Below are 92,981 nucleotides of genomic sequence, written 5' to 3' on the forward strand. Positions count from 1 at the left end.
ACCGGGCTGGCGTGGCCGCCAGCTACCACCAGCTCGGGATCCTCGCTCAGGATCGGGGCGACTACGCCGAGGCTGAACGCCGTTATCGGCAATCCCTGGCCATCAGCGAGGAGCTGGGCAACCGGGCTGGCGTGGCCGCCAGCTACCACCAGCTCGGGATCCTCGCTCAGGATCGGGGCGACTACGCCGAGGCTGAACGCCGTTATCGGCAATCCCTGAGCATCGACGAGGAGTTGGGCAACCGAACCGGCACGGCCAGCTCAATCAGCCAGCTCGGGACCCTGCGTACCGAGACGGGTGAATTCACCGAGGCAGTGGCCTTCCACTGCCAGGCCCTCGCGATACGGCTCGGAATCGGCATTCCCCAAGCCGGTTTCGATATCGCTCGACTCCGTGATCTTCGCAGGAACCTCGGCGAACACAGATTTTGCGACGCAGTCACCGCCATCCTCGACGAACAATCGTTGCAGGCGCTGACCGATTTACTCGATGAGCCAGAAAGTCCAGAACGAGACGGCACATAGGCTCCCACCCGGCGCGGCAAAAACCCAGAAACCGCACAGGCTGCGCACTCATTTAGCGGTGATCCGCGCGTTGGCTGGCTGCCCACCGGTGCTTCAGCCTGGTCGGGGCGCCAACTGCCGGCGGTCCGCCGGAGTCCACGTCGATTCAGGCGAGGAGGAGAAACGTCGGCACAGCGATGAGGATGCCCGCGACAGTCCCCGCGACAACCTGACCAATCGTGTGATCGCCCAGCCGCACACGAGACCAGCCCACCAGGGCGACGATCGCCAGCGATGGGATCAGCGCTGGCCCGAACACGATGATCAGTACGGACATCGAGCCACTGGCGACCGCAGCGTGGGCACTGAGCTTCCACACCTGGTTGATCGCGGTGACGATGAGAAGCACGGCGAACATCACCACGACCATGGCGACGAGCGGCCGAGGGGCGCCGGCGAGAACGAGCGCGGCGAGACCAACAAGGACGGACAGTAGTCCGTAGACCAAAGGCATGCGGCGCTGCTCGCGTACGCCGATGTGGTGGTCGGTGAGTTGTCCCCGTCGTACTCCGACCCAGATGACGGCGTACGGGACGACGGAGCAGAACAGTATGGCGAGCAGTGCCCAGCCGAGGCCGGTCACGACGGCGGGGGCGGTGCTGTGCAGGGCGATGATCAGCGGCATCACGGCCGCGAAGACTGCCGGCGCACATGCTTCGGTGACGACCCGTGCCACTCGGGAGGTGGCATTGGCAGGCAGGTCGACGAGTGCGGGCACGATGAAGTTCTACCTCTCGGACGATTGCGGGCTGATAGGCAATGCTTCGGATCTGGCGTGCGAGATGATCATCTCGGCCATCGGGGATGCGATCGCCCGGGCTACCTGGGCAAGCCACGTCACCTGGTCGGCGGCGCCGAGATCACCCGCGGCCGATTCACGGGGTGGGCCCAGCGGTAGGGCGAGGGCTTCGATGGCCTCACTGGATGGGGGTGCGCCATCGAGCCGGGACTTCAGTGCCGCACCGATGACGACGGCTTCGACCATGGCGGTCTGTTGCTCACCGAGGAGGCCGCCTTCCTGAGCAGCGCTCTGCGCCTGCCTGAGGACTGCCGTCGACATCCACGGCCGCAGGGTGGCGTAGCCGTCCAGGATCTCCACGGTGATCCTGACCCGTCGCAGGGAAGCGTCCCGGGCGATCGATAGAGCGCCGCGCACACCAGACGGCGGCGGAAGTAGCGCGATCTCAGGCAGCACAGCGTGGATGCGCGTCCACAACGGGTACAGCCGGTAGTAGTCCCGGAACGCCGCGGCCCCTATCCATAGCCGGTCCAGGCCGACGCGAGGACCCCAGGACGGAATTGTCGACCCGATCAGGACCAGCAGGATCGACGTGCTGAACGTCAGTACCACCACCGCATCCGTGATCAGAGCAACGTCTGAGGACCTGTTTCCTAAGGCAACGGCCACGAGCTTGGCGGGCACGTAGGCGAGCCCCCACAGCGAGCCAACCGTGATCATCCGGAGGCCGAAGCGCAACAGCGGCCGATGGGCGATGCCGGCGTAACGATTCGCCAAGACCACTACTTGCGTCAGTGACCAGCCCAGGTAAGCCAGGTACACGAACAGGTAAGCCACGTACACGAAGTGGAATGGAGGGTGGAAGGGCTCGCCGTAGTACTCGTCGGTTCGAACGCGCGGATCAGAGGGACTGACGTCCGACGGTGTCGCGACAAACATCATGATCATGACAGCGATGGTGAGCGCCAGAGCGATGGTCCGCCGACGCACCCGCCGCCGGGTGCTGACGTCGCGACTGGTCATGTAGAGAAGGAATGCTTGCGCCGCTGTGACGCACACCAGTGACAGGCAGTTGGACATCAGTCGGGTGACGTCCGGAATCCCGAACAGCTGGTCGATCTTTGGCATGAGCGGCTGAAGGGTCATCGAGATGGTGATCGCGATCAGGGCAAGGCACAGTGCACGAAGAGGGCGGTTGCCTCGGTCCCGCGCCAGGTCGCGCAATTTGTAGAGGCTCATACCCCAGCAGATGAGCGTCACGACGATCATGAGGCCGCGAGCGAGGCTCACCATCAGGCAGCCCGGCCTTCCAGCGTCGCAACCAGCCTGGCGGAGACTCGAGGATCAGCTGGCGCGGAGGTCGGAATCGCGGACCATGACTCGGCGCGTTGCACGGCGACCGTCCCGAAGACCTCCGCCCGGCGCTCGATCGGCTCGTCATAGGCGAGACGCGCCAGTGCAATCTCGGGTACGGACGGATCCACCGACGGCATGAGCATGGCCGCGAGACATTCGAGATCATTCGGGATGGCGACATCGTCGAACATCATGTGCCCGTATTCGTGGCCGATGATGAGGCTCTGCCGCACTTTGCCAGCATTGGCGTCGTAAAACACGTAGTCGGCGAGCTCGCCGGCTACCCAGAGGCCGTGGGGGGCAAGGGCTGGCAGATGTCGAGGGATGAGGTGAACCTGCCGTCCACGGCGATGCTCGATCCGGTCGTGCAGTTGAGCGAAGGTGAAGGTCGAAGGCAGCTTGAGTGCGGAGAGGAGCTGCGCCGCCTGCTGTCGCAGGTGACTCACGCCGCTATCGGTATGACGTTGCATCGAGTTCCCTGTTCCTCAGGCTCTGGCATGGTCTGGCCCCGTGGCAAGCTCTCAGCGGCCTCACCGCACTGCCTTCCCCGGGTGATACTCGAGAACAGAGGAGAGCCGTTCGAGCAACGGTGTGTGGGACCCTGGAGGCTTTGGTGCCACCCAGCCGTCACTCAGTTGCAACACCCGGGTCGCGAACACCTCGGCCTGGTGCTCCTCGGGCTGTGTGTAGACCACGCGCTTGAGATTCCGCCGCAGTCTGGCCATGTCGGCTGCATGGAGTGCGTTGCTGATATCGCGTCCAACGGCGGGACGACCGATGTGATCGAAGACCATGTGGCCGATGCCATGCAGGACGAGATGGTCCAGGTGGAGGCGAGGTGGAGCCGATCCAACCAGGATGTGATCGGTTGTCGCGCCGCGACACCACATGGCGCGAGCGTCTGCCCGGCGTGTCCGGACAACTGTCACAACCAGCGGTCGGCCCCGGACCCGTTGCAGTTCCGCGCAAACGTCCCCCACCGTGAAGGTCGCTGGCATGGCAAGGCTGTGCAGGACCTCATCGCATCGGCGAATTTGCTGCTCGTTCCACGCTGCGGTCCGGTCGTCGTACCACCACCAGCTCTGTAACCGTACGCACCCGGCGGTGACCGGCGGCCGATGACCTGATCGTTCGAGGACGTCGGTCATGAACGACGCTGCCGTTCGGCGCTCTCCAGCCGGCCACGGGCGGCAGCCTCCAGTCGCTGCACCTGCTCGATCATCGCGACAACTGCCGCATGGCCCTCAGGTGATAGCTGGGCGTCCACCAATCGCATGGCCACCTGCTTGATTCGCGGATCGCTCAGAGCCTGGGCGAGCCTGTGCTCATGTTGATCTTCTGACGTCTCAGCGAAGAAGGCGGGCGGCTGGCCAAAGAAGGCCGCGATGGCGTCGACGACCGAACGCCGTGGGTCGGGCGATCGACCTTGCCGGAGGTTGCTCAGGTGCGTGTGGGAGATCTTGCAACCTCGCCGCGTCAATTCGTTGGCGACGTAACGGATGCTGTAGGGCTTCCCGGCAGGGTCCGTGACATGGAGGAATAGCCAGTCGAGCCGTTCGGCGAACGTCTCGCCGGCTGAATCGTCGGCCTCGGCCATCGGGGACTCCTCGCGACTTGGAACACAAGGTTTACACGATGGTCCTTGATGGAATCAAGCATTGACAGAGCTACGCGCTGTATGCGTAACATTACGAATCTCTGGCAGCAGGTGTGGACACGATGGCTGAAGTGTCATTGCCCGTTGCCAGAATGCTCCTGGGTGGCGGCTGCAGCGCCATCACGACAGGCCGCGCCTGAGCACGCGCTGGCTGCGGTCATCTCAATGCCGGCGTGCGACAGAGCCTGCCTTGCGGCCGGCGGTATGACCACGGGCTGAACACCTAGTCAAAAGGGGATGGGTCGTTGCGTCAGATCCAACTGATCACGAGCCGCGCCGCCATCGCAGCTGCGATAGCTGCCCTCGCCTTGAACGTGGCCGCATGCACCTCGGACGATGACGGTGTCGCACCGGGTGCGGGACCAGCCAGTTCGCAACCGGCTCCCAGCGTCGACGCACAGGACGCCCGTGCGAGTGCGTCCACACTGGCCGCATACCAGAACTACGTACGGGCCTACGTCACCGCGTCGAATAGGGGCGACTACAACGCCAAACTCGACAAATTCATGGCCGATCCAGCGCTGCTGACCGTGCGCCAGGACCTCCTGATCAAGTTTCAGCAGGGACTCGTCACGAAGGGTGAACCCACCTCGACGCCCAAGGTGAGCAAGGTCGACACGAGCCGGCGCCCCTTCACCGCTGAGGTCGAGGACTGCTTCGACACCGGCACATGGGACGTCGTCTCCAAGAAGACTGGCAAATCGGCGCGGACCGCGGGACAGGCAACAAGGTACGTGGTGATCGCGAAGGCGGAGTTGTTCGACGACGGTCAGTGGCGTATCCGAGAGGTCGGCGCCCAACGGGAGAGGCCATGCTGATCCGAAGGGCGTTTGTGGCTGCGACCCTGGCGATCGCTGGCAGCAGCCTCATGGCACCGGGCGCGGCGTACGCGGACTACGAGCACTGCGACGCGTTGGGCAACTGCTACTGGGTTGTCGAGAAACCCGGCACCGGGGGTGGCGGAAACGGCGGCGGGGACAACAACACTGGTGGTGGCGCCGGTAAGGGCTGCAGCTATGAAGGCCTGATCGTGCCGTGCGTGGTCGATGGGCTCGGTGTGTGGGACGGGTCCTGCTACGTCGACCGAGTCCCTCCACCGCCGCGCGGCCGGACCGACGGCTACTGGAGCATCCGTACGTGCGGCGTCTTTGGGGGTGTCGCCTCACAGACGCCGGCGACTTGGTCGGCGGATCCGCCGGCTGGGATTTTGCCGTCATACCAGGAGCTCGCTCAACGAGCCATCGCTCAGATGAACCTCGACGGCCCGAACATCGAAATCGCGCCGCAGACCAACGGTGCCGGCCTGGTCGGTCTGCCCATCTGGCTCTGGAACACGGTAAGTCCCAGCACCTGGGGCCCGATCACGCGGACAGCGGCAGTGCCGGGACGCTCGGTCACCGCCACCGCCAGGGCGGAGAAGATCGTCTGGAGCATGGGCGACGGCAACTCGATCACCTGCACCACGCCAGGCACCCCCTATCACCCCTCATACGGCAACAGGAAGTCGCCGGACTGCGGTTATGACGGCTACTCCCAGCCGAGCAGTACTCAGGCCGGAGGCCGATACACCGTCACGGCCACCACATCATGGCTGGTCACGTGGAGCGGCGGGGGTGGAAACACCGGCTCCCAAACCGTCGACCTGTCCTCCACCACCACGATCGACATCGACGAACTGCAGGTGATCACGTCATGACCAGTGCACCGATGAAGTCCTCCCGCTCTGCCCCGCCGGTTGCTGCTCCCTACGCCGTTCCCCGCGTGGCACCGCAACGCCGCTGGCGGCCAGCACTCGTCTGGTTGGCGGTAGCGCTTGTCGCTGCCGGTGGGCTGATCGCCGCTGCGGTACTGCGCAAGGTCGGCACCACCGCCGAGTACCTGGCAGTGAACAGCACGGTCGAGGTTGGCTCGACCATCGATCGGTCGGATCTCAGCACGGTACGCATCACTGTCGACCCAGCGCTCAAGCCGATCAGGGCCGGCGCCGCTGACGAGGTCGTTGGCAAGTTCGCGGCGGTCGGGCTGGTACCCGGCACCTTGCTGACCAAGGCACAGCTCACCGAAACGGCCGTGCCGGGGCAGGGTGAGCAGCTGGTGGGACTCAGCCTGTCGCAGGAGCGCATGCCCGCCGAGAGGGTGAAGCCGGGCGCTCGAGTGCTGCTCGTCGTAACCCCGGACGACGGTCCAGCCTCGGGCCAGCAGCAGACGACGGCTGCGCCGATCAGCATCGTGGCGACCGTGGCGGACGTGCGCGCCGGGGTCAAGGAAGGCATAACGCTCCTCAACGTCGCTGTCCCCGAGCGTGATGGACCGCTCATTGCTTCCCATGCGGCCGTCGGCCACATCGTCGTCGCACTGACCCCGGGGAGCTGACGTGGCCATCATCGCGATGGTTTCGGCCAAGGGCTCGCCCGGCGTCACCACCACCGCGCTGGCGTGCGCCTTGTCCTGGCAGGGACGCACCGTACTGGCCGAGTGCGATCCGGCTGGCGGCAGCGTCCTGAGCGGCTACCTGTCGAGACTCGAGATCCCGCCCATCGGCCTCCTGCCGCTGGCCGCGGCGGCCCTCCGCGACCAGCTCGCCGACACCTTCCCTCATCAGCTCGTCGATCTCGACGCCAAGGACCCGGGTCAGCGTCTCGTCCTGCCGGGCATCAACGACACGGTTCAGGCGAGCACCATCCGACCGACCTGGGATCCACTGACCACGTTCTTCGGTCAGCTGGAGCACCGTGAACCCGGCTACGACGTCATCGCCGACTGCGGCCGACTCGCCACCAGTGCGCCGCCGTGGCCGCTGCTGTTCCGCGCTGATCTGCTGCTTCTCGTGGTACGCGCGACGAACTTGCGGACCATCGCGCCGGCCGCGGGCGCGGCAGAGATGCTCCGCCGGGAATTGACTCAGTACGGCCAGGGGACTGGAACGCTCGCCCTGGCCCTGATTGGCGACGGTCCCTACCGCCGACGGGACATCGAACAGCGCCTGCAGCTACCCACCGCGATTGAGCTCCCCGACGACCGGCGTACCGCCGAGGTGTTGAGCGACGGCGGCGGCCGACTACGAGGCAACGAGCGGTTGCTTCGGGCCGCCGCCAGTGCGGAGCCGGCAGTATGCGATGCGATCGCACGGCGGCGAGCTCACCTGGCGCCCACGTCAACAAGGGGGAGTAGCCGTGCCTGAGGAGCGCCAAACCAGCCGTCCGACGCGGCCGGCAGCCGTCGACCGCCTAGCCACGAACAGCCACCGCTGGCCCACGAACGGCACCGCGCCCGCCTTCAGGCCGGCGCCCGAACCGCCCGCCGTTGCGGCACACGAAACTGCGCCTATCAGCATCGACTACGCGGCGGTGCGACTGCTGCGCGCCCGGGTCAGTGCGGAACTGACCGTGGCACTCAGGGAGACGCCGAACGTCTCCACGGCCCACCGGCACGCCGAAGCGGAACGCATCGCCGCTCGGCTGGTACGCGAGCATGTCGACGCTCTGCACCAGGCCGGGCAACCGATCCCGCAGGCCGAAGAAGACGCCCTGCTCGACGCGGTCGCGGCCGACATGTTCGGCCTCGGCCGCCTACAACAGCTGCTCGATCGTCCGGACATCGTCAACATCCACATCCTCGGCTGCGACAACGTGCGAATCGAGCACACCGACGGTCGGATCACGGTAGGCGAGCCCGTCGCCGAGACCGACAAGGAACTCATCGACATGTTCCAGGTCCTGGCGATGCGCGCCGGAGCGACCGAGCGCTCACTGTCGTCGACCAAACCGTGGCTGGACATGCAGCTGCCCGACGGTAGTCGCCTCACCGTACTCATGCAGGTGTCGGTGCGCCCCTACGCGGCCATCCGCCGGCACACCCTCATGGACGTCAGCCTGGAGGACCTCCGCGACAAGTACGGCGCCATCGATGACCTGATCTGCCAGTTTCTCAAGGCGGCCATGGCCGCCGGTCTCAACATCATGGTCGCCGGACTGGCCGATGCCGGCAAGACAACCCTGCTGCGTGGTCTGGCCCGCGAGATCCCGGACCGGGAGCAGTTCGTCACCCTGGAGGAGTCCCGCGAGCTCGGTCTGCACACCACCGGACGACACCGATGGGCGATGAGTCTCGAGTCGCGCGAGGGCCACGGATCACGCGGCGCCGACGGCCGACCTGCAGGCGAGGTCACGATCATGGACATGATCCCGCTGACCCTCCGGATGTCCGTGCAGCGGATCATCGTCGGTGAGGTCCGATCCCGGGAGATCGTGCCGATGTTGCAGGCCATGGCTACCAGCAAGGGCTCCCTCTGCACCATCCACGCCCGGCACCCGCGAGCCGTCATGGACCGTGTCATCGAACTCGCACTACAGCACGGATCCGAGATGACCGCCGAACTGGCACGGCGGATGGCCGGTGGAGCCATCGACCTCATCGTGTACGTCAATGTCGAGGACGAGACCAAGCTCGGTGGCCGGAAACACCGCTACGTCTCAGAAGTCCTCGAGGTGGGCGGGATGAGTGGTGACCAACTCGTCACTACCCAGGTCTTCGGTCCGGGCTCGGACGGACGAGCCGTACCCCGGCATCTGCCGGAACGCCTGCTCGAACCCCTGCTGCGTGTCGGATACAACCCGCGCGACCTGACCGCCTACATCCAGCAAGGAGAGCACAACCGCGGCACATGGACGGCCGGTCTTGACACCCTGAAGAGGCGGCCATGAGCCTGCTCGACCTCGCCGCTGTGCTTGCGGGCATGCTGGCTGTCGGCGGCGCGGTGCTCGGCGTCTTCGGCGTCGTGGGGACCACCCGTCCGCCCCGACCTTCATCGGCCCTTCAGCAGCAGGCACGCCGCTGGTGGACCGGGCCCGGGCGCACGCGCCGGGAGCACCGTACCCACCAGGTCAGAGTGGGTACGGCGATCGGCGCCGGTGCCCTGACCTGGCTGCTGACCGGCTGGCCGGCCGCCGGGATGATCATCGGCATCGCCGTCCCCGGCATACCGTGGCTGTTCGCCGCAGGTCGCGCGGAGAAGCAGGCGATCGCCCGGCTGGAGGCCGTGGAAGCCTGGACTCGCCGATTGGCCGACATCGTCGCCCGGGGAATCGGTCTGCAGCAGGCCGTCGTCGCCACCGCCGCGACGGCGCCGCAACTCATCGAGCAGGAGGTCCGCGACCTGGCGGCGCGTCTGCAGGGCAGTGCCGACCCTATCGCCGCCCTTCAGCAGATGGCCGACGACCTCAACGACTACACCGCTGACCAGGTCATCGCCCCGCTCATGCTCCACGTCACCGACCGCGGTGAGGGTCTACACGAGGTGTTGACCGGGATCAGCCGGTCCATCGCCGCCGAGATCGAGATGCGCTCGACGGTGGATGCGAAACGCGAGGGCCCTCGCTTCGCCGTTCGGTTTCTGACTGGCATGACGATCCTGCTGCTGGGTTACGGGGTGATCAACCCGCACTATCTGCGGCCGTACGGCAGCGTGCTCGGGCAGCTCGTGCTGCTCTTCCTCGCCGGCCTGTACGTCGTGCTCATGACCTCGGTTCGCAAGCTCAGCCTGCCGCCCAAGCGGGAACGGCTACTGCCACTGGTCGAGGTGCAGACCTTGGCGGCGACAGCATGAACAACAGCTATGTCACCGCCATGGTCCTCGCCGGCGCGATGGCTGGGTTCGGGGTGTTCCTGCTGGTCGTACAGCTGATTCCGGCGCCGCCGGCGCTCGGTCCCGCGCTTCGGCGGCTTCATCCGCTGAGCGCCGCGAGCAACACCCCGGCCGGCATCAGCTGGCTCCGGCGGCGGTTCACGGTGCCGTACGCCGACCTGCGGTTGCTGGACCGCAGCACCGACCAGTACCTCCTCACTCTGGGGCTGTCGGCACTGTTCTGCCTGGTCCTGCCCGCCCTGATCACCGTCGCCGTTGCGGTGCTGTCTCTGCCAATTCCGGTGTTCATCCCCGTGGGAGCGACGATCGCCGCCGCCTTGGCCGGCGCAGTACTGGCACACCGAGAGGTCGCGTCCAAGGCGGCGGTCGCACGGGCTGAGTTCACCCGGGCCATGTGCACCTACCTCGACCTCTCCGCACATCAGGTTCTTGGTGGACATGGCCCAGTGGAGTCGCTTGACCGTGCGGCCAGCGTCTGCCATGGCTGGGTCTTCGCCCGCATCCGAGAAGCGCTGTTCAGCGCCCAGCTGCAACTGCGACCGCCGTGGGACGAACTGAAGGTCCTCTCCCGCGACATCGAGGTCATCGAGCTGGGTGACCTGGCGGACATCATGCGCACCGCCGGCAGCGAAGGCGCCAGCGTCCACCAGACGCTTCGCGCCCGCGCCGACTCGATGCGAGACCGAATCCGCACCGAGGCTCTCGCCCAGGCCGAGCTGCGTACCAACAAGCTCGACATCCCCGCTGCGGCACTGATCCTCGTGCTCCTCGTCCTCATCGGCTATCCGTTCATGGCCCGACTGTTCGTCCGCTGATCCCGGCACACCCCTCACGGAAGGAACCCGCCATGCTCACCATCCACGGCATCGTCGCCTACCTGACGACTCGCTGGCAGGACCTGACCGATCCGACCCAAGCCGACCGTGGCGACAGCCCAGTCGGTACCGCCGTCATCACCGCGATCCTCGTCGCCGGCGCCGTGGTCGTCGCCGGTGCGATCGTTGCCGTCGCCAACGGCTGGGTGGCCCTCATCCCGACCCAGCCGTGACCCGGGGGCAGCCCACCGTCCGCCTGTGCCCGACCGGACGCGGGCGGACGGGTCCCTGGCTCAGCGACCGTGGCAGCTCACCGGTGGAGTTCGCCATCATCGCGCTGCCGATGATCCTGCTGACCTTCGCCGTCATCCAGGCCGGGCTGATCTTCTTTGCCCAGTCCATCGCGTTGGGTGCGGCGACTCAGGGGGTCAACGCCGCCCGGGGTTACCAGTCCTCAGCCACAGCGGGAGAGTCGCGGGCGACCAACTTCCTGTTGGCAGCGGGAGCGGGCCTGGAGAATCAGCAGGTCACCGTTATCCGCACCGCGACCGAGGTGCGAGTCACCGTTACCGGTCAGGCGATCACGGTGTTACCAGGGATCAGCTGGACCATCAGCAAGTCCGCCCATGGACCCGTCGAGCGGCCCACCACGCCATGAGCACCTGGTGGATCCGCGATCAGCGCGGCTCGGCGAGCATCGAGATGGCGGTGGTGGCACCGGCCATCCTGGCGTTGTTCGCCGGCGTCGTCATCGGTGGTCGGGTAAACCTCGCCCGCCAGGCGCTCGAGACGGCGGCCTACGACGCCGCCCGTACGGCGTCCCTGGCCCGAACCGGCAGCGAGGCGAACGCGCAGGCGCTGGCCGCTGCCAACTCAACCCTTGACGCTCAAGGGTTGAGCTGCACCGACTTGGACGTCACCGTGTCCACCGCGGGCTTTGCTGTTCCTGTCGGCCAACCCGCAACCGTTACCGCCACAGTTAGCTGCACCGCTACCTTCTCCGACGTCGCGCTGCCCGGGATGCCCGGCACCGTGCCGCTGGCCGCTTCCTTCACCAGCCCGCTGGACACCTACCGGAGCAGAGCTCTCGGGTTCGCGAATTCCGAAGCGTCGATAGGCGGGAACTGACGTGCCCACCCTCAGTATGACCACCGTTGAGCGCTCGGGTTCGCGAACTGGCGCGGCGGCTCGGACGGCGCGGCAAAGCTGGAGAGCCGCCGTCCGTTCGCCGTCTGTTAGAGGTGACGGCAGTGCGCAGATCGGATGCCGAGCCGAGTCACGGTGTCTTATGCGCGATGGCGAGCCGAGTCCGGTACTGCTTGGTAATTGCTCCGCCGTAGATGTCGTCGATCAGGTGAGTGATGCACGTGAACAGGCCGCTGCGTGCCTGCGGTGCCATGGCTCGATTGCCGGAGTAGGTCATGAGCAGGTTCAGATACTCGGGGGCCGTGTAGGTCTGTTGCCACTCGTAGCGCCGGAATTCGGCTGGCCCGAATCGTGCCGATCGATCGAACTCTGCTGCCTCCTCGGGGGTTTCGTCGTCGGTCGTCAGGCGCATGCCGGGCGGTGTTGTGGGGTCGAAACGTTCGTAGCAGCGTTGTGCGTCGGCGAAGAAGGCGTTCGTTCCGCCGGCGATGTGGTGAGTCGAGACGATGCCAAGAGATCCGCCGGGACGCAGCATGTCCGCTGCCTTGATCATGCGCACCTCGGGGTCAAGCCAGTGGAACGCGGTCGCGGAGAGAACCGCGTCGAAGGTTCCGTCGGAGGGCTGCCAGTCCTCGAACGCCGAGACGACGACGGTGACGTTCGGGAACTGAGCGAGATTGCGGCGGGCGATGGCGACCATGTCGGGGCTGAGGTCCATCGCGACGACGGTGCATCCCAGTTGTGCCAGGGGCAGGGTCGCTTGGCCGGTGCCGCATCCGATCTCCAGCACCCGAGCGTGCGGCCCGAGACCGGCGAGCGTGGCGAGGTCGGTGAACAGCGGGGGTGGATAGCTGGGACGGCATTGGTCGTAGAGTTCGGCGTCCTGGCCGAACGTGGTGCGCAGCATTTCTCGGTTGGGGTCGGTCATGGTGGCTGGTTATCCCTTCAAGTCGCGCAGGCTGGGATGCTCGGGTGCCCCGGGCAGGAACGGGCGCACCCGCGACGCCCAGTCGTGGTCAGGTGCCCTCTGCGGGAGGATCCTGAGTCCGTCGAACACCGCCGTGCAGTTAACGGCTCTGGGATGTTGCCGCAACGGCAGTGCCGTGACGGGGCCATCGCTCGGCCGGTGGCACAACTCCATGCCGGGGATGGGGTCCGCGGGCACGCGCGGCATTTTCCCAGCGGGGGTCCGCTGTTGGCGACGGATTTCAGTTGCTCCTGGTCAGGATTGGTCGTTGCCGCTGAGGTGCGGATGGCTGATGACGTTGGTGTAGCGGGTGCCGGCTTGGATGCTCAGGCCGAACAGGTCGGCCAGGCGGCGGACGGTGACCGGCCCGCCGGGCCAGCAACCAAAGCAAAACCCGACGCCAGTCATCGCCGCCGGGGCGCGTCGGCAGACGCTGCATTTGCGGCGCCGTCGGGCGATCGCGCCCGGCTTCTTGGGCGTCATGCCGGAGGCAGCGACCGGTTGCGGCCCCGCCGGGGCGTCACCGTCGGCGACGGCAACCCAGCGGCCGTCGGGTCACCGGCCGTGCGGGCGGCAGGGGTCTGCGTGCGGCGAGCCTCCACCTGCTCAGGCTCGCGGACCAGCAACTCGGCCGGAGAGCAATCGAGCACCGTGCAGATCACGCCCAGGTCGTCCAGCCGGATCGTGGTCGGTGTCGTGGTCCACAGCGCCGACATCTTGCCCGCGCTGATCTCGAGCCCGTACTCGGCCAGCCGCCGACGCATCTCGGTCGACTTCCAAATAAGAGCAGTCGGCTTCGGGACTACTGAAGCAGGTTTTGGGGAGAGCCCGAGCGCGGGTGGAGCGTCATGAGAGTACGAACCATGTCCGGTTTCCGAACCCAGAGCGGCGAGCACGGTGGAAGGGGCTCTGACTGTTCCGTTGCCTTATCCCAGGTCGGCATGGTCGAGCTGCCTACGGAGCGCAGCAGCGAGGTCGTCCTGCTGCTGCTCGTTGACGCGTTGGTTCTCCGACGCGGCCAGGTAGGTGAAGATGCGCGGGCCGCGGCGGTCGTCGGGGAGGTCCGGCATTCGTGGCACCACGTGGAAGTGGACGTGGGCGAAGCCCTCCTTCTCGGCGAACTGCACCACGTAAGTTTTCAGGCATCCGGTCACGGTCCGCAGGGCTCGGGAAAGCCGGACCTGCCAGGTGCCGAGGCTGGCCGCTTCGGCGGCGGTGAGGTCGGCGATCGAGACCACGTGCCGGCGCGGGACGAGTATCAACCAGCCCGGCAGAGCGGTGTCGAAGGCATGGGCGATCCGCCAGTGTTCGTCGGAGGCGACGAGTTCGCGTGGCGGCAGGGTGCCGATCTGCTGGTTGTTCTGACAGGTGTAGCAGTCCATGTTCGAACACTAGTGCGCGGCACTTTTCCCGCAGGCCCTGATGAGGGTCGGGGGATCAACGGTCGCGCCATGACCGGCTCTGTTTCCGCGGCTGACTGGGTCGGCCAGGCGTACGTAACGTCGAACGTTGTAGTGATGACGGCCGATGCGATCACCAGGTCGTTCGGCAGCTCAAGGGGAACCGGTCAGATAGGCCCCATGCCATCTCGGATGAGCCAATGATCGTGGGTAGCCGCCGGTTGGGCGCCGACGACGGTCGGATCACGATCTGGTTCGCCGTCCTCGCGCCGGCCTTCCTCGCCTTGATCGGCCTGGTCGTCGACGGCGGTGCCAAGGTGCGTGCGTACCAACGGGCGGACAACATCGCCGCCGAGGCGGCCCGGGCTGGCGGACAGGCGATCCAGGCGGGGCAGGCCATCGACGGCGGTGCCAAGGAGATCGACGCCTCGATGGCCGCCACCGCGGTTCAGGCGTACCTCGGCGATCTCGACGGAGTCACGGGCACCGTCACCGTGGACGACGTCCAGCAGCTCACCGTCACCGTCACTGTCACCTACAACCCGATCCTGCTCGACCTGTTCGGTGGGGGAGCGGGCACGACGGTGACCGGCCGGGCCACCGCGACCCTCATCGCTCAATAGCAGACCGGGAAGGAGTCACCGTGGCGCGGACCGTACCGACGATCGGTCGGGGTAGACAGGCGCTCGACGGCCTCGGCGCCCTCGCCGTGGTCGCGCTGATCGTTATCCTGCCGATTCTTCTTGTCTGGGCGGCCGGTAATCCCCTACCCGGCTTGGCAGCATGGTTCACCGACCTGGTTGAAGATCCGAGCGCAGCCGCCGCCCAGATCTGGCATGCCATCAGCAGCCGGGACGATGGAGATCTCTTCCTGCAGACGTTGGCGCTGATCGGTTGGGTTGCCGTCCTGCTGGCCGCGTGGGCCTGGGTCACCTTTCTGGTCGCCCTGGTCGTGGAGACCACTGCCCAATTGCACGGGCGGCGCCGCGGTCGGGTCCCGCGCAACACCGCTCGCATCCCTGGCATGCGGCTGCAGCAGCGTGCTGCGGCCGCGCTCGTCGCGGCGATCCTCGGTGCCCTCGCCGCTCCGGCTCTGGCATCGGCATCAGTGCCCGCGGCCATCGCCAGCCCGCCCTCGATCGCAGCGCAGCATGCGAGCCCTGAGCAGGTCGCGCCGAGCAGAGCCGTACCGGCAAATGGTGCCAACGCCACCGGTTACCTTGAGCATTCGGTGGAGCGCGGGGAGAGCCTGCTCGACATCGCAGAGGGGTACAACGTTTCCTGGCAGCGCTTAGCTGAGGCCAACCACGGCCTTGCGCAACCCGACGGGCGGAGCCTTCAGCCAGGCAACACCCGGGTGTACGCCGGCTGGAAACTGCGGATACCGGTGGACGTCTCCCTGGCAGCAACCAGAACGAGGCAGACGACGCCCGCTGGAACGGCCGGGCCGTTGGTCTATGAGGTGGCGAGTGGCGACTGGTTAGTCGGTGTCGCGCAACGCTTCCTCGGTGACGCCGACCGCTACGCAGAGATTGCGGATATCAACCCGGATCTCGAACGACGTGACCACCGATTCCCGAACCACATCGAGAGCGGCTGGCGTGTCAGGCTGCCCAGCGACGCCCGCGATCGTGGTCCTGTCGACCACGCCCAAGGCCACCTTGTGGACAGCGGCCGCACCGAACCGGGTCCGAGCGCACCGGAAGTCGACGATCAGCCAGCCGTGCCCCGCTCACCGGACACTGGCGGGAATCAGCCCGGCCCAGCAGCTTCGCCGCCGCCGGAGTCGTCAACGGCCCCTACCGCCTCCGTCAGCCCGTCCATGACGCCCGTACCGTCGACCCCAGCAGGAGTGACTGCAGACCCTTCTGCACCCAACGACCAGCCGGCAAGCTCGACCGACGACAGCGACCTGGACGAGGCGATCGTCCTGGGGTCGTTGGCCGGCGCAGGGTTGCTTTGCGCACTGCTGCTCGCCACCGTGTTACGTCGCCGACGCCGCCAACGCCAGCACCGTCGGCCCGGCCGCCGGCTGCCGCACCCGCTTGGTGGTGCCACGGAACGAGCACTTCGCGTGGCCGAGCAACCCGCCGACGTCGACCGGCTCGACCTCGCCCTACGCAGCCTCGCCGCAGCGCTGGCGGAGCGGGAACAGCCTCTCCCGGACATCGCCGCCGCCTGGATCGTCGACCGCGAGGTCACGGTGGTGCTCAGCGAGCCCGGCCCACAACCGCCCGCACCATGGACCGACGGAGGCAGGAACTGGACCCTGCCCGGCGACGTCGTCATCCCGCCTTTCAGCGAGCAGTTGGCCCCGCTGCCGACTCTCGTTGCCGTCGGATCCCAGCCCGGTCGACACCTGTTGATCGACCTCGAACGTCTTGGAAGCCTCACCATCGCTGGCGACAGCGAACGCGCCCTCGCCCTGCTGCGCTACCTCGCTTGCGAGTTGGCCTGCAATGCCTGGTCCGATGAGGTGGAGGTCATCGTCACCGGCTTTCCGGTGTCGGAGACGGACCTACTCATCGCCCTCAACCCAGACCGGGTACGCGCGGTCTCCTCGGTCGGTGAGGCTGCCACGCGACTTCGGCGCCGTGCCGCAGCTGTGACAGCCGCCCTCAGTGCAAGCGGAGCAGCCGACACGTTCGCCGGTCGCATATTCGACGTCGGCGAAGCCTGGGCACCTCAAGTGCTGCTCGTCGCCGATCCGGACGCAGACGATCTCGGCGCACTCGATGAGCTGGGGAAGGAGTTGCGAGTCGCCGGTCGGTGCGCTGTCGCAGTGGCCAGCACCACGAAGGCTCCTGCCGCCACTGGCCCCAACACCGCCGTTATCGACGAGGATGGCCTGCTGCATCTGGCTCTGCCGTTCCTCGTGGTCGAGGGAGCCGCGGCCGGACTACCCGTACGAGAGCTGGAGCCTCTTGTCGAGATCATGACCGAGGCGCGAGCCGCCACGGACGAGCCCACCCCACCGGCCGCCGAACTGGAACGGTGGGCGGAAGACACAGATGCCGCCGGCTCAGTGCTCGACCTCCTCAGTACGAGCGGGCCGGCCGCACCGACGGCACCAGCATCCGACGATGCAACGATCGGCGCCGGTGAGATGTCGACTCCGCCGAACCCGATCGTTGCCGTTCCCCGCATCGAACGCGCTCGCACCGTCGCCACGATCCCGCCGCGCGAGGTCACCGCCGCGATTCGCCAGCGCCGCCGCCAAGCCGACCCGCAGCTCGATGCGGACTTGCGGGCCTGGCGCGAGCGGGACAGGCACCGCCCCCGGATCAGCGTCCTCGGGGCGGTCTCGGTCGAAGCGCCCGGCCCGGTGCCCGACCAGCGTCGTCGCTTTCACGCGGAACTCATCGTCTACCTTGCCCAACGCGGTGCCCGCGGAGCATCCGCCGAGCAGCTCACCGATGCGCTGTGGCCCGATCAACAGGTCAAGGATGCCAGCCGTCGGGTGGCCATCACCCGCGCCCGCCGGTGGCTGGGGGAGACTACCGACGGCACCGCCTGGCTGCCTGAGATGGGATCCGACCGGCTCTATCGGTTGGCGCCGGGTTACCTGTTGGACTGGCACCTGTTCCGCCGGCTGCGCAGCCGCGGCGAGAGCCGTGGTCCTGCCGGCGTGAAGGACCTACGCGCCGCGTTGGAGCTCGTTCAGGGTGCCCCTCTCGACGGAGCCGACCGCGCCTACGCCGCAGGCACCCGCAACCCCTTCACCTGGCTACCCGAGTCCGACATCTATCCGGGGCACATCACCTCCGCCGTCGTCGACACCGCCCACCAACTTGCCGAGCTCTACCTCGACGCGGGCGACCCCACGGGTGCGCGGTGGGCTGTACATCGGGCCTGGCTGGCCGATCCAGAGCGCGGTGACGACGGGCCCTGGCACGACATCATGCGAGCCGCGCATGCGGAGGGACATACCGCCGAGCTGCGCAACCTTCTGGGTGAGCTGATGCGCACCCGAGAAGCCGAGGTGCCCGAAGACCTGACACCGGTCACCTATGCCCTGCTACGCGAACTCCTGCCAGATTTGCTGTCCGCGACCAGCGGGACCGGATAGACCGACCGAGTACGCATCGGACGGATGTCGTCTGAACGCAATACGTCAAATCACGAGAGGAATGAGCCTGATGCTGACATCGAACCAAGCTCACGGCATGAACTATGCCGAGGCAGCCCGAGAGATAGCAGCTCGACTTGCGGTTGGTAACGATGACATCGCCGCCGCGGGAGCTCTCCAGCTAGCGATCGAGGCGTGGAAGTGCCTGGCCGGTACGGACCTTGCTTGGGATCGTTATGGCCTGGAGCTGCTTGACGTCCGAGCGAGGCTCTACTCGGATCACGACGACGTGGTTGTTGATGCTGGGGCGCCGGTCCGGGATAACGCTGAGACTCGCCTCGCCGTGACCACGCTCCTGGAGCAACTCGCGCGGTACCACGATCGTCTGGCCGCGGATGATGGCGACGACCTTGCTGGACGGCTGAGCCATGACGCGGGCGCCCAACAGCTGCGACGCGCGGTCGCGGCCCTGGTATGACCGTCGGTCAGTGGTACAACGAGGCCTACCAGGCCTTACGTACCGCGTCTGCCGCAATGGGTCGGAGCCGTACCCTGGCTGCGGCCGACATCAACGCCGCAGTGATTGCCAGGTCTGCCATCTACACACAGTTGGCTCGAGCAACGGTGCTGCTGGTTGGCGGCCGCCCGGCAGCGGAGGCGCTAGATCGAGCCCGTGCCACAGCCATGCTGGCTAGACACGGGCAGAGTTTGACCCAGCTCTACGTCGGGCTTCAAGCCGCCGCTGTCGTTGATCGACAGTTTCCGTCCTCTCCCGCCGCCGTGGTCGCCGAACCGGCGCGTTCGCTGCGTCGGGCTGTCGACGCCATCGGCGTGATCGGTGACATCCTTGCCAGTCACGTCCCGCCCGGGCAGACACCTCGCACTCCCGAGGGGCTCGCGGTTCGAGCTGGCGGTGGCGTCCAATCTGGCCTCGCCGACATCGCCCGGCTCACCACGGCCGCGATCATGATCGACATGGCGCTGCCGGGGTGGCTCGACCAGAGGCGGGACCACCTCATTGAGATCTACCGGCCGGCGGCGGAGGCCGCCAGGTGGACCGCCAGCAGCCGCTTGAGCGCGGTCGCCCGTGAGTTGATCTCCTTGGGTCGCGGACAACCCCGGCTACACGGGCTCGACGTTGCCCGGCCTCCGTTGAACCCCGCGCCGGCCGTCAGTACCGCGGATGACGCGGTCGCAGCCGTGAGCGCAGCGCGAACCTGGATGTGGCAGAACACAAGGGAGTTGACGGGTCTTCACCTACAGCTCGGGACTCAACTCGGCCTGACGGTGCGTGTGCTATCCAGCACGGGCGACCCGGAGATGATTGGCGGCTGGCGTCAGGCAGCCATTGCCGCTGCTGACCTGCGTGCCACCCCTCCGGTTGGCCCAGCCCGCGACACTGCTGCCGAACTGACAGAGGTCCTACGGTGGCTTCGATCTTTCGGCAAGGGCGACCATGGTGGGCCGGGTGGGCGACGCCTCCAGCAGATTGCACGCCTCAACTCGGAGCTTCCGATTATGGCGGCCACGCTTCACAGAGGGCTTTCGGCTGCCCTGCAGCGCCGCGACCTGTTCGTCAGGGACGAGGGCGTCCTGCAGCGTCCTGTTGGCTCGCTCGTTTTTCGCGCCGCCGAGCGCTGGCGTCCCGCCACGAGAGGCGACGACATCGTTCAGGATCTCACCCGCGCGCTGGTGCAGGGGCAGGACGCCCGCAGTCATCGCGAAAACCGAAGCCCGTCGGCCAGCGCTTTTCCGAGCCCACCACGGCCCAGGGCGGCGGTCTCTGGTTCGTCCTGCGCGGGGTTCGATCCGTCGTCCGGGCCGACTGTCCGCCGGTCGCGGTGACCTCGTGCTGACTGACAGTTCGAGCCTCGCTGCTCTACGGATTGAACTGACTACTGTAGGCTCGCACGATCTCGGGGGAGGGCACTGATGGGCAAGCTTTGCGTCGAACCGCAACTGCTGGCCGAAGCGGCGCTGGTTCCGGATGACGTCGGCGGCTACGTGCTGGAGCCTGCCGCACCGCCGGTGGCGACAGGCGCGCCTGCCCGCCCGTACCTGGCCTGAGAGGGGCGGTCATGGCGGGAACCTGGGAGCGTTACGTCCGCGAGGTGACGCTGTCGGCGGACCCGGAGGCGGTCGGTTCCCTTGGCGTGGGGTGGAGCAACATCTCCACCTCACTGGGCTATCTGCGGGACGCGCTGGTGGGGCGTTCGTTCGTTGGCCCGGTCGCGCCAGGCACCGAGCGCCCGCACACCGATGGTCTCCCCGGCATGCTCGCTGCATGGAGGGGCAGCGGGGGCGACGCTTACCGGGAGCACCTGAGCGATATCGGCAAGGGCATCGAGGATTTGATCATCAGCGCGAGCAACGTCAGCGGGGCCCTGTCGCGGCTCGAGGGCGACGTCAGTAAGGCGGTCGCCAGCATCCCGATCCCGCTCGGGGATGACTTCGGCATCAATGAGTGGAGCCTGCCCAACGGTGGAGAGCTCGATGGTGCTCAGGACGGCGAGAGTGCCTCAGCCTTCCTCGCCGCGTTGCGTAAGGACTACCAAAGCGATCCGGCGTCGTACGCCGACGGGGCGTTCCGCGAGAAGGCTGACGACCTGGAGGCGACCATGCAGGTCGACGGCCAGGCCAACGACAACAAGCGGGGCGGCTTGTGGGACACCAAGTCCCACCTCAACAACTGGTACCGCGACAACCAGCAGGCGGCCGACAGCGCTGCCGCTCCGCTGAGCAAGGCGTTAGAGGTCGAGCGGCCGCGTCTCGTCGTGCCCGGCGCCGAGAGTGGCAAACCACACGACGGTTTCCGCCCTCGGACTCCTCCGTCCGGTTACTCCCCCAGTGAAGTGGATGGCGCCTCGGCTGCTGACGGCTCGGGTCTCGGTGGCGGCTCAGGTCCTGGCAGCACGGGCGTCATCGGTCACGCCTCCTACGGCGGTAACCACTCGTCCGTCGCGGCGCCGTCGGCCGCTGGCAGCTTCGGCAGCGACCGCGCTGGTGGCGGCGCGGACGTGCACCTCACCCCTTCACCGCGCGACGGTGGCCCGGGAGCCGACCTCGACCTCGACCTCGGCACCAGCCTGGCCGGCGCCGGTGGCCCGGCCACCGTGGGTGGCGGCTTCAGCGGTTCGGCGGGCCTGGGGCTCGGTAGCCAGGGCCCGACTGGCGTTGGAGGAGTGCTTGGGCTCGGCCCGCCGAGCGGGGCCGGCGGAGGCGGCTTCGGTGCCGCGGGTGGGGGCAGCCCTGTCGTCGGTGGCGGGATCAGCACGGGCGGCATCCCCGGCATGGTCGGCGGTGGCAACGGCAAAGTGCCGCCGATGACCAGCGCGGCCAGCGCGCTACGCAACGCGACCGGCGTCGGCCGCCACGGTGCCAACGCGGGCGACTCGCGGGGCAGGGCAGGCGGGATGATCGGCGGTGCTGGAGCCGCTGGACGCGGCGGTGGCGCAGAGCACGACGACTCTGGTCCCGGTTCGTCATGGTTGACTGAGGACGACGACCCGTGGCGCGTCGATGACACCGGTTCCCCGGGCATCCTGCAATGAGGACGGACTGATGAGTGTGATCATCGGCGTGCTCCGGCCTGTCGCGGCCGGCCTGCTGGCCGTGCTCCTGGCTGGTGCCGCCGCCCAACCTGCCGTCGCCGCACCCCAGCGGGCCGAGCAGTGGTACCTGGACGAGCTCCGCATCGATCAGGCACACAAACTTTCCACCGGGCGTGGGGTGATCGTCGCGGTGGTGGACAGCGGCGTCGACGCCACCCACCCCGACATCCGGGGCCAGGTCCTTCCTGGTGGTCGGAGCTATGGTGCTTCCGGCGACGGCCGCGCCGACGAGGAAGGCCACGGCACCCACATGGCCGGCATCATCGCGGCGACGAACGCCGCGGCCGACGGTGTGGACGGGATCGCCCCGGGCGCCAGGATCCTGCCCATCAAAATCAAGAAGGGTAAGGGTCCGGCTAGCGACCGGGCGCAGGCCCAGGGCATCCGGATGGCGGTCGACGGCGGTGCAACGGTGATCAACCTGGCTGTCGGGAGACCGGGTGCCGCCTCCCCAGAGGAGGAGCAAGCCATTGCGTACGCCCTCGAGCGGGATGTCGTCGTGGTCGCCTCTGCCGGCAACACCGCCATGGGAGAGAACGCCGTCATCTCACCGGCAAACGTTCCCGGCGTCATCGCCGTAACGGGTACGACCCGCGGCGGAGGCTTCTGGTCCGGCTCCGTACAAGGGCCGGAGTCGGTGGTGTCCGCCCCTGGCGATGGCATTCTCAACATCGGCCCGGAGCAAGGCTACGGGTGGGGTGACGGGACCTCCGACTCCGCCGCCATCGTCTCCGGCATCGCGGCACTGATCCGATCGAGGTATCCGGACCTGGACGCGGCGAACGTGACCAACAGGATCATCCGAACCGCGCGAGACGCCGGACCGGCGGGCCGGGATCCGCAGTACGGCTTCGGTCGGGTCGACCCGGTCGCCGCGTTGACGGCGGACGTGCCAACGGTCTCCGTGAACCCGTTGCTCGGTCCAGCAGCCCCGGCCAGCGGCACCGCCCAGGCAGCCGAGGATGACAACTTTGACGTGACCAAATACGGCGATCAGGGCGGCCCCACCGACCAGCAGGTCGTCGTAATCGCCGCCGGAATCGGCCTGGTGCTGGTGGTCCTGCTAGCGCTGACGTTCTTTCTGATCTGGAATCGTCGCCGTCGTGGCCGAGAGGCCGTTGTCCAGGCAGGTGCGCACGACGAACTGTTCGACGAGGTGTCCTCTGGTGGCTATCCGCAGCAGCCCCGCTGATTCGGTCGGAGCGGGCGAACGTCGTAGAGCTGATGCTCCCTGCCGCACTGGCGCATGGGTCTGCGGTGATCACTGAGGGCAGCGAGCCGGTGACGCCCGTTGATAAGGTCACCGCCATGATTGCGCTGCGACGGGAGGCTCCCCCGTCGGACACCCGCACGACCCCGCTGGCGGCGGTCCGCACGACTGCTGGAAAGGACCGATCCGATGACCTCCGGGTCACGAAAGCCCTCAAATCCTGACGCACCCGCTCCCGCTCCTGACGTGGATGTCTACTCGCCGGACCGGTCCGTTCGCATCGCCGCATCGAGGCAGGGTGATGTCGCGGTCGAGGTGGACGGCCTGCACCGCCACACGGATGACTCGCTGGCTAGGCAAGTGCGGGCGGCGGCCAGGATCGCGTTGGCCTCACTGCAACCGTCGGCACGCGACGGGGAGCCTCCCGTGTACGAGCGGCGATCTGGTCGGTGAGGGGTCTGATGAGCAGGAAGAAGCTGGCCGTCGTGGCCGGCGTCGTCGTCCTGGCCCTCGGGTTGCTCGGCGGTTGGCGGTGGTGGCCGTTCGGCGACGACGAGGTCGTTCCCTCGTGCGGTGAGTTGGCTGCAGCCCTACCGGACGTCGTTGCGGGGTCGTGGACCCTGACGCGTACGGAGCCGAAGCGCGAGGCTGACAGGTCGAGGGTCCGCTGCGATCTCGACTTCACCTCTGCTGATCAGTCGTATCAGGGCAGGGTCGTGCTGAGCGTCATCGAGAGCAATGACGAAGCCTTCCTCCGCAGCACGGCCACGACCGGCCCGTGCGAGGGCGAGCAGGTCCCGAACCCGAGCGCGGCACGATACGAGGTGGCGCGTTCCTGCTCGGCAAAGATCAATGACAAGGTTTACGCAGGTGTCTTCCTGGCCTCCGACAAGCGTTACGCCCACATCCTCGCGGACTTCAGCAACGCCGGTTCTACGGTCGAGCAGCTCGTCACGTACGCGAACACCAGCGCCCAGCGCATCACCGATCGGGCGATGACGTTGCAGGCCACGGATTAGGAGGACGCCGTGGGCAAGTTGGAGCGCTACTTCGAGGACGTGGCTCGGATCAAAGCCGAAGGAGTCTCCGCCAACGGTTGGGTGACGGTCGTCCGAGACCGCGACGGTGACCTGAAGGTCGACATTCGGCCGGGGATGTTGCGCCGGTGCAATCCGGACCAGGTGGCGTCCGAAATTCGGACGGCCCTGCTCGCGGCGGTGGCGGATCATCGGCGGCGGTACCGCCAGTTGCGCATCGACTACTTCGGCTCGCCCGTTGGTGTCGAGCTGTTCACTCCGAGCGAGCCAACGCAGGGGGAGGGGCACACAGCATGACCACGGATACGTCAGCCCTGCGGGTCGAGTCGCGGGCCCTGGTGGCCTTCGGAGTGGAGCGTTACGAGGACGCGGTGACCTACAGCGCCGTTCGCCGCTACGTCGGCGACGTCGGTGCGATCCCGGTCGCCGCCTGGGGCACGCTCGAGGGGATTTCCGACAAGCTCAACCGGGACTGGGCGACGGCCCTGGGTAGCAGATTGTCCGAGGCGGCCATTGCCCGTAACGAGATGGAACGTATCGCAGACGGGCTAATGCAGATCGCCGCCGACTACGAGGGCACCGAGCTAGACGTCGCCACCAACCTCGACGTGTTCAACCGGGATCTGGGACCGTATCTGCCGCTCGGCGACGGCTACGGCAGCAGCGTACGAGTCCGTCCAGGTGGCGCAGGCATCCTGTCTCAACCGCACGACCGCAGACTCCCGGACGACCAGCCGGTGTTGGTGATCCCGGACGGCAACGACCGGCTGGGCGCCACCCGCAACGAGCGGCTGCCGCGGACCCGTGTCGTCGAGGAGCCGATCACCATCGGCAGCAGCGACGGCAACAATCTCGGCTTCAGCGGCGGCCGGACCACCTACTACGAGAACGGTGAGGGCGACCAGCTCGACACGTTTATCCACGAGCACCGGGACACGCTTCTCCAGCTGGAGGCGATCCTGATCGAGCTCGGCACCGGCGACCGCCTTCCACTGACGGACCTGATGGTCCACGCCTGGCGCTCCGCGCCCAAGGTGATCTGGAACCGGGCCGACCTCTTGCATTCGGTCGCCGGCACCTACGCCGAGCTGCGTGCCGAAATGGACGGCGAGCTGAAGAACCTCAAGCTTTACTGGGAGGGCAGCGCCTCGCAGGCGTTCAGCCAGTACGCCGAACGCGCCTCGGCCTACCTGCTTCAGCTCGAGACCCAGACGCGCTGGCTGGCCGAGGAGGGTAAGAAGGCCGCCAGCATGCTGGAAGGCCTCCGCAACGCGTACGCCAGCCTCGGCTACCAGCACATCGGCAAGCTCATTGAGGCCCTCAAGGGCTACATCGAAGCCGTCAACGGCCTCTTCTCGTCGTGCTCGAACCCGGAAGCCGCGCTACAGAAGGTGGTACAGGAATTCGTCACCTTCCTGTTGGAGGCCGAGCGCCTGCACGTCGACGCCATGGCAGACCTGATCAAGATCGACGAGCAGGAGCGTAAGGAACGTCCCGACCTCGGCACCCGCAACCACACCACGACGCCCTTCCCGCAGGCCGAGGTGGGCGCCGATGGATGGTTGGACGGCGGCAAGTGGGCTCCCCGCCCGGACCGCCCTGCGGCATGACCGCACGCCTCCGCAACTCGTTACAGGGGAAAATCGAGGTGCTCGCCCACACTCGCTAACTACGCCGACGCGGCTCATCGGCATGCGCGTCGGCAGCGAACGCCAGCGACGATGGGGTCAGCCCGACGCCCGTAGGACATCTCGACACCGTGAACGTCTGCGATTGCAGCAGCAACTGCGAAACCGATCGTGCCTGTTCAGCGCCTGGCAAGAGCGCCGCGGATTCAGGCGACTGGATCGCCGGCAACAGCGGTATTCGTGTCTTCGGGTCTCTCGATCAGCCACTTGGACATCTGCCACTCGTACGGCGCGGAGGACTCGTCGAACTTCACACCGAGATCCCGGCGGGCAGCGGTGTAAAAGCGACCTCGCGCCTGACCGGTAGCCCGAACTGCCTCGTTCCACGTCAGGTCACTGGGCTGGCCCACAGCCAGCCGCATGAGGCGGAAGGTCACCTGGTGCCACTCCCGGGCAGCTGCGACTACCGCGTCGTCACCCAGCATCAACACTGCCTCCCATCGAGTCGTCCGGTTCTCCTCCGCCATGAGTAGATCTGCTTCGTTGATTTCCCCACCGAACCATAGGTCGTCCTCGTAGACGCCCCGTTTCGCGGCGAGGCGTACCGCGATCGAGATGACCTTCTTGACGGCATGCGCATAGTCCGAGTAGGCGGTGATCCGTCGCTCATCCCAGCGGGCCGCCTGCTGCCGGCGCCAACGACCTCGCTCCTGCGCCGTGGTCGCGACGTACGTGGCGAGGGCGCCGATGAGAAGACCTACGAGAGCGGGCAATTGCAGCAAGAACAAGCGCATGCCGAATCCAATCTCGGGACCACACCGAGCGTGCTCAGTGTTGCGAGACCGCACAACCCCAAAGAAGACAGAAGCGGTCACGGCTTGGTGCTGGTCACTGCCAGGTGACTGTGATGGGGTGATGCGGCCGGGCGAGGACGAAGCGTCCGACCGAGGCGTCCGCTTCGACGGGAGCATCGGGAATCTCGAAGCGGACTGTGCGGGAGCGGTAGGTGGCGTTCCAGGTGCGGATCTCCTCGCTGACCTGGTACGCGAGGTCCCGTCCGTTGGGTCCGTGGCCGATGACGCCCACCTCATAGAGTCTGCTGCCACCCGGCCTGGCCGGCGTCGGCCTGGTAGTGAGGTAGGCGAAGTCGGCGTCGCGAGTGGTCGCCATCGCGCCCCACGAGAACATCGGGATGACGGCGCCGCGTTGGACGGCCGTGTGCTCCACGTTCATCGGCATGATGGCGTTGTCGAGGCGGCAGGCCAGCCAAAGGTCCATCCACTCGTGCGGCACCATCGGCGGAAAGAAGACGTCGGTCCAGATCTTGCGGCGCTCGGTCTCGAGTATGCCGGCGAGCGCTGCAGCGTCAACTTCCTGATCTTTGTGCACCTGCAGGATCACGTCCTGCTCCGGAGTGAGGGAGACGAGTCGGCGGGCGTCGTCACCGATGCCGCGCAGCGGCATGAACACGGCCAACTCACTGCCCTGGTCGCGCCACCCGCCGTCGTACCTCTCGAAGGTGATGGACCGGCAGGCGGCCCCGCGCAGGCGCAGCGGCGCGACGAGTCGTCCGTCGGGGGCGAGCTGCTCCAGCCACGCCGTCGGCGTCTCGTAGGCGCCGACGGTGGCGATGATCCGGTCGTAGGGGGCGCCCTCGGGGTGGCCGAGCGCTCCGTCGCCGTGCATAACGTCGACGTTGGTGAGGTCGGCGGCGGCGAGGTGTTCGCCGGCCCCGACGACGAGGTCCTCCTCAACGTCGATGGTGACGACGCGTCCGGTGTCGCCAACGATGGCTGCCAGGAGAGCGGCGTTGTAGCCGGTACCGGCGCCGACCTCCATGACTCGGTGGCCCGGTCGGGCGTCGAGTTGTTCGAGCATCATGGCCACGATCCGGGGTTGCGACGCGGCGCTGATCAAGGTGCCGTAGCCGTCGATTTTGGTGGGGACGGGACTGTCGGTATGCGCCTGCTCCAGCGGTACTCCGGGAAGGAACAGGTGGCGCGGAATCCGACGCATCGCAGCCTCGACGGCGGGCGTGCGGATGATGCTCTCGGCGCGTAGTCGCTCGGTGAGCGCGATGCGCAGGTCGACGGCTTCACGAAGCGAAGTCACCTCGTCGGTGCTGGTGGTCTTGGACTTGGCTTTCGGCAGGATGTTTCTCGCCATTGGTCCGTCTGCCATATCTTCTTCCGATCTGAGCTTCAGGGGCCGCCTTGACCCGAGGTGTTGCCGCGGTAGCGCTCCTGGGGGCAGCAGCCCCACCATCCCTTGTGCGCGGAGGCTGGAGTGCTGGTGGCTGTTGGGCGGGTGACTCAGGGGTTCGCGATGGTCCCGGTGCTGGCGGTGTGGCCGCGTTCGAGGATGAGGACGTACGAGAACAGGCCCGACCGGCGCCCTGTCACTCGCTCCTGAGCGGCGAGGATCTCGCCGCTGTTCGGGTCGATCACGAGTTGCGACGTGGAGCTGTCGGCGGTTACGGAGAAGCCCAGGCCGGGACGTCCGGCGAGATCAGTGGTCTTTCCGAGGTATTTGATCTGGGGGACTGTGGCGAGGACTCTGAGGCTTGCCGCCCGTTGCTCTCGGTTGAGGTATTGGCTTGTGGCGAGCCCGACGACACCGCCGGTGAGTATCCGCGGGTAGGCAGGCTCGGCGGCCAGTTCGCGGGGTGCCAGCGCACCGGCCAGCGTTTCCGTGTCGGTCGGAAGCGGTCCGGGTAGGTGCGGATGCAAGGTGTTCACCCGGTACCGCGTCAAGGTTTCGGGCGCCTCCGCAAAGAGTTGCCGCTCGTCGCGTTTCGGCTGATGGTCAACGTCGGATAAATCGGGAAGCCGCCGGGTGATCTCTTTGCCGGAGCCGTCGGCGTCGCGGCGCCACCGCCGCACGTCCGTACGAACGATCATGTTGGTCGCGCGGGCCCATGTCTGGGTGTGCAGATAGGTGTACGGCAGATCGGCGGTGCCGTCGGTTGGTGTGGTGGAGATGCTTTGGGCCAGGGCCATCAATCGCTGGTGTGGGGTCAGGTTTGGGCCGGTCGAGGTCGCACTCGACGTGGTATCTGGCTGACTCTTGGGAGTCAACGATGTGGCTGGGCCCGGTGTCTGCCCCGCTGGCGTGTCCGACCGGCAGCTGGTGAGAAGGACGCTTCCGAGAAGACTGACGACCATGCAGCGGGTGATGGCGGTAGAGCTGACCATAGGTCTCTGATTCCTCGCTGGTGTCTGAGTAGGTCGGAACCCGGTGCAGGAGCCGTCGCCGAGGCGGGCTTGGCTCGGGCGTTAACTGCTGATCAACCGAGCTGACTTGACGTCGTCGGGCGGACGGCGCCCGTGCGGGCGATGCGGCGCAGTGGCCAGAGTCGGGGCCCACTCGGCAGGTGCAGCGGCAGGCCCGCGAGGTAGCCGTTGGCCTGCAGGAAGTCCCGGGCGGCCTGGTTGGTCACCACTGTGTCCACCGGGTAACCGAGTTGGTCAACGATCTGGTGGTGACGAGCGAGCAGCTCTGCGCCGATGCCCTGCCCACGGCGGCTTCGTGCCACGTACAGCCAAGCCAGCCACTGATGCGGCGCATCGGATCGGTAGCTGCCCACCAGCGAGCTGAGCTGCTGGAATCGGGGTAGCGCGCGCCTTGTGAAGGTGCCCAGATGGTGGTCGGACAACACCGGAGCGTTGTCGGCCGGATGTCGCCGCCACACCGCGACGCCGCTCATGTCCGGCAGCAGGTCGACGTCGCCCCACTCAACGGCGTGGTCAATTTCTGTTGCCAATAGCCCCTGGAAGACGGCTTGCCGCTCTGTTGGGTCGGGAACAAGCCACTCAGCCACCGGGTCTTCGGCGAGGCTGTGAGTAAGGAGAGCGGTGATTGCAGCTACATCATTGGGCTGCCCGGGTCGTACGAGCAGGGTCGTCACCGCGGGGGTCACAGGGCACTCCGGCGTGGCAGCGGTCCGCTTGCGGGGAAGCCCGCAGGCCGGGTGGCAGCGGGTTGCCCGCGCCACATCCGCCAGATCGTCGGCCCGGCGGTGGGAAGGATCAACGGCGGACCCGCCCGGTACCCGAGTCTGACGTATAGCTCGCGGTTGCGGACGTTGCTGGCCTCCAGGTACGCGGGCATGCCGAGCGCGTCGAGCTGGCGGTGGTGGTGGCTCAGCAAAGTTGCACCGACTCCGCGATTCTGCTGCTCCGGGTTGACGGCGGCGTAGGCGAGGTAGTGGTGTGGCTCGCTTGGGTGGAACGCCTCGAACACCGCGTCGAGGAGGGCAAACTTCGGCGCGTACACGCCGGTGGCCGCTTCCAGCGCTGCCGGGTGCTCCAGCAAGCTGGGCGGGGGTTCGGGGCGCGGGTACCAGATTGCGACGGCGGACAGATCTGCGGTGGTGTCGACGTGACCGTTGTCGAGGGCGTGGTTCAGGACCAGCTCGAAGTACCGGCGGTAGACGGCGCGGCGGTCAGTGTGGTCAGGGACCAACCAGTCGGCTACGGGTCCGTCGAAGAATGCCTCGGCGAGGACGGAAATCAAGTCCTCCGCGTCGTCGCGGCCTGCCTGGCGCACCTTCACGCTGGTGCTGATGTCGGTCATGATCACTCCTAGCTCAAGTCAGCGGGCTGGCGGACGGCGGCAGGGCCGCGGAGGGACGCGATGGCGCTCTCCGCACCGAGGCCGATGGCGTCGTAGACGTCCGGCTTGGCGGCCCGAAGGATGAGTGCCCAGGTCGCGCCGAGAACGGCGACCACGGCGTACGTGGCAGGGATGAGCCAGCGCAGCGGCGAGTGCGGGTGAACGCCGAGGAGGGTGTCGAACTCCTGCACAGTGACGGCGAGGATCGCCGCCAGCGCGACCGTGGCGATCAGCGGCGCGACGACGGCCCGCCAGGGCCCCTCGGTGTGTCTGATCCGGGCGAAGAAGCCGACCACTGCGGCAGAGGTCGCGGTCATCAGGGCCAGGACGCCGAGGCCACCGGTCACCGTGACCCAGAAGAAGAGGTGCACGATCGGGTCGGCGTTTGCCACCGCGTAGCCAACGAGTACGACCACCGCGACGACGCTCTGGATGATCGAGCCAACCTTCGGTGCGCCGGTGCGGTGGCTGGTCTTACCTAGCGCGGCGGGGAGCACCCGCTCACGCCCGAGGGCGAACAGGTACCGGGCCACGGTGTGGTGAAACGACAGCAGCGCGGCGAACAGACTGGTGATGAAGAGGACGCGGCCGATCGTGATGACGCTCGTGCCAAGGTGCGGCGCGACGAGGTTGAAGATCAGATCGGTCCCGTCCGCGCGGGCGGCTTCCACGATCCGGTTGGGACCGGTGGCTACGGACATGGCCCACGCCGACAGGCCGTAGAGCAGACCGGTGATCACCACGGCGATGTACGTGGCGCGCGGTACGGTCCGGCGCGGGTCCTTGGTCTCCTCGCTGAAGACGACGGTGCCCTCGAAGCCGACGAATCCTGTGATCGCGGTGACCAGTGCGGCGCCGATTCCGGCGGCGAAGATGTGCGACGGGGAGAGGGTGTCGAAGGTGACCGTCCCGGTTGCGGGGTGGCCGATCATTACCGTGTCGAAGACGAGTGCGACGGCGCACTCGGCGACGAGCATGGCTGCCAGGACCTTGCCGTTCAGGTCGATGCGCAGTAGACCAAGAACGGCTACGACGGCCCAGGCGATCAGAGCGCACAGCCACCAAGTGGTGCGCCAGCCGTACTGGCTCTGCAGGAACTGGGCGAGGACCGCGCCGAACCCGCCGTACAGGCCGATTTGCATGGCGTTGTAAGCCAGTAGCGCGACCATGGCTGCGGCCACGCCGGCCGGGCGGCCGAGTCCCCGGGTGACGTAGGTGTAGAAGGCGCCGGCGTTGACGATCCGCCGGGACATGGCGACGTAGCCGATCGCGAACACGGCGAGCACGGTGGCGACGACCAGGTACGACACGGGGATGCCGATCACGCCGGTAACGGCATACCCGGTGGATGCTCCGCCGGCGATGACGGTGAGTGGCGCGGCCGCGGCGATCACGAAGAAGACGACGGAGGGGATTCCGAGTCGGCCGCGTGCCAGGACTGCTGTAACCGGGTCGGGTTTGGGATGGGGCATGGTTTCTCTTTCGCCTGGGGTGTCTGGTGCGCCGGACGTCAGGTGGTGCGGTGGCTGAGGACGCCTGCGCCGATGACGCTGCTGAGGTCGGCGAGGAGGTCGCGTAGCGGTAGCCACGATTGGTTGACGAGCTGGCGCAGGTGTGTCTGCGCGCTGTAGGGCGCGCCGTCGAGTAGAGCTGTGTCCAGCTGGGTGTGCAGCGCCAGTCCGGCCAGCGCAACATCGAAGTGGTCGAGCTGCCGGTAGTTGCGTACCTGCTGCGACAGTCGTGCCCAGGACCAGGCGGCAGTGTTGATGTCTGTCGGCAGGTAAACGGTGCGCTGCCGCCAGAGCCGGCTGACCTGGTGCTGTTGGAGAAGCCCGACCTGCCACATGCGTGTGGCTACCTGCTCGTAGGCGGCGGTGGACAGAAACGTCAGCCAGGTCCGGGTGTCGGTGTGCTGCGGCTGAGCGATCAACCGGTCGAGAACGACGTGTTGCAGCCAATCGTTTGGCGGGATCGTCCGAAGGACATGAACCTTCCCGTGCTCGAACGTGATCCGGCGCATGTAGTACAGCTCGGCCAGCAGCGCGGCGGCGAGGCCTGAGGCGAGTGCGGTGTCGAAGAGCCGGGGCCGGCCGGTCTGATCGTCGTGCGCCATGTAGAAGAATTCATTGGCGATGCGAGGGGTGACTGCGGCAGCGATACCGACGGCTCGCACCGGCCGACGTGGCGGTGCCGGGTCGTTGTAGATGGGTATGGCCTCTTCATGCGCTGCGCCAGGTGGTCTGTTCACCGCGGCTCGCCTTTCGGAGGTGAGTTGTCGGCGGCGAGGAGGAGCCCGAGCCGGCGGAGGAGGTCTCGGCCCCCGGCGTGGTGGGTGAGCTCCTCCACTGCCCAGGCGTGCTGCTCGCAATCGTTGTCCCTGCAGTGGAAGCAGGTGCGGTCATCTACGTGCTGGAGCACCGTCAGGCGGGCCGCCTCGAAACGGTCGACGGGACGGTCGCTCTCGTCGGTGCTCGTCACGGCGTCTGCGTGATCTGGTGTAGCGCGGCGACGCTGACACGCAACTCCATACAGGGCGGGTGTAGATCAACCTTGAGGTAGTCGCATTGGGGTCGGTGGCCGCGTACCCAGATCCACTCTTCACTGAGGTGGGCGAGGTCGGTTCGGAGCCAGGCGACGACGACATCGACGTGCGTGCCAGGGGTCAGGTCCCGCCCGAAAGACCAATCGTCGGGGCCGATCCTCAGCAGCGTCCCGGGCTCCACGCTGGGCAGATTGCCGGGGTCGCTCATGGTGCTGGCGTCTCGTCGCCCTGAGGGTTGGGACGGATCTGCCAATCGGCAGGCACCCGATCAAGACCGGCCCAGAAGGCACGGTTCTCTGCAGCGAGCTCTTGAGGGGAGGCCTGGTTCGGGCCGGCAGTGCCGGTCCGGTTCCATCCGCCGTGGTGACCGAACAGCGTCGCCGCGCCTTCGCAGTCGATGCCGAACGGCCGGTACTGCCGACCGTCCTGTGCTGGGACGAACCACTTGATTCGCTTCGCCACCCTCATCTCCCCTCACTGGCTGGGCGCGCGGCCGGGATCCTCCGGCGCTGGCCGCACATCCGTCCGGCGGGTGCAGGGACCGACTCGCGCGGGGGACGCGACGGGCCCCTGCACCCTGTTCGCTGGGTAGTGCCGAAACAGGCACCTGCCCAGCTGGATCTCGGGCGATTGAGCGACCGCTCGGTGGGCCTGGCCCACCCTGCAAACAACTGAATGCGACTCAACGATCACTGAATGCTGTGCGACTGGGAATGCCGACCTTTGGTCTGACCTCGTATACCGACCTCCGGTCCGACCATCCTCTGAGCTGCGCATTCATGGCTGCGCAGGAACCGTCTACAAGATCGTTTCGCTGTTTGTCGGGGTTACATTGAGGTCACCGAGCCGGCCGCATGGTCGACCGGCTTGGGACGAAGCCGTGGAGGCCGCCGGTGACCAGACCCAGTCCGTACGTCCGGCGACGATGGCTTGGACGCGAGATCAGGCGCCTGCGCAACGAGCACGGGCTGGCCGCGGAACCACTCGCACGCGCGGTCGGATTTCCGCGGCAACAGCTCAGTGCTCTAGAGAATGGGCGCCTCGGCCCCGACGTCGATCTGGTCAGCGTGATCTGTGACTACCTGGCAGTCGGCGCCAACCGGCGCACGGCCATCATGGACGCGGCGACCGACGGCTGGGCGCGGGGATGGTGGACGGCGCACGCGGAACAGATGGGTGCCCGGCAGGCCACCTACGCCGACCTGGAGAGCGGCACCACAGCCATCACCGAGTACGCCCTGGCGTTGGTTCCCGGTCTGCTCCAGACGAAGGCGTTCGCCGATGCTCGGCTGCGGAGTGACCCTGGCCGTCACCCCGAGACCTTCGACCCCGTCGCAGCCGTGGCTGCCCGTGCGCACCGGCACCGACTGCTACTCGCCGCCGATGGGCCGCGCTACGACGTCGTGCTCGACGAGATCGCGATCCGACGCTGCGCCGCCGACCCACACATCGTCGCCGACCAGCTCCGGCACATCGTCGCCGTCTGCGCTGCACACCCAACCGTGACCGTCCGCGTGCTACCGATCGACGCCTCCATCAAGGGCCACAGCGCGCCCAGGTCCGCGTACTCGATCTACCGCTACCGCGACACGCCGGACTGCCTGGCTGTCGCCGCCGACACGCTCACGAGTGATCTGATTTACACCGAGCCGGATGAGGTCCAGCCCTATCTGAGCCTGCACAGTCGGCTGAAGGCCGCCGCGCTTGCACCTGACATCAGCATTCATCTGCTCCGCGTCACGGCGCAGGATTTGTCACCCATCAAAGGAGTTCCGGCATGACCTCGCGATACACGAGCTGGCGCAAGTCCACCCGCAGCGACGATGGCAACTGCGTCGAGGTCGCCAACGCCGTCGACGGCACTGTCGGCGTGCGCGACTCGAAGGACGCCACCGGTCCGACACTGGAATTCCGCCCCGCCACTTGGAGCGCTTTCACCAGTGGCCTCCGGGCCGGCAAGTTCAGCCTTTGATACCGCCGAGCGTGCACTGCAGCCCCATACGGTGCGGCTCGACCTTCGACGTGAGGGCTTGATCCCAACGGAACCGTGGCCCTCTGGGCCCGATGTTGGCATCCTGTACATCGAATCCACATGGCTTCGAGTAGCCGACCAGCAGCAGCGAAGCGCCCGCTACGGGCGGACGTGAAAGGGGGAGCCGGTGTCACGTCATCCCGATACCGTTGTCGACCTCGGTCGGCAGCCCAGAGGTGACGGCGACGAAGGTCTCGGCCTTCACCTGCGTAAGCGCCGGGAGCGGTAGTGCCGCGCCACCCGGATACGGTGATCAGCCCGAATACCCTGCTCAGCGGCGCCCGCCGCCGTCTTGCCTCACCTCGGCGGCCAGGTCAATCACTGTCGCGCAGCGAGCTGGCCGACGCCGTCAACGCCGCTCTCGATCGGCTCTACCCCGGCCGGGTCCTCACCGCGCACTACGTCGACTCTCGCTGGATCGGCAAACTCGAACGTGGCGAGCACCGTTGGCCCAGCGAAGAGCGTCGCGCTGCCCTCCGCCACGTTCTCGGTGCCACCACCGATGGCCAACTAGACCTCTACAGCCCGCGGCGTACCGACGTCACCACTACCGCCAACCGACGCACTGAGCAGCCGGTGCCGGGAAGCTGGGATGAGACGATCTATCAGCTGCGCACCCAGTGGCACCTGCTGGTCCAGAACGACAAGCTGTTCGGACCGCAGTACGCCCTGATCGGGGTCACGGCTCAGCTCAATCTGCTCGACCGGCTGCTCAACGACGTGCCATCGTCGTTTCGTCCCAGCCTCGTACGCCTGGCGGCCCAGTACGCCGAATCGGCCGCGTGGCTGAACCACTCACTCAACGACGCCCCATCGGCCCAGCATTGGACACGGAAGGCGCTCAACTGGGCAGATCAGATCGCTGATCCAACCATGACAGCGTGGGCGACGTACCGCAGCAGTCAGCACTGGCTTATCGCCGGCGAGCCGCGGCGTGCTATCGAAGAGGCCGAAGCTGCAATGCTGCAGGACAAGAAGGTACCCAGTCCGGTGCGCGCAGCACTCCGCGTGCAGCATGCCCACGCGCTCGCCACAGTCGGCGAGCATCGCAAGGCCATGCAGCTCCTGGACAAAGCGCATGAGTGGGCCGCAGACCGCAGTCCAGGCAAGCCCGAAGGCGAGCACGCCTCCTACTGCACAAGCGGCTACATCGAGGTTCATCGAGGCACGTGCCTGAGAATTGGACGTCGGCCGGAGGAGGCCATCACGGTGCTCGACGCTGCGCTGCCGTCGATTCCATCGATCCACCGCCAGGATTTCACTGCAGCCCTGCTGACCAAGGCCGCAGCCCATGTCGCGGCTGAGCAGCCTGAGCAAGCCGCCGCCACGGCACATATCGCCCTACCGATCGCTCGGCGAGCCGGATCGCGCCGGATCCTGCACCAACTCGGCCAGATCGGCTCCGCTGTCGATAAGCACCGCCACTTGGCCGACGTCCGTGCGTTCCTCGACGACCTTGTGGAGACTGCCTGATGGCCTCCGACCTCGAGCTGTCCGCGATGCGGCACGCCATCACGCTCTCCGCTCTTGGGCTGGGCACCACGAGCCCGAACCCGCCCGTCGGGTGTGTGATCCTGGATCAGGCTGGGACGGTAGTGGGCGCGGGGTTCCACCGCCGCAAAGGAGAGCCGCACGCTGAAGCGCACGCTCTCAACGCAGCGGGAGGTGCAGCCCGAGGCGGCACGGCTGTCGTCACGCTTGAACCTTGCAACCACGTCGGAGTCACGCCGGCGTGTCGCCAGGAGCTGATCAACGCTGGCGTCTCCCGGGTGGTCATCGCCGTCATGGATCCGACGTCCCGCGGTGAAGGTGGCGCCTCGATGCTCGCCGCCGGAGGCGTCGAGGTCGAGACTGACGTGTTGCGCGACGAAGCCCTGACCGTCCTCGAGCCGTGGCTGACCGCGACCGTGCGCCGTAGGCCGTATCTGACGTGGGCGTTCGCAGCGGATGGTGGACATCAATCGTCGGAGGAAGAACGGCTCCTGCTCGACCTTCGCGCCAACGCGGATCTCGTCCTTGAGGGCAAGACCGTCGACGAGGGCATCCCGGGAGGTCATGCTAGCGCCCACTTCGCACTGCCCGGTGATGCCGACATCGACGTAGGCCTTTCGCAGTGGCTGTCAGCCGCCTATGAAGGCGGCGTACGCAGCGTGCTTGTAGTCGGTCACGAGCACGTTGCCGCTATACGACCGCACCTGCACGACGTCGATGAGATCGTCGTCTCTGTGCCGCGCAGTGACCCGTCTCGAGCGTTGGAAGTGGTCCACCCCGACCTCGTGCCGATCGGTTTCCGAGCGATCGAAGTCGCGGGTCATGCAGACTCGTTGACGTTCCGCATGCGACGCCTCTACGTGTAGCGCGGATAAGGTCCGCGTCCGAACACCTGCTTGTCACCGCGGCCCTCAGTAGGAGAACCATCGATCACGCATCGATCGCAAGGCCTACTGCCGGGAGGCGGCGGTTATGGCTCGCCGCACTGACCTGCCGAGAAGAGTGCCGCAATCTTGCGACATGCGGACGACTGATCGCGGCACCGTGGCCTCGCAATTTCGCCGGGATCTACCGTCAGCGGCGTAGTTGCCGATGGCCTTCCATCACCTCCCGCACCTGGGCATCTTCGCCGTTCGACCTGACAAGGCAGTGCCTCATCGCTCCTGACGTCATCACACTGTCTTGCTGGCCCAGTAGTTCCGGTCGGGCAGTAGAACCCATTGATCGGCGGGGCCGGTGATGCATTGAGCGTCGACAGGGCGCAGGCCCACGAACGCGCACGCGTATGCGGGGGCCTGCAGCCGGTAGAGGTAGCTGAGTAGGACCATCTGGCTGGTGTCTGTGCTCCACGCGGCGCCGCCGGGGTGCAGGTCCCAGCCGATCGTCTCCCCATCGCGGTGGATGCTGCCCTGGTTGCCGCTTTTCGGGTTCGCGTAGAGGCCGTAGGCGACGGTGCCGGCGGATAGCAGCCGACCGATCAGGGGTGTCTGTGGCTGGTATCCCCAGGGCTGGGTGATCACGCAGCCGCCGGGCACATCGGTGACGCCCACGAGTAGCAGATCGTTCATCTCCGAAAGCCAGCCCCAGTCGTCCTCGTCGCCTGGCTCGGGCTCCTCGTCGACGTCGATGTCGACGTCGTAGTGGGCGAGGAGTTCGTCCTCGGTCATCGGGGTGCCGTCGAGCCGGCGGATCGCCTCGGTCGCGTCGATGCCCGCGACGCAGAGAAGCCCGGTCCCGTCGTAGTAGTCGACCTGCAAACGTTCGCCCAGCTCACCGGCCAATGCGACGGCTTCGCGCTCGGCTGGGCTCAGTTCGACACCGGCAGGGGCGGCGCCGAACAGGTCGGGTTCGGGGCTTGCGAGGCTGAGCCGACCGGGTGACCAGCCGGCCATCATCGGCTGCCACGGGTCCGCACCAGCAGCCGCTAGCACGCGGGCGTTGTCGTGGCGCCGGGAGTGAACCGCCAGCCACAGCGGAGACCGGCCGTCGGACAGGCAATCGACATTGGATGCCGCCGCGGCCATCGCGGCCACGACTGCCGGCGGCCAGTGCTCCGCCGCGACGTGCAGTGCCGAGTCATGCCCGAGTGGCATGCAGGGATCGGCTCCCGCCGCCAGACGAGCCAGCACCTCATCCTCGCCGCCGCCCCACAACCGCACTCCGTCCCAGCCCGTCATGACCCTCCCTCCGGTCGCCTGTCAAGAAGCACGAGGTTAAACGGCGCATACGACACTGCCGCGAGCGATTGCCGACAGCTCCAGGGGAGCAGGGGCAATGGGGTTCTCGAGCTGCCACTTCTGCTTCCGACCGGACGCCACAGAACGTGACCAAGGACGGCAGCGCCCACCGTGCGATCGTGCCGAAAACGGTGCGTTGCACGAGGGGGCCAGACTTCGAAACACGTAAAATCGCGGCGTGACGGACTCGACGCACCATTGGCTCCCCGAGCGCCATCTCGGCGTCGCCGCGACGCTCTCGCACGCGGATGAGCTGATCGGACAGGTCGGCGATCTGCTCTTCGCCTACCAGACACAGGCCCAAGGCGTGCTCGGCTTGCGTGAGGTTCCGTTGGGAGCATTCAGTCGGACCGTTGTGGGCAGCGTGGCTCCGATCCCACGCAAGGTGCCCCTCCTCGTCGCCGACGCGTTGGTGGCACTGCGGGCCGCGCTTGAGCACACGCTGTTCGCCGAGGTCGAGTTCTTGGACGGTGCGTCGCTCGATGAAAAGGCGGCCCGCGTCGTGGAGATGCCCGCGTCGGACACATACGAGAAGTTCGAGGAGTGGACGAAGAAGCAGTTGCGTATCCGTCCGCCATCGCTTCGAGCTAGCAGCGAACTCGTGCGGCGGATCGATCGCCTGCAGCCCTTCCACCGTCAGAGCGATCCTCAGATGCACCCTCTGGCTCGACTGGTGCTCCACACGAACCACGCGAAGCATAGGACGCCCGCGATCACCGCGGTCCGCTTGGCTACCATGTACCAGGATGACCAGATGCCCCGCTCGGTACGCGACCTGCCACCGCGGCCCGAAGAGCCGCTGCGCGTGGGCGACGTCATCGCGGAGACCCCGATCGGCACCATCATCCCCGTCACGCTGTTTCCGACGGTCGGGATCAATCGACCGGGCACGGACCGGTGGCCGGTGCTGATGCAGGAGCTCGATGAGATCTCCCGTTGGGTCCGCACCCAGGCGGTGCCGCGCCTCGTCACGGGCACTGAGCCGCCCGAGCTGGCGCTGCCCACGCGCTATGAGATCGCCGTTGGTCATCAGGACGAACGCCGCGCGATGTCGATGGGTTCGACGACGTCGGCAGCAGATCGCCATAGTCGGCGCTTGAGCGCGGCAGTCGTCCGGACCGACCTGGTCGATCTGATCGGCCGGGTGGACGGCTCCCCGAGCGACCAGCAGATCGCAGGGTGGCTAGCCCAGCTGACCGATGAGGAGGTGCTCGATCGGATGTCGAGGCTGAAGGTGACCCATACCTACGACCCCGGCGTCATGCTGCATAACTTCGAAGTGCTGGAAGGGCTGCGTGACGAGGCTCTGGGATACGTCCGGTGCTGACGCCCGGTCTTGCCGACTAGACGTAAGTAAACACCCAGGCCATCAGCGGCTTGCGGCGCGACGGCGTCGCAACTCGCAGACACCTTTCACCTTTCTGCCGCAGACCGGGCATAACAGAACATGGACAAGGATGGCAGCATTCAGCGCGCGTCGTGCCGAGATCAGAGCGGCTGTCCCTGGCGCTCTGGATCGACCGTGTTATGGGCAGCGACGTTGTGCCGATCTTCGGGCCTGTTCACCAGCCACTTGGACATCTGCCACTCGTAAGGCTCGGATGACTCCCCAAGTTTCACGCCGAGGTCTTTGCGCACCGCCGTGTAGAACCGACCTCGTGCTTGACCGGCAGCCTTTACAGCCTGGTGCCACGTCAAGTCACTGGACTGTCCGACGGCCAACCGCATGAGGCGGAAGGTCACCTGATGCCACTCCCGCGCAGCCGCGACTACTGCCTCGTCACCCAGCATTAGCACCGCTTCCCACTTGGTCGTTCGCTCGTCCTCCGCATCGATAGGTTCAGCTTCGCTCGTCTCCCCACCAAACCAGAAGTCGTCCTTATAGACGCCACGCTTGGCGGCGAGGCGTACCGCAATCGAGATAACCTTCTTGACGGCATGCGCGTAGTCCGAATAGGCGGCCAGCCGCCGCTCGTCCCAACGGATCGACTGATGCCTGCGCCAGCGGCTCCCCTCCTGTGCCGCAGTGGTCATGTACGTCGCGACGGCGCCGACGAGCACCCCGACGAGTGCAGGTAGCTGAAGCATTAGAAGCCGCATGGCATATCCATCCTCGGAGGCGCGCTGAAGGGCTTCAGCGTGCCGTTCCAGCGCAAGCCCGCGTTCGACCCCGCACTGAAGCGGCCCATCGCTGAGACCGCAACTCCTGCCGGCTTGGACATTCGGGCAGTCGCGTGCTTCGGCCTGACACGGCCAGCCCAGCCGAGCGAGACGCTCGATCGGCAGAGAGCGATGGGCTGTCGTCGGTCTTGGGGCCAGGCAAAGCCCTTCGGGTAGAGCCAACGTGTGGCGCCGGGTGTCAGGGCCGCCCATTGCCTCGCGTCTTAGATCCACCTCTGACTTCCTGTGGCTGTCTCCCGCATGCAGGCGAATACAACGTGTTGCCAAGGATCAGTAGTCGGGCGATGCCGCAACATCGCCCCACCGTCACGGTGCATGTCAACTGCCCCGACGCGTACGCGCTTGCGCTCAGCCCAGCACGGTGACGAGCGGTAGGTGAACTCTCGCGGAGGTTTACACAGCTCGGCGTTACGTCGGACCGAAGGTCGGTACACAAGGTCGGACCACAAGTCGGCATTCCCAGCCGCAGCGCGCTGGGAGAGTCTGAGCGCACGCAGTGATGACGTCGGATTCGTGAGCTCTGCGCGTTACACGGAGGCTTACCTACCTCCCGACCGTCGGCCATGAGCGAGACGGGCTCGGTGCTCTAGCCCCGGTTGTTCGTTCCAAGCACAGGAGCCGCCGCAAGCCGTAGCGGCTCGAACACGTCGAAGGGGACGTTCATGAGCGTCGAGACGATAAACAGCGAGAGCTTGCGCCAAGCGATGGTCGATCAGCTGGCGACTGATCATGCCGACAAGGGCTTGACGCTGCGGCCTGAGGTGGAGGCGGCGATGCGGACGGTACCTCGCGAGCTGTTCACGCCAGGACTTCCTGTTCGGGAGGCGTACGAGAACAGGGCGGTCATCACGAAGCGGCGCGGTGAGGAGAACATCAGCTCCGTCTCGGCGCCGTTCCTCATTGCGGAGATGCTCGGCCAGGCGGCTGATGCGCTGGGCGGTCTGAGGGGCCGTCACGTGCTGGAGATCGGTAGCGGCGGCTACAACGCCTCGCTGCTGCGGGAACTTGTCGGCGCGGCCGGCTCCGTGACCACCGTGGACATCGACCCGGACGTGACGGACCGGGCCGTCGCGTGCCTCACGACGGCGGGCTACGACGATGTCAAGGTCGTGTGCGCCGATGCCGAGCATCCGGTCGAGCCCGGCCGCCGCTATGACCTGGTCATCGTCACCGCTGGCGCGTGGGACATCCCGCCAGCGTGGCGCGAGCAGCTCACCGACATCGGTGTCCTGGTGGTGCCGCTGCGCACGTTCGGGATGACGCGGTCGTGGGCGCTACGCCGTGCCGGTGTCGGCCTGGTCAGCGTGAGCGAGCGGCAGTGCGGGTTCGTGCCGGTACAGGGCGACGGAGCGTACGACGTGCAGTACGTCGACATGGCCGACGGGGTACACCTGCGCCTCGATGAGGGCCAGCAGATCCCCTCTCAGGGACTCGACAGCCTTCTCGAGACGCCCCGGCAGGAGGCATGGGCCGGAGTAAGCCTGCCACCACCCACCGTGCTGGCTGACCTGGACCTGTGGCTTGCGACTCGCATCGCCGCCGCAGGACAGGAGTTCGTGGTGCTGACCGCGCAGGATGCGGCCATCTCGTCCGGCGTCGTGGCGCCGTCGTGGCGGTTCGGGACGCCTGCTGTCCTGCTCGAGGACGGCACGTTCGCCTACCGGTCGGAGCTGCGGTGGACCGGCGACGCGTTCGATCTGGGTGCGTACGCCCACGGCCCTGACACCTCCGCGGCGGCTGCCGCAGCGGGGCGAGTGGTTGAGCACATGCGGGCCTGGGTGAGCGCCGGCTGTCCCGCGCCGGCGCTGCGCGTCGTGCCCGCGCAGACCCCCGACGGCGACTTGCCGGCCGGGACGGCTGTGGACAAGCGGCACAGCCGCATCGTCCTGGCCTTTACCAGTGAGGGAAGGGAGTCCTGATGGAGCTCGACGAGTACGAGGTGGGCCCGGAACACGTGGAGGGCGAGCTTAACCTCCGGCTGGTCGACGCCGGGCCGGCGTTGAGCGCGTACGCGACCGCCACCGACGACGGTTGCGGCTCCGGCAACACCGGCTCGAACGCCTGCTCCGGCGGCGGCAAGTAACAGCGATGCCGCGCGGTGGGGTCCGACCTCACGAGGTCGGGCCCCACCCTCATCTCTCCTCCTTTGCCCCGCCGGTTTCAGGAGCGCGTGATGTACCAAGCGACGGGTGCAGCCCTGATCAGGGCAGCGTCCTACCCTCCCGATCTGACGCTGCCGAGGTGGCCCGACCTGACCGTCGAGCAACCAGAACAATGGCGGGAGTGGCTGCAGAAGGCCTGGTCGCTACCAGGGTTCGCCGCTGCCGTTACCGAGGCTGCGCCACAGCTGACCGACCAGATCGCCCGCGTACTTGCCGACCATGCCGTGACCGGGCCGAGACTGCGCCGCGTGGTGGAGGCGACAGCCCGATACCTCCTGAGGTGGACGACGCGCGCGACGCCGTTCGGTCGATTCGCCGGAGTAGCTCCCGTGCAGCTTGGCCCCCGCGCAGCAGTCCGCTGGGGTGCGGCGCACCGGGAGACGAGGCGTCCCGATGGCCTGTTCATCGCCGAGCATGCAGCCCAGGCGGAACGGAACCTGCACGTGCTCCGTTCGGTCAGGGTCGTCACGAACCCGATCGGGTACCCGCGCGGCGGTACGTGGGTAGTGCCCTGCGGCCACAGCGACGGTGACCGGATCAGTGACGTGGAAATCGACCTCACGGACCCGATACGACGGGCGATGCAGCTTGCCAGCTCACCAATCGCGTTCGCCGACCTGGCGGTCCGGATTGTCGAGCGGACCGACACGAACCTGCCAGACGGCGCCGAGCGGCTCGTTGCCGCGCTCGTTGCCGCCGGCGTCCTCGTGTCCGAGATCCGTCCACCAGTAACCGTGACCGACCCAGCCGCCTACCTCTCTCAGCACATCGACCTGCCTGACCCCGGCGAGCGTGTCCAGGTTGATCTGCGCGTCGACTGCTCCGTAACGCTGTCACCGGTCGTGGTTCACGAGGCGTGCGAGGCCGCGGCAGCACTCGTCAGTGTGGCACCGCGCCTATCGGGCTGGGCTGCCTACCACTCCGCGTTCATCGAACGCTGGGGACCAGGCGCGGCCGTACCGCTGCGCGACGTCCTACGCGTCCTGGGATTTCCCGCCGGCTACCGCAGCTCGCCCCGCCGCGACCCGGCGGGACTGACTGCCCGCGATGTCCTCCTCACGGAGCTTGCCCAGCGGGCGGCCCTGCAGAACTGCACCGAGGTGATGCTCGACGCCAAGCTCGTCGACCAACTGCGCGGCGACGACGATCGGCCTTCGGTCCCGCACACCGAACTTCAGTTCACCCTTGCCGCGGACACGCTCCACGACCTCGACCGAGGCGACTTCTTGCTGACGGTCATCAGCGGCGCCCGCCACGCGGGCACCGCAGCGGCCCGGTTTCTTCACCTGTTCACCCCATCCGAGCTCGCGCTGTTCTCGGACGTCTACACCCACCTGCCAACAGCCCTGCCCGGCGCGGACGTGGTACAGATATCTGGCCCTCCACTGGGCGGCCGGTTGGCCGCCCTCGCCCGCGCTCCCGAGCTGCTGCCCGTCCTGCCCGTCGGCGACTTCCACCCCGAACCGCGGTGGACGCTAGCGGACTTGGCCGTCGCAGGTGACGGTCAGCGGCTCTGGCTCATGTCGCGTACGACAGGCCGTCCGGTCGAGCCCATGCTGCTCAACTGCCTGCTGTTACCGACGCTCCAGCAGCCGCTCATCCGGTTCCTGACGGAGATCCCCATCGCGTGGACCGCACCGTGCGTCCCGTTCGACTGGGGCCGCTGCCACGGTCTGCCGTTCCTGCCACGCGTACGACGAGGCCGGTCGATCCTGCACCCGGCCCGCTGGATCATCACCGCAGGGGTACTGCCCGGGCGTGATGCGACGTGGCACCAGTGGCGGGCGGCCTGGCAGCGGCACCGTGAACAGCACCGGCTACCCGCGGGCGTACTCCTTGGCAGCGGTGACGCACGGCTACGCCTCGACCTGGACGATACGGCCCACCTGGCGATGTTGCGCAGCCACCTCGACCGGCACAGAAGCGCCACACTCACCGAGGCACCGGGACGGGCCGGCTGGATCGACGGTAGACCCGCCGAACTCCTGCTCACCCTGACCCGTACCCCGCAGCGCGATGAGCTGCTTCCTCGACCGGCGCGGCCTGCCAGCACCGTGCAGCACCGACCTGGCCAATCGCTCTGGCTGGACGCCCGCCTCACCGGCCGAAGCGAGCACATCCTCGCTGACCTGTCGAAACGCCCCGACGTGTTGCCGGCTGGCTGGTGGTTCCTGCGCTATCCCGCTCCAGAACCCCACCTGCGGCTACGCATACCACTCAGTGGCGCCAATCAGTTCGCCAACGTTGCCCGCGACGTTGCCGCATGGGCTGAGCGGCTCGACGAGCAGGGCCTGCTGGCTGACTACAGCCTGGCTACCTACCGGCCCGAGACACGCCACGGCACAGGGCCTACCCTCGCCGCAGCCGAAGCCGTGTTCGCTGCCGACTCCCGCGTCGTCCTCGCGAACCTGACCGGCGACCGGCACGCCACCACAGCCTCCAGCATGATCATCATTGCTGACGGCTTCACCGGCGACGGCCGACGCTGGATAACCGAACATGTCCCGCACCGCAGTGGTCCGCGCCTGGACCCGACCCAGCTCAGCCACGTTCGCCGACCCCACGGAGACGACGACCTGACCACGGCGCTGACCGCCTACCGGACACTCGTCGACCGAGACGGCCTCGACCCGGACCAGGTGCTGGCCGACCTGCTGCACCTGCACCACGCCCGCATGATCGGCGTCGACCTCGCATCCGAGCAGCACTGTCTGCGCCTCGCCCGGGCCGTCGCCCGCACGACCCTTATCCGCGGCGTGCCATGAACGCAGGACAGTCACTTGCCGACGGGGCAGTCGGCATCGCCCTCCGGCACCTCGAAACCGGCAGATGGAACGCGGCGTACACCGCGCTCGAGCAGGCAACCGCCGACGGCGTCAACGCCACCGACAACGCCAGCCTCTACTACGGCGTACCCGCGCTCGCTTTTGTCCTCGCCGCATCCGACCACCCCGCGCTCACCCGGGCCCGAGCCGTCGCCGCAGCCGGGACCGCCACGGTGGCGCGCCGTCGGCTGCGCACCGCACACCGCCGCATCGACCAACGGCAACAGCCCGCGTACGCCGAATTTGACCTCATCCGCGGCCTGACCGGCATCGGCGTCGTCCTGCGTCGCGTCGGGGACCTCGACCTCCTCCGCGAGGTACTGACCTACCTCGTACGACTCACCGAACCCATCGGCGAACTCCCCGGCTGGTGGTGCCCACACGGAGCCAGTCGCACCGAGGCAGGGTCCGCAGGAGGCCACAGCAACCACGGCATCGCCCACGGCATCACCGGCCCACTCGCACTCCTAGCGCTGACCCTCCGCGACGGCACAACCGTCGACGGACACACCCAGGCAATCAACCGCATCTGCCAGTGGCTCGATACCTGGCAACGCCACACCAACACCGGACCATGGTGGCCCCAGACCATCACGCTCGACGACCTTGACCGTGGTGACTTAAGCCAACGCGGACCGCTGCGGCCGTCCTGGTGCTACGGCACCCCCGGCCTCGCCCGCGCGCAACAACTCACCGCGCTTGCCCTCGGCGACGCCACACGCCAACGCCTGGCCGAGAGCGCGATCGTCGCCTGCCTGAACGACCCGACCCAGGTCGGCCAACTCACCGACCGCAGCCTGTGCCACGGAACCGCCGGACTCCTCACAACCGCACGCCGCATCGCCGCCGACGCCTGCACACCCATACCCCTCGCGCCACTGCAACGTCTCCACCAGCAGGCACCAGAGGCGACCGACGAACTCGCAGGCTTCCTCGACGGGACGTCCGGCGCCGCCCTGGCTGCGATCGGAACCACGAAGACCTCGTGGGACGCCTGCCTGCTCCTCTGCTAACCCACCAATCGACCGGACGGCAGTCATGGAACAGAATGCCTGGAAGCAGTTGAACGTTGCCTATCCCGGCCCAGACTCCAGGCAACGGGAAGTGCAAGCCGTCGAACACCTCACCCGCGTGTTACCGGCCGCTGAGGCCGAGGGCCTCATCACCTCGTGGTGGTTCATCCGCAAGGGCCCGTGGCGGATCCGCTACCTCCCCGCCAAGTCCGCCGGTGACCCGGTGCGCCCACTGCTCACCGACACCGTGAACTGGACCACCGACATCTACGAACCGGAGATCCACGCCTTCGGTGGCGCTGCCAGCATGAGCGCCGCCCACGTCCTTTTCCACCACGACAGCCGCCACCTCCTGGATTACCTCAGCGACAACCCCGACGACCGGCGGGAACACGCGCTCATCCTGTGTACTGCGCTCATGCGCGCCGCCGGCCTCGACATCAACGAGCAAGGCGACATCTGGGCCAGGATCGCTGTTCAGCGCGGCACGTTGATAACCCCAGCACCCACCCAGGACCTTCGAGCATGGACTGATCTCACAGCCGACGTCCGCCGCCTCCTGCTCGGCTCACCTCGCGCGGGCGGCATCGCCAGCGACTGGCTGAGGGCCTTTGAAGATGCCGGGCAGGCACTGCGCGCCCTCCGTGAGTCGGGCAAGCTCACACGTGGAATCCGCGGAATCGCCGCGTTGCACGTGATCTTTCACATGAACCGCCTCGGAATCCGCGCGAGCGGCCAAGCCACCCTCGCGCGTGCCGCCAAAGAAGCAATCTTCGACGACCTATCTCCGTAATACCCGACAGCCGATGGTGTGGTCGTGCTGAACTCCCTGCTCGCTGTGCCCGAGACCTGACCCACATCGCGATCACGATCCGCTCTTGGCGACGGATTTCGTTCGCGTCCTCGCCTGCCTCGGCGCGGGGAATAGCGTGGTGGCTCCCTCGAGATGACTTATTACCCGGGTGCGTTGAGCTGGCGGCGCATGGCCATCGCTCTGGACCGGGAAACGGGCATCGTTCAGGACGGCGGAACGCGAGGGCGGGTATCGGTGGCGCCGTCGAGTTGCCCACGGTGGCACCCGGGCAGCAGATGATCTAGGAACCTCTGGTAATCATCGGTTGAGCGTGGGGTTCCGAACTTAGAAATCGGGCGATCTGGTGAATTTCGGCCAAGAGGGCGTCTGATGATGCTCGAAGTTGATGAATCTATGCTGTTGAGCAACTCTGCGCCCGGTCCCCGGACCGGGCGAGGATCGCAACAAGGGCGCCGCTGGTCGAATTCGGTCGGCGTACGTCTGCGCCCGGTCCCCGGACCGGGCGAGGATCGCAACCACGGACGCGCGAACCCCAACAACCCAAACCGAGGCCTGCGCCCGGTCCCCGGACCGGGCGAGGATCGCAACGGCGACCGGCACGGTGCCGTCAACGATCAGCCGCATGCTGCGCCCGGTCCCCGGACCGGGCGAGGATCGCAACGCTACACCGGCAAGGTCGGCAGCGAGCAGTCCTACCTGCGCCCGGTCCCCGGACCGGGCGAGGATCGCAACGTCGCCCGCGCCGGACTACCGCCCGACCTGGTGTGCCTGCGCCCGGTCCCCGGACCGGGCGAGGATCGCAACAGAGTAGTCCGGTGGCTTTGTCTCCGCTGGATATTGCTGCGCCCGGTCCCCGGACCGGGCGAGGATCGCAACGCCTACACCCTCCAAGGGAAGTTCCAGCGGTATAGCCTGCGCCCGGTCCCCGGACCGGGCGAGGATCGCAACACCCAGTCGAACGGGAGTGACCACCAGTCGGGGCGGGGCTGCGCCCGGTCCCCGGACCGGGCGAGGATCGTAACTGGCCCTTGGCGTCACCAACACTGTCGTATCCGTACGCTGCGCCCGGTCCCCGGACCGGGCGAGGATCGCAACGCGGGCGTGGAGGCCCACCGTCGTTTACGGGGTCAGCTGCGCCCGGTCCCCGGACCGGGCGAGGATCGCAACACCCCGGCAGCCAGGGCGGGAGGAATGCGCTTCGACATGCTGCGCCCGGTCCCCGGACCGGGCGAGGATCGCAACCCCGCGCGCTGGCCGCCCTGGCGGCCGCCGGCGCGACCGCTGCGCCCGGTCCCCGGACCGGGCGAGGATCGCAACGGGACCGAGGACCTGGACACCGACCCCGACGGCATCGGCTGCGCCCGGTCCCCGGACCGGGCGAGGATCGCAACCAGCCGTGCGGCGGCTCCGGCCAGCTCGCGATGATGGGCTGCGCCCGGTCCCCGGACCGGGCGAGGATCGCAACAGCTTGCCGATTGTCGCGTTCATTTCTTCGCAGACGCTGCGCCCGGTCCCCGGACCGGGCGAGGATCGCAACCAGGTGTACGTCAACGGTGCGGCGACCACGCTGACCGGCTGCGCCCGGTCCCCGGACCGGACGAGGATCGCAACCTCGACGCGGCCTGCCAGAACCGGGCGCCCGTGTAGCTGCGCCCGGTCCCCGGACCGGGCGAGGATCGCAACATCTCACACCGGATCGCGCCCGGCGGGCACTGCGCGCGCTGCGCCCGGTCCCCGGACCGGGCGAGGATCGCAACGCGGCGTTGCGGATCTGGATCTGCCGCCCGGAGGTCAGCTGCGCCCGGTCCCCGGACCGGGCGAGGATCGCAACGAGGAGCGGCCGAGCGGCGGCATCCCGAACGACGTCGCTGCGCCCGGTCCCCGGACCGGGCGAGGATCGCAACGGCAAGGGGCTTGAGGGCATCCTGACCGCGGTCGGCAGCTGCGCCCGGTCCCCGGACCGGGCGAGGATCGCAACGATCGCAAAGTAAATCTAGATTTGACCTGACGCAGACTGCTGCGCCCGGTCCCGGACCGGGCGAGGATCGCAACTCTGGGCTGCTGCGGGTGTCCGAGGCACGGTCGCTGGCTGCGCCCGGTCGCCGGACCGGGCGAGGATCGCAACGGCGGACCGGTGTCATCCATCCGCGCGATCGTCGGTGCGCTGCGCCCGGTCCCCGGATCGGGCGAGGATCGCAACACCGCGTCCGGGATCCCGGACAGGCCCAAGGCCAGCACGCTGCGCCCGGTCCCCGGACCGGGCGACGGGCAACTTGAGCAACCGACGGACTCGCGCCGTACGACATGAGCTGCGCCCGGTCTTCGGACCGGGCGAGGATCGCAACTCGAAGTCCTGCGCCGTCGCGATGCGGGTGTCGGTGACGCTGCGCCCGGTCCTCGGCCCGGGCGAGGATCGCAACGAGGGCACCGGCCGCGACACGCGCCCGTGCCGTGGCTGCGCCCGGTTCTTCGGACCGGGCGAGGGTCGCAACGCGTTCACCATCGCGAACAAGGTGCTGTGGACCCTGGCTGCGCCGGTCCCTGGACCAGGCGTGGATGGCAACCGCGCGATGGAGGTCCTGGACGTGCTCCCCGTCATCGGTGCTGCGCCTGGTTCCCGGACCGGGCCGGCGAGGATCCCCAACTGGTTGGCCGAACGCTAAGCCGTGTTCGTGAAGGTGATTGCGGAGATCTGCGAGCTGGTGCGACGGCTCAAGCCTATCGCTGTCCAACGTTGCTCACCGTTTGCGAACGATTTGGGAAAGGAGCCCAAGGGCAGTCAGGAACGCAAGGATTCCGGCCGGTAGCCCTTCCACGGTGCCGACCACTATTCCGCTGGCCGCACTTATGGTGAGGATGACCGTCCACCGTAAGGAGAGTCGGGAATCAGGCTCCTCATCATTTGGGTCCCGGCAGTTCGAGGGCGACTGGCCGACACTCATCTACTCTCCTCGAATCTCGGGAAGCGGTCATCGCGGAAGCCCGCCATGCGATAGCGCGCCAGCTCATTTCTAAGCCTCAGAGCACGGACGGTCAGGCCAGCACAGTCGCCGGTCATCGGCGTAAGCGCTGCCATGGTTGCACGCCGGCTGCATCGGTGCAACCCTCGGTAGTCGCGCCAACACCCAATTCTGTTGACGACGACAGAGAACTTGCCAGACGGAGGGCCGCTATGATGCCGCTGATGGTTGTAGAGGCCCCGGGAGGGGACTGCGGCTGGCGTGGTCGCGTTGAGCCGAGGGTCGCAACTCTGTTGTCGTGCCAGAGTTCGGTGCTGGCACCGAGGTAGCCGCGGGTTGGGGGTAAGTCATCAACCCGCGGCGCTCAGGTAAATATCCGACAGATCGCGAACGTGACATTGACTCCGTTGAAGCGGGGTGGCTGGATAGGCCCGTGTTGAAGCCATCTTGTAATCAGTTTGGGGACTGCGTGTGAGCGGCGAGGCTCCGTTGTGGGCGCATAGCCCTGCTCCCGGTACCGAGGTGTGGCACTCTCTTGAGGACCACCTGCGTGGTACGGCCACCCTTGCGCGACGTTTCGCGGCCCCCTTTGGTGGCGGCGACTTGGCGTACTGGCTGGGCTTGCTCCATGACTGCGGCAAGGCCAGTGATGCGTGGCAGGAGCGGTTGTCAAAGGTTGCCACTCAGGGCGGGCAAGTCGGCATCGACCACAAGGCGCTCGGCACGCGAGTCGCGTGGGACCGTGGCCTAGGCCGGTTCGCTGTTGGCATCTTTGGGCACCATGGCGGCCTCCTGGACCAGGGCGATTTCAAGAAGAAGTCGATGGCCGCGTTGAGGGATAACCCGCGGAACGTGGCGTCGGCGGAGGCCGCCCTGTCCCGTCTGTTGCCGGAACTGCCCGCCGACCTGAGTGCAGCGTTGCCTGAGCGTTGGCAACAGGATCCGCTGGTGGGGGAGATGGCGCTGCGGCTGTGTTACAGCGCTCTGGTTGATGCCGACGGGCTGGACACTCACGCGCACCACCATCAGCTCGCCGCTCCGAGGGTGCGCCCGGACGCCGACTTCGCCCACCTGTTCGCCCTGTTCGAACGCCGGCGAACAGAATCACTCGCGCAGCGTCCGCCGTCGCCGATCGATGGGCTACGGGAGCAGGTCTACGCGGAGGCTCTCGCCGCTGCGGAGCGGCCTACCGGGATGTTCCGGCTACACGCGCCGACTGGGGTCGGGAAGACTCTTGCCGCGGCTGGCTTCGGGCTGCGTCACGCGCAGCGGCATGATCTGCGTCGGGTGATCGTCGCGGTGCCGTTCTTGACCATCACCGAGCAGAACGCCGATGTCTACCGGCGGATGCTCAATGAGGATGGTGCGGAGCCGGTGGTGTTGGAGCATCACAGCCAGGTGGATTTCGATGCTCCCGAGGCTGGGCCTTGGGCGCGTCAGGCCGCGGAGAACTGGGACGCGCCGTTCGTGGTGACGACGTTTGTGCGTCTGTTCGAGTCCCTCTACGCCCGTAAGCCGTCGGCGATGCGGCGGGTGCATCGGCTAGCGGGGTCGGTGATCGTGCTGGACGAGATTCAGGCGCTGCCGCACGACATGCTCGTACCGATCCTGAGCGGCCTGCGTCTGCTGGTGGAGCACTTCGGGACGACGGTCCTGCTGTCGTCGGCTACCCAGCCTGAATTCTGGGCGTTGCAGACCTTCGCGGACCTGGACCGGTTCGAGTTGGTCTCGGAAGTGTCGGTGCTGAACGAGAAGATGCGGCGTGTGTCGTACGAGTGGCGGCTGGATGCAGGTCTGACCCTGGGTCACATCGCTGATGAGGCCAGCGGGTCGGCTGGCAGCGGTGTCGGTGGCGGGTCGGCGATGGTGGTGGTGAACACGACAGCGGATGCGCGGACGGTATATGAGCGGTGGCAGGAGGAAGGCTTCGGTGATGTCGCCTGGCATCTGTCGACGCGGATGTGTCCGGCGCATCGGCGGCAGGTGCTGGAGGTGGTGATCCGGCGGTTACGTGCCGGTGAGCGAGTGCTTCTGGCGGCGACGCAGCTGGTGGAAGCGGGCGTGGACCTGGACTTTCCGCTTGTGTATCGGGCGATGGCACCGGCTGATTCGTTGCTACAGGCCGCCGGTCGGGCCAATCGGGAAGGGCGCTTGGAGTGTGGACGGGTCGTCATCTTCGCTCCGTCAGACGGTGGGCAGCCTGCGGCGTACAAGGAGCTGGTCGGTGTGGCGAAGACCTGCTTCGGGCCCGACGTGGCGGATCCGGATGACACGTCGGCGTTGTCGGACTACTACCGTCGGGTCTATGAAGCGCTGAATCTGAAGGACCCAAAACACATTGGTCAGCGCATCCAGCAGGCCCGTGAGCAGTGGGCGTTCCAAACCGTTGCTGATGGCCCGCTGATCGATGTGAACGGCCGTCGTCGTGATCACGAGCGGGCGTTCCGGCTCATTCGTGACGAGGGCATCTCGGTGGTGACCCCGCAAGGTGCGTTGACGGACGCGGAGTCCGCTGCGCTCGTCGACCTGATTGAAAAAATCCGCGCTGCGCCGGTGCCGGACCTGCATGATCTGCGTCAGCTTCAGCCCTACACCACCACCGTGCACAGCGGTGTTCGCCATAAACCGGAGGTGACGGCGTACATGCGGCCGATCCTCGGCGATGACGTGCAGGTGGGCGGGCTGGTGGAGTGGATCGGCGTATACGACGAGGCAACTGGCATCACCTTCGACCCGAGATTCGAGGAGTTCGTGCAGTGACGACGGATGTGATCGACGGGGTGACCCTGCGGCGGAGCCGCGAGGGTGATCTGCCCGTGGTGGTTCAGGTAGTCGGCGAGGCGGCCCTGTTCTCCCGCCCGGAGCTGAAGGTGGAGCGGGTGAGCTACCCGGTCATAACCCCTCCCGCCGCGGTGGGCGTGCTGGAGTCGATCTACTGGAAGCCCGAGTTTCGCTACGAGATCGTCGCGATCGAGGTGCTCCTCCCGATTCGGCAGTTCACGATCCGTCGCAACGAGACCACGGACGTGGCACCGCTGGCGGAGGCGATCAAGGGCGCCCGCCGGGTGGACACGGTGGCGCATCGCGATCAACGTAACGCCGTGTGCCTGCGGGACGTGGCCTACCGCATCCACGCGCACATGGTGCCGGCTCCGCACGCGGACAAGCCCGCTTCGGCGTACCGGGATCAGTTGCGCCGCCGGGTCCGCCGGGGTGCCTGCTTCCAGCGCCCCTACCTGGGTACGCGGGAGTTCAGCGCGGAGTTCAGTTGGCCGGACGACACGGTCAAGCGCCAGCACGATCTGCATGAGGACATCGGCATCATGCTGCACTCGATTCACCGCGACGGTGGCGGCATTCCTCGGATGGAGTGGTTCTCTGCCCGGGTGCAGGCCGGGGTTCTGTACGTGCCGCAGCGGGGGATGGAACTCGCCCTTCCGGGCGGGGGAGTCTGATGTTGCTGCAGCGGCTCGTCGAGTACGCGGAGTCCAGTGGCGAAGTGACTCCGCCGTTCTACGCCAGGAAGCCGGTGCGGTTCCTGCTCTACATCGCCGCTGACGGCACGCCCGCCAACGCCGAGTTGGTCGATTTCGCGGATCCGGGGAAACCCGGGCAGCGCTTCGGGATCGAGCGGTGGATGCCGAACGTCACCCGTACCGTGGGGGTCGCGCCGACGCTGGCTGCCGACACCGTTGAATATGTGCTGGGCTGGGTCGCCGAGGACGGCAAAGCCGACCGGGTGGCCAAGCAGCACACCGCGTTCCAGGAGCTGATACGGGACTGGGCTGCCGCGGAGCCGGATGGCCCAGCTTCCGCCATCGCCGCCTTCTACGCTGGCGGTCACGCGCCGAAGGTCGTCACCGATCAGACGTGGAGCCGCGCCGACGTGGTGGCTTTCGTCGTCGACGGGCAGATCGCTACCGAACACGAATCAGCGCAGCGGTACTGGGCGGGCGTCGCCGCCGGGCGTAAGGGCCTCGGCCGGGCAGGTTACTGCCTGGTCTGTGGCCAGGTCCGCGACCTGCTCAAGACGATCCCGCAGCAGATTCCGCGGCGGTGGCTGCCCGGCGCCACCCAGAGCGCCTCGCTGGTGAGTGTCAACGAGGCGTCCCACGGCTATGAGCTGACGAAACTTCTGGCCCACACGCCAATCTGTGTCACGTGCGGTCTGACGTTCATGTCGTCGTTGACGGCGGTGCTCTCCGATGAACGGCATAGCACCGCGCTACCCGGGCAGAACGCCCGTCTGGCCTGGTGGCTGGTCGGCGGCTCCCGCTTCGACCCCATGGCCCCGCTGGACGCCCCGGACCTCGACGACGCCCGCGCCCTGCTCACCACCCCCCACGACGGCATCGATCCCGGCGACGATGACCTGTCCACCTTCTGCTCGGTGACCGTCGGCGGCAACGTCGCCCGGGTCGTGATCCGCGACTGGGTGGAAATGCCGCTGCCCCGGGTCAAGAACCACATCCGCTCATGGATCGACGATCACGAGATCGCCGACTGGTCCGGTGAGGTCACCCAGGTCCGGCTGACCCAGCTGGTCCGCGCTTCGGGCCGGTGGCAGGTCGGGCGAGGTGGCGCCCCCGGCAGTTGGGTCAAACTCGGCGCCAGGGGCGAGGACCGCCCGACCGGCCTGCAACACGCGCTGCTGCGGGCCGCGCTACTCCACAGCCCGCTGCCGCCGCGACTGCTCACCCACGTGCTCAACCGAATCCGCACCGACGGCCGGGTCGATCCGGCACGCGCGGCCCTGATCCGGCTCGGCCTGCGCCGCCGGCCGGACCGAACCGACGAGTCTGAAAGGCTGACCCCCACGTTGAACTTGGACAACCACGACCCCGCTTACTTGTCCGGCCGGGCCTTCGCCGTTCTCGATGACCTCCAGCAGACGGTTTTCCGCGCGGCGAACCAGCCGCTGAACACCACCTTCGCCGAGCGGTACATGGGTCGCGCCATCACCAACCCGAGAGTCGTCCTGGTCAACGGGCAGCGGACCTCGACCGCTTGGTTGCGCCGCCTACGTGGACCGCTCCGCAAACCGGGCTGGGCCAGGGCATACGCGAACCGACTCGACGACATCTTCGCCCAGATCGACACGAGCCGGGACTCGATCCCGAGCACCGCCGTCCTGGCGCAGAAGGCCCAGTTCGTCCTCGGCTTCCACCAGCAACGCGCCGCCATGCGCGCCGAGCGCATCGAGGCCGCCGCCAAGAAGAAGAACACCGACCTGCCACCCGCCTCGGACGACCAGTCCACCACCGAAGGAGACGCCGAATGAGCGACACCCACCTCGACCCGGCCCGCCGCCACGACGCCGTGCTCCTGTTCGACGTCACCGACGGCAACCCCAACGGCGACCCTGACGGTGGTAACCAGCCGCGCACCGACGACGAGACGGGCCAGGGACTGGTCACCGACGTCGCCATCAAACGCAAGATCCGCGACACCGTCGCCCTGATGCGCGGCGACGACCCAAAGTTTGGGATCTTCGTCGAGGCCGGCCACGCACTGAACACCCGTATCGAGGAAGGCCTCAAAGCCAACCCCGGTCGCGCCGACGAGGCACAGCGGTGGCTCTGCGAGCACTACTTCGACATCCGTATGTTCGGCGCCGTCCTCAGCACCGGCACCACCAAGGGCGGTGCCGGACAGGTACGCGGTCCGGTGCAGCTCACCTTCGCCCGCAGCGTCGACGCGGTTCTCCCCACCGATCATGCCATCACCCGGGTCACCCAAACCCGCCAGGATGACATCGACAAGGGTGAGCGGACCGAGATGGGCTCGAAATGGACCGTGCCCTACGGCCTCTACCAAGCCCGCATCTTCTACTCCGCCCCCCGCGCCGGCAAGACCGGCGTCACCGCTGACGACCTCGCCGTCTTCTGGCGGGCGATCACCCTGATGTTCGACCACGATCGCTCCGCCACCCGCGGCGAGATGAAACTCTGCGGCCTGTACGTCTTCAGCCACCCCGACGCCCTCGGCGTCGCACCGGCGGCCAGCCTCACCGAACGCGTATCCCTCAGCCGCACCAACACGGAAAAGCCTGCCCGGCACCACCTGGACTACCAACTGACCCTCGCCACCGACAACCTGCCCGAGGGTATCGAGTTCACCCCACTGGTGAATCTCTGGCCGTGACCCCGACGACCGATGGCGACGGCACCCTCGCCGAGATCCCGCTCTCCGCACTCGAGCACTACGCCTACTGCCACCGACAGACCGCGCTCATTCACGTCGAGGGCATCTGGGGTGACAGCGCCCAAACCGTACGCGGCGATCTGAGCCATCGACTGGTGGACCTGCCCGGCCTGACCCGGCGGGCAGGCCTCACCACCGTCCGCTCCCTACCCGTCGGCAGCGTCGTGTACGGCCTCCGAGGCATCTGCGACGTGGTTGAATTCGCGGGCACCACCGCCACCCCAGTCGAATACAAAGTCGGCCGCTACCAGCCAGACGGGCCCGCTGACCTCCAACTCGCCGGTCAGGCCCTCTGCCTCCTCGAAGCCGGATTCGACGTGCCCCTCGGATACATCTACTCCGTCGCCGAACGCCGCCGCCACCCGGTCACCATCAGCCCCGACCTCCTGCACCGGGTAGTGCAAGCGACCGAAGCCATCCGGCGTCTCCTCGCGTCCCCACACCTACCAGCGGCACGCAACGACACCCGATGCCGCAAGTGCTCACTGCGCGACGACTGCCTACCCGACATGACCGACGGTCGGCAGACCCGACCGGCAGCCGACCTCTTCACCCCAAGGCCGTTGGGACAGTGGCGTGACTGAACTACTCAACACCCTCTACGTACAAACACCCGGGACCAGCCTGCACCTCGACGGTGACACCGTCCGCGTCTACCACCCAGAACAGACCGGACGACGCCTGCTGCCCCTGAGCCGAGTCGACCACCTGGTCCTCTTCGCCGGCGTGACCATCACCGACGACCTGCTGCTGCGCTGCGCCGACGACGGCCGATCCGTCAGCTGGCTCACCGGCATGGGCCGATTCAGAGCCCGCGTCGCCGGCCCCACCAGCGGCAACCCACTCCTGCGACAAGCCCAGCACCGCGCCGTCGACAACCACGACCACCGGATCAAGATCGCCAAAGCCATGGTCGCCGGCAAGATACACAACTCCCGCCAAGTCCTGCTCCGCGCCGGCCGCGACACATCCGGTCACCGGCAGATCGCGCTTCGAGCATCAGCGGAACTCATCGCCCAACGACTGGCACTGCTCAAGAGCGCCGAGAACATCGACAGCGTGCTCGGCACCGAAGGCATCGCCGCACACGACTACTTCGCCGCCCTGCCATACCTCGTCACCGACAAGCAATGGCGCGGCACCGGCCGAACCAAAAGACCACCCACCGACCCCGTCAACTGCCTCCTGTCGTTCTTGTACGGCATGCTCCGAGTCGCCGTACACGGCGCACTCGAACACGTCGGCCTCGACCCCTACATCGGGTTCCTCCACGCCACCCGACCTGCCAAGCCGGCACTCGCACTCGACCTGATGGAAGAGTTCCGCCCCCTCCTCGCCGACCGACTCGCCTTCACCCTGCTCAACCGACGAGAACTCTCCGCCGACGACTTCGAACTACTCCCCAACGGCGCATACCGGCTCACCGAAACCGGCCGAAAAAACACCCTCAACGCCTGGCAGACCGCACGACGACGAGCCTGGCCACACGCCCAACTCAACCGCGAGATAGAAGGCGCCGTTCTCCCGCTCGTGCAAGCACGTCTGCTCGCCCGGCACCTCCGCGGAGACCTCGCCACCTACCGCCCCTGGACAGTCAACTGACGTGGACATCCTCATCACCTACGACGTCGAGACCATCACCCCAGCAGGCCAGAGGCGGCTGAGGAAAGTCGCCAAAATCTGCGAAGCATACGGACACCGCGTCCAGAAATCCGTCTTCGAGGTCGTCTGCCGCGACACCGACAAGGTAAAACTCATCGCAGCCCTGCAAGATGCCATCGATCCCGCCCGCGACAGCATCCGCATCTATCGCCTCCCGGCCAACGCGCTCGACAACGTCGAACACCTGGGGCTGCCACGACACGTCGACCCCCGCGGCCGGTTCGTGATCTAGGAACCCCCAGTGACCACCGAGAGAGCCTGACGTTCCCAACTAGTAAAGCGTATCAATTTGGACTTATCTAGCGCTGCCGGGAGTGCCTAGATAGTGATGAACCAGAATATTGGCTGCTCTCAAGCTGCTGCGCCCGGTCGACGGACCGGGCGAGGATCGCAACACCACCGCCCTCACGTGGGCTGACGTCGGCCAGACGGCTGCGCCCGGTCGACGGACCGGGCGAGGATCGCAACCTTGACCACCCGTGGGTCCTGCTCAACGTCTGACATGCTGCGCCCGGTCGACGGACCGGGCGAGGATCGCAACTGGGCGCCGGCGTAGATGCCGCCGCGGGTCTTGTCGCTGCGCCCGGTCGACGGACCGGGCGAGGATCGCAACCTCTTCGCGCATGCGCTCTTCCCTGCGGGCGACGGCGCTGCGCCCGGTCGACGGACCGGGCGAGGATCGCAACTTCGGCTCGGCGCCTAAACCGCCGGCCACAACGCCAGCTGCGCCCGGTCGACGGACCGGGCGAGGATCGCAACACGGGCTGAGCTTGCCGCCACGGTGAAGCGGGTAACTCGCTGCGCCCGGTCGACGGACCGGGCGAGGATCGCAACCGGGTCCACGCCATCGATGGAGAGCGGCCCGGGGCATTGCTGCGCCCGGTCGACGGACCGGGCGAGGATCGCAACCTGCGCCCGGATCTCGTCAGCGTCCCCGGCGTGGGCGCTGCGCCCGGTCGACGGACCGGGCGAGGATCGCAACACGAGCACCAGGACGACGACACCACCCCGGCCCCGGCTGCGCCCGGTCGACGGACCGGGCGAGGATCGCAACACCGCGCACCCCTGCGGGTGACGTCACGGCCGGTGGGCTGCGCCCGGTCGACGGACCGGGCGAGGATCGCAACTCCCGCTGGAGTCCCCGGTGTTCCCACACCCGTACGAGCTGCGCCCGGTCGACGGACCGGGCGAGGATCGCAACAAACCCGGGCGCATGATCGGCCCGCTGCCGGCCGGGCTGCGCCCGGTCGACGGACCGGGCGAGGATCGCAACGCGTCAAAGATCAGGCCAGCGGCGATCACGGCCGCGCTGCGCCCGGTCGACGGACCGGGCGAGGATCGCAACTGGTGCCGGTAGATGTCGACAAACGCCCGGTGGAATTGCTGCGCCCGGTCGACGGACCGGGCGAGGATCGCAACGGCTCCTTGGTCGGCTTCGGCTTCGGATCCTTGGTGGCTGCGCCCGGTCGACGGACCGGGCGAGGATCGCAACGCAAATGTCGGAGACGGAGAAGGTCGCCGCGGAGGCGGCTGCGCCCGGTCGACGGACCGGGCGAGGATCGCAACTACGCCCCGGAGGAGTTCGAGAAGGACCGCGTCCAGCTGCGCCCGGTCGACGGACCGGGCGAGGATCGCAACCCGACCCCGCGGCAGGAGAACTGCATGGCGGTGGGGGGCTGCGCCCGGTCGACGGACCGGGCGAGGATCGCAACCGCACCGACCCCACCCCCGGCACCGCCACCTCGTTGCTGCGCCCGGTCGACGGACCGGGCGAGGATCGCAACGGCATGCGCTGGTTCACCTACTTCCCGAACACCGCGTGCTGCGCCCGGTCGACGGACCGGGCGAGGATCGCAACATCTGCTCCCAGGTGCTTGCCCGCTGCTCGCGGAGCGCTGCGCCCGGTCGACGGACCGGGCGAGGATCGCAACTTCAACAACCAGGTCACGCAGCTCGCCAACACCATCGCTGCGCCCGGTCGACGGACCGGGCGAGGATCGCAACCCACTGCGCGACGCGAACACCGGCAGCCTGTGGGAGCTGCGCCCGGTCGACGGACCGGGCGAGGATCGCAACTCCGGCTATTTGGGGGTGACGCTGCACGGCGTCGACCAGCTGCGCCCGGTCGACGGACCGGGCGAGGATCGCAACACCTGCAGCGGCGTCTACGACAACACCGAGACGACCGGCTGCGCCCGGTCGACGGACCGGGCGAGGATCGCAACATAACGGTGCGCCGGGCGATCGACCCACGTACGGCGAGCTGCGCCCGGTCGACGGACCGGGCGAGGATCGCAACCGCGCCTACGACGGCCGGCTGCACGTGTCCGAGCGGGCTGCGCCCTGTCGACGGACCGGGCGAGGATCGCAACCCCGGCTCGACGATCACCCGCACCACTGAGGGCGCGCTGCGCCCGGTCGACGGACCGGGCGAGGATCGCAACTTCGGCTCCGGCGGGAACAGCTCCGCCTTACGCGCCTGCTGCGCCCGGTCGACGGACCGGGCGAGGATCGCAACTACCCCTCCGGCTGCACGATGTAGAGCCCGCCCGAGGTGCTGCGCCCGGTCGACGGACCGGGCGAGGATCGCAACAAGAACGACCTGGCCGCGGCGGCGCTCGATCAGGCGGCTGCGCCCGGTCGACGGACCGGGCGAGGATCGCAACATCGCCACACTCGACGACCGCGTCGAGTGGTGCCGGCTGCGCCCGGTCGACGGACCGGGCGAGGATCGCAACGATCCGCCGCGTACTTCCCGCGCTCCCGGCCGCCCAGCTGCGCCCGGTCGACGGACCGGGCGAGGATCGCAACCAGGCCCTGGCCGGTGACGCCAACGCCGCCGCCGCAGCTGCGCCCGGTCGACGGACCGGGCGAGGATCGCAACGTCACAGCTTCAACCACGGCGTCGGCGACGTCGGTGGCTGCGCCCGGTCGACGGACCGGGCGAGGATCGCAACTGGCAGTCGAAGTCCGGCAAGGACGCCGAGAAACGCAAGCTGCGCCCGGTCGACGGACCGGGCGAGGATCGCAACCCGGCCACGGTGCTGGTCATGAAACCCGATGATGAAAGCTGCGCCCGGTCGACGGACCGGGCGAGGATCGCAACTCCGAGTTCGCGGCCAGCTGCCGGCTGGCCTCACGCGCTGCGCCCGGTCGACGGACCGGGCGAGGATCGCAACCCCGACCACCCCGGCGCTGTCGCGGACCTCGACCGGGCTGCGCCCGGTCGACGGACCGGGCGAGGATCGCAACTTCAAGCAGTGGGGCTCCTACGGGCCGGCTCCGTGGAGCTGCGCCCGGTCGCTGGACCGGGCGAGGATCGCAACACCGGCTTCCTCAAGCCATTGGGCCTGCCGGACTGGGCGCTGCGCCCCGGTCGGTGGACCGGGCGAGGATCGCAACTCGCGTTTGGTCCGGTAGGCGAAACTGCCGCCCTCGCTGCGCCTGGTCCTCAGACTGGCGAGGATCGCAACAAGGTGTCCGAAAGGGAATGCCTGGATCTCGCTCGGCGCTGCGCACTGCTCCTCGGACCGGGCGAGGATCTCAACGCGGGCCATCGCGAACACGTACCGCGCCACCACCGCTGCTCCCGGTTCTTGGACCGGGCGAGGATCGCAACAACGGCAGCGTCGGCCCGAGTGTCATCCGCTCCGGGAGGCTGCGCCCGATCCCGGACCGGGCGAGGATCGCAACCTGTGCGAGCGTGGCGAGCGCGCCAGGATGCGGCACGCTGCGTCCGGTTCTCGGACTCGGCGAGGATCGCGACGAGGTCGACGACGTCGACGCCCGGCAGGCAAGGGCAGCTACGCCCGGGTCTCGGACCGGGCGAGGATCGCAACCGGTGTGCGTTGCGTCGGTCCATCCCGCGAGCTGGTTGCCGGCTGCGCCCGGTTCTCGGGCCGGGCGAGGATCGCAACGCGGCGGTGTACGCGGGGGGCACCCCTGGGCAGCGCCAGGCTGCGCCCGGTCCTCGGACGGAGCGAGGATCGCAACAAGCTGGAGGGCAAGGACGTCGGGCACATCGCCGACGTGGCTGCGCCCGGTTCTCGGACCGGGCGAGGATCGCAACGTCGAGGCAATGGCTGCGTTTCGCTCTCTCGCACCAGCTGCGCCGGTCTCGGACCGGGCGAGGATCGCAACATCTCCTCGGTCCGGCAGATCCCACCGCACACGCTGGCTGCGCCCGGTCCTCGGACCGGGGCGAGGATCGCAACGTGCCCGCGCTCGTCGGCGGCAGCGTGGTCAACGGCTGCTGCGCCCGGTCCTCGGACCGGGCGAGGATCGCAACAACGCGATCGCCAGCCTGTGGAACCGCAGTGTCGGGCTGCGCCCGGTCCTCGGACCAGGCGAGGATCGCAACCTTGCCTCCAAGAAGCACCGCGCCAGCCCGCGACGCTGCGTCCGGCTCCTGGATTGGGCGAGGATCGCAACAGCCAGGCCCAATTGCCGACGACGAGGCGTCCGGCGGCTACGCCCGGTTTCTCGGACCGGCGAGGACCGAGTACAGCATCCTTGAGCGGCGTGATCCTTGAGCGGCGTGAGGTCGCGGCTGACGCACCCCACTGCAGGCACTTCGGGTGTTTTGTGCGTCGCCACAGCTCTTACCGCCCGCGATTGCGATACGCCGCTGCCCTGTCGCGCCGACTCCGCCAACGACACGCCCAGCAGCGTCCAAGAACGCCGGTAGCAGTGGATAACGCGGTCTTCCGGTCTGTTGGACCTCCGTCTCATCCCATCGACCATCGCTGGTGGCGTCGGCTACGTAACAAGGCCGAGCGATGCTACGGCCATGACGCTTCCGTGGTGGTCGGTGCCGTCGAGTGCGAGGCGATCGAGGCTTCGCTCAGCGAGCCTCCGGAGTACGTCGCCCAAGTGCAGCGAGTGGCCGCCGCGAGCAGGTACCCGGCCCGAGGGCGGAGCGGGAAGCGGTAGAAGCACGTCGGCCGCGATCGAGGCCCGGTCGCGTGCCGGCCACGTGCAATTAGCTCGTTGAGTAGACCGCTCTCAGCGGCCCGTGTGTTGTAGGTTCGGACCCCCCTTGGAGCGCTTGTAGGCAGCAGCGGCCGTTGCGCAACGGCGTTCAGTTCGTGGGAAGTAGCCGGCCTGTCTCGTCGCCTTGGGCGTCGAGAAGTACGAGAATCTCGCCGTCGAGACCACTTCGTCTGGCCGTCATGAGCCAATGTTCGATCGGCACGCTGTCGGAGCAGAACGCCAGCGTGGTTGCTCTCGTGGTGGCGAGCAGGGTGCCGCCGGCCCCTGTGATCCACCGACCGCTTTGGTCGTTGCAGCCGTCGGACCCGTGCCACTCACCGTCTGTCGTGAACTCCAGGTACGCCGCCTTGTGCCCGCTTGTGGGTGCCCATCGACGCACCGGCTGCTGCTGGTCCACGGGTACAAGCGTCGCCGGTAGTGCGACGGCAGGTGCCAGGGCCCGTCGATCTTCGTCGGTGACCACCGGCGGTTCCAGCACGGAGTCGGCCTTGTCGGGCTCGGGGGTCGGTGTCGCCCCGGGGATCAGCCGGGCGACCGGTTGCCGCAGTTGGTCCAGAAGTAGGGGTAGCCCTGCGCCGTCGAATTGGTAGGCGGTCACGCTCCGCAGCCACCCAGGCGTCTCTCGACTAGCCTTCTCGCAGCCAGGGGTGCCTTCGACGACGGCGGTGGAAGCCGACCAGACGTCGGCGAGGAAGATGCCTTCGCTGTTGGCCCGCCAGGTCCCGCCCAGGGCGCCGCAGTGGCTGCCGATCAGGTGCAGATCATCGCCTGCGAGGCGGAGGATCTTGCCTGCGCCGGGGTCGGCAACATCGGCGAGTGTCCAGGAGCCGATCAGCATCTCCGGTGCCAATGGCGCCACAGCCCCCGTAGTGCCTGAGATCGGCGGCCTTGGGTCTGGGGAATCCCGGTGGCCCTGCCTCGCGCATCCGCTGAGAAGCATAACCAACGCAACCAACGTCGCGAGGCGTCCCGGGTGTGCCTTTTGGCTTGTCATGTTGCGGTCTCCCGGCTCCTCCGGCCACCCCCGGGCCAGGGCTCGACGTCACTCGGCGAACAACAGACGCATTTCTCCTAACAACGGCTGGTAGGAGCGTTGGACGCGTCTGCGATCTCGTCGGGCCGCGACCCGCTGCACAGGCCGCCCCTCGAGTGACGGCGAGGCGACACCGCCACGGTCTCTAGAAGGCGCCCGTCGAATGGAACATCGCTCTAGCCCAATACTGGATGGTCGGAGGTGAAGCCGGTCACCATCCAGTCGTCGGAGACAGCCAGGGGGATTCTCTGTTGGATGCAGAAACCGGCCCTAAATCCTACTGTCCTGCCGAGAGCGTGGTCGGGCCTCCTACCCGAGTGTTACCGGGAGGCAGGTTCTGCCGGTCTGGCCGGCGCCGGCGGCGGCCCGCAGGAACTCGTCTGCCAACGTAGGTGCTGCATCGCACCGCCGTCTCGATGTTCCGCGAACGTCGATCGGCTATCGCGCCGAGATCTTGAACAGTAGGCGAGCTCCGACGTGAGTCAACCGGCAGTTGGTGTCGACGATCGCATGCTGTTCAAGGTCTCGGCTTTGAGGCTTTCGTGGCTGGTTCGTCACCACTTCACAAGCGCGACCATTGATGGACATGATGGTCGGACACGGTTGCCATCCACCGATGCCGAGGAGGCCTCCATGCCGATTTCCCGAGCCCCTGCCCACTTCCCGCGCGCCGGGCGCTACATCGCCGCAGCCGTCCTCGCTGGTGCCGGTCTGGTCGGTGTCAGCGCGCAGGCGGCGTCGGCCACGCCTCCCGGGATCCCGTCGAAGGCGACAGCGCAGTCGCAGCTCAACGCTCTGACCGTAGCGACGCAGGGCTCGACAAGCGGCTACTCGCGTGACCTTTTCCCACACTGGATCACGATCAGTGGTAGCTGCAACACCCGGGAGCAGGTGCTCAAGCGCGACGGCACCTCCGTCGTCGTCGACAGTTCCTGCGCGGCCACCTCAGGTCGCTGGTACAGCCCCTACGACGGCGCGACCTGGACCGCGGCGTCCGACGTCGACATCGACCACGTCGTGCCCCTCGCCGAGGCGTGGCGCTCCGGAGCCAACTCCTGGACGACCAGCCGCCGGCAGAGCTTCGCCAATGATCTGAGCCGCCCACAGTTGATCGCGGTGACGGACAACATCAACCAGTCCAAGGGTGACCAGGACCCCTCCACGTGGCAGCCGTCCTTGCCGTCGTACCGGTGCACCTACAGCAAGATGTGGATCACCGTAAAGTACAACTGGAGCCTGCGGCTGCAGTCTTCGGAGAAGTCCGCGCTGCAGACCATGCTCAACACCTGCAGTTCCTGACCAAACCCTGGCCGGCACCGACGCCGGCCAGGGGTCCGTCGTTCGCCTGGCACCGGGGCGCGTTGGCGCGACCATGCTCGATGTGGGGGAGCGCTTCGGCTGCGTCGGCGAGTCACGCGACGCGCCGGTTGCGGTCCTTGCGCCTCCGGCGGGGGCGCTCCGGCTCCAGGATGGCCGGAGGCCGTCTGCGGCCGCCGGCTCCGAGGGTGGTGGCGGTAGCCATCCTGTCTGCCATCGACCCGGGCAAGCCGAGCAGTTCGCCGCCCGACCCGCCAGCGTCCGTACGAGCCGTCAATGTCCGCGGGCCGTGGCGGGCCGGGCGGCGACCCGCTCCCCGGGCGGGCGGGTCGATGGCAGACAGGATGGCGTTCGGGGGAGAAGTAGGTCGCCTCGCTGCCCGACGTCGACCGGTGCTGGACCGTGTGCCCAGCTTGGTTTCACGGCTTCGGTTAGGGTCGATGGCGCAGCGCATTGGGTCCCGGCCACGGATGAGGTGACAGGTATGGCAAGGACTGTGCAGATCCGTATTTACACGGTCCGCGCGGGGCTGCTGGATGAGTGGGTAGATAGGTGGCAGCGCTTGGTCGTCCCGCTGCGTCGTGATCTTGGTTTCGAGATCCACGGGTCGTGGAAGGACCGCGCGCGGAATCAGCACGTCTGGGTGATCTCCCATGATGGTCCTGAGTCGTTCGATGAAGCCAACGCGGCCTACTGGTCCTCGGAGCGTCGCAAGGCGCTCGGCTTGGACCCGGACGATTACCTGGTGGGCGAGGAGACCCGCGAGGTCGAGCAGACGCTATGAGTCCGCGTCGCCGGGCAGTAGGTGCGCCTGCCGCTCGTCCTCAGTAAGCGCGCGGAACACCCGTGAGCGCGCTACTGCGGTCAGCTCGGCCAAGTCGACGGATTCTTCCCAGACGCGGGCAGTGCCGTCCGTCGAGCCAGTCGCGACCTGTCGCCCGTCCGGCAACCACGCGAGGCTGGTTACGTCGTCGCGGTGCACGCCGATCACCTCACCTTGGTTGTTGTCCGCGCTGCCCCAGACCCGTACCGTGCGGTCATCGGAGCAGGACGCGAGGCGCTGGCCGTCCGGTGCCCATGCCACTGCGCGGACGCGCTTGTCGTGGCCGGTCAATACCCGCGGCTGGTCCGTGCCGGTCAGGTCCCAGACGCGGACGGTCCAGTCGGCGGAGCAGGTGGCAAGCCTGCTCTCATCGGGTGCCCAGCTGATCGCGTCGACGTAGTTCTGGTGACCGGAGTGGACCGTGCTGTCGCCGGGGTGCTCGATGTCCCAGACCCGGACGGTTCGGTCGTCGGAGCCGGAGGCGAGATAGCGGCCGCTCGGGGACCAGGCGAGCGCTCCTACCCAGTCGGCGTGTCCGCGCAGGACGCCAGCAGAACTGCGTGTGCGGATGTCCCACACTCGCACTGAATTGTCTTTGCAGCCTGCTGCCAGCCGGCACCCGTCCGGTGACCAGGCCAACGATTCGACCTCAACCCCGAAGCGCACGTCGTCGTCGGCTCCGTTCAGGTGGGCTGAGCCGTCGCGCAGGGCCACGGCGATCACGTCGGCTGTCGGTGAGCAGGCAAGGGCTACGACCGGTTCCGGCCACGTCGTCAGGGCGGACGTGCCGTCCGGCTGCCAGATTCGTACGGTGCCGTCTGCGCCACCGGTCACGATCCTCCCCGTCCAATCCAACGCGAGGGCAGTCACCGGTCCGTCGTGTCCGGCGAAGAGCCGACGTTCAGCGCCACGCGGCTGGATCGTCCACACCCGGGCGGTGCCGTCACCGGAACCGCTGAGCACCCGACGCCCGTCCGGGGACAGTGCGATGGACCAGGCGACCTGGGAGTGCCCGCGTAGCTCGGCTAGCTCCCTCAGCCGGTTGACGTCCCAGGCGCGGATGCTGCCGTCGCCGCTGGCGAATACGACGGTGCGCCCGTCGGGGGACCAGGCGACCGACCAGACGGGTGATCCCTGACTGCCGATGACGTGTCGGGTATCGCCGGTCGCCAGATCCCAGATCCGTACGGTCTGGTCACCGGACCCGGTGACGAGCTGGTTGCCGTCAGGGGACCAGGCAACGGCCTCGACGAAGTCACCGTGCCCCATCAGCCTCTGCTCCGCTTTAGCGGTGGTGAGGTCCCAGACGATGACGGACCGGTCGTGGGAGGCGGAGGCCAGCCGCCGTGAGTCGGGGGCGAACCTCAGGCCCCACACGTCCCCTTCGTGGCCCACCAGATGAGCGGCAAGCCCCCAGGTCGCGGTGTCCCAGACCTGGACCGTCCGGTCCCGGCTTGACCCGGCGAGGCGGGACCCGTCTGGTGACCACGTAACACCGCGTGCCACGTCTCCGCAGGGCAATACCGCGACCGTTTCCGCCGTTGCCGCGTCCCACACCCGGATCGTGCCGTCACGGGAGGCGGTAGCGACCCGGGTAGCGTCGGGGGACCAGTCGACGGCGTCCACCATGCCGGTGTGCCCGCGCAGCACCCGGACAACCGTGCCAGTGTCGGCGTGCCAGATCCGCGCGGTGCCGTCTCTGGACGCGGTCGCCAGATGCGCGCCATCCGGTGACCAGGCGACCCCCCGGACGGCATCGGTGTGCCCGGCGAGTACCGCCTCGGTGTGGCTGAACGCCAACGCTGCCATCAAGGCCCGGCGGGCGACCGGCGTGGGGGGACACTCCTGGAGGGCGGCCGAGGTCAGCAGCACCGCGAGCTCCGGGTACCGGTCGACGTTGCCGAGCGCGAACTGACCGATCGTCTCCGACACCCGGTGCAGGAACGCGGTGTCCCGGCTGCGGGAGGCGTTCACCAGGGCACGTGCGGCGGGGCTGTCCTGGCCGGCCGACTCCATCGCTTCCAGCCACTGCCCGGCCAACTCAAGCCGTTCCCCGGTGAGGAGGTAGTCGGCGCTGCGCCCGGCGTGCACCCAGTCCGCTGCCCACCGTTCCAGCTCGGTACGCCGGCGCAGCTGCTCCGCCCGCGCTTCCACTTGCTGGCGCAGCGGCGCCCACTGGCGGAACAACGCCTCGTGCGCGACCTGCGCGTACGGCTCACCGTCGGTCACATCGGTGTTGAGAAGCCGGGAGTCGGTGAAGACGGCGATCACCCGACGCTGACTGTCGGAGAGGTCCCGCAGGGGCACCCGGCGTCGGGTCGGCTCGGTGCCCTCCATCGCTACCAGACGGAGCAGGGTGTCCAGGACGTCCTCGGTGCTGCTTTCGTGGCGCAGGTCCGCCATGACGCTGTCGGCCTGGCGGCTCAAGGCCCCGGCGACGCCGCCGAGTGCCTGGTAAGCCTGGCGGGTAGCCGTCTGCCCTGGCCCCGCCGCCCGGTGCAGCTCCTGAAGCAGGTACGCCAGCAGTGGCAACGCGTCCGGTGTAGCGGTGTCGGCGACGATCTGGTCGACGAGCCCCTCTTCGAAGCGCATTCCGGCGAGCTGGGCTGGCTGCTCGACGACTGTGACGAGGTCCGCCGGCCGCATGGTCCCCAGCGCGACCGGGCTAGCGAACAGCGCCGGGCGCGGCCCGGCGAGAAGATCGGCGAGGAACTCGACGCGGAGCGTCGCGACAACCCAGAGCCTCCGGTCGGCGTCGAGTGCCGTCACGATCTGCTCCAGGAACGTCGCCTGTTCGGCGGTACTGGATAGTGTTACCAGTTCCTCGAGCTGGTCGAGGATCAGCAGGACACGCCCGTGTCGATGGCCCTTTCGAGCCCGCCAGGCGGTCAGGTGTCGGGCGAGGCTGTCCGGCCGGGACCGCACCTCCCGCAGCGCGGAGGCTCGGTCGGCTGCGCCCAGTGTGACCGCCAGGTCCGCGAGCACACCGAGCGGTTCACCCGCCGGCGTGACCGCTGGCAACACCTGCCACCGCCCCTCTCGCAGCCGCGGAACGATGCCGGCGTGGACCAGGGAAGATTTGCCGCTGCCGGAGGCACCGGTGACGCAGACGAACCGGGCGGACGCGCCCAGGCCCAGCTCGTGTAGGCGTCGCACCAGGTCGGCGACCTGCTCATCCCTGCCGAAGAACACCGACGCGTCCTGCTCAGTGAACGCAGACAACCCGGGAAAGGGGCTGCGATCCGACCGCCACATCGGCCGCGGACTGCGAGGCGCCTGCCACCACAGCACCAGACCGTTCCCGACGATCAGCACCACCAGCAGGACGATCAGCGCCGGACCGGCAACCTGACGGATCCCGGCGCTCAGTGGTGAAGTGTCGGCATTGGCGAAGAAGTTGGCCGCGATCTCCAGCAAGACGGCGATGATCAGCAGCGACAGTTGAAGGGCGATGGGTGGACGTCGACTCGGCCGCACCAACCCCCCAACGATGATCCTCGACAGGACCACGGTAGCCGGTATGTGCCCGCATCAATAGGTCGCCGCGGCGCCTTGCAAGCTCCCGGCTCGTAAAGCGTCACCGCATCGCCCTGGGGGAGCCGGGATCCTGTCGTCGCGCGCTACTCATCCTCAAGCAGCCGAATAGTCCGCTCGGAGCTTGCCTCGGGCCGTGCTCGTTGCGCGAGAGAAGTTGACGCTGCAAGATCGATTCGTACTTGGCGAGAAGGTGCTCGCCGGGGTGATCTTGAGCGCGTCATACATGGTCATACCCGCATCGTGCGGGCAGCTACCCCTGCCCAGCGATAACCCATCCAGCCGATCTCTTGTAGAGCTTGACCGGTCGGCTCCAGCGGATATTCTTTCGACCTCGGCTCTCTCTGTGTGCCTGCGGTTGGTGTAGAGCAGGCGGTTCGTCAAGCTGGTCGCCCCTCACCGGTCGACCCATCCTCGCCCGACCTGAGCTTTGCGCCCTACGGACCTGACGATCAGCTAGGGGAGTAAGCGGATCATGAACGATAGTGTTGCGATTATCCCTCCCCGCGACGACGAATTGGTCCGCCGCGTTGGCTGGGAGCTCCTCGAGCAGGGCTTGAATCGAGGCGGATCCCTTTTCACGCCCGGGTGGCCAGTCTGGAGCGCGGAAACAGCGGAAGAGCTGTTCCACCTGTACAACGAACGGGTCGATACCGGCACGGACTCGTTCCTGGTCAAGCTGCACAGGCAACTCGAGCCTGGATCCGACCTCGCGATCCAACTGACAGCGGAGCTGCTGACGCTGCAGGGACTACCGTTGATGAACCTGAGCGCCGGCAAGCTGCGCGAACGGGTAAGCACAGTGCTCGGCTGGATGAAGGAACCAGTTGCCATCCCGGAGCAGGTGCTGGCCGCGTTCGAGCAGGGGACATGGAACGGCGGCATTGGCGGCCACACGATGATTTGGAAGTGGCTGGCGGACGCAGTCGTCCTCCTGTCTGACTGGTGGACCATCTCCCCCGACCGCCGGCAGCGTGCGCTGGCCGACCCCTGGGAGTGGCAGTCCCTGTTGGACGAGGCCAACATCGTTCCATCCCTGCGAGAGTCGCTGCTCTATCTGCGGTTTCCCACGCACTTCCTGCCGATCGTTAACACCGGGCACAAGCGGGCGATCCGCGACGCCTTCAGCGATCCAGGCGATCGCACGCCATCTATCAACCGCGATCTGCTCGGGATCACCGCCAGAATCCAGAGCGAGACCGGCCAGCCAGTGGACTACTACCTGCAGCCATTCGTGAATCAGTGGCGAGTCAAGGAGAGGCCGCCCGGTGAACGGCGAGCCTGGCTGATCCGTCCGGGTCACGGGGGTCCCAGCCTGTTGGCTGACTGGCTGAAAGACTCGTTCGTATCCCTAAGTGCCGCGCATCTCGGGGATGTCGCGTTAGGCGCGTCCCGGGCCGACATACGGTCGGCCGTGGATACCGGATACCGGCACCTCGACTACGCCCAACGTGTCAGCTACGCCAACGAGTTCCATGCTTTCCTGAGCCAGATGGAAAGCGACGACATCGTGACGACGCTCATTGACGACCGGATGTATCTGGGAATCCTTGCCGGTGGGCCGGAGTTTCGTCCGGCCGCAGCCGGTAGCGAGCTGCGCCGGCCGGCCGAATGGGCCGTCGCGTCGCTCGAGGCTGCCGCGCTTCCCGCACCCCTGCCAGCGGAGCTGGATCAACAGGGAAACGTGGTCGATCTGACCGGTGCACTGCCCGTGCTGATCGAGCTCTTCGAGTCAATCAGCCAGGTAGAGCAGGAAACCGGCACGGCAAGCACGGCGAATGTCGTGGACCGAGCAGTCGGCCCTTCCACCCTGAAGCTCAACGCCGCCACCGTGGCGTTGGCTGAGCATGTACACATGAGCACCGACTGGCTCACCCGGCTGGTCGACCTCTGGCAGGAGCGGTCGCAGATCATCCTGTACGGCCCACCAGGCACCGGCAAGACTTACCTGGCCCGAGCGCTGGCGGGCCACGTGGCCGAGCGGGACGCGATACGCCTCGTGCAGTTTCACCCGTCGTACGCCTACGAGGACTTCTTCGAAGGGTTCCGGCCGGTCGAGAACGTCGAGGGCGGCGCAGTGAGCTTTGTCAAGACACCAGGCCCGCTGCGGGAGATCGCTTCGCAGGCAAGAAACGACCGGCACCGCCCATACGTGCTGATTATCGATGAGATCAATCGGGCGAACCTGGCCAAGGTCTTCGGTGAGCTGTACTTCTTGCTCGAGTACCGCGAATCCACGGTGCGGCTGCAGTACTCGCCGTCCGAGGCGTTCAACTTGCCACCCAACGTGTTCATCATTGGGACGATGAACACGGCTGATCGGTCGATCGCGATGATCGACGCGGCCATCCGACGCCGCTTCGCTTTCGTCGAACTGCACCCCGACGAGGATCCGGTTCGCGATGTTCTCGGGAGTTGGCTTGCCGCCAACGGCCGCGAGGACGACGAGCGTGCCGGGCTGTTGGTCTCACTCAACACCCTGATCGGTGCCCAAGACCACGACTTCAAGATCGGGCCTTCGTATCTCATGCGGCCCGGCCTCGACGATGAGGCTGCGCTCCAGCGCGTCTGGCGGCACGATCTGCTCCCGCTGCTCGAGGAGCACTACTACGGTCGACTCAGCCGGGCGCAGGTGCACAGCCGATTCGGACTGGCTGCGGTCCGTGCCCAAGCCGCTTCCGTCGACGTTGCCGATGATTCGGATGACGTGCGGTAGCAGTGGACAGCGTGGATGCGATCGTCCTGCCCGAACTGGATACCGGTGGTGTGCTGCGGTCCCTCGACGACGCTCAGGTTCGGATACTCCGGGCCTCCGGCCTGGTCAAGCTGACCCCCGAGGGCAGGAGTTGGCGTATTCGACCCGGCGGCAAGGTGGGCGCGGTCCGCGCCGTTGACCTCGACGTCCAGGTGCAGCCGAAGGTCGGCGTGGTGAGGCTGCTGTTCTTTCTCGGGTACGCGAAAGATCCGCGGTTCCGCCCGGAGGACGTAACTGCGGCACCGGCGTCAGGACTGTGGCCGGCAATGGCCGAGTCGTTGATCCGGCAGGCCGAGCGGGCCCTCGCTGGTGGTCTCCTGCAGGGGTACACCTCGTTCGAGGAGGCGCTTCCGCTGATCCGGGGGCGGGTCCGATTCGCCGAGCAGTTCGCCCGCCGGCCAGCCATACCGCTGCCGATCGAGGTGCAGTTCGACGACTGGACCGTCGACATCGTCGAGAACCGCCTGCTCCGCACCGCTGTACGCCGAATGTTGGCCGTGCCCCGGCTCCTGCCGTCCGCACGGGAGCGGCTAGAGCGGCTGGACGCACGCCTTGCCGGGGTACCGATCCTTCCACCCCATGCGCCGGTTCCCCTATGGAGCCCCAGTCGGATCAACATGAGGTATGTGCCAGCACTCCGGCTGGCCGAGCTGATCCTCGATAACCAGTCCGCTGAGCCTGTTGCCGGCGGCATCGCAATCGCTGCCTTCGCCGTCAACATGGCCACAGTCTTCGAAAACTTCGTCGCCGCCGCGATCCGCGAGGCGCTCGGATCCTGTCCGGGAGTGGTGGAGGAGCAGTATCGGACGTATCTGGATGCCGAACAGAGCATCCCGATTCGGCCCGACCTGGTCTATCTGGTCAACGGCCGGCCCGTCGCGGTGTTCGATGCAAAGTACAAGCTTGAACATCCAACGTCGGGTTTTCCGAACGGAGACACCTACCAGATGCTCGCCTACTGTGCTGCCCTCGATGTGCGAACTGGATGGCTGGTATACGCGAAGGGAACGACTCCGCCGGAGCGTAAGCACATTCGGAATACGACGATAGAGATTATCCATCACCCGCTCGACCTCTTGAGGCAGCCGCACGAGATTCTCGATGACGTTGCGGCGCTGGTCCGGCGCGCAGCCCCGCGGAGCGCCTAGTGAGGAAGGCGACGACTTGTGTACGGCCGGTTAACGACAGAGCGGCGGGGCAGCTGATCGCCGCGGACCGGGTCATCCCCGTCCGACGACATCGCCGGCTCGTTGCCCGCGATGGCATGCGCCGTTACGGCGGTGCGTCTCTGTGAACAGGATCCGATCATCAACGTGCGGAGAGGCGCTGGCTGACGATCTCCAACGCCTCTCCCGGCCCGGGCTCCCGTGATATCTCACGACCGTCTCACGGACGGTTTGGCAAGGCCCGACAGAGCCTGGCGTGACGCGGACCTCCAATCGTTCATCGACCTGCATGTTCGGCACGAGCCGGGATCGTCCGGCAAGCCCCGGCAGACCCGCTAGTTCACTGGGGGTCAAGGGGTCGTCGGTTCGAATCCGGCCGTCCCGACAGCACGAAAAGAGGCCGTCGACCGGGATATTCTCCCTGGTCAACGGCCTCTAATTCGTACTGGAACAGTGGAGATTTGCTGATCTAGACGGCGCGTAGCTGGGGACCACTTGGGGACCGGCGAGCCTTCAGGTGAGCGCTGAGGGCTGTTCCAGCGTCTGTGATCGACTGCCGATCAGGGTGCAGGTATCGCTGTGTCGTCGTCAGCGACCCGTGACCGGCGATCTTCCGCAGTACATGCACCGGAACCCCGGCGTCGGCCATCCAGGTCAGCCCGGTGTGCCGTAGGTCGTGCCGTCGCAGGTGTTCGTAGCCCAGCTTCGTCACCACCTCATCCCAATGGGTCGCATCCCGCAGCACAGCAGTGCTGATCCGTCCCCCGCGCGGCCCGGTGAACAGTCGGGAGTGCGGCTCGGTGACCGAGTCCAGGCGGCGAGCGACGATCGGTCGCACCTCTTCGATCAGCGGCACCATACGGGCGCGCTTTCCCTTGGTGCCCTTGTCGATTAGGCCACCGGGGCCGGGCGTGGTCTGCCGGCGCACGGTCCACATCCACGTTTCCCGGTCGATGTCCTCGGCGCGGACGCCGGAAACCTCGCCGATACGGGCGGCTGTGCACGCGGCGAAAATCGTCACGTCGCCCCAACCGGGGAACCCGTTCGTGGACCGCTCGACCAGTGCGGCGGCGAGCCGTGTCAGGGCTTCCCAGTGGGGCAGAGCCAGAGTGCGCGGGTTGTCCAACTCGTCTTCTGCCCGCTGGTATTCGCGCTGCCACCCGGTGACCTGAGCGGGGTTTCGCGCAATGATGCCGTCCCGTACGGCCTGTTGCATTACTCGGACCAGCACGGCAAGGCTGTTCTTGACCGTCGATCGGCTGCACTCGTCGGCGATCCACCCATGGACGGCCCGATCTACCGCGCCGTTGGTAATCATTCGAATCGGAATGTGCCCGAGGGCCGGCACGACCCGCTTACGCCAACCGGCGAGGTGCGGGTCTAGCGTCTTCCGTTCCAGGCCGCGCAGCGCCAGCGTCATCACGCTCTCGCCGTACTCGGCCAGTCGCTTCGTTGCCGCGAGCGGGTCGACGCCTCCTTGCGCTGCGCTGACCAATGCGTCGATCCACGCCTGCGCCTCTTCCGGTGTCGCCACCGACGTTGACTTGGACAGGCGGCGCTTGGTCGTTGGGTCGACCCACCGGACCCGCGCCCCGTAAGGGCGCTCCCGACCTGCTCGCATCTCCACGTCGGAGGCGAGCTGTACGCCGATAGGCGGTTGCTGTGGAGGGGCCATCAGGCTGCCCTCGGGTGGACCCGGCGGGCAGAAAGCCACCGTTCCACGTCGGCCGTCGCGTACTTCACCACGCGGTCGGAAATCTGGATGAACGGCGGACCCTGCAAGGGCGGAACGGTACGCCACCGCCGGATGGTCGACGGGTCGACGTCGAGCAGCTCGGCAAGGTCTTCGGTGGACATGAACAGCTTGGGCGAAAGCCGGATGGTGCCATTCGCTTCCGGAGGGGCGTGCCTTTCCGGTGCGGGATTCTGCGTCACGAGTAGCACGGTGAGGGCCTTTCGGTCGACATTGGTCGCATGTGGAGAGTCGGGTTGGCGGCGCGGCGCACTTTCCGAAGACCTCGACCCGCATCCCGAGAGCCCGTACGCGGCGTCCAAGGTCGCGGCTGAGCACATGGTCGCGGCGTATGCGGCGACTGGAGCAATCGGGGCAGTTGTCCTCCGGCCCTTCAACATTGCGGGAGCCGTCGACGGCGTCACCGATACCGATCGCGCACGGATCATCCCGAACGTCTTCCGCGCGATCACCGGAGAACTCGACCACGTAACCCTCAATGGCGACGGGGCAGCAGTGCGAGACTTTGTGCACGTCGCCGATGTCGCCAGCGCAATCCGGCTCGCTCTGGCCGTTTGCACGCCAGGTGCTAGCCAAACCATCAACCTTGGCTCGGGCATCGGAACGAGCATGGCCACCGTGGTAGCCACCGCCGAACAGGTCACCGGCCATCCGGTGACCGTCCGCCGTCAACCGCCAAAGCCTGAACCGCCGGTCTTGATCGCCGACGTTAGTCGCGCTCATACCGCTCTCGTGTGGACGCCAGCAAGGTCGAAGCTGAGTGAGATTCTTGCGGACGCATGGGAGGCATGGCCGCGAGGCTAATTCCTGCCCGCGCTGCAACTAGCAGCGGGTATGGGTGCAACATAGCCGAACACCGGCGCGAAGCCCGCACACGGGGGCGCTGTACCTCAAGGTGCGGGACGGTGTGCATCGAGCGCCTGAATTAGATGCGACATGCGTTGTAGGTCGTTGGTCAGTGAACCGAACTGGTAAGGGCATCCCGGGTGATCTCGAAGGCCACCACCGAACGCTGAGATGCGATACTCGTCGAATTTCTCGATGAGCGCCGCTGGGCTCAGGGTAAGAAGTCCGAACCGCGCAAGCTCGGGCTGGACCCTGAGTACACCTGCATCCCGAGTCAGGAAGACATGGAATCGGTTGCTTACTGCTTGGTGGACTAGTTCGCGATCGGCTCCCTCTGGGAGCTGGTCCAGCACCGTTTCGGCACTTGTTGTTACCTCATCGGAGAATAAGCTCAACTGGCCGGGAATCTCTCGCGGAATGCCTGCCCTGTCGCCTTGGTACCACGAACGAAAGTCTCCTCCCTCTGCCCACCTCCTTCCGCTTTCCAGGCATAATGCCTGCACGATCTGTGCAATTGCGCGTTCCCGCTCAATTCTGCGACTCTCTGTGAGCCTCTTCTTGGCGTCGTCGATTGTCCGGGGAAAGATGTGGAAGCTGATATCGCGCATAGACCAAGCGTCAATCAGCCCGCCAAGCGCGACGACGTCGTTCCGATACTTCCCATGAGGGACGTTCACTTCCTCGTCATCCCAAAGCGTTAGACCGTGCTGTTGATAATCGATCAGAATATTGGTATCCCAAACGATGTTCAGTGGGCCGCATTCCTGTCGACCCAGGAAAATGCCGGGGCAGGCGGCGTAGCAGAAGCCGAGGCCGTTCATCGATGCCATTACGTGATGATGGCTCATCGACAGTCCTTGCGCCAGAGGGCTCAGGGTCCCGCTGAAGGTGTCGGCGCACTAGTGGCGTGAGCAACCGGCGAGGGGACGTGAGGCCGGAGCGCCAGCCGTGACGGATTGGCGCGGCAGTAGTAGTAAGTGAAGAATTGCCCCTGCGGGCTTCCGCAGGGGTTGCGTCACGCCCGCGGGGCATCCGTCATCGGTCGCCGCGGTGGATGCGTCAGCCCCCGTCTTGGCGCCGGGGTTGCGTCACGGCCAGGTGGCATCGGTCGTGACGCACCCACTGCGGACCGACGGATGAGGGTACGGCGTGAGCTGCGACGTGCGAGGCTGCTGCTCGGCTCACACTTGCTTTACCGTCGGCGTGTTCATGGAGGAATACTGGACCCATCGAATTCCGCACGCCAACCCCTGCTCGAAATTCTAATTATGCGCCGGGAAGATGGTGGCGATTCTTGGGATCAGGATTGTTGTGTATGGTCCAGTCTCCGGCACCCATCAACTTAAGTAAGTGTTGGCTATATATCTTCCTGATGTCCCATAGCTTGCTAGTAACCGTACTCTTGGATGATGGAGAGAGTGCAGCCTGATAATAGTAAGGAATTCTCCTCCTCGCCTTCTCTGCGATCGTAAGATGCTTAAGAATTTGAATAATCAGTTCGCTGATAGGGTTCGTCCGGGGAATGTCCATCGGTTGATCGAAGATCGTATCCCACTTCTTCCAGCGCATGAAGTAAGTTGTTGCGCAGAAATCCCCATCTGCAATCCCCTTGGCATCGATGAATGGCCTGTCGGGATCCAGTCCGGGCTTTTGTGGTACTAGTCCGTGGAATTCTTTGGTCCACGTGGTCAGGTTGCTGACGCAGATCATATCTGGGAGTTCGCTGGGGTGCTTCGACTGCTGAAGCTCAGCATCTATCAACGCATCGACATCCTCGGCAGGGTCTTTCGACTTCCAGCCATGGGCGTGAGCAAGAAGCCCATAGCAAATAGGACTGAATGCCTCGTCGAAATAAGTGCCCCAGTTCTGCCGCGCTCCGGCTATCGCGCTTATTTTCGCGGCGTTGGAAAAGAATTTATTTATGTGAGGCCTACGAAGAGTGTTCTTGCACTCGAAGGCTGCAAGCACGCCACCTGCTAGATAAAGCTTCTTCTCGCGCAATTTCCGGGGGTAGTCCGGGGAAAGTACCACAATGTCGAGCTGAGGACTCGCCGCGCCATTCCATCCCAATATCCGACCTTTAGTGGTGACGTAGAGGTCGGGTGGTAGCCAGTCAGTAAGGAGATTCGCCCAATTTGCTTCGCCTTCGTCTCCGGCTGTCCCGGGATCCTCGGAAGATCGGGCGTAAATGCGTCGATATTCGGAAGCCAATTCGATTGACACGTTCTCGAAGAAGGCTCTGAGTTCATGATTCTCGGGCACAAGACGATTTTTCCTCGGGGTGCGAGCCTTGGCAAGCACCGGAGTCCTCGAAGAGTACTTGCCGCTGATCTTGTGCTGGCGCGGAAACAAGGTGAGGCCGGCGGTTGCCAGGCGTGTAAGCGTCCGGGAACGCCCGGGGACCACACGGCCCCGGCCTGCTGGCGATTGACGGGCGACAAGACTTTGAAGACCTCGGGGCTCCGCCCCGAACCCCGGCCCTCCTCAGAGATGCCGCCGCAGATCACCTCGCCGGGCACCACAAGGGCTACCAGTCTCTCCGGACGGGGACAAGGTGGAGCGCCCTACCGGACGAACGACCTTGTCCCCGTCCGGAGAGACTGGACGGACTGGCGACTGCCCGACGAGGAGTCCGCCCTCTACCCTCACCGTATGACCGAGGTGCCATGGTGGGGCGTGCCCGTTGTCGCCGGAGTGTTTACGTTGATCGGCGTTGTTGCAGCACAAGCAGTTGCTGTTGTCCTTGATCGCGCACGAGCAGAGCGGGAGGACGCCGTGCGCTGGCATGCTGATAGCCGCCGCGTCTACGCTGCGTTCCTGGCTCAAGCGCACAAGATCTACGTCAAGGTAATTGCCGAATGGAAAAAGGATAGCGGCTGGAAAAGCTATCACGACGACCTGCAGGGTCTACTCTTTCTGCGTGAAGAGGTGACGCTGACGGGATCGGGGGAAACTTGGGCAGTGGCGGGAAGAATTTTCGAGGAACTGGTAATGGTTACCGATTCGCGGGAAGCGCGTTCTGAGGTCGACTACCAGAGCTTTATTGATAACTACAATGCTGAAATCCAAAGCTTCATTTTGGCTGCGCGGGCCGAATTGGGAATAAGGAATAGAGCAAATATCTCGCCGCTGCCGCGCACCCCAAAAGAAGACACAGATCTGGATGGAAGCAAGCGCCGCTATCTGCGCGTCCTACCGCTCAGAAAGAAGGTCAGGGGTGCGGGCGTGCCACCGGTGGGCCACAAGGTGGCGTCATGGGAGCCCTACGGGGCCGCTGTCCATCAGGCCGACCAGGGCACGCCCGAGTTCTGACCTGATCTTGTCTAATTTCCAAGCTGATTGTCGACCTGCGCCCCGTTTGGCTCGTACAGCCATTCGTACAGCCAAGCCGACAGACCGAGCCGGTCATCAGTGGACGCGAGTCGACGGGACGAGCAGGTCAGCCGCAGTAGCCGACGCTGGCCGACCGGCGGTCTTGATCTTTGCAAAGCAGGGGAGCGAGGCGTGCCCGCTCCGTGCCCGATGGACCGTGTGGTGAGGGTCGGCGGCGCTCAGCTCTTGGACGTGCGACCGGGGACCAGGAGGGGACCACACGTCGTGCGTGATGGTGGACGGCATGCCGTCGACTGCACGGCCTGATCTTGGGGACAGCGTGCGTGGCGTGCGGGAACGCTTAACAAAGCGTCCTGGGGGTCAAGGGGTCGTCGGTTCGAATCCGGCCTTCCCGACCGATTGACCTGGGAAGATGAAGATCTTCTCGGGTAACGGCGGTAACATCCGGTAACGGATGATCTTCTTTGGCGGTAACGAAACATACCGTTGGCCGCCGACCTGCTGGCGAGTGAACGCTCTGATCTGCCGCTTTATCTGGATCGCGGATGAAGCGGCATTGGTGTTCTTGATTCCGAGTTAAGCGCTGTAGACGTTGAGCCCTTTTCAACGTGATCTTGCAGGTCGGTCCAGGTCGTCAGGGGTTCTGATCGATAGGGCGAGGCTCCAGGTAGGACAGCAGATCGACCAAGCCCGATGCCCGACCGGGAGCCTCGCCGTGCTGTCCTACCACGCCACGATCCGCTGTCCAGCCGGACCCTGAACCACCTCGCCGACCGCATCCGCAACCACCGCCAGCAGCGCGAATCCCGGTGGAGGCGGCTGAATCCGGGCCGCCAGGCCCTCTAGCCCTGGCCCACCTGCACAACGGCGACACCTACACCCGCCTTGCCGCCGGCCGACGGCAGCCTGTACCTGTGGGCCGGCCGTGCCCAGGATTCCGCGCCGGACCGAGCTCGCTTCCGGCCTCCGCTTCGACGTGGTGGGCCCTGAACGATCGGGCCTTGGTGCGACTGCTGAACGTTCGGTCATAGTGGACGCCCTGTGCGCCCACCCGCGCGTATACCGTGACGGGCAAGCATAGGCAGGTATCGATTGCAGAGGGGGGCGTCGACATGGCGTTATCAAGACGGGTGGCCCTTGCGGCATCCTGGCTGGTAGCGGGAGTGGGCGCGCTGACCGCCCTCGCCATGATCTCTGTGGTGCCTGGTAGCGCCTCGGCGGACACCGTGGCAGGTGGATGCCGGGCGACGGCGCGTACCGACTCGCATTGGGGCAATGGTCCGACGAGCGGCGCGGTCGTCGTCGTCACGGTCACCAACACCGCGACGACGCCCGCGACGACCTGGTCGGTGACGTGGACGCTGACGGACGGCCAACGGGTCGTCAACGCGTGGAACGCCACGGTCAGCACGTCGGGCCAGACGGTGACCGCGGTCAACCTCGCATGGAACGGCAGGCTGGCTCCGGGCGCCTCCACGACGTTCGGGATGCAGCTGGCCGGCTCGAGCTCGGCACCGGCGTTGAACTGCAGTAACAATGCGGTGTCACCGCCCTCCTCGCCGCCGGTCTCCAGCTCGGCGCCGGAGCCTGAGGACGTCAGGGTCACCGAGGCCGACACCCGGACCGCGGTGACCCTGGTCCTCGGGCAGACGCTCGGCGTGTCCCTGCCGTCGAGCTACCTACCGATGACGTCCACCAGCCCGGCGTTGACCCTCGTGTCGAGCAGCGGCGGATACCCCACCGGTCATCCGCTGACCGCGCTGTTCCGGGCGGTCGGTACCGGTTCGCTCGACCTGTCCACGGTGAGCGACGACCCGTGCTTCCACACGACGCCACCGTGTGCGAGACCGGTCCTGCAGTGGACGGTTCACGTCAACGTCGTCCCCGCGTCGCCGGCCGGAGACGTCAACCTGACCCAGGCCGCGAACCGGACCACGGTCAATCTGGTCGTCGGGCAGACACTCGGCGTGTCGCTACCCGCGAACTACCGGCCGTTCACGTCCGTGAACCCTGCGTTGGCCCTCGTGTGGACCACCGGTGGTTACCCCACTGGGCAGCCGCTCAGGGTGCTGTTCCGGGCGGTCGGGGGCGCCTCGTTCGACCTTTACACGCAGACCGACACGGCGTGCAACCACGACCCCACCCCGTGCCCCGGCCCATACCAGCCGTGGACGGTACGCATAAACACCCTCTACCCGCCGCCGTCCCGCTGACCGGGCCCACAACGACAAGTCGATCACCATGCACCTCGCCGCCACGCGCGCGCCGGCACCGGCGATGATCGTCAGGTATCGGCGCACTCAGGGGAGGCGAATGCCGGGCCTGCGATTGACGCGCCGGCCACAACGGGCGCATGACTCCTACGTCCTGGCGTACTCGCCGTGGCCGCCACCGCTGCCACATCAGCCCGCCGCCGACGCCGTGGACGTACCGAGCTTGGCCGTGTGGGCCGTGGATGTCCAAGCCGCACTGACCCTCCTGGGACGGATCCACGACAGCTGGCACGTCGGACTTCCACACCCGGATCGGCGCTACGCGAGGCTCACCGACCTGGACTCCGCAGGCGCCGACCTCGATCGGGCCGCGATGCTCGACTGCGGCATGACCGGTCGGAGACCCGTACCAACCCCGGCCGGATCCGGGAGCGGGCGTCCCCCGAGAACAGTCGGACTGAGGAACTGGGCGCGTTCTCTGCTCGTTCATCCGGTGCGGAGATCCTCTCAGCGTCCTTCCTTGACCTTGCTATTGCGCTGTCGCCCGAGGGGATCTTGGCGCAACCGATCGCCGGTAACCGACCACGACCAGCCGTGCGGATGACTATCAACCCGTCCGCATGACGGACCCCGACCCTGATTGCTGCTCGTTCCTCTAGCGGCCTGCAGCATGGACGGGGGAGGTGTCCCGGCCTCAGTGTCGCCCCAGCCGCCCGAATGCGTTGCTGCACAACGGGTCTCGATCCGCACGGGTCGCCGGCCATTAAAGACGATGGAAGAGTCGAGCGCGCTCAGCGTCGTCCGTAGCTCCTATGGCCCTCTCTGAATCGCCTCGCCCCCTTCGTCGACTTCATAACGCCACCGCTCGGTAGTCCGGTAGACCGCAACAGTGAGCCTTTTATCCTGCGTAGTGGTTGGCTTCGACGTGGTGCAGCATGAGGATGGCTTGCACGATCGCGGTGGCTCGGCGCGGGCAGCAGCGCAGCTTGACCAGGATCTTCCAGGTCTTGAGCGTGGCGATCGCGCGCTCACCGCAGGCGCGGATCTTCGCGTGCGTGCGGTTTACCGCCTTCTGCCGGCGTGACAGCTTCGGCCGGAACCGGCGCCGCTTGAACGGGGTGCGCACGCTGCCGCGGGGCGCCCTGGCATCCCTTGTCCGCGGAGGTCATGACATCAGCGCTGGTCAAGGCGTCGATGATGCCGTGGGTCCGGGCGGCGGTCAGGTCATGGGTCGAGCCGGGCAACGCGGCCGAGGCCCAGATAAGACGCCCGGCTGCATCCGCGATGACCTGCACGTGCACGCCGTGCCGTTTGTGTTTGCCGGAGTAGTACGGCTTCTGGTCTGCGACCCGGTCGATCGGGATCAGCGTGCCGTCCAGGATCGCGTAGGCCAGGTGCCGGATGCGGCGCATGACGGTATCCAGATCTTCGGCGGTCGCGCTGAGCAGGGCGATCGCTTCCTGGACGTAGCGCCAGGCGGTGGCGACACTGATCTCGAAGCCGGCGGCGAGGCGGGTGTAGGTGTCGCCGTTGCGCAGGTGGGCCAGGGCGAGTAGGGCCTGGTGGCCCGGGGTCAGTCGCCTCCGCCGGGATTTGCGCTGCTGGCGGTGGCAGCGGATGCGGTCGGCGAGGTGGTTCAGGGTCCGGCTGGACAACGGGATCGTGGCGGGGTAGGACAGCATGGCGAGGCTCCCGGTCGGGGCATCGGGTTTTGGTCGATTTGCTGTCCTACCTAGAGCCTCGCCCTCATCGATCACCGCCCCCTGCCGACCCGGGCTGACCTGCAAGATCAGGTTGGAAAAGGCTCCATGATCATCCGCGGGGCCAGGAACTCGACCGACTGGCTGCATGAGTACGAACTCGCTGCATGAACGAAACGCTGAGGATCATGACGTTGCTCATCCCCGCCCGGCCGGAGCTGGCGACGATCTCCTCGACCGCCCTACGGGCTCAGCGAGCCTGACGCGCGATCACGCCACGGTGGTGCCCAGCAAGATGTCGGTCACCACAATCGGTATCCCTCAATGGGAGTCCAGCCGGGCGAAGTGGCGCACAAAAAACCCGCCCTGCCGGCGCCCGATCAAGGGCTGCGGGTATCTACCAGCGAAAAAATCAATACCAAGAGCGCGTTTGAGATGTGGGCTGGTCGGGTGTGCCGCACAGCGCGTCCGATCAATGGGCTCGGCTTGATCAATGGACGCGTTCTGATCGAGTTCGGCGGTAGCTATCTGACCTGTCCGATGCCGAGTGGAGATCATCGAGCCGATGCTCGCGTGTCCGAAGTGGATGGGCAGACCGGAGAGGCATCCCCGCCGGGCCGTCATCGGCGGCATCTTGCACGTGGTGCACACCGGCTGCGCGTGGCGGTGCCCACCGGTCGATTTCCGACCCTGGCAGACCGTGTACGCGCACTTCCCGCCCCCGCCCGCAACGGCGCACCTTCAACACACCCGACTAACCCATACGTGAAACGGCCTCTGCATGCCGTACCACTACTCCCATTGGGGTGGGAGCCAAGGAGTCACCTGACGCGACCGTCGCCAGTCCGATCTGCCAGCAGATCCTCGCCATGTTCCATTACGTCGCCGTGCTGCGCGCGGTCAGGGGTCGACTGGCCAGGCGAAGCGTCAGCTTCGCGACACTCCGAGCGCGGGCGAGAAGTTGTGACTCGCCGATTATCGTTCCTCATGCATACGATCCGCACGGGACTGAGCCCGCCCGGCGACATTAATTGTGAATTGCAATCGGGTTCGCTTACCGCTCCGCAGGCGGCGCAACGCTGCTGCTCAGTGCTGCCGCGTAGGGGATTTGTGGACTCATTTCGGGTCTCAAGAGAGAAGGGGCGCGGCATGTCGTTCTCAAGTCGTTTCCGAATGTCGACCGCCGCCGCCATGGCGACCATCTTGACTGCCGGAACTCTGGCTTTGACTCCCGGGACGTCGCTGGCCGTCGGGACGACACTGTTCAATCAGCCCTTCCACAACAACACCGCGAACGGCGTCGGGGCCGTGGTGCTCCCGGACACGGCACCCGCCACAGGCGGCAACGTCGCGTGTCTGACCGCGGCCGGAAACCCGACGACCGGCCCGCTGTTGAGCTGCCCGACGTCCACGGACCCGCAGGGTGCCGGGAAGTTGCGGCTCACCTCCGCCACCGCCAACCAGATCGGCGGGGTGTTCAGCGCGGCCAGTGTGCCGACTTCGCAGGGCCTGGACATCACCTTCAACACCTACCAGTACGGCGGCAACGCCGACGGGCTGGCCTTCGTGCTGGCCGCGGTGGACCCGGCCAACCCCCGCTCGCCGGCGATCATGGGGCGTGGCGGAGGGTCGCTCGGCTATTCCGCGGCCTTCAACGGCAACACCCTGGGTCTGTCCAACGGTTACATGGGCATCGGCTTCGATGTCTTTGGCAACTTCAGCAGCAGCAGCTATCAGGGCACCGGCTGCACCAACCCGCCCTACATCTCGACGACGGCACGGGTGCCCGGTCAGGTGGTGGTACGCGGACCGGGCCACGACAGGGTGGGCTACTGCGCGATCAACAGCACCGCGGCGACCACCGCGTCGCCGCCGCTAGCGCTGGGCGCGGTGACCCGCGCCGCCTCGCAGGTGCCGGTCGAGGTCGTGATCAACCCGACGGGTGCCGCCTTCACCACCGGCTCCGGAATCAGCGTGCCGGCGGGGGAGTACCGCATAAGGTTCACTCCGGTAGGTGGGGCTGCGATGACTCTGTCGGGTGGCCTGCCCACTGTCGCGGCCAGCTTCTATCCGTCGCCCAGCTGGGTGAATGCCAATGGGATCCCGCGGCAGCTCGCCTTTGGCTGGGTCGCCTCCACCGGTTCGGTGTTTGCCTTCCACGAGATCGACAATGCGGCGGCGACCACCTTCACCGCGGTGCCGGATCTGAACGTGACGCAGACCAGTTACACCGGACCCACACCTCAGCCGGGTGACCCGGTGAACTATTCGATCACCGCCGGGGTCGACCCAGGCGTGGCCGAGACCGCACCGATCTCGGTGACCCAGACGACACCAGCTGGAGTGGTCCCACTCGGGGCCTTCGGCAGTGGCTGGGTCTGCGGAACCCCGGTCGGACAGAGCATCACTTGCCTCAACAGCAACGGGCCCTTCGCCGCCGGTAGTTCCCTGCCGCCGATCTCCGTGGTGGCCATTGTCACCGGAGCCGGAGTGACGCCCGCCCTGATCCAGACCGCGACGGTCGCAACCTCGTCATCCACCGACGCCAACCCCGGTTACTCCTCGTCGACCACGCCGGTCGCCCCACCCCCGACACCCAGCGGAATCACCGTGACACCCGCGCTGAGCTCCGTCGCCGGGGGTATCCCGGTCACCGTTGGTGGCACCAACATCGCCGGTGCTACGGCGATCGAGATCGGTACCACCGCGGAACAGCAGGCCGGTACCCCGGTGACGCTGCTGCCCTGCCAGTCTGGGCCGGCTGCCGGCTGCTTCACCGTCAACGGCGACGGCACTCTGGCCATCTCGTCCATGCCGGCGCGCGCGTCGGCCGGCGCGGTCAACGTCACCGTCGTCACCCGCGGCGTTGCCGCCTCAACCAGCTACGTCTACGCCGCTGCGCCGGCGGCACCGGCGGCGCCCACCGCGACGGCCGGCATCACCAGCGCCACCGTGAGCTGGACCGCGCCCGCCGACAACGGCAGCCCGATTACCGGCTACGTGGTTACACCGATCCGCAACGGGATAGCCCAGCCCACCCAGTCGTTCGACGCGAGCACGACCACCCGGACCCTGGCCGGGTTGACCGCCGGCGCCTCGTACACCTTCCGCGTCGCGGCGGTGAACGCCTTCGGCACCGGCGCGAACAGCCCGCCCTCGAATGCTGTCATCCCCTACACTGTTCCCGCGGCGCCGACCATCACGGCGGTCAGCGCCGGGAGCAACGCCGCCACCCTGAGCTGGAATGCCCCCAGCAACGGTGGTTCCGCGATCACCAGCTACGTGGTTACCCCCTACATCGGTGGGGTCCCCCAGCCGGCGCAGACCTTCCCCGCCGGGTCGACGACTCGGACCGTCACCGGATTGACCGCGGGAACGACGTACACGTTCCGGGTCGCCGCGACCAACGCCGCCGGCACCGGCCCGGCCTCCGCCGCGTCTGCGCCGGTCACCATCAACGCCTCGCCCAGCTTGAACTTCCCACCGCCGCCGCCCGGTGAGGTCGGCGCCGCCTACAGCGACCAACTCACCGTCACCGGTGGAACCGCACCGTTCGCCTGGTCGATCAGCGCCGGCTCGCTGCCTCCTGGGGTGACGCTGAACCCGTCCACCGGACTGCTGTCGGGCACTCCCACGACTGCCGGCAGCTTCTCGTTCACTGTCCAGGTCGCCGACGCCAGCGACCTCACGGCGAGCCGGGCCGCCACGATCGTGATCGCGCCGCCGCCCAGCCTGACGTTCCCGCCGCCGCCGCCCGGCGAGGCGAACGTCGTCTACAGCGACCAGCTCACCGTCACCGGCGGCACCGGGCCCTTCACCTGGTCGATCAGCGCAGGGGCGCTGCCGCCCGGCCTGTCCCTCAACACCGGCACCGGTCTGCTCTCCGGCATCCCCAGCGCCGCCGGCAGTTTCGGGTTCACAGTCCGGATTGTCGACTCGTTCGGGCAGAGCGACACCCGGCCGGCGACCCTGGTGATCCGCCAGACGGCCACTCTGACGCTGACCTCCTCGACGACCACCGTCTCCTTCGGCACCCCGGTCACCTTCACCGCTACTGCGGGGCCGGCACCGGCCACCGGAACGGTGACATTCACCGCGGTCTCCGCCACCGGTAACACCGTCACGCTGGGCACCGTGCCGCTGTCGGGCAACATCGCCACACTCACCGTCGCCCTGCCCGCCTTCAACACGAACACGGTCACCGCCCGCTACGGCGGCGACGCCACTCACGGCACCGCCACGTCGAACCCCGTCACCGTGCAGGTCTCCGCGACCCTCGGTGAACTGATCATCGATCAGTTCCGGTTCTCCGGTCCCGGCGGTGCGGGCGACCAGTACGTTCAGCTCTACAACACCGGACCCGCGATGCCGCTGGCCGGCTTCACCATCGCCTCAGCCACCGGGGCGTCGCTGACCCTGCCGCAGGACGCTCCCACCCTGCCCACGGGACGGTCCTACCTGGTCGCCGCCGCCGGATACTCGCTGAGCACCGTGGCCAGCCCGGACCTGAGCACCGGCGCCCTCGGCGGCGGTGGCCTGAAGATCAGTGCACCGGACGCGGCCGCCACGGTCACCGACGCCGTCGGCTCCACCGGCGCCGGCTTCTACTCCGGTACCCCACTGCCGACCCTGACCGGTGTACCGACCAACCAGTACGCCTGGGACAGACTCACCACCGCCGGCCGACCCGCCAACACCCAGAACAACAACGCCGACTTCAAGCTGATCTCCACCACCGCAACACCGGTTGGCGGCGTTCCGTCGGCCCTCGGCACGCCGGCACCGCAGAACACCGCATCGCCGTACCAGCAGAACGCGGTGCTCCAGTCGACGCTGCTCGCCCCCACCGTGGCCGCCAACGCCACCCCGAACCAGACCTACGTACCGGGCACCGGCGGCAACCCCGGCACCTTGACGGTGCGCCGCACCATCACCAACCGCTCCGCCACCGCCACCATGACCACGACCCGACTGAGAATCACCAGCCTGAGCGAGACGAACGGCGCTCCCCGGCCGGGTGTGCCAGTCCAACCCGCCAACCCCGCACACCTGAGGATCGTCGCCCCGGCGACCCCCACCAGCAGCGTCACCATCCCGGGCAGCGGAACCGTCACCGTGCAGAACCTGTCCGTGGACGCTCCGGCCGGCGCTCCCGGTGGCGGTCTCGGCAGCACCCTGACCGTTCCGTTGCCCGGCGGCACCCTGGCGCCGGGTGAATCGGTACACATCGCGCTGACCTTCGCGGTCGACCAGGGTGGAACGTTCTGGTTCGGATACAACGTCGACGCGCTCAGCACCGAGCCGGGTCTCGCCACACGGACCAAGACGGCCGCACCCGGGCACCAGACCCGCCTCGCGCCTCCCGCCGGACGGGCCGGCGCCGCCGGCCGGGTTTGAGCAGGCTAACCGGAGGCACGGTGGTGGCAGGGCGCAAGCCGACAGCGAGGTCCGAGTCGAGTGCAGTGACCACGCGTGAATGGGTGTTTTGTATTAATGACTCCTTTTCATCCCGATAGGCTGCGAGGATGTGGAGCGAGGGGCATCAGCCGAGGTGACGCGGCGGCCCCCCGTCATCACCGCATCCTTCGGAAACACGGGAACGGAGAGCCGTCAGTGGGAACGCATCACCATGTGGACAACGACATCCGAGCGGGATCGCTGGTAGTCGGCCCACCTCGGCCCTACAGCCCACCTGTCATCAAGCGGCTCGGCACCCTCGCCGAGTTGACCAAGGGCGGCATTGTGGGGCCGGACGACGGATTGGGCGGCGCCGGCGGCGACGGCTCGCTGTGAGCGCCCAGCTCCATCACGTTGCCGGCATCGCACGCCGGACCATGCAGCATCGCTGGCGGACCGCTCTGCGGCATCGGCGGGTGCTGGAACGGCTGACACCCGCGCCGGCCACGCCCGACCATGCCGACGAGGTCACCGACCGGCTCGATGACGAGCGGCACCTGGCCCGGTTGCGGGCGGCCCTTGAGCGAGTGAGGCCGCCCGACCGTGACGTGCTGTTGCTCTGGCGTCTGGCAGGGCCCTGTCCTACACCGAGGCGGCGGTAGCGCTCGACGTACCAGTCGGCACCGTCCGATCGCGGCTGTCCCGGCTCGGGGCCGAGACAGAAGCCCTGAACACACCCGCTGGCGTCGGAGGGAACCTTGACCGAGCTGTGGTGTGGCCGGCTGTGAGCGCTGGATCCGTCAGGGACGGTCCCTGTTGTCGACCGGGTTTCGTACGTCGTAGGTGCGTAGGCGGCCGCACATACCGAAGCCGAAGGTGGCGCTGGGTGGTGCGTGCAGGAGTGCGGCGTCGCGCAGGTGGCGTCCGTCGCCGTGTTCGAGGGCGTCGAGAACGCTGGCGGTGTAGGTGGTTTGGTCGGCGACGTTTTCCTGCCAGATGCGACGCCACTGGTCGACCTTTGGCTGCACCAGGGCGGTCGCGTCGTTGTAGAACCGTTCCATCGGTCCGGGGTCGCCGGATTCGGTGGCTATGACCAGCCGTTCGAACCCGTTGACGGCCAAGTTCCGTCTGCGCTGGGCAGCCTTGTCAAGCGCTGCTTCGGACTGTTCGCGGGGCAGGGTCGCGGCCTGCCGGTAACGGTCCGGGTCTGCGACGATCTCGGGTGGGAAGGTCATTACGGCGTCGCCGGCCTCGGGTAGACCGGCGTTGGACATGATAACCAGCACCTGCAAGCCGCCGTGGTTGATGGCCCGGTGGATGGTGCCGGGCGTGAACCAGAGGACGTCGCCGGGTTCGAGGCGTGCCTCGCGCGGCCCGGAAGGGTCGAGGGTGTGCAGCAGGCCGTTGCCTTGAATGACGATGTAGGCCTCGGTGGAGGCGGTGTGCAGGTGCGGTGTGCCGCCGGCGAGTCCGTCCGGGCAGGCGCTGTTGTAGACGGATAGGTGACTGAGGCCGGTGCCGCCAGGGAAAGCGCGGGTCACGGTGACACCTCCTGCGGATGGGCGGCGGCTGACGGTAGAAGCGGCAGAGGTCGGCGAAGGCCGGTGCGAGGAAGCTGTCAAATTTCTCGGCGCCGCGAACCCACCCGTCCGGTAGATTCCTGCGGCCCGCCCAAAGCCCAACGGCACGTCCGCCGGCGGGCACCACAGATCGCACTGCGCCAGCTCACCCGACAGATACTCCGTCCACTGAGGCGGGTCCGGACGGCAGAACAACGGCCGCAGCTGCTGCATCCGATCGCAGAACACCGTCTTGCCATCCTGCCCTTGAGGGACAGTCCGGCGAGAGGCCGGAAGTCGGAGTAATCCGTTCCGAGGCCCGCCGCCCAATCTGACCTCGTTGGGCCATACGTATGGCCGACTCCGTGACGCGTCGACGAACGCTAGCGTTGCCACATGGGTTTCCTGTCCCGTCTCTTCATTCCGCGCGGAGTCCGACGCGCTGTCCATCCAGTCCGATCGGCGAAGCGGGTGGTCAGCAAGGCTGTCGTGCCGAAGAGCGTGCGTAAGGCCAGCTACGCTGCTTCGCAGATCGCTAACCCGCTAGGCGCGTTGAAGTACCACGCGGTCGAGCGGCCCCTCACGACCGCGCTTCGCAGCGATTCGACGAACCGGTCGACCGCACCCGCACCGGTGTATCGGCACGGCAAATGCGCCGTCAAGCACCGCAGCCCCGAAGCAGCAAGGCGTTGTCGGAACCGCTGACTACGGGCGGGCTTACCGCATCTGCCGCAAAAGGCGCGGCATCCGCAAGTGCGGCCTGTGACGGCTAGGCCGTGGTAGCAGGTCGGGAGCGCCAGAGGCGAACGGTTCGCTGGCCGGGCGCCTGCGTCAGCCGATGGCCGCTCAGCCAACACCCACGATCCGGTAGCTGAACGATCTGCGGGAGCGTTTATCTCAGCCTGCCGACAGCAGCCCGGCACGAGCCTCCGTGCGACGAGGCTCTACCCGCCCGAACCGGCCGCGAACGAGTCGAGTACCCCGGCCAGAATCCGCTGCCACCGGGCAGGGTTACGCTGTGGCGCCCGGCCACCGCACGATCTTCAGTCAGGTCCACAACCGTTGATGATCAGCGGTGGCCGTCTATCGAGGCGAGGGCGATGTGGGCACGTTCGGAACCGGACCGTTCAGCAGTGACGGCGCGCTGGACTTCCTTGACGAACTCGCCGAGCGACCGCCACAACAGCGCGCCGAGGCACTACGACACATGCTCGGCTACGTCCTAGCCAACCGCGACCTCCTCTGGCGGGAGTACTTCCCCGACCAAGTAGTCGCAGCGGCAGCCCTCGTGGCCGCTACCCTTCCCGGCGGCGAGCACCTACAGCACCGCCTTACTCAAGTGTCCGACGAACCAAGCGCAGTGACTCTGCCCGAGCCAGTGCCCGACCTTGCCACGTCCGCGCTCGAAGCGCTGCACTTCGTGGCCAGCCCCGGCGGCCCCTGGCATCAAGGATGGACGACCAAGACCAACCACGCCGAGGCCCAGCAAACCATCGACGGTCTCACCGCCATCCTCGAAGCAGCGAACTCGTAAAGACCACCAGACACACCACGTCGACCGAAGCTCGCGAACGGCGGCTGCCCTACTAGAAGATGCCGAATGGTCAATGACCAGACTGGCAGCCTTTACGTGCATGACTGTCGATTGACATGATCGTCAGGGATGGTTGCCGTCCATTCGATGACGAAAGGTCGCCGTTCATGCCGAACGCGCCCTCTGGCACTTCCTTCCCGCGCGTCATGCACCGCGCCGCCGTCCTCGCGGTCGCCGCCCTCGCGGGGACCTGCCTGGCCGCCGTGACCGCCCAACCGGCCTCCGCCACGCCTCCCGGCATTCCGTCGAAGGCAACGGCGCAGTCGCAGCTCAACGCCTTGACCGTGGCGGCCCAAGGCTCGACCAGCGGCTACTCCCGTGACCTCTTTCCTCACTGGAGCACGATCAGCGGTAGCTGCAACACCCGCGAGCAGGTCCTCAAGCGCG

The 92,981-nt window shown here is 67.1% G+C and carries 77 protein-coding genes, 4 pseudogenes and 1 CRISPR repeat array; of the genes and pseudogenes, 52 read left to right on the forward strand and 29 right to left on the reverse strand.

The window, feature by feature from the left end; all coding sequences use genetic code 11:
• The coding region (locus AB0F61_RS13635) for a tetratricopeptide repeat protein (RefSeq protein WP_357808349.1) at nucleotides 1-524 on the forward strand (524 nt) is incomplete at its 5' end.
• Nucleotides 525-669: 145 nt separating this feature from the next.
• Here AB0F61_RS13635 and AB0F61_RS13640 read toward each other — a convergent pair.
• From AB0F61_RS13640 to AB0F61_RS13660, 5 genes are all read right to left on the reverse strand, one after another.
• Complete coding sequence (locus tag AB0F61_RS13640; RefSeq protein WP_357808575.1) at nucleotides 670-1,188, reverse strand: hypothetical protein; 519 nt, start codon at nucleotides 1,186-1,188, stop codon at nucleotides 670-672.
• Between the two features lie 102 nt (nucleotides 1,189-1,290).
• Nucleotides 1,291-2,571 carry an MAB_1171c family putative transporter gene (locus AB0F61_RS13645; protein WP_357808352.1) on the reverse strand — a complete coding sequence of 427 codons (1,281 nt, stop codon included), beginning with the start codon at nucleotides 2,569-2,571 and terminating at the stop codon, nucleotides 1,291-1,293.
• A 23-nt stretch (nucleotides 2,572-2,594) separates the two neighbouring features.
• A complete protein-coding gene (locus tag AB0F61_RS13650; protein WP_357808355.1) occupies nucleotides 2,595-3,104 on the reverse strand; it encodes a hypothetical protein in 510 nt (169 codons plus the stop codon).
• 84 nt (nucleotides 3,105-3,188) lie between these two features.
• A complete protein-coding gene (locus AB0F61_RS13655; protein WP_357808358.1) occupies nucleotides 3,189-3,806 on the reverse strand; it encodes a hypothetical protein in 618 nt (205 codons plus the stop codon).
• Nucleotides 3,803-4,255 (reverse strand): hypothetical protein, encoded by a 453-nt coding sequence (locus AB0F61_RS13660; protein WP_357808361.1) that lies wholly within the window; start codon nucleotides 4,253-4,255, stop codon nucleotides 3,803-3,805. Before AB0F61_RS13660 ends, AB0F61_RS13655 begins: the two co-directional genes overlap by 4 nt.
• A gap of 305 nt (nucleotides 4,256-4,560) precedes the next feature.
• Here AB0F61_RS13660 and AB0F61_RS13665 point away from each other — a divergent pair, with 305 nt between their 5' ends.
• The 10 genes from AB0F61_RS13665 to AB0F61_RS13710 all read left to right on the forward strand — a co-directional run bounded on the left by AB0F61_RS13665 (nucleotide 4,561) and on the right by AB0F61_RS13710 (nucleotide 11,902).
• A complete protein-coding gene (locus AB0F61_RS13665; RefSeq protein ID WP_357808364.1) occupies nucleotides 4,561-5,133 on the forward strand; it encodes a hypothetical protein in 573 nt (190 codons plus the stop codon).
• Entirely contained in the window at nucleotides 5,127-6,011 is an 885-nt protein-coding gene (locus tag AB0F61_RS13670) for a hypothetical protein (RefSeq protein WP_357808367.1), read from the forward strand. The genes AB0F61_RS13665 and AB0F61_RS13670 overlap by 7 nt, the downstream gene beginning before the upstream one ends.
• Complete coding sequence (locus tag AB0F61_RS13675) at nucleotides 6,008-6,688, forward strand: SAF domain-containing protein (RefSeq protein ID WP_357808370.1); 681 nt, start codon at nucleotides 6,008-6,010, stop codon at nucleotides 6,686-6,688. Before AB0F61_RS13670 ends, AB0F61_RS13675 begins: the two co-directional genes overlap by 4 nt.
• 1 nt (nucleotide 6,689) lies before the next feature.
• Nucleotides 6,690-7,496: a ParA family protein gene (locus tag AB0F61_RS13680; protein WP_357808373.1), complete on the forward strand. Its 807-nt coding sequence runs from the start codon at nucleotides 6,690-6,692 to the stop codon at nucleotides 7,494-7,496.
• 166 nt (nucleotides 7,497-7,662) lie between these two features.
• Nucleotides 7,663-9,018 (forward strand): ATPase, T2SS/T4P/T4SS family, encoded by a 1,356-nt coding sequence (locus AB0F61_RS13685; RefSeq protein WP_357808376.1) that lies wholly within the window; start codon nucleotides 7,663-7,665, stop codon nucleotides 9,016-9,018.
• Nucleotides 9,015-9,920: a type II secretion system F family protein gene (locus AB0F61_RS13690; RefSeq protein ID WP_357808379.1), complete on the forward strand. Its 906-nt coding sequence runs from the start codon at nucleotides 9,015-9,017 to the stop codon at nucleotides 9,918-9,920. Before AB0F61_RS13685 ends, AB0F61_RS13690 begins: the two co-directional genes overlap by 4 nt.
• A complete protein-coding gene (locus AB0F61_RS13695; protein ID WP_357808382.1) occupies nucleotides 9,917-10,774 on the forward strand; it encodes a type II secretion system F family protein in 858 nt (285 codons plus the stop codon). The genes AB0F61_RS13690 and AB0F61_RS13695 overlap by 4 nt, the downstream gene beginning before the upstream one ends.
• A 32-nt stretch (nucleotides 10,775-10,806) precedes the next feature.
• A complete protein-coding gene (locus AB0F61_RS13700) occupies nucleotides 10,807-11,007 on the forward strand; it encodes a hypothetical protein (RefSeq protein WP_357808385.1) in 201 nt (66 codons plus the stop codon).
• Nucleotides 11,008-11,090: 83 nt separating this feature from the next.
• Entirely contained in the window at nucleotides 11,091-11,432 is a 342-nt protein-coding gene (locus tag AB0F61_RS13705) for a TadE/TadG family type IV pilus assembly protein (RefSeq protein WP_357808388.1), read from the forward strand.
• On the forward strand, nucleotides 11,429-11,902 hold the full coding sequence (locus AB0F61_RS13710) for a TadE/TadG family type IV pilus assembly protein (RefSeq protein WP_357808391.1): 474 nt from the start codon (nucleotides 11,429-11,431) through the stop codon (nucleotides 11,900-11,902). Before AB0F61_RS13705 ends, AB0F61_RS13710 begins: the two co-directional genes overlap by 4 nt.
• Nucleotides 11,903-12,050: 148 nt before the next feature.
• Here the strand turns inward: AB0F61_RS13710 and AB0F61_RS13715 are convergent, their stop codons facing one another.
• The 4 genes from AB0F61_RS13715 to AB0F61_RS13730 all read right to left on the reverse strand — a co-directional run bounded on the left by AB0F61_RS13715 (nucleotide 12,051) and on the right by AB0F61_RS13730 (nucleotide 14,269).
• Complete coding sequence (locus AB0F61_RS13715; protein ID WP_357808394.1) at nucleotides 12,051-12,848, reverse strand: class I SAM-dependent methyltransferase; 798 nt, start codon at nucleotides 12,846-12,848, stop codon at nucleotides 12,051-12,053.
• Between the two features lie 294 nt (nucleotides 12,849-13,142).
• A complete protein-coding gene (locus tag AB0F61_RS13720; protein ID WP_357808397.1) occupies nucleotides 13,143-13,370 on the reverse strand; it encodes a hypothetical protein in 228 nt (75 codons plus the stop codon).
• Entirely contained in the window at nucleotides 13,367-13,651 is a 285-nt protein-coding gene (locus AB0F61_RS13725; protein WP_357808400.1) for a helix-turn-helix transcriptional regulator, read from the reverse strand. Before AB0F61_RS13725 ends, AB0F61_RS13720 begins: the two co-directional genes overlap by 4 nt.
• A 162-nt stretch (nucleotides 13,652-13,813) precedes the next feature.
• Complete coding sequence (locus tag AB0F61_RS13730; RefSeq protein WP_357808403.1) at nucleotides 13,814-14,269, reverse strand: HIT family protein; 456 nt, start codon at nucleotides 14,267-14,269, stop codon at nucleotides 13,814-13,816.
• A gap of 218 nt (nucleotides 14,270-14,487) precedes the next feature.
• Between AB0F61_RS13730 and AB0F61_RS13735 the strand changes: the two genes are divergently transcribed.
• The 10 genes from AB0F61_RS13735 to AB0F61_RS13780 all read left to right on the forward strand — a co-directional run bounded on the left by AB0F61_RS13735 (nucleotide 14,488) and on the right by AB0F61_RS13780 (nucleotide 25,824).
• Nucleotides 14,488-14,910 carry a TadE/TadG family type IV pilus assembly protein gene (locus tag AB0F61_RS13735; protein ID WP_357808406.1) on the forward strand — a complete coding sequence of 141 codons (423 nt, stop codon included), beginning with the start codon at nucleotides 14,488-14,490 and terminating at the stop codon, nucleotides 14,908-14,910.
• Nucleotides 14,911-14,930: 20 nt separating this feature from the next.
• Nucleotides 14,931-18,356, forward strand: a complete 3,426-nt coding sequence (locus AB0F61_RS13740; protein WP_357808409.1) for a LysM peptidoglycan-binding domain-containing protein — start codon at nucleotides 14,931-14,933, stop codon at nucleotides 18,354-18,356.
• Nucleotides 18,357-18,417: 61 nt separating this feature from the next.
• On the forward strand, nucleotides 18,418-18,834 hold the full coding sequence (locus AB0F61_RS13745) for a hypothetical protein (RefSeq protein WP_357808412.1): 417 nt from the start codon (nucleotides 18,418-18,420) through the stop codon (nucleotides 18,832-18,834).
• Nucleotides 18,831-20,201, forward strand: a complete 1,371-nt coding sequence (locus AB0F61_RS13750; RefSeq protein ID WP_357808415.1) for a hypothetical protein — start codon at nucleotides 18,831-18,833, stop codon at nucleotides 20,199-20,201. The genes AB0F61_RS13745 and AB0F61_RS13750 overlap by 4 nt, the downstream gene beginning before the upstream one ends.
• A gap of 87 nt (nucleotides 20,202-20,288) precedes the next feature.
• Nucleotides 20,289-20,423: a hypothetical protein gene (locus tag AB0F61_RS13755; RefSeq protein ID WP_357808418.1), complete on the forward strand. Its 135-nt coding sequence runs from the start codon at nucleotides 20,289-20,291 to the stop codon at nucleotides 20,421-20,423.
• 11 nt (nucleotides 20,424-20,434) lie between these two features.
• A complete protein-coding gene (locus AB0F61_RS13760) occupies nucleotides 20,435-21,907 on the forward strand; it encodes a hypothetical protein (protein WP_357808421.1) in 1,473 nt (490 codons plus the stop codon).
• 10 nt (nucleotides 21,908-21,917) lie between these two features.
• Nucleotides 21,918-23,159 carry a type VII secretion-associated serine protease mycosin gene (mycP, locus tag AB0F61_RS13765; protein WP_357808424.1) on the forward strand — a complete coding sequence of 414 codons (1,242 nt, stop codon included), beginning with the start codon at nucleotides 21,918-21,920 and terminating at the stop codon, nucleotides 23,157-23,159.
• Between the two features lie 503 nt (nucleotides 23,160-23,662).
• Nucleotides 23,663-24,196 carry a hypothetical protein gene (locus AB0F61_RS13770; protein WP_357808427.1) on the forward strand — a complete coding sequence of 178 codons (534 nt, stop codon included), beginning with the start codon at nucleotides 23,663-23,665 and terminating at the stop codon, nucleotides 24,194-24,196.
• A 9-nt stretch (nucleotides 24,197-24,205) separates the two neighbouring features.
• Entirely contained in the window at nucleotides 24,206-24,511 is a 306-nt protein-coding gene (locus AB0F61_RS13775) for a hypothetical protein (protein WP_357808430.1), read from the forward strand.
• On the forward strand, nucleotides 24,508-25,824 hold the full coding sequence (locus tag AB0F61_RS13780) for a hypothetical protein (protein ID WP_357808433.1): 1,317 nt from the start codon (nucleotides 24,508-24,510) through the stop codon (nucleotides 25,822-25,824). The genes AB0F61_RS13775 and AB0F61_RS13780 overlap by 4 nt, the downstream gene beginning before the upstream one ends.
• A 224-nt stretch (nucleotides 25,825-26,048) precedes the next feature.
• Here AB0F61_RS13780 and AB0F61_RS13785 read toward each other — a convergent pair whose 3' ends face one another.
• The 9 genes from AB0F61_RS13785 to AB0F61_RS13825 all read right to left on the reverse strand — a co-directional run bounded on the left by AB0F61_RS13785 (nucleotide 26,049) and on the right by AB0F61_RS13825 (nucleotide 33,460).
• Nucleotides 26,049-26,636 carry a hypothetical protein gene (locus AB0F61_RS13785; RefSeq protein ID WP_357808436.1) on the reverse strand — a complete coding sequence of 196 codons (588 nt, stop codon included), beginning with the start codon at nucleotides 26,634-26,636 and terminating at the stop codon, nucleotides 26,049-26,051.
• Between the two features lie 94 nt (nucleotides 26,637-26,730).
• Nucleotides 26,731-28,107, reverse strand: a complete 1,377-nt coding sequence (gene fxlM, locus AB0F61_RS13790; protein ID WP_357808439.1) for a methyltransferase, FxLD system — start codon at nucleotides 28,105-28,107, stop codon at nucleotides 26,731-26,733.
• 47 nt (nucleotides 28,108-28,154) lie between these two features.
• Nucleotides 28,155-28,841 carry a hypothetical protein gene (locus AB0F61_RS13795; protein ID WP_357808442.1) on the reverse strand — a complete coding sequence of 229 codons (687 nt, stop codon included), beginning with the start codon at nucleotides 28,839-28,841 and terminating at the stop codon, nucleotides 28,155-28,157.
• Nucleotides 28,842-29,128: 287 nt separating this feature from the next.
• Complete coding sequence (locus AB0F61_RS13800) at nucleotides 29,129-29,761, reverse strand: GNAT family N-acetyltransferase (protein WP_357808445.1); 633 nt, start codon at nucleotides 29,759-29,761, stop codon at nucleotides 29,129-29,131.
• Nucleotides 29,758-30,417 carry a GNAT family N-acetyltransferase gene (locus AB0F61_RS13805; protein WP_357808448.1) on the reverse strand — a complete coding sequence of 220 codons (660 nt, stop codon included), beginning with the start codon at nucleotides 30,415-30,417 and terminating at the stop codon, nucleotides 29,758-29,760. The genes AB0F61_RS13800 and AB0F61_RS13805 overlap by 4 nt, the downstream gene beginning before the upstream one ends.
• A gap of 8 nt (nucleotides 30,418-30,425) precedes the next feature.
• On the reverse strand, nucleotides 30,426-31,928 hold the full coding sequence (locus AB0F61_RS13810; protein WP_357808451.1) for an APC family permease: 1,503 nt from the start codon (nucleotides 31,926-31,928) through the stop codon (nucleotides 30,426-30,428).
• A 38-nt stretch (nucleotides 31,929-31,966) separates the two neighbouring features.
• On the reverse strand, nucleotides 31,967-32,704 hold the full coding sequence (locus AB0F61_RS13815; protein WP_357808454.1) for a GPP34 family phosphoprotein: 738 nt from the start codon (nucleotides 32,702-32,704) through the stop codon (nucleotides 31,967-31,969).
• A gap of 226 nt (nucleotides 32,705-32,930) precedes the next feature.
• The gene (locus AB0F61_RS13820; protein WP_357808457.1) at nucleotides 32,931-33,206 is read right to left on the reverse strand and encodes a hypothetical protein; all 276 of its coding nucleotides are present in this window, start codon (nucleotides 33,204-33,206) and stop codon (nucleotides 32,931-32,933) included.
• Nucleotides 33,203-33,460 carry a hypothetical protein gene (locus AB0F61_RS13825; RefSeq protein WP_357808460.1) on the reverse strand — a complete coding sequence of 86 codons (258 nt, stop codon included), beginning with the start codon at nucleotides 33,458-33,460 and terminating at the stop codon, nucleotides 33,203-33,205. Before AB0F61_RS13825 ends, AB0F61_RS13820 begins: the two co-directional genes overlap by 4 nt.
• Nucleotides 33,461-33,891: 431 nt before the next feature.
• On the opposite strand from AB0F61_RS13825, the gene AB0F61_RS13830 reads away from it, so the two are divergent.
• From AB0F61_RS13830 to ribD, 4 genes are all read left to right on the forward strand, one after another.
• Nucleotides 33,892-34,779: a helix-turn-helix transcriptional regulator gene (locus tag AB0F61_RS13830; protein WP_357808463.1), complete on the forward strand. Its 888-nt coding sequence runs from the start codon at nucleotides 33,892-33,894 to the stop codon at nucleotides 34,777-34,779.
• Entirely contained in the window at nucleotides 34,776-34,970 is a 195-nt protein-coding gene (locus tag AB0F61_RS13835) for a DUF397 domain-containing protein (protein WP_357808466.1), read from the forward strand. The genes AB0F61_RS13830 and AB0F61_RS13835 overlap by 4 nt, the downstream gene beginning before the upstream one ends.
• 288 nt (nucleotides 34,971-35,258) lie before the next feature.
• Entirely contained in the window at nucleotides 35,259-36,503 is a 1,245-nt protein-coding gene (locus tag AB0F61_RS13840) for a hypothetical protein (protein ID WP_357808469.1), read from the forward strand.
• Complete coding sequence (gene ribD, locus AB0F61_RS13845) at nucleotides 36,503-37,387, forward strand: bifunctional diaminohydroxyphosphoribosylaminopyrimidine deaminase/5-amino-6-(5-phosphoribosylamino)uracil reductase RibD (protein ID WP_357808472.1); 885 nt, start codon at nucleotides 36,503-36,505, stop codon at nucleotides 37,385-37,387. The genes AB0F61_RS13840 and ribD overlap by 1 nt, the downstream gene beginning before the upstream one ends.
• Before the next feature lie 306 nt (nucleotides 37,388-37,693).
• On the opposite strand, the gene AB0F61_RS13850 is transcribed toward ribD, so the two are convergent.
• A complete protein-coding gene (locus AB0F61_RS13850) occupies nucleotides 37,694-38,698 on the reverse strand; it encodes a hypothetical protein (protein ID WP_357808475.1) in 1,005 nt (334 codons plus the stop codon).
• Between the two features lie 238 nt (nucleotides 38,699-38,936).
• Here AB0F61_RS13850 and AB0F61_RS13855 point away from each other — a divergent pair, with 238 nt between their 5' ends.
• Nucleotides 38,937-40,085 carry a hypothetical protein gene (locus AB0F61_RS13855; RefSeq protein ID WP_357808478.1) on the forward strand — a complete coding sequence of 383 codons (1,149 nt, stop codon included), beginning with the start codon at nucleotides 38,937-38,939 and terminating at the stop codon, nucleotides 40,083-40,085.
• Nucleotides 40,086-40,246: 161 nt separating this feature from the next.
• Here the strand turns inward: AB0F61_RS13855 and AB0F61_RS13860 are convergent, their stop codons facing one another.
• Entirely contained in the window at nucleotides 40,247-40,858 is a 612-nt protein-coding gene (locus tag AB0F61_RS13860; protein WP_357808481.1) for a hypothetical protein, read from the reverse strand.
• Nucleotides 40,859-41,601: 743 nt separating this feature from the next.
• Between AB0F61_RS13860 and fxlM (AB0F61_RS13865) the strand changes: the two genes are divergently transcribed.
• The 13 genes from fxlM (AB0F61_RS13865) to cas2 all read left to right on the forward strand — a co-directional run bounded on the left by fxlM (AB0F61_RS13865) (nucleotide 41,602) and on the right by cas2 (nucleotide 58,811).
• Nucleotides 41,602-42,858, forward strand: coding sequence for a methyltransferase, FxLD system (fxlM, locus tag AB0F61_RS13865; protein ID WP_357808484.1), 1,257 nt, complete (start codon nucleotides 41,602-41,604; stop codon nucleotides 42,856-42,858).
• Nucleotides 42,858-43,022 carry an FxLD family lanthipeptide gene (locus AB0F61_RS13870; RefSeq protein WP_357808487.1) on the forward strand — a complete coding sequence of 55 codons (165 nt, stop codon included), beginning with the start codon at nucleotides 42,858-42,860 and terminating at the stop codon, nucleotides 43,020-43,022. Before fxlM (AB0F61_RS13865) ends, AB0F61_RS13870 begins: the two co-directional genes overlap by 1 nt.
• Nucleotides 43,023-43,112: 90 nt before the next feature.
• Nucleotides 43,113-45,866: a lantibiotic dehydratase gene (locus AB0F61_RS13875; RefSeq protein ID WP_357808577.1), complete on the forward strand. Its 2,754-nt coding sequence runs from the start codon at nucleotides 43,113-43,115 to the stop codon at nucleotides 45,864-45,866.
• The gene (locus tag AB0F61_RS13880; protein WP_357808490.1) at nucleotides 45,863-46,939 is read left to right on the forward strand and encodes a lanthionine synthetase C family protein; all 1,077 of its coding nucleotides are present in this window, start codon (nucleotides 45,863-45,865) and stop codon (nucleotides 46,937-46,939) included. The genes AB0F61_RS13875 and AB0F61_RS13880 overlap by 4 nt, the downstream gene beginning before the upstream one ends.
• A 25-nt stretch (nucleotides 46,940-46,964) precedes the next feature.
• Nucleotides 46,965-47,732 carry a thiopeptide-type bacteriocin biosynthesis protein gene (locus tag AB0F61_RS13885; RefSeq protein ID WP_357808493.1) on the forward strand — a complete coding sequence of 256 codons (768 nt, stop codon included), beginning with the start codon at nucleotides 46,965-46,967 and terminating at the stop codon, nucleotides 47,730-47,732.
• A gap of 2,294 nt (nucleotides 47,733-50,026) precedes the next feature.
• Nucleotides 50,027-50,416 carry a hypothetical protein gene (locus AB0F61_RS13890; protein ID WP_357808496.1) on the forward strand — a complete coding sequence of 130 codons (390 nt, stop codon included), beginning with the start codon at nucleotides 50,027-50,029 and terminating at the stop codon, nucleotides 50,414-50,416.
• A gap of 768 nt (nucleotides 50,417-51,184) precedes the next feature.
• Nucleotides 51,185-53,473: a CRISPR-associated helicase Cas3' gene (cas3, locus tag AB0F61_RS13895; RefSeq protein ID WP_357808499.1), complete on the forward strand. Its 2,289-nt coding sequence runs from the start codon at nucleotides 51,185-51,187 to the stop codon at nucleotides 53,471-53,473.
• 8 nt (nucleotides 53,474-53,481) lie between these two features.
• Nucleotides 53,482-54,168, forward strand: coding sequence for a type I-C CRISPR-associated protein Cas5c (gene cas5c, locus AB0F61_RS13900; RefSeq protein WP_357808581.1), 687 nt, complete (start codon nucleotides 53,482-53,484; stop codon nucleotides 54,166-54,168).
• Nucleotides 54,168-55,994, forward strand: a complete 1,827-nt coding sequence (gene cas8c / locus AB0F61_RS13905) for a type I-C CRISPR-associated protein Cas8c/Csd1 (protein ID WP_357808502.1) — start codon at nucleotides 54,168-54,170, stop codon at nucleotides 55,992-55,994. The genes cas5c and cas8c overlap by 1 nt, the downstream gene beginning before the upstream one ends.
• Entirely contained in the window at nucleotides 55,991-56,857 is an 867-nt protein-coding gene (gene cas7c / locus AB0F61_RS13910; protein WP_357808506.1) for a type I-C CRISPR-associated protein Cas7/Csd2, read from the forward strand. The genes cas8c and cas7c overlap by 4 nt, the downstream gene beginning before the upstream one ends.
• Nucleotides 56,854-57,501, forward strand: coding sequence for a CRISPR-associated protein Cas4 (gene cas4, locus AB0F61_RS13915; RefSeq protein WP_357808509.1), 648 nt, complete (start codon nucleotides 56,854-56,856; stop codon nucleotides 57,499-57,501). The genes cas7c and cas4 overlap by 4 nt, the downstream gene beginning before the upstream one ends.
• On the forward strand, nucleotides 57,494-58,519 hold the full coding sequence (gene cas1c, locus AB0F61_RS13920; protein WP_357808512.1) for a type I-C CRISPR-associated endonuclease Cas1c: 1,026 nt from the start codon (nucleotides 57,494-57,496) through the stop codon (nucleotides 58,517-58,519). Before cas4 ends, cas1c begins: the two co-directional genes overlap by 8 nt.
• Nucleotide 58,520: 1 nt before the next feature.
• A complete protein-coding gene (cas2, locus tag AB0F61_RS13925; protein WP_357808515.1) occupies nucleotides 58,521-58,811 on the forward strand; it encodes a CRISPR-associated endonuclease Cas2 in 291 nt (96 codons plus the stop codon).
• A gap of 126 nt (nucleotides 58,812-58,937) precedes the next feature.
• Nucleotides 58,938-63,010: a CRISPR direct-repeat array (repeat unit 37 nt; unit sequence GCTGCGCCCGGTCGACGGACCGGGCGAGGATCGCAAC).
• 649 nt (nucleotides 63,011-63,659) lie between these two features.
• Here cas2 and AB0F61_RS13930 read toward each other — a convergent pair.
• On the reverse strand, nucleotides 63,660-64,565 hold the full coding sequence (locus tag AB0F61_RS13930; RefSeq protein ID WP_357808518.1) for an META domain-containing protein: 906 nt from the start codon (nucleotides 64,563-64,565) through the stop codon (nucleotides 63,660-63,662).
• A 672-nt stretch (nucleotides 64,566-65,237) separates the two neighbouring features.
• Here AB0F61_RS13930 and AB0F61_RS13935 point away from each other — a divergent pair.
• Together AB0F61_RS13935 and AB0F61_RS13940 are read left to right on the forward strand one after the other, a co-directional pair.
• Nucleotides 65,238-65,903 (forward strand): DUF1524 domain-containing protein, encoded by a 666-nt coding sequence (locus tag AB0F61_RS13935; protein WP_357808521.1) that lies wholly within the window; start codon nucleotides 65,238-65,240, stop codon nucleotides 65,901-65,903.
• Between the two features lie 502 nt (nucleotides 65,904-66,405).
• A complete protein-coding gene (locus tag AB0F61_RS13940; RefSeq protein ID WP_357808524.1) occupies nucleotides 66,406-66,705 on the forward strand; it encodes an NIPSNAP family containing protein in 300 nt (99 codons plus the stop codon).
• Here the strand turns inward: AB0F61_RS13940 and AB0F61_RS13945 are convergent.
• Nucleotides 66,700-70,221 carry a WD40 repeat domain-containing protein gene (locus tag AB0F61_RS13945; RefSeq protein ID WP_357808584.1) on the reverse strand — a complete coding sequence of 1,174 codons (3,522 nt, stop codon included), beginning with the start codon at nucleotides 70,219-70,221 and terminating at the stop codon, nucleotides 66,700-66,702. The two genes, AB0F61_RS13940 and AB0F61_RS13945, sit on opposite strands and share 6 nt — an antisense overlap.
• A 532-nt stretch (nucleotides 70,222-70,753) precedes the next feature.
• Between AB0F61_RS13945 and AB0F61_RS13950 the strand changes: the two genes are divergently transcribed.
• Complete coding sequence (locus AB0F61_RS13950) at nucleotides 70,754-72,994, forward strand: AAA family ATPase (protein WP_357808527.1); 2,241 nt, start codon at nucleotides 70,754-70,756, stop codon at nucleotides 72,992-72,994.
• A 2-nt stretch (nucleotides 72,995-72,996) separates the two neighbouring features.
• Entirely contained in the window at nucleotides 72,997-74,181 is a 1,185-nt protein-coding gene (locus AB0F61_RS13955) for a restriction endonuclease (protein WP_357808530.1), read from the forward strand.
• 487 nt (nucleotides 74,182-74,668) lie between these two features.
• Here the strand turns inward: AB0F61_RS13955 and AB0F61_RS13960 are convergent, their stop codons facing one another.
• Nucleotides 74,669-75,874 carry a site-specific integrase gene (locus AB0F61_RS13960; RefSeq protein WP_357808533.1) on the reverse strand — a complete coding sequence of 402 codons (1,206 nt, stop codon included), beginning with the start codon at nucleotides 75,872-75,874 and terminating at the stop codon, nucleotides 74,669-74,671.
• On the reverse strand, nucleotides 75,874-76,056 hold the full coding sequence (locus AB0F61_RS13965) for a helix-turn-helix domain-containing protein (protein WP_357808536.1): 183 nt from the start codon (nucleotides 76,054-76,056) through the stop codon (nucleotides 75,874-75,876). Before AB0F61_RS13965 ends, AB0F61_RS13960 begins: the two co-directional genes overlap by 1 nt.
• Before the next feature lie 22 nt (nucleotides 76,057-76,078).
• Between AB0F61_RS13965 and AB0F61_RS13970 the strand changes: the two genes are divergently transcribed.
• Nucleotides 76,079-76,756, forward strand: a complete 678-nt coding sequence (locus tag AB0F61_RS13970; RefSeq protein WP_357808587.1) for an NAD-dependent epimerase/dehydratase family protein — start codon at nucleotides 76,079-76,081, stop codon at nucleotides 76,754-76,756.
• Nucleotides 76,757-76,842: 86 nt separating this feature from the next.
• On the opposite strand, the gene AB0F61_RS13975 is transcribed toward AB0F61_RS13970, so the two are convergent.
• Nucleotides 76,843-77,646: a hypothetical protein gene (locus AB0F61_RS13975; protein ID WP_357808539.1), complete on the reverse strand. Its 804-nt coding sequence runs from the start codon at nucleotides 77,644-77,646 to the stop codon at nucleotides 76,843-76,845.
• 418 nt (nucleotides 77,647-78,064) lie between these two features.
• Nucleotides 78,065-79,060, reverse strand: coding sequence for a DUF6602 domain-containing protein (locus tag AB0F61_RS13980; protein WP_357808542.1), 996 nt, complete (start codon nucleotides 79,058-79,060; stop codon nucleotides 78,065-78,067).
• Between the two features lie 390 nt (nucleotides 79,061-79,450).
• Between AB0F61_RS13980 and AB0F61_RS13985 the strand changes: the two genes are divergently transcribed.
• The 3 genes and pseudogenes from AB0F61_RS13985 (at nucleotide 79,451) to AB0F61_RS13995 (ending at nucleotide 82,344) form a co-directional block, all read left to right on the forward strand.
• Entirely contained in the window at nucleotides 79,451-80,110 is a 660-nt protein-coding gene (locus AB0F61_RS13985; RefSeq protein WP_357808545.1) for a hypothetical protein, read from the forward strand.
• A gap of 714 nt (nucleotides 80,111-80,824) precedes the next feature.
• Nucleotides 80,825-81,024: pseudogene (locus AB0F61_RS13990) on the forward strand (hypothetical protein); the annotation flags it as partial.
• 171 nt (nucleotides 81,025-81,195) lie between these two features.
• Nucleotides 81,196-82,344, forward strand: coding sequence for a cellulose binding domain-containing protein (locus tag AB0F61_RS13995; RefSeq protein ID WP_357808548.1), 1,149 nt, complete (start codon nucleotides 81,196-81,198; stop codon nucleotides 82,342-82,344).
• Nucleotides 82,345-83,242: 898 nt separating this feature from the next.
• On the opposite strand, the pseudogene AB0F61_RS14000 reads toward AB0F61_RS13995, so the two are convergent.
• A pseudogene (locus AB0F61_RS14000) lies at nucleotides 83,243-84,026 on the reverse strand (transposase family protein).
• Between the two features lie 565 nt (nucleotides 84,027-84,591).
• Here AB0F61_RS14000 and AB0F61_RS14005 point away from each other — a divergent pair.
• The 3 genes from AB0F61_RS14005 (at nucleotide 84,592) to AB0F61_RS14015 (ending at nucleotide 89,837) form a co-directional block, all read left to right on the forward strand.
• The gene (locus AB0F61_RS14005) at nucleotides 84,592-84,813 is read left to right on the forward strand and encodes a transposase (protein ID WP_357808551.1); all 222 of its coding nucleotides are present in this window, start codon (nucleotides 84,592-84,594) and stop codon (nucleotides 84,811-84,813) included.
• Between the two features lie 380 nt (nucleotides 84,814-85,193).
• Nucleotides 85,194-89,441: a fibronectin type III domain-containing protein gene (locus AB0F61_RS14010; RefSeq protein ID WP_357808554.1), complete on the forward strand. Its 4,248-nt coding sequence runs from the start codon at nucleotides 85,194-85,196 to the stop codon at nucleotides 89,439-89,441.
• Between the two features lie 216 nt (nucleotides 89,442-89,657).
• Nucleotides 89,658-89,837: a lasso RiPP family leader peptide-containing protein gene (locus AB0F61_RS14015; RefSeq protein WP_357808557.1), complete on the forward strand. Its 180-nt coding sequence runs from the start codon at nucleotides 89,658-89,660 to the stop codon at nucleotides 89,835-89,837.
• 404 nt (nucleotides 89,838-90,241) lie between these two features.
• Here AB0F61_RS14015 and AB0F61_RS14020 read toward each other — a convergent pair whose 3' ends face one another.
• On the reverse strand, nucleotides 90,242-91,129 hold the full coding sequence (locus AB0F61_RS14020; RefSeq protein ID WP_357808590.1) for a cupin domain-containing protein: 888 nt from the start codon (nucleotides 91,127-91,129) through the stop codon (nucleotides 90,242-90,244).
• A pseudogene (locus AB0F61_RS14025) lies at nucleotides 91,115-91,255 on the reverse strand (IS21 family transposase); the annotation flags it as partial. The gene AB0F61_RS14020 and the pseudogene AB0F61_RS14025, both read right to left, overlap by 15 nt.
• A gap of 820 nt (nucleotides 91,256-92,075) precedes the next feature.
• Between AB0F61_RS14025 and AB0F61_RS14030 the strand changes: the two are divergent.
• Nucleotides 92,076-92,534 (forward strand): DUF4259 domain-containing protein, encoded by a 459-nt coding sequence (locus AB0F61_RS14030; RefSeq protein WP_357808560.1) that lies wholly within the window; start codon nucleotides 92,076-92,078, stop codon nucleotides 92,532-92,534.
• 167 nt (nucleotides 92,535-92,701) lie between these two features.
• Nucleotides 92,702-92,981, forward strand: a pseudogene (locus tag AB0F61_RS14035) (hypothetical protein); the annotation flags it as partial.

It is taken from the genome of Micromonospora sp. NPDC023888 (assembly GCF_040639415.1).
Taxonomy (GTDB): domain Bacteria; phylum Actinomycetota; class Actinomycetes; order Mycobacteriales; family Micromonosporaceae; genus Micromonospora.

Bases quoted from the DNA above. Each gene is read 5' to 3' on its own strand.
- AB0F61_RS13640 (WP_357808575.1), bottom strand. From the start codon at position 1,188: ATGCCGCTGATCATCGCCCTGCACAGCACCGCCCCCGCCGTCGTGACC.
- AB0F61_RS13645 (WP_357808352.1), bottom strand. From the start codon at position 2,571: ATGATCGTCGTGACGCTCATCTGCTGGGGTATGAGCCTCTACAAATTG.
- AB0F61_RS13655 (WP_357808358.1), bottom strand. From the start codon at position 3,806: ATGACCGACGTCCTCGAACGATCAGGTCATCGGCCGCCGGTCACCGCC.
- AB0F61_RS13660 (WP_357808361.1), bottom strand. From the start codon at position 4,255: ATGGCCGAGGCCGACGATTCAGCCGGCGAGACGTTCGCCGAACGGCTC.
- AB0F61_RS13670 (WP_357808367.1), top strand. From the start codon at position 5,127: ATGCTGATCCGAAGGGCGTTTGTGGCTGCGACCCTGGCGATCGCTGGC.
- AB0F61_RS13675 (WP_357808370.1), top strand. From the start codon at position 6,008: ATGACCAGTGCACCGATGAAGTCCTCCCGCTCTGCCCCGCCGGTTGCT.
- AB0F61_RS13690 (WP_357808379.1), top strand. From the start codon at position 9,015: ATGAGCCTGCTCGACCTCGCCGCTGTGCTTGCGGGCATGCTGGCTGTC.
- AB0F61_RS13695 (WP_357808382.1), top strand. From the start codon at position 9,917: ATGAACAACAGCTATGTCACCGCCATGGTCCTCGCCGGCGCGATGGCT.
- AB0F61_RS13700 (WP_357808385.1), top strand. From the start codon at position 10,807: ATGCTCACCATCCACGGCATCGTCGCCTACCTGACGACTCGCTGGCAG.
- AB0F61_RS13710 (WP_357808391.1), top strand. From the start codon at position 11,429: ATGAGCACCTGGTGGATCCGCGATCAGCGCGGCTCGGCGAGCATCGAG.
- AB0F61_RS13715 (WP_357808394.1), bottom strand. From the start codon at position 12,848: ATGACCGACCCCAACCGAGAAATGCTGCGCACCACGTTCGGCCAGGAC.
- AB0F61_RS13720 (WP_357808397.1), bottom strand. From the start codon at position 13,370: ATGACGCCCAAGAAGCCGGGCGCGATCGCCCGACGGCGCCGCAAATGC.
- AB0F61_RS13725 (WP_357808400.1), bottom strand. From the start codon at position 13,651: ATGCGTCGGCGGCTGGCCGAGTACGGGCTCGAGATCAGCGCGGGCAAG.
- AB0F61_RS13730 (WP_357808403.1), bottom strand. From the start codon at position 14,269: ATGGACTGCTACACCTGTCAGAACAACCAGCAGATCGGCACCCTGCCG.
- AB0F61_RS13735 (WP_357808406.1), top strand. From the start codon at position 14,488: ATGATCGTGGGTAGCCGCCGGTTGGGCGCCGACGACGGTCGGATCACG.
- AB0F61_RS13745 (WP_357808412.1), top strand. From the start codon at position 18,418: ATGAGCCTGATGCTGACATCGAACCAAGCTCACGGCATGAACTATGCC.
- AB0F61_RS13750 (WP_357808415.1), top strand. From the start codon at position 18,831: ATGACCGTCGGTCAGTGGTACAACGAGGCCTACCAGGCCTTACGTACC.
- AB0F61_RS13755 (WP_357808418.1), top strand. From the start codon at position 20,289: ATGGGCAAGCTTTGCGTCGAACCGCAACTGCTGGCCGAAGCGGCGCTG.
- AB0F61_RS13760 (WP_357808421.1), top strand. From the start codon at position 20,435: ATGGCGGGAACCTGGGAGCGTTACGTCCGCGAGGTGACGCTGTCGGCG.
- mycP (WP_357808424.1), top strand. From the start codon at position 21,918: ATGAGTGTGATCATCGGCGTGCTCCGGCCTGTCGCGGCCGGCCTGCTG.
- AB0F61_RS13780 (WP_357808433.1), top strand. From the start codon at position 24,508: ATGACCACGGATACGTCAGCCCTGCGGGTCGAGTCGCGGGCCCTGGTG.
- AB0F61_RS13785 (WP_357808436.1), bottom strand. From the start codon at position 26,636: ATGCGCTTGTTCTTGCTGCAATTGCCCGCTCTCGTAGGTCTTCTCATC.
- fxlM (WP_357808439.1), bottom strand. From the start codon at position 28,107: ATGGTGGGGCTGCTGCCCCCAGGAGCGCTACCGCGGCAACACCTCGGG.
- AB0F61_RS13795 (WP_357808442.1), bottom strand. From the start codon at position 28,841: ATGGCCCTGGCCCAAAGCATCTCCACCACACCAACCGACGGCACCGCC.
- AB0F61_RS13805 (WP_357808448.1), bottom strand. From the start codon at position 30,417: ATGACCGACATCAGCACCAGCGTGAAGGTGCGCCAGGCAGGCCGCGAC.
- AB0F61_RS13810 (WP_357808451.1), bottom strand. From the start codon at position 31,928: ATGCCCCATCCCAAACCCGACCCGGTTACAGCAGTCCTGGCACGCGGC.
- AB0F61_RS13820 (WP_357808457.1), bottom strand. From the start codon at position 33,206: ATGAGCGACCCCGGCAATCTGCCCAGCGTGGAGCCCGGGACGCTGCTG.
- AB0F61_RS13835 (WP_357808466.1), top strand. From the start codon at position 34,776: ATGACCTCGCGATACACGAGCTGGCGCAAGTCCACCCGCAGCGACGAT.
- ribD (WP_357808472.1), top strand. From the start codon at position 36,503: ATGGCCTCCGACCTCGAGCTGTCCGCGATGCGGCACGCCATCACGCTC.
- AB0F61_RS13850 (WP_357808475.1), bottom strand. From the start codon at position 38,698: ATGACGGGCTGGGACGGAGTGCGGTTGTGGGGCGGCGGCGAGGATGAG.
- AB0F61_RS13860 (WP_357808481.1), bottom strand. From the start codon at position 40,858: ATGCGGCTTCTAATGCTTCAGCTACCTGCACTCGTCGGGGTGCTCGTC.
- fxlM (WP_357808484.1), top strand. From the start codon at position 41,602: ATGAGCGTCGAGACGATAAACAGCGAGAGCTTGCGCCAAGCGATGGTC.
- AB0F61_RS13870 (WP_357808487.1), top strand. From the start codon at position 42,858: ATGGAGCTCGACGAGTACGAGGTGGGCCCGGAACACGTGGAGGGCGAG.
- AB0F61_RS13875 (WP_357808577.1), top strand. From the start codon at position 43,113: ATGTACCAAGCGACGGGTGCAGCCCTGATCAGGGCAGCGTCCTACCCT.
- AB0F61_RS13880 (WP_357808490.1), top strand. From the start codon at position 45,863: ATGAACGCAGGACAGTCACTTGCCGACGGGGCAGTCGGCATCGCCCTC.
- AB0F61_RS13885 (WP_357808493.1), top strand. From the start codon at position 46,965: ATGGAACAGAATGCCTGGAAGCAGTTGAACGTTGCCTATCCCGGCCCA.
- cas8c (WP_357808502.1), top strand. From the start codon at position 54,168: ATGTTGCTGCAGCGGCTCGTCGAGTACGCGGAGTCCAGTGGCGAAGTG.
- cas7c (WP_357808506.1), top strand. From the start codon at position 55,991: ATGAGCGACACCCACCTCGACCCGGCCCGCCGCCACGACGCCGTGCTC.
- AB0F61_RS13930 (WP_357808518.1), bottom strand. From the start codon at position 64,565: ATGACAAGCCAAAAGGCACACCCGGGACGCCTCGCGACGTTGGTTGCG.
- AB0F61_RS13935 (WP_357808521.1), top strand. From the start codon at position 65,238: ATGCCGATTTCCCGAGCCCCTGCCCACTTCCCGCGCGCCGGGCGCTAC.
- AB0F61_RS13940 (WP_357808524.1), top strand. From the start codon at position 66,406: ATGGCAAGGACTGTGCAGATCCGTATTTACACGGTCCGCGCGGGGCTG.
- AB0F61_RS13950 (WP_357808527.1), top strand. From the start codon at position 70,754: ATGAACGATAGTGTTGCGATTATCCCTCCCCGCGACGACGAATTGGTC.
- AB0F61_RS13960 (WP_357808533.1), bottom strand. From the start codon at position 75,874: ATGGCCCCTCCACAGCAACCGCCTATCGGCGTACAGCTCGCCTCCGAC.
- AB0F61_RS13965 (WP_357808536.1), bottom strand. From the start codon at position 76,056: ATGTCCACCGAAGACCTTGCCGAGCTGCTCGACGTCGACCCGTCGACC.
- AB0F61_RS13970 (WP_357808587.1), top strand. From the start codon at position 76,079: ATGGTGCCATTCGCTTCCGGAGGGGCGTGCCTTTCCGGTGCGGGATTC.
- AB0F61_RS13975 (WP_357808539.1), bottom strand. From the start codon at position 77,646: ATGAGCCATCATCACGTAATGGCATCGATGAACGGCCTCGGCTTCTGC.
- AB0F61_RS13985 (WP_357808545.1), top strand. From the start codon at position 79,451: ATGACCGAGGTGCCATGGTGGGGCGTGCCCGTTGTCGCCGGAGTGTTT.
- AB0F61_RS14010 (WP_357808554.1), top strand. From the start codon at position 85,194: ATGTCGTTCTCAAGTCGTTTCCGAATGTCGACCGCCGCCGCCATGGCG.